General features: G+C 33.9%; 98 protein-coding genes (2 of these 98 cut by a window edge). 65 read left to right on the top strand and 33 right to left on the bottom strand.

Features of this window, described 5'->3' with window-relative positions; all coding sequences use genetic code 11:
* The 6 genes from KBJ98_RS03765 to KBJ98_RS03740 form a co-directional block, all read left to right on the top strand.
* Positions 1–288, top strand: partial view of an ABC transporter ATP-binding protein gene (locus tag KBJ98_RS03765; RefSeq protein WP_166138561.1) — the end only. It extends 636 nt beyond the left edge of the window; 288 of the gene's 924 nt are visible here — the last part of the coding sequence; its start codon lies beyond the left edge, outside the window; its stop codon occupies positions 286–288.
* A 51-nt stretch (positions 289–339) separates the two neighbouring features.
* A complete protein-coding gene (locus tag KBJ98_RS03760) occupies positions 340–1,656 on the top strand; it encodes an ABC transporter permease (RefSeq protein WP_210788343.1) in 1,317 nt (438 codons plus the stop codon).
* Positions 1,657–1,837: 181 nt separating this feature from the next.
* A complete protein-coding gene (locus KBJ98_RS03755) occupies positions 1,838–3,001 on the top strand; it encodes a sigma-54-dependent transcriptional regulator (protein ID WP_166138554.1) in 1,164 nt (387 codons plus the stop codon).
* Between the two features lie 86 nt (positions 3,002–3,087).
* Positions 3,088–3,783 carry a DEAD/DEAH box helicase gene (locus tag KBJ98_RS03750; RefSeq protein WP_210788342.1) on the top strand — a complete coding sequence of 232 codons (696 nt, stop codon included), beginning with the start codon at positions 3,088–3,090 and terminating at the stop codon, positions 3,781–3,783.
* Between the two features lie 11 nt (positions 3,784–3,794).
* The gene (locus tag KBJ98_RS03745) at positions 3,795–4,013 is read left to right on the top strand and encodes a DUF2007 domain-containing protein (protein ID WP_166138547.1); all 219 of its coding nucleotides are present in this window, start codon (positions 3,795–3,797) and stop codon (positions 4,011–4,013) included.
* 19 nt (positions 4,014–4,032) lie between these two features.
* Entirely contained in the window at positions 4,033–4,830 is a 798-nt protein-coding gene (locus KBJ98_RS03740) for a Cof-type HAD-IIB family hydrolase (protein WP_210788341.1), read from the top strand.
* 523 nt (positions 4,831–5,353) lie between these two features.
* On the opposite strand, the gene KBJ98_RS03735 is transcribed toward KBJ98_RS03740, so the two are convergent.
* From KBJ98_RS03735 to KBJ98_RS03715, 5 genes are all read right to left on the bottom strand, one after another.
* Positions 5,354–5,740, bottom strand: a complete 387-nt coding sequence (locus tag KBJ98_RS03735; RefSeq protein ID WP_210788340.1) for a hypothetical protein — start codon at positions 5,738–5,740, stop codon at positions 5,354–5,356.
* A gap of 44 nt (positions 5,741–5,784) precedes the next feature.
* Positions 5,785–6,282, bottom strand: a complete 498-nt coding sequence (locus KBJ98_RS03730) for a hypothetical protein (RefSeq protein ID WP_210788339.1) — start codon at positions 6,280–6,282, stop codon at positions 5,785–5,787.
* A gap of 108 nt (positions 6,283–6,390) precedes the next feature.
* Entirely contained in the window at positions 6,391–6,684 is a 294-nt protein-coding gene (locus KBJ98_RS03725) for a hypothetical protein (protein WP_210788338.1), read from the bottom strand.
* Between the two features lie 127 nt (positions 6,685–6,811).
* Positions 6,812–7,360, bottom strand: a complete 549-nt coding sequence (locus KBJ98_RS03720) for an REP-associated tyrosine transposase (RefSeq protein WP_210788337.1) — start codon at positions 7,358–7,360, stop codon at positions 6,812–6,814.
* 115 nt (positions 7,361–7,475) lie between these two features.
* Positions 7,476–7,871 (bottom strand): hypothetical protein, encoded by a 396-nt coding sequence (locus KBJ98_RS03715; protein ID WP_210788336.1) that lies wholly within the window; start codon positions 7,869–7,871, stop codon positions 7,476–7,478.
* Positions 7,872–8,869: 998 nt separating this feature from the next.
* On the opposite strand from KBJ98_RS03715, the gene mtaB reads away from it, so the two are divergent.
* Both mtaB and KBJ98_RS03705 read left to right on the top strand, forming a co-directional pair.
* Positions 8,870–10,198 carry a tRNA (N(6)-L-threonylcarbamoyladenosine(37)-C(2))-methylthiotransferase MtaB gene (mtaB, locus tag KBJ98_RS03710; RefSeq protein ID WP_210788335.1) on the top strand — a complete coding sequence of 443 codons (1,329 nt, stop codon included), beginning with the start codon at positions 8,870–8,872 and terminating at the stop codon, positions 10,196–10,198.
* A gap of 304 nt (positions 10,199–10,502) precedes the next feature.
* Positions 10,503–11,378: a L,D-transpeptidase gene (locus tag KBJ98_RS03705; RefSeq protein ID WP_210788334.1), complete on the top strand. Its 876-nt coding sequence runs from the start codon at positions 10,503–10,505 to the stop codon at positions 11,376–11,378.
* A gap of 93 nt (positions 11,379–11,471) precedes the next feature.
* Here KBJ98_RS03705 and KBJ98_RS03700 read toward each other — a convergent pair whose 3' ends face one another.
* Both KBJ98_RS03700 and KBJ98_RS03695 read right to left on the bottom strand, forming a co-directional pair.
* Positions 11,472–12,188 carry a 3-ketoacyl-ACP reductase gene (locus KBJ98_RS03700; RefSeq protein ID WP_210788333.1) on the bottom strand — a complete coding sequence of 239 codons (717 nt, stop codon included), beginning with the start codon at positions 12,186–12,188 and terminating at the stop codon, positions 11,472–11,474.
* A 135-nt stretch (positions 12,189–12,323) separates the two neighbouring features.
* Positions 12,324–13,163, bottom strand: coding sequence for a DUF6929 family protein (locus KBJ98_RS03695; protein WP_210788332.1), 840 nt, complete (start codon positions 13,161–13,163; stop codon positions 12,324–12,326).
* A gap of 168 nt (positions 13,164–13,331) precedes the next feature.
* Here KBJ98_RS03695 and KBJ98_RS03690 point away from each other — a divergent pair, with 168 nt between their 5' ends.
* Positions 13,332–14,210 carry a PPK2 family polyphosphate kinase gene (locus KBJ98_RS03690; protein WP_210788331.1) on the top strand — a complete coding sequence of 293 codons (879 nt, stop codon included), beginning with the start codon at positions 13,332–13,334 and terminating at the stop codon, positions 14,208–14,210.
* 64 nt (positions 14,211–14,274) lie between these two features.
* On the opposite strand, the gene KBJ98_RS03685 is transcribed toward KBJ98_RS03690, so the two are convergent.
* A complete protein-coding gene (locus KBJ98_RS03685; protein WP_210788330.1) occupies positions 14,275–14,859 on the bottom strand; it encodes a hypothetical protein in 585 nt (194 codons plus the stop codon).
* Positions 14,860–15,087: 228 nt separating this feature from the next.
* Here KBJ98_RS03685 and KBJ98_RS03680 point away from each other — a divergent pair, with 228 nt between their 5' ends.
* From KBJ98_RS03680 to KBJ98_RS03670, 3 genes are read left to right on the top strand one after another with little or no spacing between them, the layout of a single operon-like run.
* Positions 15,088–16,470 (top strand): MATE family efflux transporter, encoded by a 1,383-nt coding sequence (locus KBJ98_RS03680; protein WP_210788329.1) that lies wholly within the window; start codon positions 15,088–15,090, stop codon positions 16,468–16,470.
* A 28-nt stretch (positions 16,471–16,498) separates the two neighbouring features.
* Complete coding sequence (locus KBJ98_RS03675; protein WP_086453598.1) at positions 16,499–16,729, top strand: hypothetical protein; 231 nt, start codon at positions 16,499–16,501, stop codon at positions 16,727–16,729.
* Positions 16,730–16,773: 44 nt separating this feature from the next.
* Positions 16,774–17,001: a hypothetical protein gene (locus KBJ98_RS03670; protein WP_210788328.1), complete on the top strand. Its 228-nt coding sequence runs from the start codon at positions 16,774–16,776 to the stop codon at positions 16,999–17,001.
* Position 17,002: 1 nt separating this feature from the next.
* Here the strand turns inward: KBJ98_RS03670 and meaB are convergent, their stop codons facing one another.
* Complete coding sequence (gene meaB, locus KBJ98_RS03665) at positions 17,003–18,094, bottom strand: methylmalonyl Co-A mutase-associated GTPase MeaB (RefSeq protein ID WP_210788327.1); 1,092 nt, start codon at positions 18,092–18,094, stop codon at positions 17,003–17,005.
* A gap of 167 nt (positions 18,095–18,261) precedes the next feature.
* Between meaB and KBJ98_RS03660 the strand changes: the two genes are divergently transcribed.
* Complete coding sequence (locus tag KBJ98_RS03660; RefSeq protein WP_210788326.1) at positions 18,262–19,173, top strand: AEC family transporter; 912 nt, start codon at positions 18,262–18,264, stop codon at positions 19,171–19,173.
* A 39-nt stretch (positions 19,174–19,212) separates the two neighbouring features.
* Positions 19,213–20,433, top strand: coding sequence for an MFS transporter (locus KBJ98_RS03655; protein WP_210788325.1), 1,221 nt, complete (start codon positions 19,213–19,215; stop codon positions 20,431–20,433).
* Here the strand turns inward: KBJ98_RS03655 and KBJ98_RS03650 are convergent.
* The 8 genes from KBJ98_RS03650 to KBJ98_RS03615 all read right to left on the bottom strand — a co-directional run bounded on the left by KBJ98_RS03650 (position 20,430) and on the right by KBJ98_RS03615 (position 28,488).
* Positions 20,430–21,317 (bottom strand): DMT family transporter, encoded by an 888-nt coding sequence (locus KBJ98_RS03650; RefSeq protein WP_210788324.1) that lies wholly within the window; start codon positions 21,315–21,317, stop codon positions 20,430–20,432. The two genes, KBJ98_RS03655 and KBJ98_RS03650, sit on opposite strands and share 4 nt — an antisense overlap.
* Entirely contained in the window at positions 21,317–21,898 is a 582-nt protein-coding gene (gene nudK, locus KBJ98_RS03645; protein WP_210788323.1) for a GDP-mannose pyrophosphatase NudK, read from the bottom strand. The genes KBJ98_RS03650 and nudK overlap by 1 nt, the downstream gene beginning before the upstream one ends.
* Before the next feature lie 14 nt (positions 21,899–21,912).
* Entirely contained in the window at positions 21,913–22,944 is a 1,032-nt protein-coding gene (locus tag KBJ98_RS03640; RefSeq protein ID WP_210788322.1) for a cellulase family glycosylhydrolase, read from the bottom strand.
* 78 nt (positions 22,945–23,022) lie between these two features.
* A complete protein-coding gene (locus KBJ98_RS03635; RefSeq protein WP_166138465.1) occupies positions 23,023–24,294 on the bottom strand; it encodes an adenylosuccinate synthase in 1,272 nt (423 codons plus the stop codon).
* A gap of 27 nt (positions 24,295–24,321) precedes the next feature.
* The gene (locus tag KBJ98_RS03630; protein WP_166138460.1) at positions 24,322–24,810 is read right to left on the bottom strand and encodes a Fur family transcriptional regulator; all 489 of its coding nucleotides are present in this window, start codon (positions 24,808–24,810) and stop codon (positions 24,322–24,324) included.
* A 114-nt stretch (positions 24,811–24,924) separates the two neighbouring features.
* Complete coding sequence (locus KBJ98_RS03625; RefSeq protein WP_210788437.1) at positions 24,925–27,150, bottom strand: RelA/SpoT family protein; 2,226 nt, start codon at positions 27,148–27,150, stop codon at positions 24,925–24,927.
* An 82-nt stretch (positions 27,151–27,232) separates the two neighbouring features.
* Positions 27,233–27,634, bottom strand: a complete 402-nt coding sequence (locus KBJ98_RS03620; protein WP_210788321.1) for an acyl-CoA thioesterase — start codon at positions 27,632–27,634, stop codon at positions 27,233–27,235.
* Between the two features lie 68 nt (positions 27,635–27,702).
* Positions 27,703–28,488 carry a TrmH family RNA methyltransferase gene (locus KBJ98_RS03615; protein ID WP_210788320.1) on the bottom strand — a complete coding sequence of 262 codons (786 nt, stop codon included), beginning with the start codon at positions 28,486–28,488 and terminating at the stop codon, positions 27,703–27,705.
* A gap of 162 nt (positions 28,489–28,650) precedes the next feature.
* On the opposite strand from KBJ98_RS03615, the gene KBJ98_RS03610 reads away from it, so the two are divergent.
* From KBJ98_RS03610 to KBJ98_RS03580, 7 genes are all read left to right on the top strand, one after another.
* Positions 28,651–29,253 (top strand): trimeric intracellular cation channel family protein, encoded by a 603-nt coding sequence (locus KBJ98_RS03610; RefSeq protein ID WP_210788319.1) that lies wholly within the window; start codon positions 28,651–28,653, stop codon positions 29,251–29,253.
* Between the two features lie 35 nt (positions 29,254–29,288).
* Entirely contained in the window at positions 29,289–30,290 is a 1,002-nt protein-coding gene (locus tag KBJ98_RS03605; protein ID WP_210788318.1) for a GNAT family N-acetyltransferase, read from the top strand.
* Positions 30,283–31,395 (top strand): DegT/DnrJ/EryC1/StrS family aminotransferase, encoded by a 1,113-nt coding sequence (locus KBJ98_RS03600; protein ID WP_210788317.1) that lies wholly within the window; start codon positions 30,283–30,285, stop codon positions 31,393–31,395. Before KBJ98_RS03605 ends, KBJ98_RS03600 begins: the two co-directional genes overlap by 8 nt.
* Before the next feature lie 46 nt (positions 31,396–31,441).
* Positions 31,442–32,677, top strand: coding sequence for an O-antigen translocase (locus tag KBJ98_RS03595; protein WP_225899052.1), 1,236 nt, complete (start codon positions 31,442–31,444; stop codon positions 32,675–32,677).
* A gap of 251 nt (positions 32,678–32,928) precedes the next feature.
* A complete protein-coding gene (locus KBJ98_RS03590; protein ID WP_210788315.1) occupies positions 32,929–34,650 on the top strand; it encodes a tetratricopeptide repeat-containing sensor histidine kinase in 1,722 nt (573 codons plus the stop codon).
* A 7-nt stretch (positions 34,651–34,657) separates the two neighbouring features.
* Positions 34,658–35,326, top strand: coding sequence for a response regulator transcription factor (locus KBJ98_RS03585; RefSeq protein ID WP_210788314.1), 669 nt, complete (start codon positions 34,658–34,660; stop codon positions 35,324–35,326).
* A gap of 154 nt (positions 35,327–35,480) precedes the next feature.
* Entirely contained in the window at positions 35,481–35,750 is a 270-nt protein-coding gene (locus KBJ98_RS03580; RefSeq protein ID WP_210788313.1) for a hypothetical protein, read from the top strand.
* 557 nt (positions 35,751–36,307) lie between these two features.
* On the opposite strand, the gene KBJ98_RS03575 is transcribed toward KBJ98_RS03580, so the two are convergent.
* The 10 genes from KBJ98_RS03575 to KBJ98_RS03530 all read right to left on the bottom strand — a co-directional run bounded on the left by KBJ98_RS03575 (position 36,308) and on the right by KBJ98_RS03530 (position 47,291).
* Positions 36,308–38,827: a multicopper oxidase domain-containing protein gene (locus KBJ98_RS03575; protein ID WP_225899051.1), complete on the bottom strand. Its 2,520-nt coding sequence runs from the start codon at positions 38,825–38,827 to the stop codon at positions 36,308–36,310.
* A 4-nt stretch (positions 38,828–38,831) separates the two neighbouring features.
* Entirely contained in the window at positions 38,832–39,704 is an 873-nt protein-coding gene (locus KBJ98_RS03570) for a DUF2911 domain-containing protein (RefSeq protein WP_210788312.1), read from the bottom strand.
* Between the two features lie 17 nt (positions 39,705–39,721).
* Positions 39,722–42,259 carry a heavy metal translocating P-type ATPase gene (locus KBJ98_RS03565; protein ID WP_210788311.1) on the bottom strand — a complete coding sequence of 846 codons (2,538 nt, stop codon included), beginning with the start codon at positions 42,257–42,259 and terminating at the stop codon, positions 39,722–39,724.
* Positions 42,260–42,336: 77 nt separating this feature from the next.
* The gene (locus KBJ98_RS03560) at positions 42,337–42,897 is read right to left on the bottom strand and encodes a helix-turn-helix domain-containing protein (RefSeq protein ID WP_210788310.1); all 561 of its coding nucleotides are present in this window, start codon (positions 42,895–42,897) and stop codon (positions 42,337–42,339) included.
* Between the two features lie 88 nt (positions 42,898–42,985).
* Positions 42,986–43,288: a heavy metal-binding domain-containing protein gene (locus KBJ98_RS03555; RefSeq protein WP_210788309.1), complete on the bottom strand. Its 303-nt coding sequence runs from the start codon at positions 43,286–43,288 to the stop codon at positions 42,986–42,988.
* 109 nt (positions 43,289–43,397) lie between these two features.
* A complete protein-coding gene (locus KBJ98_RS03550; protein WP_210788308.1) occupies positions 43,398–44,207 on the bottom strand; it encodes a hypothetical protein in 810 nt (269 codons plus the stop codon).
* Positions 44,207–44,695 (bottom strand): heavy-metal-associated domain-containing protein, encoded by a 489-nt coding sequence (locus KBJ98_RS03545; protein ID WP_210788307.1) that lies wholly within the window; start codon positions 44,693–44,695, stop codon positions 44,207–44,209. The genes KBJ98_RS03550 and KBJ98_RS03545 overlap by 1 nt, the downstream gene beginning before the upstream one ends.
* 5 nt (positions 44,696–44,700) lie before the next feature.
* Positions 44,701–45,558, bottom strand: coding sequence for a DUF3347 domain-containing protein (locus KBJ98_RS03540; RefSeq protein WP_225899050.1), 858 nt, complete (start codon positions 45,556–45,558; stop codon positions 44,701–44,703).
* Positions 45,559–45,755: 197 nt separating this feature from the next.
* Positions 45,756–46,130 carry a hypothetical protein gene (locus KBJ98_RS03535; protein ID WP_210788305.1) on the bottom strand — a complete coding sequence of 125 codons (375 nt, stop codon included), beginning with the start codon at positions 46,128–46,130 and terminating at the stop codon, positions 45,756–45,758.
* A 474-nt stretch (positions 46,131–46,604) separates the two neighbouring features.
* A complete protein-coding gene (locus KBJ98_RS03530; RefSeq protein ID WP_210788304.1) occupies positions 46,605–47,291 on the bottom strand; it encodes a recombinase family protein in 687 nt (228 codons plus the stop codon).
* A 623-nt stretch (positions 47,292–47,914) separates the two neighbouring features.
* On the opposite strand from KBJ98_RS03530, the gene KBJ98_RS03525 reads away from it, so the two are divergent.
* The 6 genes from KBJ98_RS03525 (at position 47,915) to KBJ98_RS03500 (ending at position 59,099) form a co-directional block, all read left to right on the top strand.
* Positions 47,915–48,718 carry a DUF5131 family protein gene (locus tag KBJ98_RS03525; RefSeq protein ID WP_210788303.1) on the top strand — a complete coding sequence of 268 codons (804 nt, stop codon included), beginning with the start codon at positions 47,915–47,917 and terminating at the stop codon, positions 48,716–48,718.
* Positions 48,719–49,297: 579 nt separating this feature from the next.
* Positions 49,298–52,375 (top strand): type I restriction endonuclease subunit R, encoded by a 3,078-nt coding sequence (locus KBJ98_RS03520; RefSeq protein ID WP_210788302.1) that lies wholly within the window; start codon positions 49,298–49,300, stop codon positions 52,373–52,375.
* On the top strand, positions 52,347–53,219 hold the full coding sequence (locus tag KBJ98_RS03515) for a BRO-N domain-containing protein (protein ID WP_225899049.1): 873 nt from the start codon (positions 52,347–52,349) through the stop codon (positions 53,217–53,219). The genes KBJ98_RS03520 and KBJ98_RS03515 overlap by 29 nt, the downstream gene beginning before the upstream one ends.
* A 1-nt stretch (position 53,220) precedes the next feature.
* Complete coding sequence (locus KBJ98_RS03510; protein WP_210788301.1) at positions 53,221–54,846, top strand: HsdM family class I SAM-dependent methyltransferase; 1,626 nt, start codon at positions 53,221–53,223, stop codon at positions 54,844–54,846.
* Positions 54,839–56,758 carry a restriction endonuclease subunit S gene (locus KBJ98_RS03505; RefSeq protein ID WP_210788300.1) on the top strand — a complete coding sequence of 640 codons (1,920 nt, stop codon included), beginning with the start codon at positions 54,839–54,841 and terminating at the stop codon, positions 56,756–56,758. The genes KBJ98_RS03510 and KBJ98_RS03505 overlap by 8 nt, the downstream gene beginning before the upstream one ends.
* 820 nt (positions 56,759–57,578) lie before the next feature.
* Positions 57,579–59,099 (top strand): hypothetical protein, encoded by a 1,521-nt coding sequence (locus KBJ98_RS03500; RefSeq protein WP_210788299.1) that lies wholly within the window; start codon positions 57,579–57,581, stop codon positions 59,097–59,099.
* A 266-nt stretch (positions 59,100–59,365) separates the two neighbouring features.
* Here the strand turns inward: KBJ98_RS03500 and KBJ98_RS03495 are convergent, their stop codons facing one another.
* Positions 59,366–59,992 (bottom strand): hypothetical protein, encoded by a 627-nt coding sequence (locus tag KBJ98_RS03495; RefSeq protein ID WP_210788298.1) that lies wholly within the window; start codon positions 59,990–59,992, stop codon positions 59,366–59,368.
* A 199-nt stretch (positions 59,993–60,191) separates the two neighbouring features.
* On the opposite strand from KBJ98_RS03495, the gene KBJ98_RS03490 reads away from it, so the two are divergent.
* From KBJ98_RS03490 to KBJ98_RS03425, 14 genes are all read left to right on the top strand, one after another.
* Positions 60,192–60,578 carry a hypothetical protein gene (locus tag KBJ98_RS03490; protein WP_210788297.1) on the top strand — a complete coding sequence of 129 codons (387 nt, stop codon included), beginning with the start codon at positions 60,192–60,194 and terminating at the stop codon, positions 60,576–60,578.
* Positions 60,575–61,852, top strand: a complete 1,278-nt coding sequence (locus tag KBJ98_RS03485; RefSeq protein WP_210788296.1) for a tyrosine-type recombinase/integrase — start codon at positions 60,575–60,577, stop codon at positions 61,850–61,852. The genes KBJ98_RS03490 and KBJ98_RS03485 overlap by 4 nt, the downstream gene beginning before the upstream one ends.
* A 924-nt stretch (positions 61,853–62,776) precedes the next feature.
* Positions 62,777–65,560, top strand: coding sequence for a type I restriction endonuclease subunit R (locus tag KBJ98_RS03480; RefSeq protein WP_210788295.1), 2,784 nt, complete (start codon positions 62,777–62,779; stop codon positions 65,558–65,560).
* On the top strand, positions 65,560–66,672 hold the full coding sequence (locus KBJ98_RS03475) for a restriction endonuclease subunit S (RefSeq protein ID WP_210788294.1): 1,113 nt from the start codon (positions 65,560–65,562) through the stop codon (positions 66,670–66,672). The genes KBJ98_RS03480 and KBJ98_RS03475 overlap by 1 nt, the downstream gene beginning before the upstream one ends.
* Positions 66,673–66,695: 23 nt before the next feature.
* The gene (locus tag KBJ98_RS03470) at positions 66,696–67,658 is read left to right on the top strand and encodes a PD-(D/E)XK nuclease family protein (RefSeq protein WP_210788293.1); all 963 of its coding nucleotides are present in this window, start codon (positions 66,696–66,698) and stop codon (positions 67,656–67,658) included.
* Positions 67,648–68,184, top strand: coding sequence for a hypothetical protein (locus KBJ98_RS03465; RefSeq protein WP_210788292.1), 537 nt, complete (start codon positions 67,648–67,650; stop codon positions 68,182–68,184). Before KBJ98_RS03470 ends, KBJ98_RS03465 begins: the two co-directional genes overlap by 11 nt.
* Positions 68,171–69,301, top strand: a complete 1,131-nt coding sequence (locus tag KBJ98_RS03460) for a hypothetical protein (protein ID WP_210788291.1) — start codon at positions 68,171–68,173, stop codon at positions 69,299–69,301. The genes KBJ98_RS03465 and KBJ98_RS03460 overlap by 14 nt, the downstream gene beginning before the upstream one ends.
* Positions 69,298–71,277, top strand: coding sequence for a hypothetical protein (locus KBJ98_RS03455; protein ID WP_210788290.1), 1,980 nt, complete (start codon positions 69,298–69,300; stop codon positions 71,275–71,277). Before KBJ98_RS03460 ends, KBJ98_RS03455 begins: the two co-directional genes overlap by 4 nt.
* 3 nt (positions 71,278–71,280) lie before the next feature.
* Complete coding sequence (locus tag KBJ98_RS03450) at positions 71,281–72,774, top strand: class I SAM-dependent DNA methyltransferase (RefSeq protein ID WP_210788289.1); 1,494 nt, start codon at positions 71,281–71,283, stop codon at positions 72,772–72,774.
* Positions 72,775–72,776: 2 nt separating this feature from the next.
* Complete coding sequence (locus KBJ98_RS03445; RefSeq protein ID WP_210788288.1) at positions 72,777–73,307, top strand: hypothetical protein; 531 nt, start codon at positions 72,777–72,779, stop codon at positions 73,305–73,307.
* Between the two features lie 793 nt (positions 73,308–74,100).
* Positions 74,101–77,430 (top strand): AAA domain-containing protein, encoded by a 3,330-nt coding sequence (locus KBJ98_RS03440; RefSeq protein ID WP_210788287.1) that lies wholly within the window; start codon positions 74,101–74,103, stop codon positions 77,428–77,430.
* The gene (locus tag KBJ98_RS03435) at positions 77,430–78,773 is read left to right on the top strand and encodes a phospholipase D-like domain-containing protein (protein WP_210788286.1); all 1,344 of its coding nucleotides are present in this window, start codon (positions 77,430–77,432) and stop codon (positions 78,771–78,773) included. Before KBJ98_RS03440 ends, KBJ98_RS03435 begins: the two co-directional genes overlap by 1 nt.
* A 668-nt stretch (positions 78,774–79,441) precedes the next feature.
* A complete protein-coding gene (gene vgrG / locus KBJ98_RS03430) occupies positions 79,442–81,241 on the top strand; it encodes a type VI secretion system tip protein VgrG (protein WP_210788285.1) in 1,800 nt (599 codons plus the stop codon).
* A gap of 13 nt (positions 81,242–81,254) precedes the next feature.
* Positions 81,255–81,554, top strand: a complete 300-nt coding sequence (locus KBJ98_RS03425) for a PAAR domain-containing protein (protein WP_182651276.1) — start codon at positions 81,255–81,257, stop codon at positions 81,552–81,554.
* Positions 81,555–82,280: 726 nt separating this feature from the next.
* On the opposite strand, the gene KBJ98_RS03420 is transcribed toward KBJ98_RS03425, so the two are convergent.
* Complete coding sequence (locus KBJ98_RS03420; RefSeq protein ID WP_225899048.1) at positions 82,281–82,766, bottom strand: S24 family peptidase; 486 nt, start codon at positions 82,764–82,766, stop codon at positions 82,281–82,283.
* Positions 82,767–83,079: 313 nt separating this feature from the next.
* Between KBJ98_RS03420 and pnuC the strand changes: the two genes are divergently transcribed.
* Genes pnuC through KBJ98_RS03385 form a run of 7 tightly spaced genes read left to right on the top strand, consistent with a single transcriptional unit; the run spans position 83,080 to position 90,881 of the window.
* On the top strand, positions 83,080–83,652 hold the full coding sequence (gene pnuC, locus KBJ98_RS03415; protein ID WP_210788284.1) for a nicotinamide riboside transporter PnuC: 573 nt from the start codon (positions 83,080–83,082) through the stop codon (positions 83,650–83,652).
* On the top strand, positions 83,627–84,640 hold the full coding sequence (locus KBJ98_RS03410; protein WP_210788283.1) for an AAA family ATPase: 1,014 nt from the start codon (positions 83,627–83,629) through the stop codon (positions 84,638–84,640). Before pnuC ends, KBJ98_RS03410 begins: the two co-directional genes overlap by 26 nt.
* 23 nt (positions 84,641–84,663) lie before the next feature.
* A complete protein-coding gene (locus tag KBJ98_RS03405; protein ID WP_210788282.1) occupies positions 84,664–86,256 on the top strand; it encodes a MoxR family ATPase in 1,593 nt (530 codons plus the stop codon).
* Positions 86,244–87,215: a hypothetical protein gene (locus KBJ98_RS03400; RefSeq protein WP_210788281.1), complete on the top strand. Its 972-nt coding sequence runs from the start codon at positions 86,244–86,246 to the stop codon at positions 87,213–87,215. The genes KBJ98_RS03405 and KBJ98_RS03400 overlap by 13 nt, the downstream gene beginning before the upstream one ends.
* A complete protein-coding gene (locus tag KBJ98_RS03395; protein ID WP_210788280.1) occupies positions 87,208–88,965 on the top strand; it encodes a DUF58 domain-containing protein in 1,758 nt (585 codons plus the stop codon). The genes KBJ98_RS03400 and KBJ98_RS03395 overlap by 8 nt, the downstream gene beginning before the upstream one ends.
* Positions 88,958–89,539, top strand: coding sequence for a hypothetical protein (locus KBJ98_RS03390; RefSeq protein WP_210788279.1), 582 nt, complete (start codon positions 88,958–88,960; stop codon positions 89,537–89,539). The genes KBJ98_RS03395 and KBJ98_RS03390 overlap by 8 nt, the downstream gene beginning before the upstream one ends.
* On the top strand, positions 89,526–90,881 hold the full coding sequence (locus KBJ98_RS03385; protein ID WP_210788278.1) for an AMP-binding protein: 1,356 nt from the start codon (positions 89,526–89,528) through the stop codon (positions 90,879–90,881). The genes KBJ98_RS03390 and KBJ98_RS03385 overlap by 14 nt, the downstream gene beginning before the upstream one ends.
* A gap of 71 nt (positions 90,882–90,952) precedes the next feature.
* On the opposite strand, the gene KBJ98_RS03380 is transcribed toward KBJ98_RS03385, so the two are convergent.
* Positions 90,953–91,717, bottom strand: a complete 765-nt coding sequence (locus KBJ98_RS03380; RefSeq protein ID WP_210788434.1) for an XRE family transcriptional regulator — start codon at positions 91,715–91,717, stop codon at positions 90,953–90,955.
* Between the two features lie 89 nt (positions 91,718–91,806).
* On the opposite strand from KBJ98_RS03380, the gene dinB reads away from it, so the two are divergent.
* From dinB to KBJ98_RS03295, 17 genes are all read left to right on the top strand, one after another.
* On the top strand, positions 91,807–92,967 hold the full coding sequence (gene dinB / locus KBJ98_RS03375; RefSeq protein ID WP_182651288.1) for a DNA polymerase IV: 1,161 nt from the start codon (positions 91,807–91,809) through the stop codon (positions 92,965–92,967).
* 314 nt (positions 92,968–93,281) lie between these two features.
* A complete protein-coding gene (locus tag KBJ98_RS03370; RefSeq protein ID WP_210788277.1) occupies positions 93,282–96,341 on the top strand; it encodes a DNA polymerase III subunit alpha in 3,060 nt (1,019 codons plus the stop codon).
* A 145-nt stretch (positions 96,342–96,486) separates the two neighbouring features.
* Positions 96,487–97,866, top strand: coding sequence for an exonuclease domain-containing protein (locus KBJ98_RS03365; RefSeq protein WP_210788276.1), 1,380 nt, complete (start codon positions 96,487–96,489; stop codon positions 97,864–97,866).
* 465 nt (positions 97,867–98,331) lie between these two features.
* Positions 98,332–98,871, top strand: a complete 540-nt coding sequence (locus KBJ98_RS03360) for a hypothetical protein (RefSeq protein WP_182651195.1) — start codon at positions 98,332–98,334, stop codon at positions 98,869–98,871.
* A 163-nt stretch (positions 98,872–99,034) separates the two neighbouring features.
* The gene (locus tag KBJ98_RS03355) at positions 99,035–99,997 is read left to right on the top strand and encodes a WD40 repeat domain-containing protein (RefSeq protein ID WP_210788275.1); all 963 of its coding nucleotides are present in this window, start codon (positions 99,035–99,037) and stop codon (positions 99,995–99,997) included.
* A 194-nt stretch (positions 99,998–100,191) separates the two neighbouring features.
* Positions 100,192–100,686, top strand: coding sequence for a YdbT family protein (locus KBJ98_RS03350; RefSeq protein ID WP_210788274.1), 495 nt, complete (start codon positions 100,192–100,194; stop codon positions 100,684–100,686).
* Between the two features lie 172 nt (positions 100,687–100,858).
* A complete protein-coding gene (locus KBJ98_RS03345) occupies positions 100,859–101,776 on the top strand; it encodes a hypothetical protein (protein ID WP_210788273.1) in 918 nt (305 codons plus the stop codon).
* A 131-nt stretch (positions 101,777–101,907) separates the two neighbouring features.
* The gene (locus KBJ98_RS03340) at positions 101,908–102,507 is read left to right on the top strand and encodes a hypothetical protein (protein ID WP_210788272.1); all 600 of its coding nucleotides are present in this window, start codon (positions 101,908–101,910) and stop codon (positions 102,505–102,507) included.
* A 426-nt stretch (positions 102,508–102,933) separates the two neighbouring features.
* Positions 102,934–104,325 carry an exodeoxyribonuclease VII large subunit gene (xseA, locus tag KBJ98_RS03335; protein WP_210788271.1) on the top strand — a complete coding sequence of 464 codons (1,392 nt, stop codon included), beginning with the start codon at positions 102,934–102,936 and terminating at the stop codon, positions 104,323–104,325.
* A gap of 1 nt (position 104,326) precedes the next feature.
* On the top strand, positions 104,327–104,524 hold the full coding sequence (gene xseB / locus KBJ98_RS03330) for an exodeoxyribonuclease VII small subunit (protein ID WP_210788270.1): 198 nt from the start codon (positions 104,327–104,329) through the stop codon (positions 104,522–104,524).
* A gap of 18 nt (positions 104,525–104,542) precedes the next feature.
* Complete coding sequence (locus tag KBJ98_RS03325) at positions 104,543–105,178, top strand: SOS response-associated peptidase (RefSeq protein ID WP_210788269.1); 636 nt, start codon at positions 104,543–104,545, stop codon at positions 105,176–105,178.
* A 1,033-nt stretch (positions 105,179–106,211) separates the two neighbouring features.
* The gene (locus KBJ98_RS03320; protein ID WP_210788268.1) at positions 106,212–106,970 is read left to right on the top strand and encodes a hypothetical protein; all 759 of its coding nucleotides are present in this window, start codon (positions 106,212–106,214) and stop codon (positions 106,968–106,970) included.
* Complete coding sequence (locus KBJ98_RS03315) at positions 106,967–107,476, top strand: hypothetical protein (protein ID WP_210788267.1); 510 nt, start codon at positions 106,967–106,969, stop codon at positions 107,474–107,476. The genes KBJ98_RS03320 and KBJ98_RS03315 overlap by 4 nt, the downstream gene beginning before the upstream one ends.
* A 425-nt stretch (positions 107,477–107,901) precedes the next feature.
* Positions 107,902–108,240, top strand: coding sequence for a MobC family plasmid mobilization relaxosome protein (locus KBJ98_RS03310; protein WP_210788266.1), 339 nt, complete (start codon positions 107,902–107,904; stop codon positions 108,238–108,240).
* Position 108,241: 1 nt separating this feature from the next.
* Complete coding sequence (locus KBJ98_RS03305; RefSeq protein ID WP_210788265.1) at positions 108,242–109,192, top strand: relaxase/mobilization nuclease domain-containing protein; 951 nt, start codon at positions 108,242–108,244, stop codon at positions 109,190–109,192.
* 5 nt (positions 109,193–109,197) lie between these two features.
* Entirely contained in the window at positions 109,198–109,392 is a 195-nt protein-coding gene (locus tag KBJ98_RS03300; protein ID WP_210788264.1) for a hypothetical protein, read from the top strand.
* Between the two features lie 243 nt (positions 109,393–109,635).
* Positions 109,636–110,163: a hypothetical protein gene (locus KBJ98_RS03295; RefSeq protein WP_210788263.1), complete on the top strand. Its 528-nt coding sequence runs from the start codon at positions 109,636–109,638 to the stop codon at positions 110,161–110,163.
* Between the two features lie 668 nt (positions 110,164–110,831).
* On the opposite strand, the gene KBJ98_RS03290 is transcribed toward KBJ98_RS03295, so the two are convergent.
* The 3 genes from KBJ98_RS03290 to KBJ98_RS03280 all read right to left on the bottom strand — a co-directional run.
* Entirely contained in the window at positions 110,832–111,068 is a 237-nt protein-coding gene (locus KBJ98_RS03290) for a hypothetical protein (protein WP_210788262.1), read from the bottom strand.
* Between the two features lie 303 nt (positions 111,069–111,371).
* Positions 111,372–111,962, bottom strand: coding sequence for a hypothetical protein (locus tag KBJ98_RS03285; protein ID WP_210788261.1), 591 nt, complete (start codon positions 111,960–111,962; stop codon positions 111,372–111,374).
* A gap of 6 nt (positions 111,963–111,968) precedes the next feature.
* Positions 111,969–115,343, bottom strand: partial view of an RHS repeat-associated core domain-containing protein gene (locus tag KBJ98_RS03280; RefSeq protein ID WP_210788260.1) — the 3' portion only. Its footprint extends 3,135 nt past the window's final position; 3,375 of the gene's 6,510 nt are visible here — the last part of the coding sequence; its start codon lies off the right edge, out of view — the gene reads right to left on this strand; it ends in the stop codon at positions 111,969–111,971.

Here is a 115,343-nt window from a genome sequence, read left to right as displayed (position 1 = left end):
GAAGGAAAGTTAGATGATGTTAAACGTCAATTTAAAACCAATAGTTTTGAAGTAGGTATTTTAACAGACAATGTTGAAGGCCTGATGTATGATATTACAAAACAATTTACCGTAAGCCCCGCTCATTTTAAATCTTTAAATCAAGAACTAAAATTAGAGATTCAAATAGGGAAGTCGGCACCAAACGAGTTGTTGCACTTACTTACACAGCGTGGGCAGGTGACACATTTTGTTGAAAAAATCCCGTCTGTAAACGATATTTTTATTCAAACCGTGAGCCAAAAGTAAAGAACCATTCCAAACGGTTCTGGTTTTTAAATCCGAAATCAAAATTTTTAAATGAGCATTATATCATTAATCATCAAAAGAGAATTTATTGCTAAAGTCCGCAATAAATCCTTTATCGTAATGACTTTCTTAAGTCCGTTACTCTTTGTAGGAATTGCGGTTTTTGTAGGCTATTTGAGTACTATGAAACCCGATATCAAACGCGTTGCCATTCATGATGTGCAAGGCAATTTTGCAAAAGAGTTTGTAGCACGCAATGCCAAAAGCGAAACCTATAAATACCAAGATTTATCGGCTATCGATTTACAGTTTCTTAAAGACAGTCTTTCTAAGGAAAGTCTCGAAGGCATTTTGTACGTTCCTGCAACAAGCAATCCAAAAGATTTTGAAACCAAAATTCAATACATTTCTAATGAAAGTCCAAGTTTAACCTTTGTCAAAAATATACAAGATGTGATTGCTACAAGTCTTACCAAGAGCAATTTGGTAAGGGCAAACTTAGATACTTTGGCCATCAACAAAGCGCAAGCAAAGGTCAATGTCAATTTAACTAAAGTTTCTGGCGAAGAAAGTGTCAAGGGAATCAATGAAATCAAAATCGGAATTGGTGGCGCTTTCGGATACCTAATCATGATGTTTATTATCATTTACGGCAACATGGTTATGCGCAGCGTTATCGAAGAAAAAACCAGCCGCATTGTCGAAATCATTATTTCCTCCGTAAAGCCATTTCAGCTCATGATGGGCAAAATCATTGGTACAGCACTTGCCGGTTTACTACAATTTTGTATTTGGGCCGTACTTGGTTTGCTGCTATTTTTTGCAATTTCTACCTTTTTTGGTGTCAATGTAGGTCCAGCCGCCAGCGTTTCGCCAGAGATGATGCAGGCTGCGCAGCACGAAATGAGCAGTACAGCGCAATTATACATCAAAGAACTTTGGAACTTGCCTATAGCCAGTATTCTCATCGGGTTTATCATTTATTTCATAGGTGGTTACTTTTTGTACAGCTCTTTTTATGCGGCCATTGGCGCTGCGGTCGATAATCAAACCGATTCACAACAGTTTTTATTGCCTATCATCATGCCGCTCATGCTTAGTGTTTATGTAGGCTTTTTTACAGTAATTAATGATCCGCACGGCACCGTAGCAGTAGTATTTTCTATGATTCCGCTTACTTCGCCTATTGTAATGCTTATGCGCATCCCATTTGGCGTACCTTTGTGGCAAATTGCAATTTCGATAACGCTGCTTTTAGGCTCGTTTTTTGCAGTGGTTTGGTTTGCCGCCAAAATTTACCGAATCGGAATATTAATGTACGGCAAAAAACCAACGTGGAAAGAAATGTACCGTTGGCTAAAATATTAAGCCAAACTGTTTTTTTTAGGAGCTGTTTCCCGCTTTTCATTTCAATCTTTCCTGCTTTGCTAGCGCGCCGCAGTAAAGGATTTCCATTGCAATCGGGGCTAGGGAGTACGTTTTTAAAGAAAACTAGTGCACGCTAGCCATTTACAATACCAAGCCCATTGGGCTACAAAAAATTAGAATTATGTCAAAAATATTGATTATCGAAGACGAAGCAGCAATACGCAGAGTGCTGTCTAAAATTCTTTCAGAAGAAAACGATTCCTATCAAGTCGATGAGGCTGAAGATGGAATTGTAGGTTTCGAAAAAATAAAAAACAACGACTACGATCTGGTTTTGTGCGATATTAAAATGCCAAAAATGGATGGTGTTGAAGTATTAGAAGCCGTAAAAAAAATAAAACCCGAAATCCCGATGGTCATGATTTCTGGTCATGGCGATATGGAAACCGCCATCAATACCATGCGTTTGGGCGCTTTTGATTACATCTCAAAGCCACCTGATTTGAACAGATTACTTAATACTGTTCGCAATGCTTTAGACAAAAAACAACTCGTAGTTGAAAATAAAATTCTCAAAAAGAAGGTTAGTAAAAACTACGAAATGATTGGCGAAAGCGAAGCCATCAATCACATCAAATTGATGATTGATAAGGTAGCGCAAACCGAAGCTAGAGTTTTAATCACCGGGCCAAACGGTACCGGAAAAGAATTAGTTGCGCATCAGTTACACGAAAAAAGTGAACGTGCAAACTTTCCTTTAATCGAAGTAAATTGTGCTGCAATCCCATCTGAATTAATCGAAAGTGAATTGTTTGGTCATGTAAAAGGCGCATTTACTTCTGCCGTAAAAGACCGTGCCGGTAAATTTGAAGCAGCGGATAAAGGAACTATTTTCTTGGATGAAATTGGTGACATGAGTCTCTCTGCGCAAGCCAAAGTATTGCGTGCCTTACAAGAAAACATGATTACTCGTGTGGGTGCCGACAAGGATATCAAAGTAGATGTTCGTGTGGTTGCCGCTACCAACAAAGATCTAAAAACAGAAATCGCTGAAGGCCGATTCCGTGAGGATTTGTACCATCGTTTGGCGGTCATTTTGATCAAAGTGCCAGCTCTGAACGACCGTCGTGATGATATCCCGATGTTGATTGCTCATTTTGCAGAAAAAATAGCATCGGAACAAGGAAACGCGGTTAAGAAATTTTCGGCAGCCGCCATCACGCTTTTGCAAGAGTATGATTGGACTGGAAACATCAGAGAATTGCGCAATGTAGTGGAGCGATTGATTATCCTTGGCGGAAGCGAAATTTCTGAAAATGATGTCAAACTATTTGCATCAAAATAATTAAATAATTTAGAGGTTGAATCATTTAAAAATTAGTGAAGTAATCATTTAATTTTTAAATTTTTGAATCTTTCAATATAAAAAGAATGAAATTAAAAAAAATAAACGAGACGCTGCAGCAAAACTTAATTGACAACGGGTTTTTAGAGGCAAATGACATTCAGAAGGAAACCTTTGGAACTTTAAAAAGTGGCGCCGACGCTATTATTGTGGCACCTGCTGGCAGCGGAAAATCGACTACCATTGTCATCAATGTTATTCAGCGTTTGGTGGGTTCAGTTGAGGAGTCGCCACGCGCTTTAATTATCGTTTCTGATAAAGAAAAAGTGGTCGAAATGGTAGCACAATTTGAAAAATTGGCAAAATACACCGATCTCGAAATTTATGGAGTACACGACAAAGGCGACATGGATTACGACAAAAATTACATTTCGACTGGAATTGATGTATTGATTGGTACACCAAATAAATTGAGTGAAATGTTTTCATCCGCAGGTTACAACGTGAACCGCTTGAAAATGTTTATTCTTGACGATGCCGACCCGATTTTGAAATTGCGTCACGAAACTAAAATCATGCGTATTTCGAACAGTATCGATAAAACCCAACGTATTATTTTCACCGAGCAATTCACAGAAAGAATTGAAATCATGGCCGAAAGAATGTTGATTGAGCCTTTTGAATTTGATTTTTATGAAGATGAGGATGAGGATGAGGATGAAGAGGACGAAGATGTAGAATTTGAAGACAACGAGGAAGAAATTAATGACGATAATAAATAAATAGGAATAGGATGGGATTAATGAAAGTGTTTTCAGGAAGTGAAATTTTAGCATTGGCACTTAAAGAAAAAATTGAAGCAATTGGCGTAGAGACTTTGCTAAAAAATAATATTCAATCGGCACGTTTGGCGGGTTTTGGCACTACGGGACAAGCAGTCGAATTGTTTGTACAAGAAACAGAATTTGCAAAGGTAAATCCAGTTATCGAGGAATTCCGAATGAGTATTTAAATCATTGAAAAAAGGCAGAATGAAATATAAAATGCTGGTTTTAGACCTAGATGATACGTTGCTTACGGATGCGCATACGATTTCAAACGAAAATAAATTAATGCTTGAAAAAGCAAAAGCGTTAGGAGTTCACATTATTTTGGCTTCGGGCAGACCTACTCCAGCAATGGTGCAGTTTGCTGAAGAATTGCAATTGCAGGACTCTTACATGATTTCGTACAACGGCGCTGTCATTACCGATTTAAAAACGGATACCGTAATTTTTGAACAAACGCTAAGTCAAGAACAAATTCATGAGTTGTATGCCTACAGCCTAAAAAGCAAAACGCATATTATCACCTATTTGAATGGTGAAATTATCAGCGAAACCGACTCGGAATACATTGAAGTTGAAAAAAACATTACCGGTTTAGCTCATAATAAAGTGGCTCGTTTTACAGATGCAGTGCAATCATCGGCGGTGAAATGTATTTTGCTCGAGGAGCCTTCTTACTTGAAAGAAGTAGAGCAAGATTTAAAGGCTGCCATGCCACATTTAAGTGTGAGTATGTCTAAACCTTTTTTTCTGGAAGTAGCCCAAAACGGAATTGACAAAGCGGCAAGTATTAAAATCTTGGCTGAAAAATTAGGCATTCATCAAAGCGAAATTATCGCGGTTGGCAATGCTGGCAACGATTTAACTATGATTGAATATGCCGGCTTAGGCGTTTGGGTTGACAATGTTGATCCTGAATTACGTTCTAAAGGTGACGCTATTGTGGCTTCGAATAACAATCACGGTGTAGCCGAGGTGATTCAAAAATACATTTTGGTGTAAGCTATTGCACCATTTTTTTTAACCATTAAGAAATTAAGGTATTTAAGATTTGTTCTTAAACTTGATTTTTTAATGGTTTTTATTTTTAGAAAATTTTGCATGTTTTTTTGTCATTCCGACAAAGGAGGAATCTTCATAAGCGCCGGCAGTGCGATTCTTTGATTTTATTGTGAATATAAAAATTAATATTTGTAGCAAACTACCACACGAAAGGATTCGTGCGGTAGCTGGGATTCTTTGATTTTATTTTGAATATAAAAAATTAGTATTTGTAGCGAACTACCTCACGAAAGGATTCGCGCGGTAGCGAGGGATTTACCTTTTTAATTAAGTAGCTACTACTTGCAAACAAACGCAGCAGCAATACTTGAAGTTAAAGAAGTTATCGTCCCCGCGCTAAAAGCAGTTTGGGACTAAATTAAGCCCATTATTCGGATTTGCCAAATATTTCCAAATACAAAACCATATTTAAATTAAGCCTATTGCCCAAATTGCTTGTAGCGTGTGTTATGCCTTCGTTGCTTTAGTTACAAACTTCAGTTCCCCAATCTGTGTGACCTCTTCCACTGTAACATTTCCAATTCCGCCTTATTTTTTTCACGTGCCATTTGTTAACAAGCTTTTCAGCTATCATAATAATTTTTTCGGCTTTTTGGGAATCATCTTGTTGATTATCGTGAATCAAGGTTATTTCGAAAACATTTTTTTCAATTTCTTTCTTCTCAATTTTTAAATTCGGTTTGCTTTCTGAACTTGGATAATTATAATAAAAAGTAATTAATTCTTCTGGTGTTTTAATATTGGTATTTCCAGCAATATCTTTATTAATCATTTCCGTGTCCATATTATCAAACGATTCGCCACAAGAAACTAGCAGAAAAGTGAAAAATAATATAAACAAGTATTTCATATGATTTGGTTTTTATTAACGGTCAGTTTGGCAATGAGGCATAACTATTTTATATTATGAAACTCTACTTTTTTACCTCTATTTTTTTTCATCCTATTTTGAAAATAATTTACTATTTCGTTTTTTAAAGGTTGATTTTCATTTAAGCAATCTTTACCTTGATTGTCAAAAACTATTAAGCATGCAAAGTAGTTTTGAGTAGTTTCTGTTCCATCAGCAATAATGGTAAACCTATCATCACTGTCAAAAAGCTTGACATTTGTCCATTGCATCTTTCTTATATTATTCTGATGCATTCCGTTTGTTTGTTCATTCGATATTCCAAAATCAAGAAACATGGATTTCTTAGTGTCAAATGCGGAATCAATATTGTAAAATCGTAATTCGTTACATGTAATGGTTGTAGCATTTTTAACTAATGAAGAAGTGGCAATTTTTAAATCAGTAAAATTAGTTTTAATTAAATTTTCTTTATTACCTAAATTGCTTGAAGCACAAGAGATTAGACTTAAAAATGACAATGCTAATACTATTTTTTTCATAATTAATTATTTTGTGAAGTTACACGTAGGAAAGGTCTGTGTCTGCACCAGTTTGTGGGCACGAGCCCAAAGGTCGCGCTAGAGGGGTGCAAATCCGTTGTAGTCATTTTAGTGGTTGCTTTTATTCTTTTCGGTTTCTTTTCTAGTTAAATTTTCTAAGTCTGGTGTCGCGCTAATTTGAGAAACAAACCACATCGTTCCTTTAGTCTTCCATATTTTGTTTGCCCAAACTATTCCTATAAATAAACCTAATACTGCTACAAGAATTGCAAAAATCATTCTTGTTTCGGTTGGATTTGGAAAATATATAAATGCAGCGATTCCTAAACCAATTAAAAGCGGTGAAGCAACAATTTGAAGCCATCCAATAATTTCCATTATATATTCGAAAACTCTGTGCATGTAGTCTTTTTAAGTTATTTTGGTGAGATTGCCACTTACAGCCCGTGACTTCTTGTCAGTTGCTAACTTTGGAACTTTTTATTTCCTCAGGCTAGTGCGAGCTTCTAGCTCGTTCCCACAAACGTAATTAATTTAAATCTATCTCTAAAATGGTTTGATCGTTATTGCCATAATTCCTTGCGCTGCTGTATTTCCAGTCTATAGAGTCAGTTACAAACCCTGATTCAACTGGGTTGTTATGAATGTAGTTTAATTTCTGTTCAAATACTTTCAAACTCCAAATTTCTATTGGTTGGTTGTTTTGTTGCCAAAACTGTTTTTCCTTAACATTGCTGTTTTTCTTTCCCGCTCTTTCAAACATCCATAGCATCCATTCACGTCGGCTCTCTTGTGGATTATCTTGAATTGTTTTTATGATCTTTCTTGAAGTAAACCCTTTTAAATCCCTTATTAATCCTGACGGGTCGCCTAATGCAGACCTAAAAATCAAATGTACGTGACTTGGCATAATGCAATAACCATAAATTTCCATACTCTTGTTTTTTCTGCAATGGTCTAACGATTCTGTCATTATTGTAAAATAAAGATCTCTAGTAAATACATCTATCCAATTGACTGTTGCGAAACTTACAAAATAAGCTCCCTCTTTTTCATGAAATTTATATTTTCTGCTCATATATCAAAAACAATTTTGAATACATTTTGTTTGTGGGCATGAGCTAGAAGCTCGCGCTAGCCCAGTGCTACCTAATTCTCAGACTAGCTGGCTAAGTAAAACAATATCTTTAAGACTATTTTTTTTCAAATACTAACTGTTTATATCTTAGAAAACGTATTCCAAAAATAGAAAATACTGACTGCTGGATTATATTAAATTTTAAATGAGCAAAATTGTTCAAGTATTCAGAAATATCATTTTGCATTTCTTTAATTTTCGTTGCTGCATTTCCTTTATAATACTCAAAGCTTTCTCTGTAGATTTCAATCTTTTGATCATTTCTGATGCTATAATCCCAGTCAATATTTATATAGTCTGCTAAGTCTTGGTTAATAGTATCATTGGGAAAAGAGATTTCTATATAAAATGAATTATTACTTCTAAAAACTATTTTATAATATTCATCTTCTACAGGAATAGCTCTAAAACCGAGTTTAACGGCATATTCAAATAGATCTATAAATTTCATTTCACAGTAATTTTTTTTGGCTCTGGCACATGATGTCTATTTACTAGAGCGGGAGAGGATTCGTGCGGTACGATGGGGAAACTTACAAAATAACCTCCTCCTTTTTCTTCAAACTAATATTTTCGACTCATCTGTCATAAAACAATATTGACTACATTTTGTTTGTGGGCACGAGCTAGAAGCTCGCGCTAGCCTAGGAACTTACAAAATAATCTCCTCTTTTTTCTTCAAACTAAAAATTTCGACTCATCTGTCATCCAACAATATTGACTAAATTTTGTTTGTAGGCACGAGCTAGAAACTCTCGCTAGCCAAGTTTGACCTAATGCGTGGACTAGCTGAGGTTTTAATGAAAAATATTAATGAGTCTTTTAATCAATTCCCACGATATTATTGTAAATATTACACCGACAAATAAATACGCTCGCCAAGAGGTCATTCTTCTATACCCATAGCTATTATCTTCAGCACTATTATCATAATCTCGTTCTCTATCTTTCCAGTAACTCTTATAAAACCAATATATCAGCGCAATAAGAATTAATTCTACACCGATTAAAATAAATATATTTTCGTCTTGAATAAATTTCGCTTCCTCCAATTTTTTTTCAGCGGTTTGGGTTTAAAAATCTCTGCTAACTACTATATTGGAGGACAAACCCTCTCCAACTCAAACCAACTGAAAATGATTAGCATGTAGCATAATTAGTTTGTATTTACCAAATATAGAAATAATAAATTTATTACAAAAGCAATAAGATGTTTCTTGTTTCCATAGATTTGGTTTGCAGCGAGTTAGTTTGCGTGAGGGATAGCAGCGGCATCCTTTATTTTTTTTCTTTAAAAAAATAAAGATAGAGCGTAGAGCCCGACCCGCAGTTTACGGAGGGGCACGCCCTATTTAATAAAAATTCAATTCGGTGCAGTTTTCTCGTATTTGTTCGTAAATTTGCGCACGCTATTTTTTTGACAACGATTTCATTAGATAGCGCTTACTTATGGAAAAACGCAAAAAAGTAGCCTTTTATACTTTAGGCTGTAAACTCAATTTCTCAGAAACATCAACTATTGCGCGCAATCTTCAAGACGAGGGTTTTGATCGCGTTGATTTTGAAGAAGTGGCTGATATGTATGTGATTAATACGTGTTCAGTTACTGAAAATGCCGATAAACAATTCAAACAAGTGGTGCGTAAGGCTATGAAGCTCAACGATAAAGCTTTTGTGGCTGCGGTGGGTTGTTATGCGCAACTGAAACCAGAGGAATTGGCGGCGGTGGATGGCGTAGATTTGGTGCTTGGTGCTACCGAAAAATTCAAACTGGCCGATTACATCAACGATTTGTCTAAAAATGATATGGGCGAGGTGCATTCCTGCGAGATTGCCGAAGCTGATTTTTATGTAGGCAGTTATTCTATAGGCGATAGAACGCGTGCGTTCTTGAAAGTTCAGGATGGTTGCGATTATAAATGTACCTATTGCACGATTCCGCTAGCGAGAGGAATTTCTAGAAGTGACGAGTTAGGAAATGTATTGAAAAATGCAGCTGAAATTTCGAAACAAGGCATTAAAGAAATTGTGCTTACGGGCGTAAATATTGGCGATTACGGTAAAGGGGAATTTGGAAATAAAAAACACGAACATACTTTTTTGGAATTGGTTCAGGCTTTGGATGAAGTGGACGGTATTGAGCGTTTGCGAATTTCGTCTATTGAACCGAATTTATTGAAAAACGAAACGATTGAATTTGTGTCGAAAAGCAGGACTTTTGTACCACATTTTCACATTCCGTTGCAATCTGGGAGTAATGATATTTTAAAGTTGATGAAGCGTCGTTACTTGCGCGAGGTGTACACGGAGCGCGTGAGTAAAATTCGGGAAGTAATGCCACATGCGTGTATAGGAGTAGACGTGATTGTAGGTTTTCCGGGTGAAACCGATGAGCATTTTCTGGAAACCTATCATTTTTTGAATGATTTGGATATATCGTACTTGCACGTTTTTACGTATTCGGAGCGTGATAATACTGAGGCTGCTGCTATGAGCGGAGTTGTTCCGGCAAATGTGCGTGCAAAACGTAGTAAAATGTTACGTGGATTATCTGTGAAAAAACGTCGTGCTTTTTATGAAAGTCAGTTGGGAACGCAACGCAAAGTGTTGTTTGAAAGTGAAAATAAAGAAGGCTACATTCACGGATTTACTGAAAATTACGTAAAAGTAAAAACGCCTTGGAATCCTGAATTGGTGAATACGCTACACGATATCAACTTGACTCGAATTGATGAGGATGGCAGCGTGCGCATGGATTTTGTATCTGTGTTAGTGTAGGTTTTAAACATATAAGTCATTTAAGTAAAATATTTTAAACCATTAAGGGGTTGAGTTCATTAAGTTTTACGCTTAATTTTCTTCATTTTCTTAATGGTTTTTATGTTTTGGTTTTAACATATAAGTCATTTAAGTAAATCATTTTTAAACCATTTAGTAAGTTAAGGTCATTAAGTTTTAGGCTTAATTTCCTTCATTTTCTTAATGGTTTAAATGAAGTTTAATTCTATAATAACTAATACAAATTGTGTAAGAGACTTTGTAGTTGATTGAGGTAATTTTAAACTAATTAAAATTTAACCTTATGAAGCCAATTGTATGTATCCTTAGCGCCGTAGTTTGTTCTGTTTTGTTTTCTTGTAAAGAGAGCGCGGCAAGTTCTAAAAACAAAAATCAAACAGAAAAAATTCCAACTAAAATAGAACGAAAAAAACCAGGTACGGTCACTTATAATTTTGAAAACACGAAAGAATGGCTAAAGAAAGCTACAAACGATAGTACTCAATTGCAACTTGCGTATGCCATCAATAGGACAGACGCTGATAATTTCAAAAAATTAGATTCGGTTATTGTTCCAAATGATTTTACGGGAGATATTGCTTATTATTTGCCTTTTCCCTTGAAGGTTTCGGCTTTAAAGGAGGTTGAAAAGATTATCTATTTTTCGTACCCGACTCAAACTTTTGCTGCCTATGAAAATGGCGAACTAATTTATACCGGCCCTACCAATATGGGAAGGGAAAAAGATAAAACACCTACGGGCTTGTTTTTTACTAACTGGAAAGCGGAAAAAACAACCAGTACTTTTAACGACGAGTGGGATTTAAAATGGAATTTTAACATCGAAAATAAATTGGGTGTTGGTTTTCATCAATATGCTTTACCGGGTTATCCTGCTTCGCATTCTTGTTTGAGACTTCAAGAAGCGGATGCCAAAAAACTCTACAGTTGGGCAGACGAATGGATACTTCAAGATGATCAAAATGTGAAAGTAAAAGGAACTCCTGTCATTGTTTTTGGAGCCTATCCGTTTGGCAAAGTCAAACCTTGGTATGTTTTGGTTGATGATGCCAAAGGTTTACAACTCAGTGAAAGTGATATCGAAAGAGAAACACAACCACACTTGAATTCCATTTTAAAAGAACAAAAAAATAGAGCTACGCAACAAAATAAGGAATAGACACAGCTTGTAACAAAGAAAAAACCATTGAGAAAGCGATTTTAATTTGCTTCTCAATGGTTTTTTAGTTTTTATACTGTAAACTTTTAAACTTTACGGATTAGTAGACCAAAGGCTGCTGTTTTTTACAAACACGCGACGATTTAATTTGAGTTGAGCAATAACTAGCTCAGCCATATCTTCGGCTTGCATTACTTTATCCGGATTTCCGTCCGTAAGCTTCAGTTCTTTGGCCATATCAGTAGCTACGGTGCTTGGGGTAAGAGCAGTAACACGAATGTTGTGTTTGCGCATTTCTTGCATCAAAGAATCGGTTAGTCCTAACAACGCAAATTTAGAAGCGCTGTAGGCACTCGTCATGGCATTTCCTGCCAATCCAGCGGTTGATGAAATGTTGATAATATCACCAGTTTGTCTTTCAATCATGTTCGGAACAACGGCTCTCGTAACATAATACGGTCCCATTAAATTCACTTGAATAATGCGTTCCCAGTCTGTTGGTTCTAATTCTAAGAATTTTCCAAACGATGCAATACCAGCGTTATTGATTAAAATATCAATAGCGCCAAATTCATTTAGTGCTTTTTCCACCGCAGCGTTTACGGAGTTGATATCAGCAACATCTGCGGTAACAGCCAAAGCTTTTACACGTAGCGAACGTACTTTTGCAGCTACACTGTCAATTTCTTCTTGGGTGCGCGCTACTAAAATTACGTTTACGCCTTCTTTGGCTAAAGCCAATGCAATTGCTTTTCCTATTCCTTTTCCGGCGCCGGTGACCAGTGCCGTTTTATTTTTTAAATCAGTCATTTGGTGTTTTTTTTATGTCAGTTTTTCAAAACTTGTTGTACAAAATTACCACGTTTCCAGCGGCTAACTGCATTTACTTTTTTATTTTAATTAAATTTTAACGCGCGTGGAGCAAAAGTCGAATGAAGGAGCAGGCTATCTTTTTTTATTGACTCTCAATTTATAAATCGTGGTTTCTAAAACTTCGGTGTCATTGTCTTCGCAAAGTAAAAATTGTATTTTATCTGGAGTATCTGCAAATAGTGTTAATCCTTCAAATTTATGGGTGTCGCTAATTTTTTGTGTGAAATTGATTTTCATAGTTTTTAGGTCGATGCTCCCGATCAAGCTTCCTAAAACGGCACCATCATCATACGTTGATTGTGTATCTTCGGCAGAGGCCAAAAAATAAAGTTGATCACCAACCAAAACACCATCAGTAAAACTGGTTCGAACGCCTTTTATTTTAGGCAATTTGTAGTTGTTGGACAGGATTTGAAAATCGTTGCTGAGATTTTTGCCAGCTACGGTAAACAAAATGTTTTTGCCAGACTTACCATTGCCACGATTTAATAAATAATAATTTTCTCCATCGAAAATAGCGCCTTCAATATTGAAATCTTCGGGATTGATCCCGCCAAAGTTTTGCATGACTGCATACAAATCGGTCAAGTCATGTGTGGCAATTACTTGTTTGGTATTTCCGTTAAGGTGCACCATTTTATTCCGCTTTTGGGTAGAGCCGGAGCCAAAAATATAAAGGCTATCTTGGTAATGCGTTATCGCTTCAAAGTCGGCTTTGTCTTTTTTAGGAGTGTTTTCGGTTGGGTTTTCGACTAAAGGGTGGCGTTGTAATTCTTTGGATTGTAGATCGTATTGGTACAGGAAACCGCTGTTATCACCAATCACATAGAGTGAAGGGTCTTGATAAATAAGTCCTGATGCTGATCCGATTCCGATGATTTGGCAAAGAATTTCGAGTGTGAATTTTTCCATGTTTTGTGATGTTGCAGTAAGGCCCTAGCCCTGATGGCAGCGGTATCTCCCGATTTAGAAAAACAAGGCTTTTTTGCCGTAGTTTTTATTTATCGGGAATATAGCGTACAGCAGGAAAAAGCTCCTAATAATTTGTTATATTTGAGAAGTAAAGATAAAATAAATACGATGAAGTTCATAAAGCCAGATGATTTTAGAGCAGTTGGACCAATTGATTTGGCTGCTATCCCAACGGAATTGCAGTATAAGATAAGCGATGACGAGAAAGAGGAAAAACTGAATGCGGTGCAGGCCAAGTTGAGCGCTTTGCAGGATATGATGTATGCGCACAATCGTTATGGTGTATTGATTTGTTTGCAAGGAATGGATACATCGGGTAAGGATAGCTTGATTCGAGAGGTTTTTAAGGAGTTTAATCCGCGTGGAGTGGTGGTGCACAGTTTTAAAACACCCAATTCGACTGAATTAGAACATGATTATTTGTGGAGGCATTATTTGGCCTTACCCGAAAAAGGAAAGTTTGCCGTATTTAATCGTACGCATTACGAGAATGTTTTGGTGACGAGAGTGCATCCTGAATATATTTTGAACGAGAATTTACCCGGAATAAATGAGGTGGCGGATATTACGCCTGAATTTTGGGAAAACAGGATGGAGCAAATTAAAAATTTTGAAAATCACCTGACTCAAAACGGCACGATTGTGTTGAAGTTTTATTTCCACATGAGCAAGGAAGAGCAACGCAAGCGATTGCTGCGTAGGTTAGAGGAAGAGGAGCATCATTGGAAATTTTCGGCGGGAGACTTGAAAGAGCGCGAGCGTTGGGACGATTATATGCACTATTACGAGGAAGCGATTACCAAAACAGCTACTGAAAATGCGCCTTGGTTTATTGTTCCTGCTGATGACAAAGCCATGGCTCGTTACATCGTAGCCAAAATTATTTGGGAAGAAATGCAAAAATATACTGATATCAAGGAGCCGGAATTAGATGAAAAAATTAAAGCTAATTTTGAATCCTATAAACAAATGCTTCAAAAAGAGTAAACGCAAAAAAGGCACTGAGATCAAACAGTGCCTTTTTTTATAACTAATTCAATATGATTATGTCTTACAATTTGAAACCGTAAGCTACACGTACGCCAACTTGTCCAACGCCTCTACCTAGAGAACCATTGTTGTTGATGCGGTCAAAATGATTGTAGTGTGTGTAGTTTAACGATACGTCAATATATTTTGTTGCGTATCCGATACTTGGGGATAATAACAAAGAGGTTTTGTCTCTAGTATTGTCAACATTACTTACTGCAAAGGCAGCACCTGCTTCACCCATTACATAAAACTGATCGTCCCAAATAAAAGCTTTGAAACCTGCTTTTGCAGGAATTAAACCTAAATCTTTTCCTTCTGTTTGTCCAGGAAATCCATCTGCTTTACTTTGAAATAAGTTAGTGTACCCTGTAGTTAAAGTCAATGAGTATCTTTTTGATAAATCATATTGTCCTCTAACATCGGCACCAAGTGCTAATTTGTAAGGATCGTTAGTAGAGTAACCTGCATTTAGTCCTACTCCTAAACGGAAACCTTGATCGTAATTTGTGGCTGCATTTGTAGTTTCTTGAGCTTGGGTTGTTGCTGTAAATATAAATGCCGCAGCTGCTAAAATTCCTGTTGTTACTTTTCTTGAGATTGTCATAATGTAATTTTTTTTATTGATTTTTTAATGATGTAGATATGGTGATTGTTGCAACAAATCTACAGGACAAAGATAGACGGGCAGTGCGTTTAGCATGTTATAGAATTTAAAAGCATTGTTACAGAATTTGAGGGAGCCTTGTTTTTATGTATCAATAGCTACTTATAATGGTAGCTGTCACCTGAAAATTGAAAGCTTCTAATTATCTTTGCACTCAAAAAAACACAAGTGAATTTATCTCAGTACTTTAAGGAGTTTTCATATAACATTAAATTGGCTTACCCAGTAATTTTAGGAATGCTTGGGCACACCTTAATCGGAATTGTCGATAATTTTATGGTGGGTAAACTAGGCTCTACGGAGTTGGCCGCCGTATCCTTAGGAAATAGTTTTATTTTCATCGCTATGTCGTTAGGAATTGGTTTTTCTACAGCCATCACGCCGCTAATTGCTGAAGCCGATGCAGAGCAAAAAGAAGATAAAATTAGAGCTACTTTTCATCACGGTCTTCTGTTGTGTACCATTTTGGGCGTTTCCTTATTTATATTAACCGTTTTATCAAAAGAGTTGATGTATTTGATGCACCAACCGGCAGAAGTGGCCGCTTTGGCTGCTCCTTATATTGATTGGGTTGCTTTTTCGTTAATTCCAGTAATTATTTACCAAGGATACAAGCAGTTTGCCGATGGATTATCGCACACCAAATACTCGATGTATGCAATTTTCTTGGCCAATGTGGTGCACGTGTTCTTTAATTATGTGCTTATTTACGGCGTTTGGATTTTTCCTAAACTCGGTATTGTAGGCGCGGCTTTGGGAACGGTACTTTCTAGAATTATGATGGTCGTTTTCATGCATTATCTAATGAAAAACAATAAAGTACTGAAAAAATACTTTGCCAACTTTAGTTTTAAAGATATTCGAAAGTCGATTTTAAAGAAAATAATCGATCTGGGAATGCCATCCGCTATGCAAATGTTATTTGAAGTAACTTTGTTTACAGCCGCTATTTGGCTTTCGGGTTCGTTGGGTAAAAACAGTCAAGCTGCCAATCAAATCGCGCTAACGCTAGCTTCATCAACTTTTATGGTGGCGATGGGTTTGAGCGTTACAGCGATGATTCGAGTAGGGAATACCAAAGGCACGAACGATTATAAATACCTTGTAGTGGTGGCGCGTTCGATATTCTTATTGGCTATTATTTTAGAAATTATTTTCGGATTAGTGTTTGTCCTATTTCACAACTATTTGCCTCATTTATTCCTGAATATGTCTGATGTTTCTCAGTTAGTGGATAATGAGGAAATTATAAAAATTACAGCACAACTCCTTTTAATAGCGGCTATCTTTCAAATTTCTGATGGAATACAAGTCGTTGTACTAGGTGCTTTGCGAGGTTTGCAAGATGTGAAAATACCCATGTATATTACGTTTGTGGCCTATTGGGTTATCGGTTTTCCTATTTCCTATTATCTAGGAAAGTATACAGAGTTAAAAGCGGTTGGAATTTGGATCGGACTTTTAGCCGGGCTAACAGCTGCTTCATTATTTTTGTATATTCGCTTTGCTAGATTGACCAAAAAGCTGATTTTGCAGCAAGAGAAGAATTAAAAACAAAAATTATTAAATAAAAATATTCATGGAATTACCAAAATTTTTACTAGGCGACAATACTGATTTCCCCGAAGATATATTCATTATTCACCTTGATTATCCGAGATTTATCATCAATTTAAAAGATGATGAGGTCGAGTTCATGGAAGAAGCGGAGGATTTAGACGAAGCCGAATTGAATACAGAAATGGAAGGATTAATCGTTCTTGCCAATGAGTTTTACGACCGCGAAATGGAGCGCTACGAAAAAGAGTAAATTTATATTGCTATTTAACCCAATTAACCAATAACCCAATAACTATGAAAAATGTTTTTATGTATGCCATGTTTATCCTAGGTACTATGTTTATTATCGGCGGAGTGGTGAAGTTTTTTCCTTTTGAAATTAAAATTATTGAAACCTACGGCGAAAGCTACAAGTATGGTCACATGGCTGGATATGTGATAGGAAAGTTTTTTGCTTTAATATTAGGTGCAAAAATGATACAGTATGGGTATGAAACTTATCAAGAAATTAGAGTTAAATAAGCTATTCTTTCTTAAAATACGTTTCTAATAATTTTTGAGCGGCTGCAAAAGGTGAAATTTCATCATTTTGCACCGCTTTTTTAGTTACGGCCATTGATTGCTGAATGCCAGGATTGCTGAAAAAATTCGATTTTAATTGTTCATTAATCGTTTCTAACATCCAATATTGATTTTGCTCTTTACGTTTTTCAAAAAAATAATTGTTGCCTTTAGTTAGGGTCAAGAATTTTTCGATGGTAGTCCAAACTTCGCTGATTCCTTCTTGAGTTATTGCGCTACAAGCTGCAGTGGTTGGTGTCCATCCTGATTTTTTGGCAGGAAATAAATGTAAGGCTCTATTGAATTCTACTTTCGCAAGATGCGCTCTTTTTACGTTATCGCCATCGGCTTTGTTAATCACTATGGCATCAGCCATTTCCATAATTCCGCGCTTTATACCTTGTAATTCATCGCCAGCACCAGAAATTTTGAGCAATAAAAAGAAATCAACCATGCTATGAACGGCTGTTTCACTTTGGCCTACGCCAACGGTTTCAATAATAATCGTATCAAAACCAGCTGCTTCGCATAGCGTTATGGTTTCACGGGTTTTACGAGCCACACCTCCCAGCGTATCACCCGAGGCTGATGGACGAATGAAAGCATTCTCATCTTTCACCAATTCTTCCATGCGGGTTTTATCACCTAAAATACTTCCGTGTGAGATCGTACTACTAGGATCAACGGCAAGTACGGCTACTTTTTTCCCTAAACCAGTTAAGTATTTTCCAAAAGCTTCAATAAAAGTACTTTTTCCCACGCCAGGAACGCCTGTAATTCCAATTCGCACCGATTTATTGGCGTGTGGCAAGCAAGATGTAATTACTTCATTGGCTTTCGCCAAATGAGCACTACTAGTACTTTCTACAAGAGTAATGGCTCTACTCAAAGCAGTGATGTTACCATTCAAAATTCCAGCTACCAATTCATTAGCTGATGGTTGTAATTTTCTGAATTTTTGAATGTGTTGCACAGCATAGCCGCTGATGGTTTCAGGAGCGGGAATACCGGGTTTTTCGTGTAAGGCGCTAGGATGGAATTTTTTACTTGACAAAACTCTTTTTTATGAAAGTAAAAATACTAAAAATAGACAGTCTATGTGATTGCTTTAGCCTAAAATTAAGATGCTTTTTTTTACTGTGCTCAAGAGAATGTTTTTGTAACAAAATTTGTTTTAAAGCATTCCTTTTCTAGTGTTTTAGTCAATACCTTTGCAGCTTTATGATCAATTTAGTTTTAATTTTCGTTTATTTAGGTATAGGCTTGTTGTTTCAAAACATCAAAGGATTTCCCGTACGCATTTACCAAGTTTTAAACAAAATTGTAATTAATGTTTGTCTTCCTGCCTTGGCTTTATATTACATCCCTAAAATACATTGGAGTACTGAATTGCTTTTTCCCATTGGCGTTGCTTGGATTGCTTTTGGGTGTTCGTATTTGTTTTTTAGTTTTTTGGGTAAAAAATTGGGTTGGTCCAAAAAGTTAACAGGATGTTTGATTTTGACTACGGGTTTAGGAAACACTTCCTTTTTAGGTTTCCCGATTATTGAAGCATTGTACGGACAAGACGGATTAAAAACAGCTATCTTGGTAGACCAGCCCGGTACATTTGTGGTTTTGTCAACACTCGGGATTGTAGTAGCTACTTTATTTTCTGCCGGTAATCCGGAGCCGAAGCAAATAGCTAAAAAAATTCTGCTTTTTCCACCTTTTATCACTTTTTTATTAGCTTGTTTGATGAATGTGTTTCACATAGAATTTATTTCAACTCTTCAATTTTTGTTGCAAAAGGTAGGTAGCGGAGTGACGCCATTGGCATTAATTTCGGTAGGTTTACAATTAAAATTTGAGAAGAACAGTAAACATTGGCCTTTTCTTGCCATTGGTCTTTTGTACAAATTAATACTCACGCCAGCATTAATTTTTTTTATTTATGTGGTGATGCTACAACAACATTCTACCAGTATTCAAATTGCAGTTATGGAAGCAGCTATGGCTCCCATGATAACCGCCTGTATACTCTCGGCCACACACGGACTTAAGCCTAGGTTAAGCAGTATGATGATTGGTTTCGGAATTCTGATTTCATTTATCACTCTGACTTTTTGGTATTTTATGGTCCAATTTATTTAATCTTTTTACCATAATTATTTATTTACAAATTTCATACTAATGCAATCCACTGATTCTACAAGCCCAGAAAAAATCGCTAACAATACAGCACAAAAAACAGCCTATTCTATACTTTTTTCCATTGCTTTTGCTCACTTGTTAAACGATTTGTTGCAGGCGGTAATTCCGGCTGCTTATCCTATTTTGAAAGAAAATTATAAGTTAACTTTTACCCAAATCGGACTCATTACATTGGCGTACCAATTGGCAGCTTCTATTTTACAGCCACTTGTTGGTTTATATACGGATACTAGGCCAAAACCTTTCTCTCAAATTTTCGGGATGCTGTTCTCACTTTCTGGAATGATTGCTTTAGGTTACGCATCGAGTTTTCCAATGATTATTTTAGCAGTAGTTTTAGTGGGAATTGGTTCTTCTATTTTTCACCCTGAAGCTTCTCGAATTTCATTTTTGGCTTCGGGAGGCAAGCGCGGTTTGGCACAATCGATTTTTCAATTAGGAGGAAACGCGGGCACAGCAATTGGACCGTTTTTAGTAGCCTTAATCGTTGTTCCCAATACGCAAAGGCATATTGTTTGGTTTGTAGGAGTTGCACTAATTGCGTTGGTGGTGTTGAGTAGAATTGCCTTTTGGTATCAAAATCATTTGAGTTTACGAGCAACCAAAAAAGCAGTGATTGACTTGCCGCAGTTATCTCAAAAAACAATTGTGATTTCGGTTGTTATCTTATTGGTTTTGATTTTTTCAAAATTCTTTTACATGGCTAGTATGTCTAGTTATTTTACTTTTTACTTGATTGAAAAATTTGGGTTATCTGTACAAGAAGCACAATTTCAATTAGTATTGTTTTTAGCATCTTGTGCTTTCGGAACCTTAATTGGAGGTCCATTGGGAGATAAGTTTGGAAGAAAATATGTGATTTGGTTTTCCGTATTAGGAGCAGCTCCTTTTACCTTACTATTGCCATTTGTTGATTTGTTTTGGACCGGAATTTTATCAGTGGTGATTGGTATTATTATTTCTTCTGCTTTTCCAGCTATTTTGGTTTATGCTCAAGAGCTTTTGCCAAAAAAACTAGGCATGGTTTCAGGTCTTTTCTATGGTTTTGCATTTGGTATGGGTGGTTTAGGATCGGCACTATTGGGAAATCTTGCTGATCATAGCAGTATTACGTATGTGTACGAACTTTGTGCTTTTTTACCACTAATTGGAATAATTGCTTTGTTTTTACCTAATCTGAAGAAAAAAGAAACGGTTTAGTTGGAATTCTTATTCGTTAGTAACAAACCCGTTATAATAATTAACATGCTTATTAGTTGCGACTGTAAAATGGGTTGATCAGTAATAAGATAGGCGATGAGCCCGCTAAAAACAGGAATAAGATAATAAATCAGTGCTGTTTTGGCAGTGCCAATAAGTGCTATGGCTTCGTTCCATAAATAAAAGGAAACTAAGGAAGCAAAAATGCCAACGTACAATAATACCAATATTGTTTTAGTATCAAATTGTACGGTTGTGATGTACCAATGCTCGTAAAGGTAAAACGGAAATAAAGCTACTGTACCCATTACAAAAACCGAAAAAAGAAAAACTTTTGAATCTATTTCTGTCGGTTTTTTGCGTACTAAAAGTGTATATGAGGCAAAAAAGAAACACGCAATTAGCATCAGAATATCACCAAAACTAAAACTGATCGAGCGCAAGGCTTGCCAAGATCCTTTTGAAATTAATACTAAAACACCACAAATAATAGTGGCAATGCCAACCAATTTGAGAGTTGAAATGCGTTCTTTTAAAAATATTCGGGACAAAAAAATGATGAAGAGCGGGATTGAAATGGCAATTAAAGACAAATTAATGGCACTCGTTGTTTTTCCTGCAAAATAGATTAATGTATTAAAGATGGTTATGCCCAAAATGGCAGTGCAAAAAAGATACAACCAGTTTTTTTTGACGATTGAAAATTGAGCAACTGTACTTTTGAAGGCAAACGGTGCAAAGGCTAAACAAGCAACACACCACCGCCAAAAAGCCAGTCCAATTGGCGGAATGTGCCCTTTGATACTGCTTGCAATAACCATATTGACAGACCAAAGCAAAGTGGCTAAAAGTGCAAATACAACTCCTTTTGTTTTGTTATTCATTATACAAGCTGGTGAATTTTGGCGTATTGCAATAACATAATTGTTTTAGCATCTTTAATTTCGCCTGTTGCAATCATCGCATAAGCTTGGTCAAAAGGCATTTCTAAAACTTCGATATTTTCCTCTTCATGCGCTACACCGCCGCCTTCGCTAACTTTCATTGAGGCGTTGTAAGCACCGGTAAATAGGTATAAAATTTCAGTAACGGCACCAGGAGACATATACGATTCCATGATTTTTGTTACGTTTGATAATCGATAGCCGGTTTCTTCTTCCGTTTCTCGAATGATACATTGCTCCGGTTGGTCTTGGTCTAATAATCCGGCACAAACTTCAATGCTCATTCCTGATGCATTTCCGTTTAAATACGTGGGTAGTCTGAACTGACGCGTTAAAATGACTGTTTTCTGTTCCGCATTGTACAACAAAATCGCTGCACCGTTGCCTCTGTCATAGACTTCTCTTTTTTGTGTAATCCAAGAATTGTCTTTTTTTTGAAAGTCGAAAGTTACTTTATTTAAAACATACCAATTATCAGATAGTATTTCTGTTTTTTGGATTTTTATAGCAGGGTTTTTCATTTTTAGTTTAAGCTTTAGGGAGTGCGCGGTAGTGCGGCAAGGTTTTTAAAAGTAGTTCCCCAATTATTATTGTTTTTATCGTTAGGCAGGCCTTCGGCAGTTAGTAGGGCATCTTGATCTGAACTGTCATATTTCCAAACCCAAGCACAGACCGAAAATCCTCTTTGGTAAATGCTGTTTAGAAAATAAGTTGGATTCATTAAAATTCCAGCATTCATTGGGGCCGTTTCGCCAAAAATGATTGGTAATTTTTGTTTTTTTAGTTGATCTAATCTATTGCTGATGGAGGCGTCACTATCCAATAACCATTTTTCATAGGCATGAATATCGAAAATTATTTTGGGATTCTTTTCTAAAAATACGGCACCTTTTTGGAGTAATACACTTTCATCTTGTCCTTGCTCTGCACAAGGCACAATTACAATTGAATTGTTTCCCGTACTCCGAATAATGCGCACTAAAGTATTCATGTCATTTTTCCAAACGATATCGGTATAACCATCGGCTCTGTCAAATCTATAGGGTTCATTCCATACTTCTAACCATACATCTGGTTGATCTTTAAAGTGAAGCGCCCATTCCTTTAATTTTTCTTTGTAAGCTTCCCACCAAAAAGTTTGCGTCGGGCTTTTGCCTGTGAATTCCGTTTCCGTTTTTCCATTCCAACCAAAACCGCACAAAATGGTAATTCGGTTGTTCTTGCGGTTGCCGTCTACCACGCTTTGTAACGAGTGCAAGAACGAATTATTACTGTCTTTGATTGGTATGCCTGTAAGCGGTTGCTCTAAAACGTTCCCTATAAATTCTCTTGCAATATCCATGTTCCAACTTTTCATTGTTTGGTCATTTGCGCTAAAAACCTGAAACGAGTTGGTGCCAATAAGTTGTATGGCTTGCTTGTTTTTGAGAATGCGACTGCCTTGAGTTGAATATTCATCCGTATTGTTATTTGCTGTCTTTTCCTCCGCTTGATTGCAAGAGGAGAGTATTCCCAAAAAGAGAATAACCAAACATCTTGATTTTTGTAAAAAGGAAATAGCTCTCATAAATAGACTGTTGCAAAATACTGTAGTCGTGCTAAGGTAAAAAAAAACGCCCTGAATTTCAGAGCGCTTGTTGTATTTTTATTTTAAAATTGTCTGTTTTCTATCTGGTCCAACAGAAACAATTTTGATTGGCACTTCGATTTCTTTTTCAATAAAATCAATGTATTCTTTTAATTCAACTGGTAGTTCATCATAAGTAGTCATACCTGTTAAATCTTGTTTCCAACCTTTGAATTCTTGATACACAGGAGTTACATTTTCTGGCTCAATGTTGTATGGGAAATGCGCAATGTTTTCACCTTTATAATTGTAAGAAGTACACACTTTTAAAGTTTCGAAACCAGATAAAACATCACCTTTCATCATCATTAATTGCGTAACACCGTTTACTTGAACAGCATATTTAAGAGCTACTAAATCCAACCATCCACAACGTCTTTGACGCCCAGTAACTGATCCGAATTCGTTTCCTACTCTTGCCATTGTAGCTCCATCTTCATCAAAAAGTTCTGTAGGGAACGGTCCGCTACCCACACGAGTTACGTAAGCTTTGAAAATTCCGTAAACCTCTTTGATTTTGTTTGGTGCAATACCTAAACCTGTACAAGCTCCAGCAGCAGTGGTGTTTGATGATGTTACAAACGGATAAGTACCAAAATCAACATCAAGCAAGGAACCTTGAGCGCCTTCGCATAAAATTGATTTTCCTGCTTTTTGAGCTTGGTGCAAGTACTCTTCGCTATCAATAAAATCTAATTTTTTAAGTTCTTGGATAGCTTCAAAAAACTCAGCTTCCATTTCGGCTAAATTGTATTGAATAGCTACATCGTAAAACTGAATCATTTCTTCGTGCTTGTCAGCCAAAGCTCTGTAACGGTCAGCAAAGTCTTCCAATTCAATGTCACCTACACGCAAACCGTTTCTACCTGTTTTGTCCATGTAAGTTGGTCCAATACCCTTTAATGTAGAACCAATTTTTGCTTTTCCTTTTGATGCCTCAGAGGCAGCATCAAGCAAGCGGTGTGTTGGTAAAATTAAGTGTGCTTTACGCGAAATGATTAATTTCTTTTTGATGTCAATATTAAACTTTTCAAGACCTTCAATTTCTTTTTGAAAAACAACAGGATCAATTACCACTCCGTTTCCAATGATATTTACGGCAGTTTTATGAAAAATACCTGAGGGAATAGTTCTTAGGACGTGTTTGATGCCGTCAAATTCTAATGTGTGTCCTGCATTTGGACCACCTTGAAAACGTGCAATAATGTCATATTTTGAAGTTAAGACATCCACAATTTTTCCTTTTCCTTCATCTCCCCATTGTAATCCTAGTAATAAATCAACTGTCATTCTAAATGTTATTTGTAGTTAGTTTTTTTAAATTTCTGTACGATCTTCCTCGTTCAAAACTGGCGCTTGCCTTTTATTGCCGTATAAGTAAAGCGAGTGATTAGTTATTTCGATATCAAAAATATCTTCAATCGTTTTTTTGATGCTCTGAATTCTTGGATCACAAAACTCAATTACTTCGCCTGTATCAGTCATAATAATATGATCGTGCTGCTTATCAAAATATGATTTTTCGTAGTGTGCTTGATTTTGTCCAAATTGATGTTTGCGCACCAAAGCACAATCCAAAAGTAATTCTATGGTATTGTATAAGGTCGCTCTGCTGACACGATAGTTTTTGTTTTTCATCTTGATGTACAAATTTTCTACATCAAAATGTTCTTCGCTATCATAAATCTCTTGAAGGATCGCGTAGCGCTCGGGAGTCTTGCGGTGTCCTTTTTTTTCAAGGTACATTGTAAAAACATTTTTTACAATTTCTTGGTTTTTAGTATTGTCTGTGGAAATGAGTGTCATATGCGCGCAAAGATAATTTTTTTAGTTCAAAGTTTAAAACTTCCCGTTTGTTTAGTTTTTAATTTTCTGCTTTTCTAGATTTTTTTAATTGAATGTAGAAAGACTTTCTAGATGCTATGTTTTGTATTCTCGGGTTACTTTATCAACACCATCTATTTTTTTGATGTTGCTAATTAATTTTTTCAAAATGGTATTGTTTTGTACAATTACAGCCACTTGTCCTTCAAAAATTCCGGCATCGGTGCTAAGCGCAATACTTTGAATGTTCACGTGCATGTTATTGGAGATAACTTTAGTCAATTGATTGGTCAAGCCCAGAACATCCATTCCTGTTATGTTAATGATGGCTTTGAATTCTTCTTGAGACGAGTCAATCCATTTAGCCGACATGATGCGGTAAGCGTAGTTAGATTGCATCCCAATGGCGTTCGGGCAATCTTTTTTATGCACTTTGATACCTTCATTTATGGTAACAAAACCAAAAACATCATCACCCGGAATTGGGTTGCAACAAGGCGAAAGTTTATAGTCAAGTTTATCGTGTTCTTTTCCAAAAACCAACATATCATAATTACTGCTAATAACAGGTTTATGAATGTCTTCGTCTGATGTGGTACTGCTGCCAGATCGTTTGATTTTATTTTTGAAAAAGTTGATAATTGAATTGCTTTTTTGCGAAGCATAATCCTTAAGTTGTTGGTTTTCGATGGATCCAATACCTACGCGATAAAACAAGTCTAAACTAGTTTTTAGTTTGAAAAAATTAACCAACTCATTAACCACTTGTTCGCTCATCGTGATTTTTAAGTGCTTTAATTTTCTGGTAAGCAATTCTTTTCCTTCCTCGCCAATCTTTTTGGTATTCTCGTTGAGAACGTTTTTAATTTTTGTTTTGGCGCGCGATGTTGTTACATAATCTAACCAGTTGATAGTTGGTTTTTGATGTTGCGAAGTGATTACTTCTACCTGATCGCCGCTTTTTAACTCAAAGTTTAAAGGAACTAATTTGCCATTTACACGAGTTCCGCGGGTGCGAATACCAATTTCAGAGTGAATCCCAAATGCGAAATCCAATGATGTTGCTCCTTTTGGGAGTGATTTGATTTCACCTTTTGGGGTAAACACAAAGATTTCTTTTGAATACAAATTCATTTTAAAATCTTCTACAAAATCAACAGCGTTAGTTTCTGAATTTTCTAAGGCTTCGCGTAGAAGGTTTAACCAGACATCTAAACCACTTTCTTCAGTAGCACCATTTTTATATTTGTAATGAGCAGCATAACCTTTTTCAGCAATCTCATCCATACGTTCACTACGCACTTGTACTTCAACCCAACGTCCTTTTGGTCCCATGACAGTGATGTGCAAGGCTTCATAACCCGTAGTTTTTGGTGAAGAAATCCAATCGCGCAAACGACTAGGACTTGGTCGATAATGATCCGTAACGATAGAGTAAATTTTCCAAGCGACAAATTTCTCCTCGTTTGGATTGGCTTTGTACACAATTCGTAAAGCAAATTTATCGTAAACCTCGTCAAAGGTTACGTTTTGGGCCTTCATTTTTCTGCGGATAGAATAAATTGATTTTGGTCGGCCCTTGATCATATATTCAACTCCTTCTTTGTCTAAAGATCCTTTTAAAACTTCCGAGATATCAGCAATGTAGGCGTCTTGCTGCTCCTTAGTTTCTTTAATTTTACTCACTATTTCATTGTAAATAGCGGGTTCAGTGTATTTTAAACCTAAATCTTCTAGTTTGGTTTTAATATTGTATAACCCTAAACGATGCGCTAATGGGGCGTATATGTATAAGGTTTCAGATGCAATTTTAGTTTGTTTGTCCTCTTGCATGGAATCCATTGTTTGCATATTGTGCAAACGGTCTGCCAATTTGATCAAAATCACTCGAACATCATCATTGAGTGTCAAGATCATTTTTCTGAAATTTTCGGCTTGCATAGAGGCATTTAGGTCCTTTTGAACCAAGGATATTTTGGTCAATCCTTCAACCAATTGCGCTACTTTTGGATTGAACAAACGCTCAATATCTTGCACGGTAGTAGGTGTGTCCTCAACAACATCATGCAATAATGCAGCTGCAATTGAGGTGGCGCCTAGACCAATTTCAGAAGCAACAATTTTTGCTACGGCAATAGGGTGGAAGATGTAGGCTTCGCCAGATTTTCTACGTTGGTCTTTGTGTGCCTCTACAGATACATCAAAAGCTTTTCGAATGAGTTTTTTGTCATCATCGGTCAAAGTTTGATAACTAATGCGTAAAAGTTCTTTGTATTCTTGCGCAATCGCTTTATTTTCTCTCTCGATATCAATTTCTATCATAACGTCATGGTTCATTTTCTAAAAATAGCAATAACTAATCAAAAAAGCAAGAAGATTTTAGGTTTTAAAACTAGATAAATAGTTAAATAGTGTCATTATTGTCGAGAATACGAATCGGTTTTTTGTTTTCATCTAATGCAACAAAAGTAAAATTACCAGATATGGCTTTTTCTCTGTGGTTGCTATACATTTGCTCAATGTAAATATCCACTTTCACATCTAAACTAGTATTACCTATTTTAGATACTTTCCCAACAAGTTCCACAATCGTACCAGCAGGAATAGGTTTTTTAAAATCGATTCTGTCAGACGAAACTGTAACACATCTTTTTCTGGTAAATCGGGTAGCGGCTATAAATGCTACTTCATCCATCATCAACATGGCCGTCCCTCCAAATAAAGTATCGTAATGGTTTGTTGTGCTTGGGAAAACGGTTTTAAAAATTCTTGTTTCAGCTTGTGAAATTCTTTCTTCTAGATTCATTTTGTTGCTTGTGATTGGGTTATTTGCTGAGAGATTTCTTCTTTGATATTAGGTTTATGGCTAGCAATTTAAAATCCTCTTTGTCTTTTGGCTTCAAAAATTAAAATTGCCGCTGCAACTGATACGTTCATTGAATCGATTTCGCCTTGCATGGGTATAATAATATTTTGCGTTGCAGCTTCGCGCCATTCCTGGGTAAGTCCAGTTGCTTCTGTACCTACCACCAAAGCTGTTGCGGATGTGTAATCTTGGGTATGGTATGCGGTTGAATTTTGTAAAGTGGCACAATAAAAATTGATGTTATGCTCTTTTAAATATGCAATAATTTCTGTTGTAGTTCCTGTTGCAATTTGATTGGTGAATAAGCAGCCTACACTTGAACGAACGATATTTGGATTGTACAAATCGCTTTTTGGATTGGCAATCAAGACAGCATCTAAATTAGCGGCATCTGCGGTGCGTAGTAAAGCACCAATGTTTCCTGGCTTTTCAGGAGCTTCGGCTACCAGAATCAATGGGTTTTTAGATAATTTCAAATCCTTTAATTGCATGGACTTGGTTTTGGCTACAGCCAAAATACCTTCGGTAGTATCGCGGTAAGCTAATTTCTGATACACTTCTTTAGTAATCGAAATCAATTCGGCATCTCCATAGAAAGCAACGATTTCAGATTCGGCGCAAATTTCAGGGACAAATAATACCGTAATCAATTCGTAACCGCCTTTTACAGCAATGCTAATTTCGCGCTTTCCTTCCATTAAAAAAGTGCCAGTTTGTTTGCGCGTTTTTGCTTTTTCTTGCAATTGCACGAGCGTTTTAATGTACGGATTTTGAATAGAAGTAATGTGTTTCAAGGCTTTTTCACGATTAAATTTGCAAGTACAAAGATACAGAGAGAATTGGCAGTTTTTAGGAAAATATGGCATTTATTTGTTTCTTAATTACGGATTAATTGATGGTGTTAATAGGATCAATTAGCGGTGTTTTCTGTATTTTTGTCCAAATCCTTTACAACTATGTTTCATTTTCTAGACATTATTGGTACAATGGCCTTTGCCATGTCAGGCGCTTTAACGGCAATGAGTAAAAAGCTTGATCCGTTTGGAGTTTTTATCATTGCATTCGTTACGGCAGTTGGCGGCGGGACTTTACGCGATGTGTTAATTGGGAGAACTCCAGTAGGATGGATGCTCGATTTAAAATATGTTTACGTGATTTTCATCGGATTTGTTTTGGCTATCATTTTTCGAAAAAAACTAGATAAATTACGAAAATCTCTTTTTTTATTTGATACCATCGGGCTTGGTGTTTTTACTTTGATAGGTCTCGAAAAAGGTCTTGAAATAGGTTTGCATCCTGTAATTTGCGTCGCGTTAGGAACTATGACTGCCTGTTTTGGTGGCGTAATTCGAGATATTTTGTGCAATGAAATTCCAGTGATTTTTCGACGAGAAATTTATGCTACCCTTTGTATTGTGGGAGGTGTTCTTTTTTTCGTTTTGAGAACGATGAATTTAGAAAATGATGTGCTGTATCTATTGAGTTCGTCAATAATTATTTCTTTGCGATTGATGGCAGTAAAGTTCAAATGGTATTTACCTGCTTTCGAAAATCAGTAAAAATTAACTACTTTCACAGTCAAGAAAAATTTAGGGTGAAAAACTACACGGTAAAAGCATATCAACAAACTGATTTTGAGATCTGGAACGAATTTGTTTCGGGAGCAAAAAATGCTACCTTTTTATTTCACCGAAATTTTATGGAATACCATAAAGAGCGGTTTTCTGATTGTTCTCTTATGGTTTATCAATCAGATCTATTAGTAGCTCTTTTGCCGGCCAACCGAAATGAAACCACTGTTTTTTCGCATCAAGGTTTAACTTATGGAGGTTTGGTTTATAAAGATTCTTGTAAATTAACATCAGTAATCGCTGCATTTGCCGCTATTTTGAAACATCTGGAATCTGAAGGAGTTAGCACTTTACAGATAAAAACCCTGCCTTCAATCTATCATAAAAAACCAGCTGAGGAATTGCAATACGCACTGTTTTTGACCAAAGCTACGCTTATAAGGAGAGATGTTTTGGCTGTGATTGACTGTTCTGCTGGCTTTGCATTATCTAAAATACGTAAGAGAGGTTTGCTACGTGCCAAACAACATCAATTAGTGGTTAAAGAGGAGCAAGATTTTACTGCTTTTTGGAACGAAATACTAGTGCCAAACCTTGAACAAAGACACCAAGTTGAGCCAGTGCACACTCTAAACGAAATACACTATTTAAAAAGTTGTTTTCCTCAAGCTATTCGTCAGTTTAATGTTTATTACGAAGGAGTGATTGTGGCAGGAACAACAATTTTTGAAACAGAAACCGCTGCGCATTGCCAATATATTTCGAAATATGAAAAGGGAATGAATTTAGGCAGTTTAGATTTTTTGTACCATTATTTACTAACAGAAGTTTACGCAGAAAAACGTTTTTTTGACTTTGGTATTTCAACCGAGTCAAATGGTTTGCATTTAAATGAAGGTTTAAGTTACTGGAAGGAGAGTTTTGGAGCAAGCGCCATTGTGCATGATTTTTATGAATGCGAAACATTGTCGCATGAACTTTTGATGGATTATTTTACAGTCTCTAAAAATGCTGATCATGATTAAATTTTTAGACTTAAAAAAAATAAATGAGCCTTATCATTTGGCTTTTCAAGAAAATTTAGCGACTGTTTTAGATAGTGGTTGGTACGTTTTGGGAAATCAAGTTCAGGAATTTGAGACTAAATTTGCCGTCTATTGTAGTGTCCCTTTTTGCGTAGGCGTCGGAAATGGATTTGACGCATTAGTACTCATTTTTGAAGCTTACATTGCTTTGGGTAAATTGAAAAAAGGCGATTCCGTTTTGGTTCCTGCGCATACGTACATTGCGAGTGTATTGGCCATAAAGCAAGCTGGTTTAGTACCAATTTTAGTAGAGCCAAATATTCAAACTTTCACAATAGATCCTATCGATTTGCAAAATAAAATTTCGGCTTCCGCCAAAGCGATTTTGGTTGTTCATTTGTATGGTCGATTAGCTGATATGGATAAAATTCGTGCCATCGCAAAAGCTAATAATTTGTTAGTCATTGAAGATGCAGCTCAATCCCATGGCGTATTATCTGCCCCAGAGATGCAATTCAATAAAAATACTACTGTTGCTGCCTACAGCTTTTATCCCGGTAAAAATTTAGGCGCATTAGGCGATGGAGGAGCAGTTGTTACTACGGATGCTGAACTAGCAGATTGTATTAAAGCACTACGCAATTATGGCTCTCATACCAAATACATTCATGATTTAGCGGGTATAAATTCTCGATTAGATGAGGTACAAGCTGCCTTTTTAAATGTGAAATTGCCTTATTTGGATAAAAGCAATGCAAGTCGCCGTGCAATTGCCAAACGCTACTTAGCAGAAATTAAAAATCCTAAAATAATACTTCCCGAAGGAGTAGACGAAATGGGAAACTTACCGCCACATGTGTATCATTTGTTTGTCGTTCGCACAGCGGATAGGGCTGGTTTTCACAACTATTTGCAGCAGAATGGCATTGAAACAGTCATACATTATCCTGTTCCGGTACACCATCAAAAAGCCTTGTCAGAATTCCGTCATCTTTCACTTCCAATTACTGAAAAATTAGCTCATGAAGTACTCAGTTTGCCGATAAGTCCTGTGCTAACTTTTGAGGAAATAAGCGAAATTATTGCAGTTATAAACCGTTACTAAGATGTTGTTTTTGCATAAAATAGCTAAAAGTAAATTTATAAAACTATTGTCATTAAATAGTTTAAGTGTTTTTGTAAAGATAATTTCAGGCTTAATTACTTCAAAATTATTGGCTGTTTTTGTGGGGCCAAGCGGTATGGGTTTAGTAGGGAATTTTAGAGTATTTTTTAGTGCTTTAGAAGGAATTTCGACATTAGGTTTTCAAAACGGAGTAGTGAAATATACCGCCGAAAATGAAAATGACTCCTTCTACCTTAAAAAGATGGCGTTCACTGTCAGTTTTACTTTGATGCTTGTGTCAATAATTATCGGAATCGTGTTGTTTTGTTTCGCCTCCTATTGGAATACAGTCGTTTTTGGTTCTTCAGTTCGGTACGAATTTGTGTTTAAAGTTGTCGCACTTAGTTTGCCATGGTATGCTTTGTCTTTGATTTGGGTTGCAATAGCAAATGGATTGGGTTTTTACAAACGAGTTTTGGGCGTTGCTATTGCCGGTAATAGTGCTAGTGTTTTGCTTGCTGTATATTTGATTTACCATTATATAACTTCGGGAGCAGTATTGTTGGTTGCACTTGTGCCTGCAATTTGGTTTTTGGTTACTATGCTTTTGATGCCAAAAGTGGTTCAGATTGGAGCATTGTTTTCCATGCGATATTTTGATTTTACGATTCTGAAAAGCTTGTCAAGTTACTCAATTATGGCACTGTTTGCTGCTGTTGCAAGTCCGTTTGTGTATTTGATAATCCGTAAAGAAATTGTTCTTTCGCTGGGATTGGAGCAAGCGGGTTATTGGGAAACGATGGGGCGTATAGCCAGTTACTACATGTTATTTGTTACTTCAATTGTAAGTATTTATTATTTTCCAAAATTAGCTCAGGCAAAATCAAAAGCAGACTCTAAACTCATTTTTCGGAATTTTTACCAAACTATTCTGCCCGTATTCATAGTGATGGTTTTTGTGATTTTTTTATGTCGCGATTTTATCATTCAATTCTTATTTGCGCCAAGCTTTAAACCTGTTGCCGATTTGTTTTTTTTGCAATTGCTTGGTGATATTTTCAAAGTTGCAGCACTTATTTTGGGTTATCAATTTTTTGCAAAAAAACATACAGTTGCATTTTTGGTTTCAGAGTTCCTGTCACTGCTGTTTTTGTATTTGAGCAGTTATTTTTTAATGAATATTTATGGCTTAAAAGGTGTAGTGATGGCACAAGCTCTGGATAACTTCCTGTATTTTGTTGTGCTCTTAGTTTATTTCCGAAAGATTTTGTGGAGAAAATAGTGTTCGGTTTTAAATGTGATGAAGAACCATTTCCATAATACTTCGTGAAAGAACAATTGTTCGCCTTGCGTCGAACTGATGTTTTTTAATAATTGTATTTAATGTAAAATTCCCCAGTTGCTGCCACTCAAATTGTTGCCAGTGAAACGGGCGGGAGCGGAGGGGATTCCAGTGGACAATCTCCAACAACTCCTCCAAAAAAATAGAACTTGATTTTACATTTATTAAAATTAATTTGATATTTTCGGGAAATGATACTACAAAAAGTACGTTTCCCGTTTTTTATTTTTCTCTTATTCATAGGGGATTTTTTTTGTTCTTGTTCAAAAACAACGCCTAATCAAACAGCAGTTAAATCGGTTACCGTTTATGAAAAGTACATTACAACGGCAGAAGATTTTTATGCGGAGGGTGTTTACGACAGCGCCTACTACTATTACAATCAAATTCGAACCCAAAGTTCCGCTAAAGAAGATGCAGAAAAAATAGTATATGCACTCCTAAAAATGGCCGCGATACAGCAAACACAGGGAGATTATGTAGGAAGTGAAGTTACTGCTACAGAGGCGATTTCCTACTTTAAAAACAAAATTGAAACCCAGTATAAAGTGGCGATATACAATTCTTTAGGGATTAATTATAAGAACCTTTACGATTATCCCAACGCCATTACGTATTACAAAAAAGCAAGTGAATTGGCTGATACGCCTTTGCAAAAAGAAATCATGCAGAATAATATTGCGGTGGTGAACATGGAGCAACAAAACTACAAACAAGCCATACAGTCACTTGAGTCGCTCTCTAAATCACCAATTGCTCAGGCCAACTTAGAGCATCTTGCTAGAGTTTTAGGTAATCTAGGCTATTGCTATTATAAAATAGGAGATAACAGAAGCGGTATGGTCTTAAAAAGAGCTTTGAAGATTCGCCAACAATTACAATTTGACTATGGTTTGGTCACTAGTTTTAACAATCTTGCTCAGTATTATCAAAGGAGACAGCCCCAATTGGCAATCAAATATGCACAAGAATCGTATGCTAAAGCCACAGTGCTAAAAAGTATCGATGATCGCTTATCAGCTTTGGCATTGCTGATGGAAATAAGTACTCCATTACAAGTGCGAAACTACACAAAAAAATACCTTCAACTTAATGATAGTATTACAAAAGTTAGGCAGATTGCTAAAAATCAGTTTGCCAAAATCAAGTATGATGCTACACAAGCACAAAATGAGAATTTACAATTAAAAACAGATAATGCAGAAAAAGCTTTGGCATTAGAGCAAGAAAAACTTCAAAATTATATGTTGTTTTTTATCATGCTCTTGGGGGTAATTTTGGCACTCATTTTATATTTCTATCTTCAAGATAAGAACAAGAAAGAAAAACAAGCAGCAATATATGAAAGTGAAATTCGAATTTCTAAAAAATTGCATGATGAATTAGCCAATGACGTTTATCAAACAATTGCTTTTGCAGAAACGCAAGACTTGCAAAATGTAAGTCAAAAAGAAACCTTGTTAGATAATTTGGATAAAATTTACCGTCGAACACGCAACATATCGAGAGAAAACAGCCCTATTCCCACGGGTGAAACCTATGAAAGCGAATTAAAGGAAATGCTATCTAGTTTTAATGCAGCTCAAGTACAGGTTATTTTAAAGGATAGTAATAGCATTCCATGGAATAAGATTACAGAAGAAAAGAAAATTGCTTTGTATCGTGTGTTGCAAGAATTAATGATCAACATGAAAAAACACAGTCAAGGGACTTTTGTAGTACTTCGCTTTGAGACAGACAATAAACAATGTTATGTTCATTATTCAGATAACGGAATTGGTATAAAAAATCCCCTACAAAGTAAAAATGGACTGCTCAATGTGGAAAACCGTATTGATGCCATTGGAGGAAGTATTATTTTTGACTCGAAAAGCTCAAAAGGGCTAAAAATCAGATTAACATTTCCTAAATAAGTGACTTATGTTTCGAAAAGTTTTAATAGTTGACGATATTGATTTCAATGATGTAGCAGCGGTCAGTGTTTTAAAGGAAATGGGAATCCCACAAATTGACTTTACAAAATACTGTGACGATGCGTTGCTGAAAATAAAAAAAGCGGCTTTAGATGAGGTTCCCTATGATTTGTTAATAACCGATTTGTCATTCAAGGCTGATCATCGTACCACTTTATTATCATCTGGCGAAGCTTTGATTGATGCAGTAAAGGGAATTTTCCCGGATTTAAAAATCATTGCTTTTTCTATTGAAGACAAATCCTATCGTATTAAAGCCCTATTTGAACAATCAGGTGTCCATGGTTTTGTGATGAAAGGGCGCAATACAATGGTCGAGTTGCGCAAAGCTGTCGAGGCAATTGCAACTCAGGATATACCGTATCTGCCCACAGATTTACAGTTTATTTTTCAAGAAAAATTAGTCAACGAAATTGATGACTACGACATTCAGTTATTAGAGTACCTCTCAAAAGGCGTCTCTCAAGAAGCAATGGAGTCTGTTTTTAAAGAAGCAGGAATTACCCCAAACAGCAAAAGCACCATCGAAAAGCGAATTGGTAAATTGAAAATATACTTTAGAGCGCTCAATACTACCCATTTGGTATCAATCGCAAAAGACCTGGGTCTTATATAAAAACACTTCTAATTTTTATTCCTTTACTGCATATCCATATAAAATTTGATTCTTATCAAGAAAAAAATCCTGCTTTACGGTTTCCCGCAAAGAAATGATTTTGTAGCTCGTTACTTTTGGATTTGTTCAAAATTAATGAATTGCTATTTTAAAAATGATAACAATTACAGTTCCCAAGAAGTTAGTGATACTTGCGTTTTTTTTATGCTCGTTTTTTTGTGTCAAAGGAAAAACAGTCTGGCAAAATCAAACGCATGCAAAAAAGGGTAATATAAGTAATTCAATTCCGCAATTGCAGAATGGTTTTTGTTGTTTTGGACAATCACAAGTGCTAAAAGAATTTAAAAAAAATATTTCTTCCTACCATCAAAGCTTTGGCTCTCAAAGAAAACGAAAAGGAAAAGTAGCGTATGAGGTTAAATAGTTATTTTTTTTAAAGGCTATTTCCTAGAAATACACTTCCATCAAAAAACCCTAACAAATTGATGTTAGGGTTTTTGTTTTGGTAGCGAGACCGAGATTTGAACTCGGGACCTCAGGGTTATGAAAATTGAAATTTCACTCTTTTTATTTTTTAAATAATTGAATTGCAATGTTTTAGTTTTTTGTAAAAATCTGTTTTTATCGTTTTTTACCGTTTTCTTCATGCTTTTTCCTCACTCCTTGTAAAGGATTTTTTTATTAGTAACTTATCTATTTACTTAATTCTAACAATAAGTTTTTTAGTCTACAATTAAAAAAAAGCAAAGGAACAAAATCGAAAAAATACTATCCATAAATATAAGATTGCTTAATAAACTATCTTTTTGAACAATAAATATTTTAGTCAATAACAAGTTTGTTGCACTTATGATTTGAACACATAATTGATAAAATGATAGTTAATTGAAATAATAAAAATCGCCAATAGGAATACTTGTCCTAAAGGCGATTTTTGTTTAAGTGAATGATCTAATGATAGTGAAATTATATGTGTTATAATTAATAATTTAAATTTACACCCAAACCTAATCCCATATCACTGTCGAAATGCGTTTTAATACTAAAATTTCTTTTGATGATGTAGCGCAATCCTGCCATGTATTCTTTATCGGTATTCCACATTAAATCCATGCGAACTCTTTTAGAAACAGGAATATCCATTCGTTCTAATTGAAATCTAAAATTTCCATCTGTAAAAACCTCGGCTTGTGCTTTTATAAGCATTGGTAGCGTATATTCTATACCTGCACTAAAAACAGAACGGTTGTCTTTTGTATTGGATTGGTTGAATATGTTTTTTTCCATTTTACCTTCTTCCATTTTGCGGTAACGCCAATCAAAGCCTATGAACGGCATTAGCCATTGCATTTTGCCAATATATCTACCAATATGAGTTTCTGTTTCATAACCATGATGATCTTTGTAGCCCAATCGCCATTCTGTACCAATACTCCAACGTGTGTTGCTTAACATTGCCATACCATCATTACCGTTAGTAGCAAAATCATTTTCTGCCATAAGGTGAAATTTACGGTCTTCGCCAAACAATTTGCGTTGTGCTAATTTTGGATTTGGAATTAATGGGTTTGGTGCTTGATTTTCATAGGTAAAAACGCGTCCCATTCCTGCCATCATGTGGTACAAAATATGGCAATGAAAAAACCAATCGCCTTCAGTATTGGCATTGAATTCAATCACATCCGTTTCCATTGGCATGATGTCTATGACGTTCTTCAATGGTGCATAATCTCCTTGACCGTTCAACACTCTAAAATCGTGACCGTGCAAGTGCATTGGATGTCGCATCATAGAACCGTTGTATAACGTAATTCTAACATTTTCACCTTTCTTGATTAAAATTTTATCAGTTTCAGAAACCACTTTATTGTCTAAACTCCAAACATAACGGTTCATGTTTCCCGATAATTCAAATCGTAATTCTTTTACTGGTGCATCTTGAGGCAGTGTGGTTTTAGTTGGTGATTTTAACATTGCATAATTTAAAGTCGTAATGTCTGAAAGTTGGTTACTGTTATAATCGTTTTCAGTCATTTTAATAGAATGCATAGAATGATCTATTTTCTTTTCTCTATGTTCTTTTTTTGCAACTTCTCCAGTGATTTCAGGATACATGACTACATTCATGTCCATTTGATTGTAAGACATTTGCATTCCCATATCATCTAAATCTCCGTTCATTTTCATCATTCCGTTCATCATTTTCATTCCATCAAAATATTTTAATTTTGGTAATGGTGAAATTAATTGTTTGATACCATCACCAATATATAGTGATGCCGATTTAGTCCTGTCTTCTGGAGTTGCTAGAAATTCGAACGCTGTATTATCAGCAGGAATGGTCACTACGACATCATAGGTTTCTGAAACGGCAATTAATAATCGATCTACTTCAACAGGCTCAACGTCATTACCATCATTGGCAACAACCGTAATTTTACCCCCTGCATACGTTAGCCAAAAATAAGTTGATGCACCACCATTTGAAATGCGTAATCGTACTTTGTCGCCTCCTTTGAATTGGGATAATTGACTATTACTTTTACCATTAATTAAAAAGGCATCATAGTAAACATCACTCACATCCATTGCATTCATGCGTTTCCATTCGTTTGCTACTTTAGTTTTGAAATGACCTTGCTTGATTGCCTCTGCATAACTTTGAGTAGTTCCTTTTTGAATAGCAAACCAATCGGTAGCATTGTGTAGCATTCGATGCACATTATTTGGATTTACATCGGTCCATTCACTTAAAATTAAAGGAACTGTTGGCAAATCGTCAATACCTTTTCTGAAGGTTTCGTCCTCAACTCTTTTGTTTAAAATCATTGAACCGTACATCCCGATTTGCTCCTGTAAACCCGAATGACTGTGGTACCAATGTGTTCCGTGTTGTATGATTGGAAAACTATATTTATGCGTTGTACCTGGTTCAATTGGCATTTGTGTTAGGTAAGGTACACCATCTTCTTTATTGGGTAAAAATAGGCCATGCCAATGCAGTGAGGTACTTTCTTTTAATTCGTTATGAACGTATATTTCGGCAGTATCTCCTTCCGTAAAGGTTAGCGTGGGCATTGGAATTTGACCGTTTACAGCAATTGCTCTAGTAGGTTTATTACCAATAGTTACCAGAGTATCCCGAACGTATAGATCGTATCTCACTGTTTTAGCTATTGTCTTAACTATAGATTTGCTTTCAGAAATAGGAATATTTTTTGGAACTTCAACGATTTTTGGAGTTTCTTTTATGGGTTCTGAAACTTCCTTCACTTCTTTTTTTGTTTCAGAAATCACCTTTTTTGTAGCGACTGCTTTTTTTATCGGTTTAACTTTTGCTTTAACTAACGCCATCCCACATTTAGGACATTCACCAGGTTTTGGTGATTGGATTTCAGGATGCATGACGCAGGTGTAAGACGTTTTTTGTGAATTAACCTGAGCGACAGCTACGTGATTAATCAAAAAAAGAAAAACTATGATTGCTAATTTGAATTTCATTACTTTAATTTTTTATTAATTTTTCCCAATCTGCGATTCTTTTATTTAAGATGTCGATTGTACCTTTCATTTTTTCTTTATCGAGTAATGTAATTGCTCTCTTTGCTGCAGCAATTGCATTGTTGTAATCTTGTAATTCCGAAGCCATTTTTTGTCTCAAATTGGGGTAATAGAAATTTTGAGGGTCTACTTTTTCAGCTTCTAAAAGCCACATTATTGCTTGTTTGAAATCTCTATTGGTGCTGTAATAATAATTTGCTGCCTGAAACAATAAAGTAGCATCTTGGGTTTTTCCTTTAGTGATGTGTTGGTCTATTAATGCAAGTATATTGTCGTCCTCTTTACTCTTTAGGGGTATTTTTACCATTGTGTTTTCCCAAATAATTTTTAGAAATGCTTCCCCTTTACTGTTAATGTCATTTAATTCAATTGTAAAGGTTTCATAGAAATTAGGACTTTTTTCAATGGGAACTTTGATTCGCATCACGTCTTTCTTTTCATCGTAGCCCGTTTCACCATGTAAAGCAGTATCAGTATTAACAATTATAGTCCACTCATTATTGGAAGGAATTGAAAATATGGAGTAACTACCGGCTTTTAAAAGATTGTTGCCAAAATAAATATCTTCGGAAGTATTTATCACTGTGCAATCACTTGCACCTGTTCGCCAAAGTTTATCAAAAGGCACTAACTCACCAAATACTTTTCGGCCTCTTACTAATGGTCTGCTGTAGGCTACTTTTATTTTTGCGCTACCTACTTCTTGCTCAAACGATGCTGCTGGGCTTGATGTGGTAACTCTAATTTGAACTTTTTCTTGTGCTGATACTATTAAAGATTGCAAAAGGATTATGCTTAATAAGATTATTTTTTTCATTTTTTTAATTTTTTCATTTAAAGTTTTAAATTTTTTAACCGTAATGCATTCACAATTACTGATACCGAACTAAATGACATGGCTAAAGCCGCAATCATTGGGGATAATAAAATTCCGAAAAACGGATACAAAACTCCTGCTGCGATTGGAACTCCCAAAACATTATAGAAAAAGGCAAAGAATAGATTTTGCTTTATATTTTTCATAACAGCATGGCTCAAATTTTTGGCTTTCACGATACCTAATAAATCCCCTTTTACTAAAGTGATTTTGGCACTTTCTATGGCAACATCGGTTCCAGTTCCCATTGCAATTCCAATGTCTGCTTGTGCCAATGCCGGAGCATCGTTTATTCCATCGCCAGCCATTGCCACAATTTTGCCTTCGGCTTGTAATTTTTTTATTTCTTTCAGTTTGTCTTCGGGTAAGCATCCAGCTTTGTATGATGCTAACCCCAATTCATCAGCAACTGCTTTGGCAGTATTTTCGTTATCTCCGGTGAGCATAATTACTTCGACACCTTGACGCATTAATTCTTTAATGGCTGCAGCACTTGATTCTTTAATGGCATCCAAGATGGACACAAAACCAACTGCAATTCCATCAACTGCAATATAAGAAACGGTTTTGCCTAGTTTTTGTTCGGCTATAATTTTGTTTTCTAAATCTTCAGAAACCGTTGCTTTAACTTGCTCCATTAGCTTTTTATTACCTAATGCTACTTTTTTATTCGATACTGTTCCTGTAACCCCTTTTCCGGCAACTGCTTCAAAATCTTTCACCTCAATTAATGAGATTGATTTTGATTTGGCAAAATTGACTACTGCTTGTGCCAATGGATGCTCACTGTATTGGTTTAATGAAGCAATGCTTTGTAATAAATCAGTATCACTGTTATTGGTCGAATAAATTTTTTCCACGGATGGTTTTCCCTCAGTGATGGTTCCTGTTTTATCTGTAATCAGAACATTAACCTTATTCATATTCTCCAGAGCTTCAGCATTTTTAATCAAAACGCCTGATTGTGCTCCTTTACCAACACCCACCATTACTGACATTGGAGTTGCCAAACCTAAAGCACATGGACAAGCAATAATTAAAACCGCAATTGCATTTATAAATCCATACACTAATGCAGGTTCAGGACCAAAATTTGCCCAAATCAAAAATGTAATTAAGGAAATTATCACCACAGTGGGTACAAAATATTTGGCAATACTATCTGCTAATTTTTGAATAGGTGCTCTTGAACGTGAGGCATCGTTGACCATTTGCACGATTTGAGAAAGTAAAGTTTCGGAACCTACTTTTTCAGCGATCATTACAAATGATTTATTCCCATTTATAGTCCCAGCAATGATAATATCATCTTTCTTCTTGTCAACAGGTATTGGTTCACCAGTAATCATAGCTTCATCGATACTGCTTTCACCATCAGTTATTTTTCCATCTACAGGAATTTTATCTCCAGGTTTTACGCGTAATAAATCGCCTTTCTTGATATCGTGGATTGAAATTACTTTGTCACTTCCTTCACTAACCAAAGTAGCTTCGGTAGGTGCCAGTTTTAATAATTCTTTTATTGCTCCGCTTGTTTGACTGTGCGCTCGGGCTTCGAGTAATTGTCCTAATAATACAAGAGTTAAAATAACGGTTGTCGCTTCGAAGTATAACAATACCGTTCCATGTTCTGTTTTGAATTCGCTGGGAAAAATATCCGGAAAAAACATTCCAACTAAACTGAAAAGGAAAGAGACTCCCGTACCAATTCCGATAAGAGTAAACATGTTCAAATTCCATGTGATTATTGATTTCCAAGCACGGACAAAAAATATCCAACAGGCATAAAACACTACAGGAAGTGAAAAAATTAATTGTACCCAATTCCATTTTGCGGAATCCATTAATTGTAGTAAGGGATTGTTATGGGCCATATCAATCATGGCAATGATGAAAATCGGAACAGTAAACACCACCGCAATTTTCATTTTTTTGACCAGATCGGTATACGTCTTTTGGTCTTCGCTTTCGCTTGGTTCCATTGCCACTAGATCCATTCCACATATCGGGCATGAACCCGGATCTTCTTGAATTACTTCGGGATGCATTGGACATGTATACTGCGTTTTGCTAACGGTTAACTCTGATGCTTTTACCAAATCCATTCCACACACAGGACAATCTCCTGCTTTGTCGTATACTTTTTCGCCTTCGCAATGCATAGGGCAATAATATTTTGCTTGTGCATTGCTCGGTAAAGTACTTTCTTTTTTATGATGATGAGATGGGGTAGAGCAACATGATTTTTCAGTTGCTTTATTTGTTTCTGAATACTCGATCACCTCCACTTTGCTCATTTCAATAGTGTATTTTCCCGCGGCTGATAAAGCCTCTTGCAACTTTTCTATTGAAATGTGCTTTTCCATAGTTATTGTTGCTGTAGGCGGATTTAGGGAAACTTTTGCTTTAATACCCTCAATAGTATGCAACGATTTTTCGACTTTAGCGCGACAACCATCGCAAGTCATTCCGGTAATGTTGTATGTATGTATCATTTTTTTGTTATTTAAATACAAATTTCCAGTTTAATACTTTTTTGGAGTTGCAGAATTTTGGGTTTGATATGCAAAATTTATAAATCTTCTATCTGTTTTCTTTTTATGGTTTTTATATTCCTGAAGAAGGTTGGAGAGAAGCCAGTTACTTTTTTAAATTGATTGCTCAAATGTGAAACAGTACTGTAATTTAAAGAATAAGCAATTTCACTTAATGAGAGTTCATCATACATAATCAACTCTTTTACTTTCTCAATTTTCTGATTAATGAAATACTTTTCGATAGTGGTATTTTCGACTTCGGAGAAAAGATTACTCAATGTATTATAATCTTGACGCAGTTCTTGTGAAAGGTAATTGGATAAATTAATTTTCAAATCGTTGTTTTTATTTTGAACCAAATCAATAATCAGTGTTTTAATTTTATCGATAGTTTTACTTTTCTTGTCGCTAATTAAATCAAAGCCTATACTTCGAAGACTTTTTACTAATTCCTGTTTTTGGTTTTCGGGAATGTCATGTTTCAATTCAACTTCTCCCAATTCAACTGAAATAGGATTAATATCCATATTTTCAAAAACGGACTTCACAACCATTATGCAGCGAGCACAAACCATATTTTTGATGTAAAGCTTCATTGTACAATGTTTTTTGCTAAAACGATATAAACTAACCTTGCTAAAATATTAACAAAGTTAGTTTAAGCTAATGACTAAAAATTAACTGTTATTTGCTTCCTTCACCATTTTCTGGAACAGGTTCAGTCAATTTCATACCGCATTTAGAACATTTGTCATTCATTTTTCCTTGAACTTCAGGATGCATTGAACAAGCATATATGTTAGAATGATCCATCTTCGAATGATCAGTCATTGTAGAATCGTGTTCCATCATTGTTCCATCATTTTTCATTGTTGTAGAATCATTTTCCATCATTTCGTAATCGGTTGTTGATGCTTCTTTAGTTTTTTGGTTACATGAAACCAAAACGAAAGCCATTATTATGGCTGAAAAGATTATTTTTTTCATTTTTTTAATTGATTTAAATTGCAGAATAATTTCTGTCTTGTAATGGTACAAAATATTGTTATTAAGTATGTTACACGTTTGACTAATTAAGTTGTATAATTCATACTACTTACTTGGATGCATTAAAAAAGATGTACTCCAGATTAAAATAAAAGCCATTTGGCGCAGTTCTTAACATGGAACTTACCAACTCTTGTCGGTAAGCCAAATCTATCCGCGCTTGACTATTGATAATAAACTGAATTGCAGGAACAACATCCAGATAGGACTTACCGCTTTTGTTTATGCTTTGGCCTACAAATTCAACCATCAAATTGATGTTAGTCTGCTTGTAGTTGGTATACTTTTTAGGGTACATTAATTTACCAAATGATAAGGTGTAATTTGTTGCATTATCACCAAAGTCATCTGGAAAAGGATAATTAGGTTTATTGTCAAAGGCTTTTTCAAAGCTTACGGATGAACTTATGGCTACTTTTTTTATCAATTTAGTTGCCACAAATCCGGTTTCAAAACCAGTATTATGGCCCATAATTTCGATTTGTTCTTGATGAATATCGGCATTATTGAAACTGTATCTTCCGAATGCTGCCAAACGAAAATGACTGTTTAAATCATCGGTTGAATAAAAGCGATACTTGGTATACAAACTTCCGCCTTCAGTTACCAATTGGTTACTTCGATTGCTTACAAAAGCAGAGCCCCTAAACATTAGATTTTTATTCAACCCATAAGTAACCTCTGGCATCAAATGATAATTATAGCCCGGTACAAATTCTTCCTTAAACAAAGATTGTGAAAGTCGAACACTTATTGTATTTGCAGGCACATTACTCGCAGGATCGGTAACTACAAATAACTCTTGACTGTAATTTTTTTGAAGTGTAAACACCATTAATAAAATGAAAATCTTTCTCATTAGTTTATATATTTAGCATGAAAATCGTCTTCGTTGTTTAAAGCATAAGTTGCTACATTCTTGAGCGATTTAGATAGTTTTTTAAATTCTTTCTCTGTAACATAGCCTTTGTCTAAAATTTGAATTTGGACTTCGGCATTATTAGTTGGAGCTTTATTAACTTCAATATAACCTACTTGCCTAATTGTTTCAGCTTTTGCTGTTAACACCAATGAACCAATAAAAAAACCTGCTTTTTCTACTTTTTCTTTAAATACTTTCGGCGTTAAACTGTTACCCTCTTTTAATGTTACTGTAAATGTATTGGTATTCAAATCGGTTGCTACATAAGCCACTTCTGACATGCTTTTTAGCTGCTTGTTAATAGCGTTGGAACACATGGAACACGTTAAACCTGTTGCTCTAATTTCGGCTTTTACAATTTGCGCATTACTTTGCATTGAGAACATCAAAACCATTGATGTTATGATTATATGTACTTTTTTCATTTGATTTATTTTATAGTTTCAACCGTTTTTCCACAACTTAGCATCATGGAGCCATAATAGGGATTTTTTACTGCATTCTCTTTGCTTAACCAATTAGCACCTGCACCTTCGTTGTACATTGGACAAAATTGATAGTATACAGGAGTTTCATATTTAAAGACTTTGATTAATGAATACATGTCTTTGGATAATGTAGTGAAGTTGTCACGTTGAATTTTAACATCTTTTGTATTAGCAATATTTTCTGCATTCTTTTTTATCGTATTTACAACTTCCATCCACGCCATGTGAACGTCCATTTCAAGCTTTTCCATTTTAACAGTATTGATACTCAATACCAATTCTTTTGCAGCAGCGGTAGTATTATTTCCATTTGAAGCAATTAACGCATCTTTGACCAAAAAGTAATTATCAAAAACCGATTTAAGTTGATTGTCATTTTGAACTATTTTAGTAGTTGCTTCAGCTTGATTACCATGAGTCGAATGGTCTTCGTTACTTGTCATCGCTGTTGTTGTTTCTTTAGCAGGAATTTTTGCTACTCTTTCATATTGACAACATCCGTGAAGATTACTATAAACATCATCTGGAGCAAGGAATTTATCACTATCGTAACCAACTAATGCAATTCTTTTAAGTACTTCGTCTTGATTTGTTTTGGTGGCATCAAAGGTTATAGTAGCCATTTGAGTATCTTGGTTCCAATCGACATTGGCAATTTTTTTTATGTTTCCAGCTTTTTCGATTTTGGTTTCGCACATGCCACAATTTCCATGAATTTTTACATTTTCAGTTTTAGCATTTTTTATTTGTGCATTACTTGTAGTTGATAACAATACAGTAATTGCTATCATTATTTTCATAAATGAATTTTTCATTTTAAATAAAGTTGTAATCAAAGTAAACTACCTTGATTGGTTGATAAAATAAATTTGGATAAATAACAGTAAAGAGGGAAATTAATTTCGATACCCATTTAGGTATAAAAAAAAGAAAAAACTGTTAGATTGAGTAGCAAAATGCTACGAATTTGACATAAATATGGCTGTCAAAAAACGATTTAGCCTATTTTAGGAATGAGCCAAATAGAATAAAAACCATCTGAGATTGATGGTATTGTGTTTGAAAATTTCACTTTCTCAATTGAAGAATAGCTAAACATGTTATTTTTAAAAATGATCTCGGATAACAAGCTTACTGAAGAAGTTGGACAGGTTGAAGAGCATCCGCACTTAGAATGACCGCAATTACCTTTGCAAGATTTGTGGTCTTTCTGTTTTGAATTGTCGTTAGTACAGCAACTCTTTTTTTCTTTTCTAGTTGATGAAACCTCTTTTTTGCAAGAACTCTTGCCTGAAGCTTTACCACAAGCCATAACATTACTGGGCATAAGAAACATGCCTAATAATAATAGTATAAAGTGGTATTTTTTCATATTTTAAAAAGAGCATTACAAAATTAATTAAAAATTATTACTAGATGTTAAAAATGCTGTTAAAAATAGATACGTGTATTATTCAATCAGTTGTTTCGTAAAATATAGATTAGCTATATCAAAATGATTTCATTTTAGATAATACTGCACGTCATGCATACATCACAATTTAAAAATTAAACAAGTTGAATAGAACTAATATGCGGTAACGAATTGTGGTTTCCAAAAACATTTGAACTAATTTTTAGCAAACTAAGCCCCAGTATCATTAGTGGATCGTCCGGCAGGGTTTTCATTTCGTTTTAGATGCGCTTTATCAATACCTTAAATTTTTTTCGATTTAGATAGAAAACATAATTGAGAAACAGTCTGTAAATCGTATTTGTTGTTAATTGTAGTAATCATAATTTGTAGCATGTCCAGTTTGTTATACTAAGGAGCTCTGTTTATTAGTCTTTACAATAAAATATACATCTACAGGTCAAATAATCTTCGGGTGGTCATTAAATGAAACCTTTTACCTTGTGAAGTTTTGAATCCATTGTTATTTAATTGCAGGGTAATTTCAGTTAAAGTACTTCCTGCTTTTTTTAATACATTAGCAAATGCCTTAGCTTTGATTAGATTATGGTTACTTAGCTTTTTTGCTTTTATGGCTTGTTGTCCAAGTAATCTGTTTTCTTCACTAATACAGGATCCGTTACCTAGCTTAGTAATTTGATTGCCCGCCTTTGAAATATGAAAACCATTACGGTGAATATTGTTTTTTATAACATTCAAAGCGTCAGTTGTTCTTTTATGAATAGAATCTAGTTCTTGTTGGGCAACGCTAGCTAGGATATGTAAAGTAAATTTATTTGCGTTAGGCATATCAGCAACTACTATTTCGATATCGCTATCAAGTAATGTCGATATAAATGATACACTTCGTGATAGTCTATCAAGTTTAGCAATCAATAATACCGCCTTATTATCTTTACAAGCTTGTATTGCTTTGTTTAGTTCAATCCTATTTTTTTTACTTCCAGATTCTTGCTCTGAAAATGAATATAACACGACATCTTCACTACTTAGAAAATTCTTAATAATATTTTGTTGCGCTTCAAGTCCTAGATCTTGTCTTTTCGTTGAAGTCCGAATATAAGTAATGTAGTATTTCATTTGTCTTGTCCTAGAGAATTTTTACTGTAAAGAGTAAAGATAAAAAAAAATAACATATTAACAACACCCAATGTTAATATGTTATTTTTAAAAATAGACAGCTATATACTATAATTTTCTTTAGTACTTTTGAGTATTAATAAATCACATTCATATAAATACCTACTTTTGAGATTTTGACATACTTTATCGATGTTGATAATTGTGAATTTTTTTTCATAATAGTAGTAGTTAATTGGATTATGCGCGAAGTTTAATTGTATCAAATTAATACGATCAGTTGTATTATGAGTAATACGGTATATTTAATATTTGATTGACATTATTTTAAATATTCTGTACATTGATTAGCGCTTTTATAATTATGCAACTGTTGCTATATCTATATTCAATGACTTCTAAATGAGTAATTCATTTATGGCTATCGAATATCTATAATACAAAATCACCTATTTTAATGACGGTAAAGTACTTCCCTTATTATATTTGTAAGTTAAAACATAATTTTTTAATACCAACAGAATATTTTAAATAAAATCACACCAAATATTCAACTTTTCTTTTTCCTAAGAGTATATGTAGTAATCAAATCGATTAATAACATAAATTTTAAAAAAAAGAAGATGAAAAAATCCAAAAAAGTAGAATTATCAAAAATTCAGTGGACGGGTGCGACTTGGAACCCTTGGCATGGATGCCGAAAAGTTAGTGCTGGATGCAAATTTTGTTACATGTTTAGAGATAAAGAGCGATATGGACAAAAGCCAACAGACGTTTTGAAATCAAAAACAAAGTTTGACGAACCTACCAAATGGTCGGAGCCGCAATTAATATTTGCCTGTAGTTGGTCAGACTGGTTTATTGAGGAAGCAGACCAGTGGAGACCTGAAGCGTGGCAAATAATTAAAGACACTCCTCACCATATTTACCAAATTCTGACCAAAAGACCTGAGAGAATCTTAGATAACCTTCCTAGTGATTGGGGAGACGGATACCCAAACGTTTGGCTAGGTGTCAGTGTGGAAAGCAATGATGAAAAAGATCGCATCGAAACTCTTTCAAAAGTTCCAGCTAAAATAAGATTTATTTCAGCGGAACCACTCATCGGAGAATTAACATTGGATGAATTTTCATCAAATTTGAAAGAAAATTTTCATTGGATGATAATCGGAGGCGAAAGTGGAAATAAAACAGGAAAATATCTTTACCGGGAGGCTAAGATAGAATGGTTTAAAAGTTTGATTAAAATTTCAAAAAAAACTAATATAAAAGTTTTTGTCAAGCAGTTAGGTACTTTTTTAGCTGAAGAATTGAAATTGAAAGATAGACACGGCGGTGATGCAAACGAGTTTGAAAAAGCCCTTCAAATACGAGAATTCCCAATTAATATGGATGGTTTCAAAATAACTGACGAAAAGGCATTTTAAAAATTTTCTGTCAAATACATTAAAATGGAATCAATTAATTAGATATTAATATAAATCATAATAAAGTGGGTACATTAAAAAATAAAGGGTTCGACTTTTTAATTAAAGTTGAATCCTTTTTTTTATTTTTAGTTGCTATTTTTTCACGTATCACTCCATACTGTTTTTATGTTAATAGCATTAAATGTTTTATAAATAAGTACTTGAAAGGGATCTATATTATGATCTAATTTGTATATCAGAGTATAAAAGGTTACAATACGTTGAAGTAATTTAATTAACAAATATATTTTGGAATTTTACCTTCCACAACTTTAGTCATATTGTATGTGAGAGAGTATATCGCATTATCATGTCGATCATTTGTTGTTTTTTGAACTATTTTAATATCACTAAAAGTGGGTATAGTTTAATTCTATAAGATTTCGTCTATTTACACCAATAAATTTCAAATCTGTCAAACGGCATGTGATTTCTCGGTATAATTTTTCAGTTTACTTTTTTCCTCATTCATCGTAATTAAATATTCGATACTTTAGCAATCGAATTATCAGATTTTAAATTAAAATCAATCCCATAATGACATTCAACGAAGATTCCAGAGTAAAAATTCCAACCTTACTCCATTTAACCCGTTTGGGATACAATTACCTTTCGCTCAAAAACGCTGTTTGGGACGAAAGTACAAATATTTTTACTACAGGTTTTACAGACAGTATTTCCAAAATTAATAGTGGTATTGAGCCCTCTGATGCAAAACGATTATTGGATGAAGTTTCGTTACTATTAGATAATGAAGATTTAGGTAAAGCGTTTTACGAAAGAATCACAGAACGATCCGGAATTCGATTAATTGATTTTGAGAATTTCGAAAACAATACGTTTAACGTTGTCACGGAACTGACTTGTAAAAAAGATGATGAAGAGTTTCGTCCTGATATTACGTTATTAATCAACGGGATGCCATTGGTTTTTATTGAAGTAAAAAAACCTAATAATCAAAATGGAATATTAGAAGAGCACAAACGTATCGAAAGACGTTTTCAAAATAAAAAGTTCAGAAAGTTTGTCAATACTACCCAATTGATGGTTTTTTCCAATAATATGGAGTATGACGATAATTCACAAATGCCAATTGAAGGTGCTTTTTACGCTACGGCATCCTACCAAAAACCGTCATTCAACTATTTTAGAGAGGAAGATACTTTTAACCTGAATGCACTAGTTTCAGATTTTGATGATGAAATTGAAACTTTAGTTTTAAAGGATAACAATCTCGTTGGGATTAAAAATTCACCTGAATTTATAACCAATAAGAATCCAGATTCACCCACAAATAGGATTTGTACTTCTTTGTTCCAAAAGGAACGTCTGAAATTTATGTTGCAATATTCCATAGCTTACGTGAAAGGAAGTAAAGGTTTGCAAAAACACATCATGCGGTATCCGCAGCTTTTTGCAACCAAAGCCATTGAAGCCAAGCTGGAAGAAGGCGTTAAAAAAGGGATTATTTGGCATACACAAGGAAGCGGGAAAACAGCCTTGACGTTTTACAACGTGAAATACCTAACCGATTATTTTCAAAAGAAGAATATCATACCTAAGTTTTATTTTATTGTAGACCGTTTAGATCTATTGACTCAGGCTTCTAAAGAATTCAATAGCCGTGGACTGGTCGTGCATAAAATCAATTCCAGAGAAGAGTTTGCTAAGGATATAAAATCAACTAGTGTGATTCATAATAATTCCGGTAAAGCAGAAATTACCGTAGTCAATATTCAGAAATTTCAGGATGATGCTGATGTGGTTCGTAATACCGATTACCAACTCAACATTCAACGGGTGTATTTCTTAGACGAAGTACACCGCAGTTACAATCCAAAAGGAAGTTTCTTGGCCAACTTAAACGAGTCCGATCCCAATGCGATTAAGATTGGTTTGACAGGAACACCGCTGCTAGGAACCGATTATAATTCAAAAGCCTTGTTTGGCGGCTACATTCACAAATACTATTACAATTCCTCGATTGCGGATGGTTATACCTTGCGTTTGATTCGGGAAGAGATTGAAACTAATTACAAGCTGACATTAAAACAAGCTCTGGAAGAAATTGACGTGCTAAAAGGCAATGCTGATAAGAAAATTGTCTACGCACACCCTAAGTTTGTAGAACCAATGCTAGATTATATTGTTCAGGATTTTGAAAAAGCACGCATCTCAATGAATGATAATACGATTGGTGGCTTGGTGGTTTGTGATTCTTCGGAACAAGCTAAAATGCTGTTTGAAATATTCGAATCGAAATATGCTACAAATACAACCGTTGATAATAGTTTGTTACAAGCTGCGGAACCTTTGGAAAATTATGGATCTAAAAAGAAATCCGAAAGCAAAGTAACCACTGCTGCGGTAATCCTTCACGACATTGGCACCAAAGAAGAACGCAAAAATAAAGTAGAAGAATTCAAAGACGGTAAAATTGATTTTCTATTTGTGTATAACATGCTATTGACTGGTTTTGATGCGCCAAGACTGAAGAAATTATACATTGGTCGTGTGATTAAAGCCCATAATTTATTGCAAACTTTAACCCGTGTCAATAGAACTTATAAAGATTTCAGATACGGTTATGTGGTTGATTTTGCAGATATTCAAAAAGAATTTGATAAAACCAATCAGGATTATTTCAACGAATTGCAATCGGAATTAGGGGATGAAATGGAACATTATTCCAACATCTTCAAGTCGCAAGAGGAAATCAATGCAGAAATCAAGGAAATAAAAGACGTTTTGTTTCATTTTGATACCATGAACGCTGAGATTTTCTCGCAACAAATTACCCAAATCAATGACCGAAGCGAAATCCTGAGAATCACGCGGGTGTTGAATAATGCCAAGAGTTTATACAACTTGATTCGGCTGTCCGGGAATTACGAACTGTTGGAACAACTCGATTTTCATAAGCTGACGGTTTTATCCCGTGATGCTAATAATCGTTTGGCATTGATTAATGCAAAAGAAGCTCTGGAAAGCAATATTGATACCTCAAATCTATTGAACATTGCTTTAGAAGATGTTATTTTTGCATTTGTAAAAGTGAAGGAAGAAGAAATGGTTTTGGCAGATCAACTCAAGAACATTCTTCAAAAAACCAGAGAAATGCTGGGCGGTAATTTCGATCAAAAAGCACCCGAATTTATTTCGTTGAAAGAGGAACTGGAACGCTTATTCAAAAAGAAAAATTTGAATGAAGTGACCAAAGAGGAAATGGAACGCAACATCAAGGAACTTGAAAAGATATACACGCAAGCCAAAGAATTAGAACGCAAAAACCAATTGCTGAGAGCCAAATATGATAACGACGAAAAATACGCCCGCTTGCACAAACGATTAATGGAAAAAGATCCCTTGACGGATAGCGAATCCAAACTTTTTGAAGCCTTAAACGGATTGAAAATAGCCGTTGATGCACAAATTATTCAAAATTCTAAAATGCTAGAGAACGAAAGTTTTGTGGAACGTATGGTAATGCGATTGGTGATTGACCAGTTCAAAAATAAACAGCATATGGAATTGGATGCAACCACAACCAAGCGCATCAACGGAATGATTGTCAAAGAATACATGAATGAGTTTTATGGACGAACAGCCTACTAATATGAAACAGCAAGAAGCCATTCAATTATTTGAAGAAAAAAAAGTAAGAACCCTTTGGAATCAAGACGAGGAAAAATGGTATTTTTCTATTGTTGATACCGTGAGTGTACTAACTGATAGTCCTAATCCACGAAAGTATTGGAGTGTACTAAAAACAAGATTAAAAAAAGAAGGAAGTCAGTTGACTACAAATTGTAGTCAACTGAAAATGCAGTCAGCTGATGGAAAATATTATAAAACCGATGTTGCTGACACCGAACAACTTTTTAGGTTAATTCAGTCGATACCTTCGCCTAAAGCGGAACCTTTTAAAGTTTGGTTGGCGCAAATAGCTGCAGAACGCTTGGACGAAATGCAAGATCCTGAATTGACTATTGACAGAGCATTGGAACAATATATGAGTTTGGGTTATTCGGAAAATTGGATTAACCAACGCTTAAAAAGTATTGAAATCCGAAAAGAATTAACGGATGAATGGAAAAGTAGAGGATTGAAAGAAGGGCTACAGTTTGCAACACTTACTGATATTATTTCTAAAGCCTGGTCGGGGAAAACAACCAAAGAATATAAAATGCTCAAAGGCTTGAAAAAGGAAAACCTGAGAGATAATATGACCAACACCGAATTGATCTTAAATATGTTGGCAGAAGCTTCGACCAAAGACATTTCGAAAGCGACCAATCCTGAAACCTTTGAAGATAATAAGGAAGTAGCCCAACAAGGCGGTAATGTTGCCAAAGTAGCCATGAAAGAATTAGAATCCAAAACAGGCAAAAAAGTAGTGACTGCATTGAATGCAAAAGACAGTTTAAAACAAATAGAAGACAAAAAGAAGAAAAAATAAAATGACTACCACAATACAGTTTGAAAAGCAAACCAAAAACCTCATAGACGATTTAAAAAGCGTTTGTGCCAATTACGGTTTGGGAAATGACGGAAACGAATTCAAGATTATCACCCAAGTCTTTTTATATAAATTCCTAAACGATAAATTTGTTCACGAAGTAAAACAACTCGATGATAAAATAGCAAAAGCCGACAATTGGGAAGAAGCTTTAAGAGCATACAATGACAATGATTATGAAATGCTGATGATGTCAATGAGCGAAAGTACTGCCCGTTTACAACCCAAACATTTTATTTCAAGCTTACATGTAAGACAAAACGAAGCTAATTTTTCGGATTTATTTGACAATACCTTATTGGATATTGCAAAAGAGAATAGTGCTCTGTTTTCAGTAATTACCGAGGGTGGCGAGAAAATTGTCTTGTTCGAAAACATCAGTAAATATGTAACGGATAAGCGTGATGATTTTTGCAAAGCCATCATCAATAAACTAACTAACTTTAGTTTTGAAAATATCTTTCACGAAAAGTTTGATTTTTATGCAACCATTTTTGAGTATTTAATCAGCGATTACAACACCAACAGTGGCGGAAAATATGCAGAATATTTCACACCGCATGCCGTAGCCAAAATCATGGCGCGTTGTTTAGTAAGTGAAAACGTGAGCAATGTGACGTGTTATGATCCAAGTGCGGGATCCGGAACGCTTTTGATGAATTTAGCACACCAGATTGGTGAAGATAAATGTACCGTGTATTCTCAGGATATTTCTCAAAAATCCTCAAACTTGTTACGACTAAATTTAATCCTGAACGATCTCGTACACTCGATACCGAATATTGTGAAAGGAAACACCATCCTCGAACCGTACCACAAAGACAAAAACGGACGCTTGCAACAGTTTGATTACATCGTGAGTAATCCTCCGTTTAAATTGGATTTTTCGGATTATGTTGCGGATTTGGACAGCAAGGAAAACCACGAACGTTTTTTTGCAGGAATGCCTAATATTCCTAAAGCCAAGAAGGACAGCATGGCTATTTATCCTTTGTTTGTGCAACACATTATGTATTCGCTTACCGCCAAAGGGAAAGCGGCTATTGTAGTACCCACAGGATTTATCACTGCACAAAGTGGTATAGAACGAAAAATACGCGAACAAATGGTAGAGCGCAAAATGTTGCGTGGCGTAGTAAGTATGCCGAGTAATATTTTTGCCACGACAGGAACCAACGTTTCTATTTTGTTCCTTGACAAAACAAACAGCAAAGGCGATATTGTATTGATGGATGCTTCTAAACTGGGCACTACCGTAAAAGAAGGCAAGAACCAAAAAACATTATTATCCCCACAAGAAGAAGATTATATCATTGATACGTTTAACCAGCACGAAGCCAAGGAAGATTTTTCGGTGGTGGTTTCTTACGACGATATCAAAGCCAAAAACTATTCGTTGAGTGCCGGACAGTATTTTGAAGTAAAAATTGAATATACTGATATTTCACCAGCGGAATTTGAAGACAAAATTAAGACTTTCGAAAGTAATTTAAGTTCGCTTTTCAACGAAAGTAAAACTTTGGAAATGGAAATTCAGAATAATTTGAAAGGGTTGAGATATGAGTAAGGTGATGACTTTAATGAATGACTTAATAGAATTAATTTCTATGGGGCCTTTTGGTTCCGATATTAAAGTTGATAATTTTATCAGTGATGGAGTACCTGTTTTAAATGGATCAAATGTTTCAAGCATAAAATTAACTGAAACATCATTCAAATATGTATCTCCAGAAAAAGCTAAAGCACTTAAAAAAGCAAATGCTAAACGAGGTGATATTATTATTACACATCGAGGAACAGTTGGTCAAATTAGTTATATTCCTGATAATTCTAAGTATGATAATTATGTAATTTCACAAAGTCAATTCAGAGTTTCATTGAAAAGAGATTTAGTTGATCCAATATATTTCACATATTACTTTCATACTGATGAAGGGCAAAAAAGGTTATTATCTTTCAAAAGTCATGTTGGTGTTCCAGCTTTGGCACAAGCAACAACAAATTTCCGTTTATTAGAATTTCCATTAATTCCATTAAATGAACAACAAAAAATTGCCAAAGTCCTTTCTGATTTAGATGCCAAAATAGAACTCAACAACCGCATCAATGCCGAGCTCGAAGCGATGGCAAAAACGCTGTATGACTATTGGTTTGTGCAGTTTGATTTTCCTGATTCCAACGGAAAATCTTATAAAACTTCTGGTGGTAAAATGGTTTGGAATGAGGAATTGAAAAGAGAAATTCCTGAGAGGTGGGAAGCTGGCGAATTGAAAGATATTGCAAATATTACAATGGGACAATCTCCACCAGGCGAAAGTTATAATGATGAAGGAAATGGAATGATATTTTATCAAGGGTGTACTGATTTTGGAAATAGGTATCCAACCATTAGAAAATTTACTACTTCGCCTACTAGATTTGCAAAACAAGGGGATATTCTATTGAGCGTTAGAGCACCAGTAGGAACTTTAAATATTTCAAAAGAAGATTGTTGCATTGGTCGTGGATTAGCGTGTCTGAATAGTAAAAACGATGCTATTACTTATTTGTTTGGTGTAATGGTCAATCTTAAGCAAACTTTTGATAGAAGAAATGCTAGTGGAACAACTTTCGGTTCTATTACTAAAGATGATTTATTTTCACTACCAGTTATAATTCCAAATGAAAAAACTGTCAGAGCATTCCAAAATCTAGTATTTCCTGCTTTTGAAAAACAAAACAAAATTGAATTAGAAAATATAGAACTCGCTTCACTTCGGGATTGGTTGTTACCTATGTTGATGAATGGTCAGGTAAGTGTGGGTGATGTTGCGGAAGAGTTGAGGATGGTTGCGGAACCAATTGAAATTTATCAAAAAACAGAAAAAAAGATTGTTGAAAAAGTAAAAAAAGTAAAAATTATTCCAATAAAATTAAATCCTGTAGATGTTTATAAAAGAACATTGTTAGCCGCTGAGATTGTTTTTCAGTTAAAAGACACATATACTTTAGGTCATTTAAAGCTGCAAAAAATGTTATATCTCTGTCAGGAAATAGAGAATATGGCTTTACCGATGAAGTTCTTAAAACAAGCCATGGGTCCATATGACAACCAACTTGCGCGTTCATTAGATAAACAGTTTATTGAGAAAAAATGGTTTATGTATCAAAAAAATGAGTCGTTAAAATACAAGCCACTTGAAAATTGTGGAAAACACAGAAATGATTTCAATAAATATTTTGAAGAACAAGTTGAAGGTATCAACTACTTGATCAAAAAGTTTTCAAAATTCACTTCTAATCAAATTGAAGCTGTTGCTACTTTATACGCTTGTTGGAAAGAAGCTATTGATAATAATGAGCTAATTAACGATAAATTGATAATTAGTAGTTTTTATAAATGGTCTAAGGAAAAAGAAAAATTTAAAGAAGAGAATTTAGTGAAGGCTTTAGATTGGATGAGAAAGAATGGGGTTGAGCCTAAAAATCAAATTGACTAATCGATTGCTAACACCATCTCGGTTAATCACAGATTTTTCTCTATGGTTCCATTCGGCGACTTCAATCTATTGTTTCGTATTTCATTGTACAAATATTTTGTCGTTGTTTTATCTTCTTTTTCTTTGTGGCTTCTACAGAAGGATCCAGTTCGTGTATGAAGGCCACGGCTTCCAAAGTTCATTTAAATGTCACGTAAATGATGATCGAGTGCTGCTGGATACAATATCATTTAATAATTAATTTTCGCTCTGCGCTTACTTAAGGTAGGAATTTAAGAGATTGTTTCCAACTTCATTTTCGCGTTAAATAAAGGATGATGGGGGCCAACTGACATAATCTTTATTTGATAATTAATCTTCGCCCTGTGCTTTCGCACGGCATTCATTTCATAAATTATTTCCGGCCTCATTTCCGCTTTAAATAAAGGATGATCGCAAGTCATCGGGCACAATCTTCATTCATTATTTAATCTTCGCCCTATGCTTACGCTGGGCAGTAAATTGATTGCCTACTACGGATTTTTCCGGCCTAACATATACCGATCTTATATACAGGTCCAAATTATTTATCCATAAATCTTCGCCTCGTTCCGACGCGGGGCATCATCGATAATTGCATATTACATCAAAATTTCTATAAATGCGCCTTTGCTCATGAAGAGCAAGGCTACTAAAATTATTTATGCTAAACTTTTGATATTTAAACTTGTTAAGTTTAATTCTGTTATAAAATTCTAAACTTTAACTAAGATATATACTATAAGTAATGTCAAGACATTTTAACACAAGGTTTTGACTTTAAAATAAAAGTATATTACCTATGAAAAGATTACCTTTTGCAGTTAAAAGTAAAGCAGTAAAAAGAAATAAATCTGTACTTAATAAAAGAGTCCCAAAAACCACTGAAACATCACTAATTGATATTAATTTACCTATATCTATCATTAATGATGTAACAGATAATGATGATTTAGATAACATTGATTTAGCTAAAGTGCCAGTTAATTCGGGGGTTAAGCTCTTAAGAGATCATAATGAAACGGATGATATTTATGCCAAGTTTGCGATATTATTTAAAAATCCGGATACTATAATGATACCTAGCAAGGCGAAGAGATTAATTGAGAAGTATTTACCAAAACCTATTTTGGATGAAGTACACGGCGGGGAAAAGACAACAGAGAATAGAAAAGTAGCTATTGAATTGTGTCTTTTGTTTTTGAGTCAATTAAGTTCTACACATAGAAACATTTTAAATGGAAAAAATCCTGGTGGATGGAAAAACTTGCGTGCCCAATATTTAAGGCAATTATTAAGGATTGATAGTCAGACTTATCAAAGGGTAAAAACAGCACTAAAGTTTGAATATGAAAAAGGACCTATTTTGGAAGATCGATTTTATCGAGTAGGATCGCACAGCTACCAGTATCGCTTAGGATCAGCATATAGAAGTAAAGGATTTGTGCCTTATGAATTGCAAACCGAAATAGTCCGAAAATTATTTAAAAATTCATGTGCGCGCAAACTAAAGAAAGCGCAAGACAACGTTATATGCGTAAATTTAATGGAATTTTACAAAACCATTGTATTGCCAACCGAAAAGGAAATTGAGGACGAAGCCGACAGATTAATAAAAGAAGGATATCAAAAAAAAGGAAAGAAACTAGTCCGCAGAAATAAAAGAAGTAATGCATATTTTTCTAATGTTGCTAACCTTTCATTCGTAGAAGATGCTTTGAAAGTCTATCACTATTTAACTAAAAATGGTTTGATGATTCCTCGACCTGGAAATGAAAGAAGTGGTGGTAGGATTGTAGATTCATTTGTGCTGATGCCTTCATGGATAAGAAGATTAATAAAAATAGATGGTAAGCCGATAGCAGAAGCCGATTATTCTTGTTTGCATCCAAACCTCGCTATCTCACTTTATGACGGTAGTGGCCAGTTTATTAAACATAAAGACCTTTGTAGCGTTCTTGGTATTGATGAATTGATTGTAAAAAAGGAGCATTTGTCTTTCTTTAATAAAAAAGTTGGCCAAATGAAGAATTCGCCACTATTTGATTATTACAGGAAATTTGAATCATCAATGATAGATGCTATTATGTTAGAAAAAACAAATAGTGAATATGAACATAAAATCACGTCTCGTCATTTGTTTGCGAAAGAAGTTGAAATGATGACTGAGGCTATTTCACGTCTTAATGAGGAGGGAATTTTTGTAGGTTATATTTATGATGCGCTTTTTTTTGATCCAATGAACTCAAACCAAGTTGTGTGTGTTATGGATGAGGTAGCTGCTGATCTGGGCATATTTACAACTGCTAAATTGGAAAAATAGAACTCATTATCTGCGAAGTACTGTTGCATTTATAATTATTGATATGAAATTACAAATTCATAATAGCGGCTATTTGTGGAATGAGTTGGGAATTTGGAATTTAATGCAAAAATCCACACTTATATGATGCGAGAACTCAACTAAGTTTACTTTCTTCGTTGCATTTGTTCAATAATTGTTGACAACGCGTAAAGGATAGCTCAGCAAGGATAAAATCTAATTATGTAATAGTTTATGATGGTATTGTAAAATCTATTTCTGTTATTTTACAGCAATCCATCTTCAATCTCAAAAATTAACTCATTGAAATTTTCGACATTAAACGTTAAATCATCATTCCAAACACTGAAGTATCTTTGGTATTTCAATATTAAATCGATGTGCCTCAGATTCATAACAATTTCTGGTCGCAAACAACATTGATTATATCTGTGAGTAATCGTCATGGAATATGTGTTGTTGTATTGTGAAAATCGCACCACCCCACCAACTTCCAAATCTTCATTTGCGGAATATGTTGAGCACAACGAATCGTCAAATATTAAATCCCTGCCGATAATGGGTGCGATATATTCGAGATTTTTTAAAATGGTCCCGCGAATGTTATAATCACCCTTGACTACCTGTGGGCCACGATATAAAGATGTCAACTCATTATCATAGCAATTGAAATCCCCGTCAATGATACATGGTGCACCATCTAATGTTGTAAGGCGTGTTTCCCATATGTTGAAGTTGCCCCTAACCCAGTTAAATTTTAATGGTAATTGCCGGCCCTGAAATGTTTGTAAATTGACATCGCCATAAACATCAATTGAGCCATCCCAATCGTTAAAGAACCAATTTTTGACACTATATTTATAGCACAATTGCTTCGCTTCGTTGTAATCCATCTTTGGTTTTATTTTTTAGGTAATAACGAATCAAATGAATTTTATTGTAAATAAAATGATTTAAATAATTGATAGTCATGATGAAGGATATTAATTTGTAGATTATATTAGCTTGAGATTACACAGGGTATGATTTTTTTATTCTTTAGCTTAAAACTTTTTGGATCTAACGGGATATAAGTCATATACAATTATAATTATGACGGATGAAAATTTAAAAGAAGGAATGAATTGTCCAGCAGCGATTCTAACATTAAAGCAGGTTGGTGACCTAATTCACCGAAAAGATATTGAATGCATAAAGAAATGGTTAAATGGAAATAGTATCACAATTCACCGATTGGGCAAATTGACCTGTGTTTATAAAGTGGATTTCGATTGTGCAATGATGTTACCACATGTTAGGGATTTTAAACGAAAGTATCCTAAGCAATGGGAAGCTTACTATAAAAAGACAATTAAGGATGAGGCACTGTTTAATTTGATAATGTTAAGGATGGAAGTTGATATAAATCACAATCCGACAACTAAAGTAATAATAAGAAGCAAAAGTGATCAAAAATTATATCAAAAATTGTTTACATGAGCAAACTACGTCTTCCAAAAAAATCTTACAAAGGAATAAAGATTTTTTGCAAAATATGCAATACCGATAATACAAATTGCAAGCATTACGATAAACAGGTGTATAGAGTTAGGGTTCATGTACCTGGCACACAAAAATCAGTTAAAACTAAAAAGCTGGATGCTGTAAATTATGATGATGCTGTTATTGAGGCTATCGCATTTGAAAAAGAATTAAATGCTACGGATTTTATAACTATCGGAAGTAGAAAAAGCGAAAACATAACAGAAGATGATCAGGGAAATGATTATTCGATTGCCGATGCCATAATTCGATTTAATCAATATCTTAATGGTCAGACTAACTATGCTCATCTGAAGAAGAATATTAGTCTAGGTTATAAAGATGAATTAATTCGTTATTGTCGTTTTTTTTGTAAAAACATTAATCTGACTGAAGATATTTCAAAGTTTAGAGTTAAAGATGTGAGCAAGAAGCATGTTTCAAATTTTTACTCTTGGGCTGAAGCACGTTATGCGGAGAAAACATTCAATAAGTGCATGGCAGCTCTGAAATGTTTTTTTGAATTTTTGATTGATATAGAGGATATTGAGATTAAAAATCCTTTTCGAAAATATGTAATAAAAGAAGTTGTGAAATCAAGTGTCGAGACAGTCAGCAGAGATGAGTTTTTGCAGATTCTTGCTGCAATTGACACAATTGATCCCTTAGTTAAATTAGGTGGTAAAGGACAACGAAAAAGCATGTATAGACATTATTTAAAGGACGGATTCCGACTCTTTTTATTAACTGGTAGTAGGAGAGAGGAAGTGGTGAATTTGCGTTGGAGTGATATTTATATTTCGCCAAGCGGAGTAAAATTTTTTCGGATCAAAAACATAAAAGTGGAACGAATCAAAAACAAAGAAGGTATTTACAAGTATATACCAATCAATGACGATTTATTCAACTTGTTGGCCGAAATGGGATTTGAAAAAAATAAGAATTCAAATAATTACATATTATTTCCTGAAAGAGATGTTTCTGCACTTACAATAATGAATATTTTGTCTAAAGCATTTACTTATTATCGTATAGGTGCAGGGATTAAAAAAGATATTGGTCTAAAAAATTTGCGAAAGACTTATATAACCTGGGTAAATCAAGTTATGAACAAGGACACAAAGATCTTGTCATCTCATTCAACGGATGGTGTCCTACAAGAATATTATATTGATCCGACGGTTTTAACTGCGATAGAAAAAGGGGCTTTAGAAATCAAAATTTTCGGCTAAAACAGAAAAGGTATAAATGAAAACGACAATTCATTTATACCTTTTTTGTTTTGTATTGGCTGATATTTGAATACCAATTCGTAAAATTCCTTACTCCCTTTCCTCACTCCCTTTCCTCACTTGAGCGTTTTAAAGTCAGTATTTCCGAAATATAACATCAATAAAAAACCCCTAAACAATTCATGTTTAAGGGTTTACTTTGGTAGCGAGACCGAGATTTGAACTCGGGACCTCAGGGTTATGAATTGCGCAGACGGTCAAATTTCAACGTATTTACTGGACTTGCGAGCCATAAAACCATATGTTTTTTATAAAATCGTGTTCAATTTCGTGTTCAGTATCAAAACAAAAATTAGTAATAATTTCAACTTGTTTTCTTACGTACAAAGATAATCAGATTTGATGATTGACCACATTATTTTATAATAATAGTACCCCAAATTATTTTGAGGGTTCCATAATTAGAGACTATTTGGCTTGTAGTTTTCCATAGAGCAGTTAGAGATTTTAGCAATTAAAAACTTTTTTATTCTAAATTGAGAATTCATAATTTTAAAAATAAAAGAAAAAAAATTATCTGTTTTAGGGTTAATTCTCATTTTGATTAGTCAAATAACTAATATTCATCTTGTTACGATTTAGTTTCAGTTTTTTTGAGACGAAAAGCTGTGAATTAATATCACTAAAAGTGGGTATAGTAAAAATGTACAAAAAATCGTTTATTTGCTTAAAACACTTCTAAATAAATTAAATTTTGCACAATGTAATTACGATAATTTATCAGTTTACGGTTTCACATGAAGGGTATTTAACAATGTACAGTATTATTGCTTTAATGAATATTCGTACTTTTAAAGACAGTTTATAATTCATAAACCAACATTTTTTTTATCTTTAAACCAGATTAATATTCTAACCAATTTAATGATCAACCAAAACCCCGAACAAATCGCCAGAGATAATATCGACAAACAGTTGATCGCTTGCGGGTGGATTATTCAGGATAAGAAAAGAATCAACTTAGCCGCTGGTTTGGGAATTGCCATCAGGGAATATCAAACGGATATTGGCCCAGCTGATTACGTTTTATTTGTTGATAAAAATGCAGTTGGAATTATTGAAGCCAAACGAGAAGAAGAAGGCATTCATTTGACTTCTGTTGAAGAGCAATCTTCTCAGTATGCCAATGCTAAACTCCGTTTATTAAACAACGATCCTTTACCGTTTGTGTATGAAAGCACGGGTGAAGTGACCCGTTTTACTGATTATAGAGATCCAAAACCACGTTCTCGAAACGTATTTACCTTTCACCGTCCAGAAACATTTTTGCAATGGTCGAAAGAAACCAAAACACTTAGAGCGCGTTTACATGATATTCCTGTTCTGCCTATTGATGGTTTGCGAGATTGTCAAATTACCGCTATTACCAATCTTGAAAAATCATTCAAGGAGCAAAAACCAAAAGCCTTGATTCAAATGGCAACGGGTTCCGGTAAAACCTTTACCGCAATATCATTTGTGTATCGCTTACTCAAATATGCCAAAGCCAAACGCATTCTCTTTTTGGTGGATACCAAAAATTTAGGCGAACAAGCCGAAGGTGAATTCCGCTCCTATACTGCCATTGAAGACAACCGTTTGTTTACAGAATTGTATGGTGTAACCCGTTTGAGTAGTTCGTTTATTCCTAACGACAGTCAGGTTTATATCAGTACCATTCAAAGGATGTATTCTATTTTGAAAGAAACTGACTTAGACGAAAGTGCCGAGGAAGAGAATCCTAACGAAAGAACTTTTGAAGTCAAAACTGCTGTTCCTGTAGGCTACAACGAAAAAGTGCCTATTGAGTTCTTTGACTTTGTAGTGATTGACGAATGCCACCGTAGTATTTACAATTTGTGGAAACAAGTTTTGGATTATTTTGATGTCTTTCAAATTGGGTTGACGGCAACGCCAGACAACAGAACCTTTGGTTATTTCAACCAAAACTTGGTTTGTGATTATGGGTATGAAAAAGCCGTGATTGATGGTGTTTTAGTGCCCTACAATGTATTTACGGTTGAAACCCAAATCACCAAAGAAGGAAGTGTTATCAAACTGGGCGAAAAAGTAGACAAACGAAAACGACTCACCCGCAAGAAATTCTGGGAATCTTTGGATGATGACGAAGTCTATAGCGGCAAACAATTAGACAATGACATTGTAAATCCAAGTACCATTCGTATCATAATCAGAGCAGTCAAAGACAATTTGCCTGCCATGTTCCCTGATCGTATGGATGAAAAGGGAATTTTCGAAGTGCCTAAATTATTGGTATTTGCTAAAACCGATTCCCATGCAGAAGACATTATCGAAATGGTTCGTGAGGAATTTGGAGAAGAAAATAAATTCTGCAAAAAGATAACCTATAAAAGTGACGAAGACCCAAAATCGGTCTTGCAGCAATTTCGCAACGATTATTACCCGCGAATTGCTGTTACTGTCGATATGATTGCCACAGGAACCGATATACGTCCGCTCGAAGTCTTGTTGTTTATGCGCGATGTAAAAAGCCGTTCGTATTACGAACAAATGAAAGGCCGTGGAACCAGAACCTGTTCCGTCGAAGAATTGAAAGCCAAAGGAACCCCTTCGGCAAAATTTAGCAAAGATCATTTTGTCATTATTGATGCCATTGGTGTTGAGAATTCACAAAAAACCGATAGCCGACCGCTCGAAAAAGCGCCCGGTGTTTCGTTGAAGGATGTTTTGGCCAATGTGGCAATGGGAAACACCTCCGAAGATATGTTGACTACGCTTGCCAATAGACTGATTCGTTTGGAACGCCAACTTTCCGAAAAAGACAAACTCAAGTTTGCCGAGCAAGCCAATGGTTTTACGATCAATCATATTGTTAAACAATTGCTGCACGCCTATGATCCAGATGCAATTGAAAAAGTAGAACAAACAACCAAAGGCGCTATGCGAGGATTTCCTCCTATAGAAATTGATGTGGCTATAGCCAAAGGCAAACAGCAGTTGATAGAAGATGCCGTTGCCGTTTTTCATAATCCTGATTTACGCAATTTTATTGTGGATATCCGCAAACAATACGACCAGATTATTGATGTGGTCAATATGGATACGATTACCAATATAGGTTGGGTTAAAGACCAGGACGAAGCGGCAACTACCACCATAATTGATTTTAAAAACTGGATAGAAAGCAATAAAGACGAAATTACGGCTTTACAAATTTTCTATGCCCAGGACTACCGCCACCGTACTTTTACCTATAAAATGATAAAAGACCTGAGCGAAAAACTAAAAACAGAAAAACCATTATTGGCACCATTAGCCGTTTGGCGTGCTTATGAACAACTGGAAAAAACCAATGGCTCGACCAAAAGCGAATTGATTGCTTTGGTTTCTTTGATACGCCGTGTGGTGGGTATAGACAGTATGGTAACTAGCTATGACAAAACAGTAGACAAGAATTTTCAAGATTGGGTATTCAAGAAACAAGCGGGAACCTTAAAATTTACCGAAGCCCAAATGCAATGGTTGCGCATGATGAAAGACTATGTAGCCAATAGTTTCAGTATTGACCGAGACGATTTTGATTTAAGTCCTTTTAATGCCGAAGGCGGATTGAGTAAAATGTGGCAGTTGTTTGGGGAAGAAACAGACGCAATTATTAATGAATTAAATGAAGTGTTAGCAGCGTAATGAATAAAAATAAATTACCAAAAGGTTGGAAAATAAAAACTCTTGGAGACATACTAAAAATTAGTAGCGGAAATGGATTAGCAAAGTCAAAAAGAAATGATGAAGGTGAATTTCTGGTATATGGTGGAAATGGAATAACAGGAAGGCATTCTGAATACTTATTTGAAGAAGAAAAATTAATTATAGGAAGGGTTGGTGTACATTGTGGTAATGCGTACATCACAAAACCTAAAAGTTGGGTAACAGATAATGCTTTTGTTGTTTCATTCAATAAAGATGAATTAAATAAAAAGTTTCTTTTGAATTTGATTGGAGTATTAAATTTAAATAAATATTCTGTTTCAACAGCGCAACCCGTTATTTCACAGGGAACAATTTACCCAATTGAAATTGTATTACCACCCCTCGAAACCCAACAAGCCATCGTCTCCAAAATTGAAGAACTTTTCAGCGAGTTAGACAAAGGCATCGAGGATTTAAAAACCGCTCAACAGCAACTCAAAACCTACAGGCAAAGTGTATTAAAATGGGCTTTTGAAGGAAAGTTAACGAATGAGAATGTAAAAGATGGTGAGTTGCCTAAAGGTTGGGATTTAAAAGATTTAGGTGAAGTCTTTAAAGTTTCAAGTGGTAAAGGAATAAAAATAAATCAATTAAAAGGTGGTGATTATTCTGTTTATGGTGGCAATGGATTAAATGGTTATCATTCAGAATACTTTATTGAAGAACCTGTATTAATTATTGGCAGAGTTGGTGTAAAATGTGGTGTAACTCATATCACTAAACCAAAAAGTTGGGTTTCAGATAATGCTTTAATTGTTAAGCCAATTATAGAAGATTTTGACATTAAGTTTTTTAAATTGAGATTAGAATTTGAAAACTTAAATAAACTCTCTGTCTCTACTGCTCAACCAGTTATTTCGGGAAATTCCATTTATTCTGTACCAATTTTTCTTCCTAAGCTTGAAGAGCAACACCGAATTGTTCAAGAATTAGAAAGCCGTTTGAGTGTTGCAGATAAAATGGAGGAAAGTATTGCGCAAAGCCTACAACAAGCCGAGGCATTGAGACAAAGTATTTTGAAAAAGGCGTTTAGTGGGGAGTTGGTTTAAAAACAATAATTAAAAAATAAGAAATGAAACCAAATATTTTTAGATGGGCATCGTCAGAGTTAAGTCAGGACGCGTTTATTTGTTGGCTCTTAAGTTGGGCTAATCATAAAGAATCAAAAGAGTTATATGAAACATCAAAGCTTTTTATTCAAAAACTAAGTAATGGAAAAGTCAATGATTTTGATAAAATCGAAGTGCGAAAACAAATTGACAATATAGATATACTTTGCATAGTTGATGATTGCAAAGTTATTTTAATAGAAGATAAAGTACATACAAAAAACCACGGCGACCAATTAGAAAGATATTTAAATAATCAATTAAAGAACTATTCAAAAGAAAATATCTTCCCTATTTATTTCAAAACGGGTGACCAAAGTAATTACAAAGCAATTGAGAAAATAGGATATAAACTATTTCTTAGAAAGGAATTTATTGAAGTTCTGAAGTTTGGGATTGATAGTGGTATACAGAATGAAATTTTTGTTGACTTTTATCATCACCTTAACGGTATTGAAAACTCTGTCCAAAGCTATTTAAATTTACCCGTAGAACAGTGGCATTGGGATAGCTGGAAAGGGTTTTATTCCAAATTGCAAAAAGAACTTGGCGATGGTGATTGGGACTATGTTCCACAAATGAATGGTGGTTTTTTAGGCTTTTGGTGGCATTGGAAATGGAATAAAGTAACTGATGATATAGGATATGATTATTATTTACAGTTAGAACATAAAAAGTTCTGTTTTAAATTAACTCCTAAAAAAAGAGAAGATGCAGAAAAAACAAGAGAACACTTCAGAAGTTTATTATACCCAAAAGCAAAAGAACACCAAATCAATATTTATCAAAATGGTAGAATTGGTAATTGGATGACTGCAGCTGCATTATCAGAACCTTATTTGAAAACAGATGAGAATGGGTTTCTTGATTTGAATGTAACAGTGGAAAATATTAAAAAAATTCAGAAAATGTTTGATGAGGTATAATGAATTAATATTTGAAACTTATCAATTAAAGATTACCGACAATGATAACTTGTCTTGCTCAATTAAGCTTGAACCTAATGCGGGGTTTGCATTACTAAAAGCAAAACGTAAATTGTATATAGTTTATCATGGCAAAAAAATTTTGTATGTTGGTGAAGCTCATACTTCCATTAAAACTCGATTTCAAAGAGGCTGTACAGCCTTTAACCATTATACAATAAATGGCCAAGCACGAGGTGGTTATAAAGGTTACAAATGGTTAAATAAAATTGATAATCCTCAAAGAAACTTAACAGTAAGTGTAATAACATTTTCTCAAGAGTATGATGATAAAGAAAAGAGAACATTTATTGAAGCCATAGAAGGAGAATTAGTTTATTTAATTCGCCAAAAGTCAGGATCTTGGCCAAAGTTTCAGAATGAGATTCATTTTAGTAATTGTGATGGGGCTAAAGAGATTGCTGAGGAGATATTAGAAAAGGTTTTAAGTTCTGACCTAATTAAAATAGAAAATGAAAATATTTAGAAATAACAACTTTTGGTTAAGACATAGAGTTACTAAACACATTGAGACAAATCATAAAGATCTTTTTGATCCTTTTTTTAAAAAAATTAAAATTAGGGTTGCTGAGTATTTCTCTGATCAAAAAAACTGGTTTTCTGTTTTTTTAATAGTTGTAACTTTCTTTTCAATATCTAGCTTTATTAATCTTGATTTTTTAAATTTTTTAGATTTTGATGCTGATGTAGCAAAAGCAATTATAGATCAAAGAACCACCAATCTAGCTGCTATTATTAGTATTAGTCTTGTGGTAGTTGGTTTTTTAATTACTAATTTGGCATTAAAATCACAAATTACTATTCAACTTCTTTTTAAACATTCTTTTCTTTATTCAATTTTATATCTAACTTTTTCAACTATAAGCTGTTTTATTATATTGTCTAATTTAAGAAATACCTTAGATGATTTTGTGTTTGCAAGAGCAGTGTTAGCAGGAACATACTTATGCATTCTAATCTTATTTTTAATAGGTAAATTATTTAGAAATATAATCCATTTTACAGATGAGAAAAAAATTTCAAGTATGCTACAGAAGGAATTATTGATTGAAGCTAGAGAAAAAATTAAGATAGGCTTAATGAATAAATATAGCTTTGCACTTTATCAAAAAATTGCTTCAAAAAATTGTAATGAGTATAAGCTTGATTTTTCAATAAATGATTTCTTAAAAAACGACTATTCTTTAAGTAAATCTACTCGTGATAATGAAGAAAAAAGTTATCGAAAACTAAAAGACGTGAATTTATTCTTTCTTGAAGTTTTTATATTTTTTAAAAAAATAAACAAAAAGAACATAATTACTTTTAAGAATTTAACATTAAATGAAAATGTTAATTATGCGGAAGATTTCTTATGGTCAGGTTCTGCGGAAAATAGCAAATTTGAAAAATGGCTTTTAAGAAGATGTTTAGTAGTTGGTAAAGAACTTGACCCGAAAAAAAATAAAGATGAAAATTTATTTAGGAATGAATTTGACCAAAAAATTCTCCAGTTAGCAGAAGAAAATAAGTATAGAAATTTGGAAGATCCATTAGCTGCATATTTAGAATTATACAAACTACAAATGATAAATCAAAGATGAGTTTATTTGATATTAATAATGATAATAATTTTGACATCACCTATGGTATTGATTCAACCATAAGGAAATCAATTGAAAAATCAATTGAAAATGATAGCATTGAAACTTTTAATGTTTTAAATGGATTTGTTGTAAATGTCTTAATACTAAGCATACAAAATAGATCAATTAATCATTTTAAAAAATACATAACTTTTCCAGCATCATATTATCATATAACTTTTTTAAAAGCAAAAGAGAACATAAAATTTCAAAAGCTACATAAGTATTGCACTCAGAGAGCATCAATGCAACTTAAAGAGATAATAAGTTATTACTTAAGATATAATGAAAAAGATGTTGAAGATAGAAATTTTGAGGAATTAAAGGTTAATAATATCTTTTATTACAATGCTTTTAATGGTTTTAATCGATTAATATATTCAATGATTAGAAATGGGGATATTTCAGAATTTGACTATACTATTAATGAATATTATTTAATTGATCAATTCATATATAATAGTTATTATGATTTAAAAAATGAAATCAGATTTAATTTCAGAAATGAACCACAAGACGAATTAGAACTAAAAAAAGAATTATATGAGTATGTAAAATATTTTGATGAATATAAACGCCATGTAATTATTGGCTTGCGATATTGGTCTATTTTTTTATATTCAACAGAGAACAATAATTTAGAAATAACTAATAAGTATTTAGAAAGATTAAAGATGTTTTCTAATTATCAAGAAATGTTAAAAGATATTATCTACCTGCGTAGTTACCCTAAATTTGAATATTTCGAATGGAATTCATGGGATTACAAAGAAAGACCTAACGGAGTAGCATATAGCCCGCCAAACCCCAGAAACTGGCTTACTTTTGGTTTTTTAATTGACTTAATTAGATCCGAAAACGCTTATTTAAGTAGCGAGTTTCTAAATTCAAAAGAATTAAGTCAAATTAATTATTTATCCGATACGATTGAAGAGGACTCTAAAATATTATTGAATAAATTTGAATTCTGGGAGCCTTTATTAAATGTTAAAACAAAAGAAGAATTAGAAAGCAGAATATTAATTATTATAAGCTCATTAAAAAGTCTCAAACGTGAAAGTATTAATATAACAGATAGAGAAATTGCTGAGAAAGAATTAAATATTGAAAGAATTACTGATTTTAAAAATTTAATTGGCAAATCATGGGATGATAATTCTAATATCGGAAAGCTGTTTTTTGACAAAAAAAACATTGAATTAGTACATTCTGATATTAAATTTATAGGGCAAAAAACCTTCTTTGAAAAAGCTAAAAAAATGTTTATTGATGGAGACAATTACCAACAAATTTATAATATTGGAGAAATTGGCGGACGAACTTCACGGTGGATCGATGACGAGTTTTTTGACACAATTTTTTCAGGAAACGAAAATTTTATAAAAGGGAATAATATTCTTGATTCAATAAATAAATGTTTAAATAATTTAGAAAGTAAAGAAACTATTCCGACGACAATAATAATTCCATCTGAATTTAGCTATAAAGACAAAATTTTCTTAAATGATCCAGATTTTATAAGAAAAATCAATATTGACGGACTAGATGAAGGAAATGAATTAAATAACTATTTTCTTGGAACTTATAAAGGGATAAATATATACTTATCACATTCCGATTTTATAAACAATAAAGTAATTGTTTCAGATTTTAGAAGTGCATTTAAAATGAAATACAAAACTAATCCAGATTGGTATCATAATGTTTTGAAGATTGAAGTCGATTTAATTGATGATGATGATGCAGAAAAAATATACAACTTAAATCCTCGAAAATGGGTGATTAGAGATAATGGAATTGATTTGACGAAAGAAGAAGCATTAATATTAATGAAAAATGCTGTCAACCTTGAAATTGGTTCATATAATGAATTTGAAATTACAAATAAGGATTCATTTGTTGTTGGTTTAATACAAAATAAAACAGAAGAATAAATAATGAGCAAAGATAATTCAGCAAACACCTCGAGTATAGTAAGTAAAGTATGGGCATTTTGTCAAACCCTTAGAGACGATGGTGTAGGCTATGGTGACTACTTAGAGCAATTAACATATTTGCTGTTCCTAAAAATGGCAGACGAATACAGTAAGCCACCACACAATAGAGAAATGCCTATTCCTGCGGTATTTGCTTGGGAAACCTTAACAAACAAAAGCGGTACAGACTTAGAGTACCATTACAATAGTATGTTGCGGGAATTGGCTAAAGAAAAAGGAATCTTGGGGCAAATTTTTGTAAAAAGCCAAAACAAAATACAAGACCCAGCCAAGTTGTATAAACTGATTGCACTTATCAATGCCGAGAACTGGATTTTGATGGGTGTGAAAGACAAAGGTGATATCTACGAAGGCTTACTAGAGAAAAATGCCGAGGATACCAAGAGTGGTGCAGGACAATACTTTACACCACGTCCCTTAATCAAAGTGATGGTAGAGTGTTTGCGTCCGGAACCCTTAAAAACTATTGCGGATCCAGCTTGTGGTACGGGAGGTTTTTTTCTTGCCGCTTATGACTGGATTGTCGAGCATAGAAGTTTAGATAAAGAGGCTAATAAATTTTTGAAATACGAAACCTTTTTCGGGAATGAAATTGTCGCCAGTACCAGACGTTTGGCATTAATGAATTTGTTTTTGCATAATATTGGCGATATTGATTCGGATAATTTTATTTCACCAAATGATTCCTTGATTACCGATTCGGGCACGCGCTATGATTACATCTTGGCCAATCCGCCTTTTGGTAAAAAGAGCAGCATGACATTTACCAATCAAGATGGAGAACAAGAGAAAGAAGATTTGACGTATAATCGTCAGGATTTTTGGGTCACTACGAGCAACAAACAGCTGAACTTTGTGCAACATATTCGTACCATGCTTAAAACAACAGGAATAGCAGCCGTAGTATTGCCGGATAATGTTTTGTTTGAAGGTGGTGTGGGCGAAACCGTGCGTAAAAAGTTGTTAGAAACTACAGACTTGCACACCATATTGCGATTGCCAACAGGTATTTTCTATGCCAATGGTGTAAAAGCCAACGTTTTGTTTTTTGATGGAAAACCATCTAGCAAAGATGTTTGGACAAAAGAGACTTGGGTGTATGATTACAGAACAAACGTGCATCATACCCTGAAAAAGAATCCTTTAAAACTAAGTGATTTGAAGGATTTTATAAACCTTTACAAGCCCGAAAATCGACACAAACGTACTGAAACATACGATGCAACAACCAACCCAGAAGGACGTTGGAGAAAGTTCTCTTATGAGGAAATAATTGCGAGAGATAAAACCAGTTTAGACATCACGTGGCTAAAAGATAAATCATTAGCAGATTTAGATAACCTTCCAGATCCTGATGTTTTAGCATTGGATATTGTAGAGAATATAGAAGCAAGTTTAGATAGTTTTAGGGCGATTATAGCCAGTTTAAAGTAAATATGGATACTAATATATTTTTTAATATTATTTCTTCGGTGTGTTTAGTACTTGCAACTGTTCTTACCTATAGAAACTTTATCGTATTTAAAACGATGGAAAATGAAAATCACTTTTATAAGCATAAAATGGACAATGCTCAATCATTGTTGTTGGGTATTACGAAGTTAATAGATGATTATCAAGAAATTTTAATAGATGTTGTTGAAAGTAAAGAATCTAATAAATTTGACATCCAAAAAGAAAACGAAACTGAAATTCAAATTGATAGAGTAACTGAGGTCTTTAGAAAAACTATTATTCAACATTCTTTATTTTTACCTCAAAACATTCTTGATTTGATTGAAAAATTTTATGATGGATTATTTGATGAAGAAAATACGTTCCAAGAAAATTTTGACATCGAAAAGTTTATTGGTTATAAATTAGAAGAATTTGAAAACTTGACTTATAAAATCAGAGAAGATTTAGGTGTTGAAAAACTAAATATTAGACTAAAAAAAAGAATCAAGGCTACTGTAAAAAAGAGTTGAGAAAAATAATAACTTCATTTTTAATTTCAAATCCTAAGACATTAATAATAATCACAATCTGATTTATGATTACATTTTATGACTTAAACCATTTTAGATAAAACTTGTAGTAAAATAAAAATCCAATATGGCTCAGATCTAAGTCTTGAATTACCAAATAAAAAAAACATATCCTTCAAAACAAAATAAAACCAACCTCTCCGAAGTCAGAGACTTCGGTTTTCCTTTATAACAATGGCATTCACTAACAACTACCGCTTTGTTATTAAATCTTGAATATTTCCAAGATGTTTTTAATGACATTGGATGTGCTAAAAAGGCCAAATGGAAATTATATCAAAATAGACAAATGATTAAACTTAGGAATCAAAAAAAATATTTTTCGATTATGAAATCGTTGTTGAAGAAGGAGAAGGCAAAATCTTTTCTCATATAAATGAAAGTCCTATAGAATTAGAAATGATAAAGAATTAGAAAATGGTAAAATTAAAAGCGGCCTAACTATAAGTTTCTGAAAATTATCCTATGTCTAATAATATACTTCTCATTTCAATATGTAATAATAGAAAAGTTAATTTAATACTTGCCACTCCTTCCCTAATTTCTAAAAAAATTATCGGACAGTTTTATAAAAATTTCAGATGCTTCCTCATGTAATCTAATTTACCAAAAATAATTGTAAATACTTTCTTTGAAATAAAAACAACTTTACTTACAAATAATTTTAATATTTTGGACTTTTTTAAAAGCTGAAACACTTTCGATAGAAAAATCTAAAAATACAAACCAGCATATGATTCTAGGAAAATACCAAATAAGCCGTAAAAAAGAAGAGAGAGGGTATTCTATAACAGCAGTTGTTCAAGACGAATTTGAAAACAATTATTTTGCAAAATGGATCAAAGGTATTGAGCAATACTCTCAAGCAAGCAAAATTTTGTTTGATAAATTACGAAACTTAAAAAAAGCTACCCACAAAAACTTAGCAAAAATCATTGAATACGATTGGGATGAAAACGAACAGGCCTATTGTATAATTTTTCAATTCATTCAAGCAAGAACGTTAGAGAATGAATTGGATTCGCTTAAACCAACGGTTTTTTTAAAGGGAATTGAAAATAGTGTAGCATGCTTAAAAGAACTTAATCAAACCAATAGAATAACTCATGGTGATATTAATCCTGCCAATATTTTAATTGATGAAAATGAAGATTTCTTTTTAATTGATTTTGGTATTGCAGATATTGCTACTACTTTAAGTCAAGAAAAAGAATTAGAAATTTTTGCAAGAGATTTTGCCGCACCTGAAAAATGGGATAGAAAAATTACTAAAGGTTTTCCACACCAATCAGATATTTATTCTATTGGTAAAATAATGGAATGGTATTTTGAAAAAAGAGAACTGACAGAGTTTTCATCTATCAAAGAACTTATTGATAAATGCTGTGAAATTGCACCAGACCAACGAATAAACTATTCTAACTTAAAAGAAGATATTAGTGCAATATTGTTTAGTAGTCCATTTGAAAAAACCAATATTATTGATGTTACAGGCGAATTTACTAATGAAATAATAAAAGAGCTGAATGGTGTAGGTGATGGAAAAGAGTTGCCGAAAATAAACGTTTTGCCAAAAGCTCAAAACAGTACTAAAGAAAATTATTTACTTGATATTTATACCAAAAACTATTACTTGCATTGTCTTTGGTTAGTATCTGAAAAACAGTTGGTTATTAGAAATAGTTCCAAAAAGGAAAACATAGACGATAGAAAAAAAACCGATGAGAAGTATGCACAAAAAATCGGAGTACCAGTTAAGTTTGATAGCCGTAGTTCTACAACCTTCAATTTAACATCAACAATAAAAAAAATACTTAAAGAAAAAGATAAAGAACGTAGCTATAGCAAAGGAAAACATGAAACTAACAAAGAATTAAAGTTTTATAAAGATTTAATTTCAAAAGAACTCGAAGTAATCGAAAAGAACTCACTTCGTTTGGTGTACAATAATTTTGAGAAGAAAAGTGAAGATGAAGTTTGGTTTAAAGTAGAAGATAATGAAAAATACAGTAATCAAGGTTTAATTTATAATCATATTGATCAATCGTTACCGCCACATCCAGAGGAATTTGAATACATTTTAAGCGAAACTGCCGATAAAAAAAAAATAAAAAAGCTCCTAAAATTTTCAGGTATAGCTTATAATTTTGATACTAAACTAAGAATCATAAAATTTAAAGATTGTGAAAATTTATCTTTTGAAACACTTCCTTCAAAAGGTTATTTATTTCAAAATATTAGCAAACAAGAAGAAGAAAAAAAGCGCCAACTTGAAGCTATCAAAAAAGTGGAATTCAATGATGTTCAAAATAGAGATTTAATTCACTATTTATTTAATCCGAGAGATTTACAAAGTAAGTTTTTAGATATTCATACTCTTGAAGATATTTATCAAACAGATGATAAAGGCAATCCATTTGTATATAGCGATAACCAACAAAAAGCGGTTATTAATGCTTTAAATAGAGAACCGTTAACCATCATTCAAGGGCCACCAGGAACAGGAAAAACGACTGTAATTACAGAAATAGTATTTCAAATTTTAAACAAACAACCTAATGCAAAGATTTTAATTACGTCTCAAACTAATGATGCGGTAGATAATGTATTGGATAATCTTTTAGAAAAAGACATACCACTTGTTAGATTAAGTGGCGTAAGACAACCTAAACCAAGTTTAGCAAAACATACATTAGAGAGAAAAATTGAAGGTTGGAAAGAAAAAATCAGAAAAACTGCCAAAGAAAATTGGAGACCAGTTAGAGAAAGTTTTTTGACTGAGGTTAGAAAATCCAATGCAAATCTAGATTTGATAATTGAAATTATATCAAACAATAAAAGTTGGGAATATAAAGTAAATGAATTAAAAAAAGCGATAACAAACAAGAATGAAATCAGCTATCTAAAAAAATATTTAAATTCAGAATGTGAACTAATTAAGGAGTTATCAAATAAAACGAATATTAATTTTGAAGAATATTTCATTAAGCAAAATCTATACAAAGATTGGCTAGCTACAATAAGCTCTTTAGATGAAAAGAGTCATCTAAATCAAAAGTTAATAGACAGCATTCGAGTAATTGGAGCAACTACTAATCATATTGCTTCAAAAAAATATGCAAAATTTAATTTCGAATTTGACTATGTAATTATGGATGAAAGCGGTAAAGCAACCACAGCCGAATCATTAATTCCATTAGTTTTAGCAAACAAAGCTATTTTAGTTGGTGATCACAGACAATTAAGACCAATGCTAACAGGCACAAGAGAAGTAGAAAAATGGCTAAGGGAAACATTTAAAAAAGATGATGAGTTTGATAGCTTTGATGACTATTTCAACAGACCAAGTTTGTTTGAACAAATTATTACAAACATAGATGACGATTTTAAAAGCCAATTAGAAGTATGTCGAAGAAGCTCACACGATCAAGTTATATTAACTTCTAAATGTTTTTATGAACCATATGGTGACGAGCCAATTTTACCAGCCAAAAGACCAATTGAAAAAGAGCATAATTTTGACTTAAAAGTAAACAGTTCCATCATTTTTATCGATACAGGTAATGATTACAAAAGCGAAACTAATGGTACTGGTTCATCTAAAAATAAAGAAAGCGCAAAATTAATTCCAGAAATTTTAAAACGCTTAGACCATCATCCACTGGTAAAAAAATACTCAGTCGGAATTATTACAGGATATTCAGCTCAAGTAAATGAAATAAAAAGTATGCTTTCTAAAAATTTTGATTACAGAAAATGTAAAAATCTTAAATCAGAAAATGTAACACTATCAGTAGTCGATAAATTTCAAGGTTTAGAAAAAGATATTATAATTTTTGATTTAGTGAGAAGTCGCCAAAACACATTAGGTTTTCTGGCAAATGCTAATCGTATTAATGTGGCACTTTCTCGTCAAAAAAAACTATTAATTATTATTGGAAATTACAATTGGTTATTGTCTGCGGATGCCCCACATCTCAATGGAGAAATACCTGCATTAAGAAGGTATTTAAAAGAAATTAAAAAAGAATGGATAGTTACTAATATTGAACAAATTTTCTAATGGATATAAAAGAAATATATAAAAAACTTGAAGACCAATGTCCAAGTAATTATCGTATTAATGAAATCATTCCGATTGCTTATCCTTATAGAAAAGTAGTGATTAATGCAATGGTCAATAAATCTCCTGAAGAATCAATTCGACAGGTGTATGCAATTTTTATTAGAGCAATAAAATCCGGAATAAATACCGAGAGTGAACTAACACATTTTTTAGGATTAGACAAAGATGATTTTATTTTAAGAGAACTTTATTTTCTTCGAGAGAGAGGGTACTTAGATTTTATATCGAATAAATGGATGATTACTAAATCAGGTGAAGAATTTAGTAAAGACAATAGTATTCTTAAAATTTTATCAGAAGAGGAGTTTGAATTTTACATAGATGCTTATTCAGATGAAGTTTTACAAAATGATTTTTCTTTTTTCAATGATTTTAATGTTCAAAATAAAATACAACCCAAAATTAAATTTAAAAATAAAAGCCCAGAATTATTAAAAGGGAAGAGTGAACAATTAGGTGATATCTATAAAAAGGATAAAGCAGGAAAAGCATTTTTGGTAGATTACGATGAAAATGAAATCAAATTTGATAAAGAAGTTTTTAACGATTATTTTTTAATTGAATACATTCCAACAAGAGAAAAAGAAAATGAATTAGAACCAAGAATCGAAATTAGAAATAGAAACAAGGAATATTCATTGAATAAACGATTGACTAAAATTCTCTCACAAGAATACCCAAATATCATTTATGATTTTACCGATTCAGAGAGAGCTATTGTTGCAAATATTGAGTTAGAAATAAAAAATAATGATATTGTATTTGAGAAAATCCCAACACTAGAAAACAAATCTCAAATAGAAACCTTGTCCATTTGGGAGACCAAAGCAAAATTCATTGAAGCTATTCAGAATTCAAAAGAAAAACTCTTAATAGAAAGTCCATGGATTAAAAGAGCAGCTTTAAATTATATCCCAGAACTAGAAGCAGCATTAAAAAGAAAAGTGAATATTATGGTGCTTTATGGTATTGAAGGAAATGATGAACATGATTTAAAAGCAATAAGAGAAATGGAGCGTTTGGTTCAAAACTATAGGAACTTTAAATTGATTCATTTACCAACACATTTTGAAAGTACAGGAAATAAAAATATGGTTGGATCACATAAAAAATTAGTGATAAAAGATAATGAATATTATATTCATGGGAGTTTCAATTTTTTATCATTCAATAAAAATGAAGGTCAAAAAGTAGCCAATGAAGAAACCTTATTAATTAGCTTAGAAGTTCCAAAAAGATGGAAACAAGTTTTCAATCAATACAAGATTGATAAAATTTAATTTAATCCTGATTAAATTGAATTTTAATGTTCACAGAGGCACTCGTTAAAAACGAGTGCCTTTTTAATTTAAAAATAAGTCCAGGTATTTCAAACATGTCTTCCCCTAAGTTCCCATAGAAAATGTAATGCAAGACAAAAAATGATCCTCAAGTAAAAAATAGCACTCAAGCTAACAAAAATATATTCAAAAATTAATATAGACAAAACAAGAAAAATGCTAACCATTGTTAGGCATAAAAATAAAGGAAATTATTTCCGTATAATTATAATACTGTATTAAAAATTCTATTTTTTTTATTTACCTAATTTTGGGTTTCAAACAGAGAGTGAGCAATGGTTTGATTGTTGTAGAAAGCATTGGGGAATAAAAATCAACTTAACAACAAAAAAATATTTGAATTTATTATTAACGGAAATGTATAAAAAACTTAACTTTCAATGAACTCTGCACCGTAATTGCTTTTTTAGTATAACCCTATCTTTAACATTTATTTTCATTTAGCTTAAAACAGTATTCTTAATACGTTTAAAAAGTCAGAGCCAAAGGGATGTTACATCGAAGGATAATAAAATAAATAAAAGACTTTGACTGGCTATTAAAATAATATTTTTTTGAAACCTTGATCTAAAAACCTTTACCTTTAAAATAATAAATAAAGTTAGATAATGAGTACATCAGATACAAATAGCACTAGCGGTGTTGCTACATTTACAATAAAGGTCAATGGTACTGTAATACCCAATGAACTGAATGTATTGTCAGTACATATCGATAAAAGCGTAAACCGAATTCCAATTGCCAGAATCTTGATTTTGGATGGAGAGCCTAATACTGGGAGTTTTGAAGTAAGTTCGTCTTCTACTTTTGTTCCAGGTGACTTTGTCAGTATAGATGCAGGTTATGATACCAAAAACGAAGTTATTTTTGAAGGCATTATTACAAGTCAGTCTCTAAGGATTGACGGTGCGATAGGATCAGTTTTAGAAATTGAATGTCGTGACCGCTCAATAAGTATGATTGTAGGACGAAAAAGTCGAACGTACTCCAATAAAAAAGACAGTGAAATCATTACATCGATAATAGAAAGTTATCTAGGATTAACTTCGGATATTGAGGTCACAACTACAGTGTGGCCTGAACAAGTACAATATTATGTAACTGATTGGGATTTTATTATGACACTTGCCGAAACTAATGGACTTATTGTAACGGCGATTAATGGGAAAATTTCAATAAGTGCTCCAGACATAAACACTACATCGGTACTTACTGTAACTTACGGAGATAATCTAATGGAATTTAATGCCAAATTAAATTCTATTGCACAATTAGGCAGTGTTACTTCAAACAGCTGGGATTATAAAAATCAAGCTGTCATAAACAGTGAAGCAGTTCCTAATATTTTGGGAGCCGGAAATTTATCTACACAAAAATTATCGGAAGTTATTGGACTCTCATCCTCTCAGCAGCAGACCACTGCACCCTTGGAAAGAGCCGATTTAAACAATTGGTCAAAAGCCCAAATCATTAAAAGTGAATATTCAAAAATAATAGGTGCTGCAAAAATTCAGGGTACACATGTAATTGATCCCGGAAAATACGTCACATTTGCAGGTCTTGGAGATCGATTCAATGGTGATTATCTTATTGGTGGTGTAGTTCATGATTTGTCAGAAGGAAATTGGGTTACAGAAGTCAGTTTGGGGCTTTCGCCTAATTGGTTTGCCGAAGAAACTGATGTTATAGCACCACCAGCATCTGGCCTTATTCCTGCGGCAAGAGGACTTTTCAATGGAACCGTGAAAAAATGTTTTGAAGATCCTGATTCTCAATATCGAATTTTAGTAGATATACCATTATTTGATAAAAATGGAAATGGTATATGGGCGAGACTTTCTAATTTTTATTCCACTAGGGGAGCTGGAGTTTTTTTTCTGCCCGAGGTGGGAGACGAAGTTATTCTGGGGTTTTTGAATGAAGATCCTCGCTATCCCATAATTTTGGGAAGTTTATATAGCGGAAAGAAGATAGAACCTTATTCCGGTTTGGTTCCTAGTGAAAATAATTCGATAAAAGCTATTGTTTCCAGGTCTGGAATTTCCGTAGCATTTGATGATGAAAATAAAGTCTGGACCGTTAGTACACCTATGAAAAACACCATTATTATCAGCGACCAAAACAAGCAAATCACTATTAGGGACGAAAATCAAAATAGTATTATAATGTCTAGTAATGGTATAGATATATCAAGCCAAAAAAACATTACTATTTCGGCTCAGGAAGGAGTTACTATTAAAGGAAAAACAGGAATCAACATTGAGTCAAGAGATGGCGATGTCGAGATAGACGGATTGAACATCAAAGAATCAGCAACTATACAATATAAAGTACAAGGCGCAGTTAGTGCTGAGGTATCTAGCCCAGGACAATTAACGCTGAAAGGCGCAATGGTAATAATAAACTAAATAATCTGAAAGTATGCCAGCAGCAGCACGACTTACTGACTTCCATGAATGTCCTATGGTTACCCCAGCAGTACAACCGATTCCTCACGTAGGAGGACCAATTGTTGGTCCTGGAGAACCTACCGTTATAATTGAAGGATTACCAGCCGCAAGAGTTGGGGATATGCTAGTATGTGTAGGACCTCCAGATACTATTACAACTGGATCTAAAACAGTTATGATAGGCGGTTTAGCTGCAGCAAGGATGGGAGACAAAACCGCTCATGGTGGATCAATTCTAGTTGGAGCATTTAATGTTATAATTGGAGGATAAGTTAAACGTTATGGCACAGAAAATTAAGATCAGCTTTTAATCTTAAAACTATTTGCTAAAAATCTTGTGACAATTAGCTAACAACAAACTACTTTTAGGGTTAGTAAAGAACAAGTTACTATGAAGAAAAAAAACTATATTTAAAAATTTGAAATAAATTAAGCCTTTGAATGTACATTTAAACTTAGTCATATTTTCAAACATTGTTGAGGGTGGTTCATTTGTTATTGTTGAGCTACCTAAAATTAACGAAAACCCAACTTTTGGGAGTTTCTAAAGCTGAAAAAACTCGAATATAATAAGTGAATATGTAATTAAAATATTTTAAAACCTAAATGAAATTATTTAATAGACACAAAATTTCTACTTTCTTTCTCATTCTTTACATATTTTGGATAATCTTTGCTATCAATTGGTTTAAATCTGGCTCTTCTAATTATCCTAATTCATGCGGAGCTGCGAATGGCGGTTTAATTATGATAACATTTTTTATTATCGCTATTTATTCCTTAATTCTTATTTTCAAAATAATAATTGCAAAAGAACAGAAACGGTCAGACTTTTTAAAAATATTTGGCTTAATATATGTCTTGCCAATTTTACTAATATTTGTTTCTTTTTTATTTTAAACGAATACAAATGAGCAAGAAATATAAATAAAATTAACCATCTGCAACAATGGATTCTCTTTCATGAAAGATTGATTTCATTTAATTCTCAACGCTCCTAAATATTCCTACGCCGATATTCCTTTCTTAAAAAAAGCCAATGTCTACAGCTTATTTTCAAATCATGAATATCTCTTTTCAACTCTAAAAACAGGTCCTTTATACTGGCAGATTCCGTTAATTCTTGTTTTTCATCTGTGAGTCCAATATTGCAAACGTATTCCCATATCTCCAGGATAGAAGAAACCTTGACTTCATAAGGAGGATAAAAGCTGTTGTCTGATGAAACAACGAGTGCATTCTTTTTGTTTTTATTCAATCGCTTGTAAACCATGCCTTCATTTTTGGTGATTAGTATATAGGTTTTACCATCATTAACATCTCCTAACTTTTCTACATAACGCCCAACGATGATTGAACCATCTGCATGGGGTGGCATCGAATCGCCTTCGACAGGAAAACCCCTGTGCTTCCCAGTTCCCAAAAATGGCAAGGATATTTGCTGCAGACTTTCAATATATTCTGGATCAGCATATCCATTCAAATATCCTGCTTTTACTTTTTGAGTGACAACTTCGATAAAGTTTTCTCCCTAGTTATTGACCGTAATGGGTAACACCAATGGGTTATTTTCTAAATTGCAACAAATCGTCTATTGGAATTTTACGCACATCTAGCAGAAAAAAAGTCAAAGAGTTATTAAACACGATCGAATTTTTTACATCACTTTTTTTAGAAAATTTATTCGAGCTACTAATTGTAAATGAGTTCATAAATGAGTTGGGACAAATTTTTCAAATGTTATACGTCATCTTGTAATAGTTTCCCACATTATTATATCTTTAGCATTATATATTATGGATACAACTTTAGAAATTTTTGGTGCCGTTTTCGGTTTTTTGGCAGTTTATTTTACGATCAAGCAAAATATCATCTGCTGGTATTTTGGTTTAATTCAGGTGATTCTGTATTGCTTTGTCTTTTACGCAGCAAAATTATATTCAGATATGATATTGCATGTTATTTATATATTTCTGCAAGGATTTGGTTGGTACAATTGGAAATATGGAGGTTCCAACAAGAGTGAATTACGCGTAACATTGCTGACAAACGCAATTTTTTGGATTGGCTTAACAATTCTAGCTTCCGTGCTTTTAGGCTACACTATGCAAACAAAAACCGACGCATCCTATCCTTATGAGGATGCTTTTATAATGGTTGCAAGCTTGGTTGCTCAATATTTGATGATAAAAAAAGTAGTAGCGTCTTGGATCTTTTGGATAGTAGTCGATGTGGTTGGCATCACCATATATAGTTATAAAGGTTTGTACTTTACAGCAGTGCTGTATGTACTTTTTTTGATTATGGCCATCATGGGTTACTGGGAATGGAAAAAAGCTTATAATGAAGAATTTGCACATGAGAAATGAATATAAAATTGGACTGACATTGGGTAAGTATGCTCCTTTTCATAAAGGGCATCAATTTGTAATTGAAACCGCGATAAAAGAGGTGGATGAATTGATCGTGCTTATTTATGATGATCCCATATTAAATATCCCTTTAACAACTAGAGCTTCTTGGATCCGTAAAATATATCCAAATATAACGGTTATTGAAGGTGTAAATTCGCCTAATGATAGTGGGTACACGCCTGAAATCATGAAAATTCAAGAAGACTATGTTTCATCTATTCTAGGCAATCGCAACATCTCTCATTTTTACTCCAGTGAGCCTTATGGGGAGCACATAAGTAAATCCTTAAAGGCTATTAATAGACAGGTGGATGTAAGTCGAATTAGTGTTCCCATATCCGCAACGGAAATCAGAAAAGATCCATTTAAAAACAAAGAATTTTTGGATCCCATTGTCTATAAAGATTTGATTACAAAAGTGGTACTACTTGGTGCTCCGTCAACAGGAAAAACAACTTTGGCTGAAAAATTAGCATCCCATTTTAATACTCAGTGGATGCCAGAATACGGAAGAGAATACTGGGAGAATCATCAAGTAAATAAAAGACTAACCTTAGAAGATCTGTTGAAAATTGCAGAAATTCATTTGGAAAGAGAAGATGCTTTGGTGTTACAATCAGATCGCTTTTTGTTTTCGGATACCAATGCTATTACTACCTACTTATTTTCGTTAGATTACCATGGGAGTGCCCTTGAAGAATTAGAAAATTTAGCAAAACTAGCCGAAAGCAGACACGATATTATATTTGTGTGTGATACTGATATTCCTTATGATGATACTTGGGATAGATCTGGTGATGTAAAAAGAAAAACATTTCAACAAAAAATCATCGAAGATTTGAACACGAGAAATCTTCATTATTACATGCTCAAAGGCAGTGTTGAGGAAAGAATAGAACAAGTTTCAAATGTATTGTCTGCTAGAGAATATAGTAAATTTTAAGTAACTTAGAACAAAAAAGAGCTATGTCTGATTTATTAAATAGAACGATGGGATTTTTTAAAAAAGTTCCAGAATCACCAACTAATCCACAAGAGGACAAGGATATCCATAAATTTCAAGTTGAAGATTTGTATTCAAGTGATACTCCGCAAAATGAGTCTGATAATTCAATAGCACTAGATGAAAAATTACGTCAAGCGTATTTTTGGATTACGAACACTGCCATCATCAGTCCGTATTATGATATCGAATTCAATGAGGGTGATCCTAAAAAGTTTTTATTTGGAGACAGTAAAGTTCCAGTTTATTTACCGACTGACCAAAGCTACTCTAGTTTTGTATTAATGCCTTTACTGAACTTAGCAGCAAGAGGAAAATGTCTCATAGTGGGCGGACCTGGTCGTGGAAAAACAGCTACTTCGGTTTTGATGGGATTGTTAGCCGGTTACGATAATAAAGACGTATTGCGTGCCATACAACACGGGCAACCTCAAATGACAATTTCAGATCTATTAGGACATCCATTACCTTCAGATATGGTGAAGGCAGAAAAAACGTCGGACATTAGAATTGCTTGGCGAAAATGGTTGGGCATGAGGGTAAAAATTATTGATGAATATAATCGAATTCCAACTAGAACGCAATCGGCCTTATTAACCGTGTTGGCAGATAATTATGCTGAGATCTTCGATCAGATTTATGAATGTCCAGATGGGGCTTGGTATCTCACCGCCAATGATGACGCAGGTGGTGGAACGTACCAAGTTATTGAAGCCTTAAAAGACAGGATTGATATCGTGATTAGAGCAATGCATTTCAATACGCGGTTCATTGACGATTTATTACAGCGAATTGAACTCAATTTCAAACCAGAAGCGATAATTCCGGAAGAAATTATTTTTACCGAAGAGGAGCTGAACACCATTAACAAACAGATTAGAGGTGTAAAAATAGAGCCTCAATTACGCAAACGAATCGAGTTTTTTTGTCGCCAGTTTGAATTTTTTGAACCTGCTTCCAATCGATTGGAATACATGACCAAAGACACTGCTAAATTATCCGGCATGGATATGCGTTCTCTTTTTAGAAAAGAGACAGGAAAAGATCCAATTAAAGATTTAGGCTCTCAGGCGAAAAACGGTTTGTCGGTTAGGAAAATCATGACTTTATTAATGTTTTCTAAAGCATTGGCGTATTTCAGAGGGAATAAAAAAGTAGAATTAGAAGACATCAGGCAGGTGCTGCCCTTTGTTTTACACGATACTTTAACGCCACATCTAGAATCACCATTTTTTGACCAAGTTGGGAATGAAGTATATAGAGTGGATCGAATTGTATGGTTGAGAAACTTATTTGATTTATCGTGCGATGAGTATGTGAGTCAAGATTTAGATCGTAATGATCCTGTGGATACTTTTGAAGCGGAATTTAAAAAAGGACTCGAAAACATATCATCAAAAGAAATTGATAACCGACTATTAAATATTGAGAAGCAATTACAGAAATGGTCTGAGGAGAAAAAGTTGTACGGCTACAGAGCAGATGATATTTTAAAATTAAAGTACCTACACCAACGGTATACCAATTACAAAAGATGGCTGCAATGGAAAAAATAAGTCTTCCTCAACTTATTGCAGAATTAAGTGATCATAGTGCGTTATACAATCAATGGTACAAGGAGAGCGAAATGAAATACGGGACTATCCCTTCTCAAACGTTAGCCAATTGGATCGTTGAAGTTGTAGAACCTATTGTAGAAGCAACTATTGCTCTAAATTCGGCCTCAGAAAAAGTACATGAAATAGTAAAAGCGCTGTATCTTGAAACATTGAAATTAATTGGAAGTGGTTTGGCAATCCGTTATGAAGATGAATATAAAGTGGCTTGGTTACTAATGGCAAAAATGCCAAACTTAGTAGTTAAATTTCCAATAAAAACCATTTTATTGCTGAATGATGTACTTTTAAATTTGCATAGGTATGCTCCAGAAAAAACAAGCTATTGGTGCAAACTTATTGAATCCAATACTGTAGAAATTAAAACCATAGAAGATTTTAAAATTGTAGGACGTATATATGCGTGGAAATGTGGTTTGGCTCATATAAGAACTCGTTTAAAAGCAGATTATGCGGCCCTTTCTGAAAACCTTCAACATACCATTTTACAAAACTTAGGTTCAGATAAAACCGCCTATGATTTATTTGAAAATCCATGGTCGAATAGCAATACCAAGTTTGAAGGAGTACAGGGTGGTTTTGTGGGTAACACGGGTTATTTTGAACATCCACCAAGGTTGGCACAAATAGGAGAACATGTATTTGTTTCCGATTCAAAAAGTAGTTATGCCCTTTTTGCAGATCAATTTGGCAAGGTCTTACTTCCTGCTAATGCTGTTGATGCAGCCTATATTGTTTCAAAGGCCAAGCAATTGGATACCTCTGAAAAATGGATTGAAAAAGTAAATGCAGAAATGGATACAAGTACTATTTCATCTGTCGTAGCAACAAAAGACACTCTGTTTTTTACGTTGCAAAACTCCTATTTTTTATACGTATACAGTCTTGGAAATGCTTAATCAAACCGAAATAGAACGAACAGTAGCCTTGTGGAAATCACAGTGGAATCAAGCAAAGTTGGAGTGGAATCCTTTGTTGCGTTTGCAAGAACCGATTTGGTGTTTATCTCATCAAGAGGCCAAAAAAGAAGGACTTACAGGCAGTTTTGCAATGATTCGATTAACAGATCATCGCATTGTGATTAATATAGAAGAAGTTGTAGAACGCGGTATTACAGATTATGCTATTGAAGTATTGGCACACGAAATAGGGCATCATATTTTTACTCCTGCAAATTTATACGATAATGCTATTTTATTGAATAGGATTCGTTTTGCATTGCCAGGTATTGAGGATAGAGCCCCTATGGTATCTAATTTATATTCAGATTTTTTAATTAATGATAAATTACAACGCATCAATAAATTAAGAATGTCAAAAGTGTATCAAGCGATTAATACAGAGGATAATTTTTCTGAGTTTTGGACACTGATGATGCGAACTTATGAATATTTATGGCGTTTAAATCGGGGCGAATTAGCAACTAATTTATCATTTCATAGTAAAAAAATAGATGCGGACGCTTCATTATTAGCCTCTCTGATTAGAAGTTACGCAAAGAATTGGATTCACGGTGGTGGTCGCTTTGCCGTGATGGTATACCCTTATTTGATGGATGACAAAACCTTTCAAGAGGCTCGAAAAAAGATTTTAATACTGTTGGATGCTGAAGATGCAGGTGCCGGTGCTATGGATGTTTCTGGTATGACCGAACTGGATCTAGAAGGCTACGATGAGGTAATCGATATGCGAAAAGAAGCCTTGGGACTTCAAGAAGGCGAAGGTATTAAAAGTGACAGTTTAGGTTCAGAAAAAAATGAATTGGGTGGTCAAGGACCAAGGAACGGATATATGGGTCCGGGGAATTATATTGATCTGATGAAACAGGTCAACCCAAAAGCGGATGAACAGCGTTTAATCAACGCCTATTATAAAGAAATTGCTTTGCCTCATTTAATAGATTTTCCTGTGGAAATTTCTGAAAATGTGTCCCTAGATTTACCCGAGGGATTGGAAACTTGGGACATTGGCGACGCCATTGAAGAAGTAGATTGGTTGCAATCTGCCATTTTATCGCCCGCACTTATTCCAGGATTAACTACTCAAAAGAGAACCTACGGCTCAGATGCTGACAACGCCATTGCAGAAAGTCCTTTAAACGTTTACATTGGAATAGATTGTTCGGGGTCGATGATGAATCCAAAGCAAAATTTTTCATGGCCTGTCTTGGCAGCCACCATCATTGGATTATCTGCTTTGCGTGCTGGAGCATCCGTTATGGGATGTCTTTCTGGTGAGCCCGGCGACTATTTGGAAACAGATGGTTTTATTACAGACGAAACAGATCTACTAACAACCTTAACCTCTTATTTAGGTACGGGCTATGCCTACGGAATTGAACGATTGCGCAAACCATTTGAACAAGAAGCCACTAAAAAATCGCATATTGTAATCGTTACGGACAACGATATATTTAGTATGTTGGATTCTGATACGCAAACCAAACAAACACATTGGGAATTGGCTGAATTGGTATTAAAAAATGCAGGTGGCCATGGCACTATGGTCTTACATTCTTATCCAGATTACAACAAAGATTTTGTAATTCGATTAGAAAAAATGGGCTGGAAAGTATACTACGTTACAAATGAAACGGAACTTTTAAAGTTTGCATTTGAATTTTCACAACAAAATTATGCCTATGTCTAAATACGATGTTTTTGAGTTGGTAACTCATTTAAGGAAATGTCCAGATATCTTTTTAAAACCTTCTTCAAGTCTTGAAAATGAGGGTCTAAATTCGGTAGCTTTAATTAGTGATACGTATAGATTGGTTTGTAACGATTTTTTAAAAAAAGAATTTAAAATACCGAGTAATTTTGATTTAGCGTACATAGAGGATAACCATTGGCGCGCAATTCATATTTCGATTTGGTTACTGAGTCATCCTAGTTTTATAAATAGTGCTTTAATAGAAGATAAATTATATGATTTTTGGTTTGAAGAATTAAGTGAAGCGTCGTTATATGTGAAATTTAAGGAATGGATTAGTGATGAGGAACGTGCAGAGGAAATGGTTCGCTTATTATTACATTGTTGTGAAATTACTCCAGAAGGCGAAAATCAGGATGAAGCCGCAGATAAATTATCCTCTTTGAGCAGTGCAGATCGGCAGAAAGTTTTAAAACAATCCTACGAGGCACATGAAAGAATTATGAAAATCAAAAAAGAGATGGCTGAGAAAAAAGCTAGAGAAGCAGCAAATACCTATGGACGAGAGTAGTGATCCGCAAATAGCATTAACAGACGCGGAACGTTTTCCGCTGCTTGAGGATTTAAGTTTTTTAAATACACTTAAGCAAGATGCGCTTGCGCCAAAATTTAATTTTAAAAGTGGTGATCGTTTAGATGCAGTGCAACTTTCAAAAGTGAAGTCTTACAAAAAGAAATACTGTGATGAAAAGATATTTTGGAACGAAGGGCAAACTCCAGTTTGGCTAAATGACTATTTAAAATGGTGCCATACAACAGTACCGTTTTACCAAAATAGAGATGAGGAATTAAATGCTTCCCCAACCATTTCTAGAGAAGATATCAGAAAATATCCTCATTTATTTGTATCGAATGAGGCTAATTTAGAGGAATTATTAGTGTACTATACTTCAGGTTCTACGGGCCCGATGTTAGATGTTCTCTTTGACGCCGTTACTCAAGCTAGTTGGTTGCCCCAAATAGAATCCGTGCTAAAAGATTTTAATGTTTCTATAAGCGAGAGCAAAAATACAACAGCCATCGCCTTGATCTGTGCCCAAGAAAAAACATTGACGTATGCCTCTTTATCAACGTATTTAGAGGGTGCTGGAATTTTAAAAATAAACCTCAATCCATCAGAGTGGAACCATCCTGATGATGCTAAAAAATATCTGGAAAAATACAATCCACAAATTCTTACTGGGGATCCAATAGCATTTATGGCATTGTTGGATTTAAAGCCGCAATTGAGTCCAAAGGCGCTAGTATCTTCCGCAATGAAGTTGACAAAAGGCACAAAAAATAAATTAGAAAATTATTTTAAATGCCCCGTGATTGATCTGTATTCGATGACCGAATGCAGAAATATAGCATACGCTACAGATACGGGGCATAAAGCAATCCGACCCGATTTATATTTAGAAATTTTTGAGGAACATGAAGATGTTAAACTTTCTAATGGTGAAAGAGGTGAATTAGTGATTACAGGGGGAAACAATCCTTTTTTACCACTAATACGCTATAGAACTGGCGATTTTTGCCGATTAAAAATAGAAAATGGGGTCCCGTATCTAATTGACTTAGAAGCCAGAAATCCAGTAGTTTTTTATACAAAATCAAACGTGAAAATAAACAATATCGATATTTCTAATGGTTTGTCTCGGTTATCTTTGGCTGGTTTCAAAATGCATCAAACAAAAGATAAGCTAATTCAGTTTAAAGGATATTCTAACGATTGTACTATGGAAGAAGTTCTTGAATTATTGAAAGTGATTTTTAAAAATGACATTGACATTCAAATAGACATCCAAAAAATATCCCAAAATAATATGGTAGAAAAATCACTATACTCGTCAGAATTAATAACTGATTAAAAAATATATCCGCTACCTACATAGGTATGAACTCCTTTATTTCCTTTAATTAGAATAGCTTTCAGTCACAACTACTGCTTATTTTTCAAATCACTAATATCTCTTTTCAACTCTAAAAACAGGTCCTTTATACTGGCAGATTCCGTTAATTCTTGTTTTTCATCTGTGAGTCCAATGTTACACACGTATTCCCATATCTCAAGGATAGAAGAAACCTTGACTTCATAAGGAGGATAAAAGCTGTTGTCTGATGAAACAACAAGTGCATTCTTTTTGTTTTTATTCAATCGCTTGTAAACCATGCCCTCATTTTTGGTGATCAGTATATAGGTTTTACCATCATTAACATCTCCTAAATTTTCTACATAACGACCAACGATGATAGACCCATCTGCATGAGGTGGCATAGAATCGCCTTCTACCGGAAATCCCCTGTGCTTTCCTGTTCCTAAAAAAGGTAAGGTTATTTGTTGCAGACTTTCAATATATTCTGGATCAGCATATCCATTCAAATACCCTGCTTTTACTTTTTGAGTCACAACTTCTATAAAGTTTTCTCCCTTGTTATCTACCGTAATGGGCAACACCAATCGGTTATTTTCCAATTGTAACAAATCGTTTACTGGAATTTTACGCACATCTACAGAGAGCAACAGGTCAATACTGATGTGATAATAATACGCTATTTTCTTCAATATTTCATACGGAGCTTCAGAGGTTCCATCTTCATACTTCACGTATCGGCCCCTGGTGATCCCTAGCGATTGCGACAGCTTTTCTTGCGAAATTTTATGTTGTACCCTAAGGTTCCTAATATTATCAGAAAATAAAGACATAGCCATTTTGTTATAATTTGTAACAACAAATATACTAAAATTTGTTAGTATCTATACTAATTTTGTAATGTATAAAAATAGAAATGATGATGAATAGAGCAATCGTACATATGGACTTAGATACCTTCTTTGTTTCCTGCGAAAGATTAGTAAATCCACAATTAATAGGATTGCCACTAATTGTTGGTGGTAGTTCTGATCGTGGTGTTGTGGCTTCGTGCTCCTACGAGGCTAGAAAATTTGGAGTCCGTTCTGCAATGCCAATAAAATATGCCTTACGCCTTTGTCCACAAGCTTCGGTTATCAAAGGAGATATGGAGTACTATTCTAATAAATCACATGAAGTAACCTCTATTTTAAAAGAAGTAGCACCAATTGTTGAAAAAGCAAGCATCGATGAGTTTTATTTAGACCTAACCGGAATGGATAAGTTTTTTGGTTGCTACAAATGGACAACAGAACTATCTAGTAAAATTCTAAAAGAAAGTGGTTTACCAATAAGTTTTGCCCTTTCAGTAAACAAAACAGTTTCTAAGATTGGCACTGGCGAAGCGAAACCTTTAGGCAAAATAGAAATTATTGGTGCTAATGTAAAACCTTTTTTAAATCCATTGCCTATTCAAAAAATTCCAATGTTGGGCGACGTTACTTTTCAATTACTATCCAGAATTGGCATCAGAAACATTCAAACACTATCCGAAATGCCTGTCGAAGTTTTACAACAAATGATTGGTAAAAATGGAGTGGAAATCTGGAAAAAAGCAAACGGAATAGACAACAATCCTGTAGAACCGTACACCGAAAGAAAATCCATTTCAACCGAACATACTTTTGAAACTGATACCATTGACGTTTACAACATTAAATCTCTAATCACAGGAATGGTCGAAAAACTATCCTATCAATTGCGTTCAGAAGGATTTTTAGCATCAACTGTAGTACTTAAAATACGGTACAATAATTTTGATACAGAGACCAAACAAATTAAAATCCCGTACACTTCTTTCGATCATATTTTAACTAAAACAGCAATAGACCTTTTTGAGAAAGTGTACACCAGAAGAATGCGCTTGCGGTTGGTGGGAATACGGTTCACAGGATTAGTTCGTGGGACCTATCAAATCAATATGTTTGAAGACACAACAGAATTGTTATCGCTCTACCAAGCCATTGACAAAATTAAAAATAGGTTTGGTTTTGATGCGGTTTCACGTTGTTCAGGCACCATTATAAAACAAAAAACAAAGTAAAAATAATTTACTTCGTCAGTTCGCACGTTCAGGCTCGGGTGGGCGTTTCCCGCCGAAAAAGGCGGGTCGGGCTGTACGCTATATCTTTTGCTCCGCTAGCGCTGCACAAAAGGATGCCGCTTCCATCCCTAACGCACAATGTTATTAAGTCAAGGAATTACTCTTTTAGTTTTCACGTAGATTTCGCAGATTTATGCAGAAAAATCAGTTAAAATCTGTTGAAACTGCGTGCTATTTTTTTTTCCCTCTTAACCTAATGACATTTCCCTAACGCAAAAAACTATAAAATCAAAAATCGTTAATTTTCAATCACAATGTATCTCAATTGCCATTCTTATCATAGCTTACGTTACGGAACAATTCCGTTGAACGAACTTGTTCAACAAGCTAAAATTTCGGGCCTTACCTCAGTTGGATTGACCGATATTAATACGGTAACTGGTATCTACGATTTTACAAAACAATGCAAGGAAGTTGGCATAAAACCTATCGTGGGTGTTGAGTTCAGACAAAGCAACAGACTGCTTTTTATTGGCTTAGCCAAAAACCAAAAAGGCATTGGCGAAATGTGTCGTTTGCTAACCCATCATAATTTATCCAAAACTCATTTGCCAAAGGTCGCGCCAGCATTTGAAAATGTATTTGTGATCTATCCAACAGCTAATATGCCTAACGAGTTGCGAAATTTTGAATACATTGGCATTCGTCCAGAAGAAGTGATAAAATTATTCAAAACCGAATGGAAGCCGATCATTCAAAAGGCGGTAATCCTGCAACCTGTTACTTTTAGATCCAAAAAGGAATTTAACTTACATAGAATTCTGCGTGCCATAGACAACAACACCTTATTGTCAAAATTAACAGAGGAGGACATTTGCAAAACTTCTGAAATACTGACAAGCCCCGAGGAGTTGCTTAAAAAGTACAGTGAGTATCCAGAAATTATAAAAAATACCGAATTCCTTATTGAAGAATGCAATTTTGAATTTGAATTTAAAACGCCTCGAAACAAAAAATTCTATACCAAAAGCAAAGAAGGCGACCGCTTATTATTAGAAAACTTAGCCAAAAGTGGTTTACTAAAACGCTATGGAAACACAAACAAAGAAGCGCAAGCCCGCGTAATAAAAGAACTAAAAGTAATCAACGACTTAAACTTTAGTGGCTATTTTCTAATCACTTGGGACATCATTCAATATAGCAAAAGTCAAGGTTTTATGCATGTAGGGCGTGGTAGTGGTGCCAACAGTATCGTGAGTTATTGTCTTGGTATTACAGACATCTGTCCTATCGAACTCGATTTATATTTTGAACGATTCCTAAACGAAAACCGAAAATCGCCACCAGATTTTGATATCGATTGGTCTTGGCGTGAACGTGATTTTATTTTAGAATATATTTTTAAGCGTTTTGATCCAAATCACGTTGCCTTTTGTGGTACAAATGTAGAATTCAAATACAGATCTATTTTTAGGGAAGTGGGTAAAGTTTTTGGATTGTCTAAAGACGAATTGGATGGATTATCTAAAGCCAAAGGACGACAAAGAGAAAGTAATTCGGTGGTAAAATATGTCGAAGAATACGGAATGATGTTAGAGAAATATCCAAATCAAAGAAGCATGCACTCCTGCGGCATCATCATTTCTGAAGAACCAATTACCAATTTCACTGCACTAGAAATGCCTCCAAAAGGCTTTCCAATTGTGCAATTTGATATGCATGTAGCTGAAGATATAGGTTTTGAAAAATTCGACATTCTAAGTCAGCGTGGTTTGGGCACCATTGATGAAGCCGTTAAAATTATTGAAAAAAACAGAGGAATTAAAGTGGATATCACGGATACTTCATTGTCTAAAAACGAAGCCAAATGCAATGAGTTGCTCAGTATTGGTAAAACTTTAGGGTGCTTTTATATAGAAAGTCCTGCTATGCGAGGTTTGTTACGACGTTTAAAATGCGATAATTACAAAACACTAGTGGCTGCGTCAAGTATCATTCGTCCTGGAGTGGCTCAAAGTGGAATGATGCGAGAATATATATTCCGGCACAATAATCCAGATAAATTTGAATATTTTCATGATGTTTTCAAAGAGCAGTTGGGCGAAACCTATGGTGTTATGGTCTATCAAGAAGATGTAATTAAAATTGCGTTGCATTATGGCGGGTTGACTGCTGCCTATGGCGATATTCTTAGAAGAGCCATCAGTGGAAAAGGACGTTCCTTAGCAGAATTACAATCTGTAAAAAACCAATTTTTTGTTTCTTGTAAAGCAAAAGGGCACCCAGAAAAACTGAGTGAAGAAGTCTACAGGCAAATAGAAAGCTTTGCAGGATATTCTTTTTGTAAAGCGCATTCGGCAAGTTATGCCGTAGAAAGTTACCAAAGCTTATATTTAAAAACCTACTACGGTATTGAGTTTATGGTAGCAGCTATCAATAATGGTGGTGGTTTCTACAGACCCGAAATTTACATTCACGAAGCCAAAATGAGTGGCGCAACGATACACAATCCGTGTATCAACAAAAGCGTTTATCAAACAACCGTTGAAGGAACGGATGTGTATTTGGGTTTTATGCTTTTAAAGAATCTAAACAGCGAGTATATTTTCAGTATTGTTGCTGAACGAGAAAAAAATGGTGCATTCAAATCGATTGAAAATTTCATCACCAGAGTTCCATCAGGATTAGAAAGTATCCAAACATTAATATTTATTGGAGCCTTCAGGTGTATTGGCAAAACAAAAAGTCAATTAATTATCGAGGCACGAATGCTTTTGATACATCATAAACTGGAGGTAAATACTCCTTTACTAATTGAAGAACCCACTAAGGAATACAAGTTTCCAATTATAGAACGTTCCATTTTAGAAGATGCTTTTGATGAAATTGAATTATTGAGTTTTCCTGTTTCGTGTTCACCATTTGATTTATTAGAAACAAAATTCAAGAGTGGTGTTTTGGCCAATAACCTCATTCACTATCTAAAGAAAGAAGTAAAACTGATTGCTTACTTGGTATCAATTAAACAAGTCCCTACAAAAATGGGAATGATGTTTTTTGGCACTTGGATCGATGCAAATGGTGATTATTTTGATACTGCACATTTTCCTAAAAGCCTTATCAACTATTCGTTCAAAGGAGGCGGATGCTACTTGCTTTTGGGTACAGTTGAAGTAGATTATCATTTTCCAACCATTACTGTTTCAAAAATGGCAAAAATGCCTTTTAAGCCTGATCCACGATATGCCAATTCAAAAACACTTCAATTTAAGGCAACAGAACAGTTGAGAGGTGATATTAGTACCACCGAACGAGCTCCATATCCGCAAGAACACGAAATCAATTTACCAAGAATAAAGATGGTCAAGGAGTAATAAACAATATTAAAAAACTTTCAGGCTTTTGATTTGCCAGCCATAAAGTCGAAGATTCACGAATACCCAAAAAAGACACTAAAAACTCGGGAATACTTTTTGCTTCTTTTGTAGTAACACAAAGAAGAGTAATTATAAAAAGCATATGAAAAATCAGGAATACGCAATAGTAGACATAGAAACCACAGGCGGGAATGCCAGTGGCAGCCGCATTACAGAAATTGCCATTATCATCCATAACGGTACTAGTATCATCGACCGTTGGGAAACGCTTGTCAATCCAGAAAAAGAAATTCCACTAGCCATTTTTTCACTAACCGGCATTAACAATGAAATGGTACGAGACGCACCTATTTTTGATGACATTTCTGAAAAGGTTTTAGAAATGCTTTCCGGACGCGTTTTTGTGGCCCATAATGTAAACTTTGATTACTCTTTTGTCCGCCACCAACTCGAAGCCAGTGGTTTCAAATGGACTGCGCCAAAATTATGCACCGTTCGAGCAGCCAGAAAGATTAAGTCTGGACTGGCCTCGTACAGTTTGGGCAGACTTTGCAATTCGTTAGACATACCTTTGACCAACCAGCACCGTGCTGGTGGTGATGCAGATGCTACTGCAATTTTATTTTCTCATTTACTGGAATGGGATGTGGAAGGGGTAATCGAAAAAATGATAAAAAAGACTTCTCAAGACCAGCGTTTACCTCCTAACTTACCACCTGCTGACTTTGAGCAGTTACCGGATAAAGCAGGAGTCTATTATTTTTACGATCAGACAAGAAAAGTGATTTACGTAGGTAAGGCTATCAACTTAAAAAAACGCGTGGCTTCCCATTTCAGTGGTCATAATATCACGACACAAAGACAAAATTTCTTGCGGGACATACATTCTATTTCCTTTGAAGTTTGTGCCACAGAATTGATGGCACTACTGCTCGAATGTAATGAAATCAAGAAGTTGTGGCCCGCCTACAATAGAGCGCTCAAACGTTTTGACTCTAAATATGGATTGTATGAGTATGAAGCCCGCAGCGGCTATCGGTATTTAGCCATTGGCAAATTAGGCAAATTTCAGGCGTGCATAGAATCTTTTAATAGTTTGTACAAAGGCATCAATGTATTGCAAGGACTAGCCAAACAATTTAGCATTGATAACCGATTTTGCAATTACGGCATGGACGACCACGGAGAATTTACTCCAAAATCAGACCGAACCGATTTACCCGCAGTGGAACAACATAACGAACAAGTCCAAAACGCTATTGATTTTTTAGTAAAAAACAGACCCAGCTTTGCCATTAAAGATAAAGGAAGATCTACGGAAGAACGCAGTTGCATTTGGGTTGAAAAAGGGCACTTCTATGGGATGGGATATATCGCTTCGGATATAGGATTTACGGATCTCTCTGAGATAAAAAATCATGTCACTCCTTACAAAAGCAATCAATACAGTGTCGATTTAATTCTTGCGTATGCAGAGAAATATCCCAGTAAAGTGCTGTTTAAACAGAACGAAAATGAATAAGAATTCATCGCAATTACTACTAAGCATTTTCATTAAGCAATGGTTAAAGAAAATGTTTGACTTCCCGCTACGAAAATCATTCCATGAATATTTTTTTCTAACTATCACTAAACTATAATACTCAATACTAAGAAAAAAAAGGAATGACAAGCTAGATTAAAATAGTTGTTTATTAAGCTAATATGTATGAAGAACAATATTTTACAACAAATAACAAAACAGATAAATAAAAACTAAAATCACTCAACCGCTAATGGAAAATGAATCAAGAAAACTTTCCCATTTGTAGCTTAAAAATTAAGGAAATCATCTCCATTAAATTACAATAATGTAATAAAAGTTATATATTTGAAAAGCGATAAAGCTAAATAAACCTTTGTTAATTCATCTTAATTTGGGTGTATACACGAAGTTTATTGCGCATATATACAAGTTGTGCGTCATTATAACGAAAATGAGAGAAAAATGGAATTTTCTGAAATAAATATGATTGTTGAAATGAACTCTTTTGTCGAATTCTATAGTGAAGATGATGAAAGAATTTTCGAGAATAATGACTTTGAAAAATTACGAAAAGAACTAAATATCAAAATTGATATTTGTGAAATACATAAATCGTATTATTCAGACGGAAAAATTGGTTTTAATGAAAATACAAAAGTTTATTTTTCTGATTTACGCCTTGACACTTTTATTTTGTTAGACATAGGAGATGAAGATCTTGTGAATTTGGTAATTAGATATCCTAAAGTGCAAAAAGACCGAGTAAAATCATTCTGTAGAAATTTTTTTGATAGAACAAAAATTGAAGTATTTTATCTAGAAGGTACAACGAAAGAGAAAAATTCCGAAATATTGACGGATTTAAATTCTTATCCAAAAAAAATTGAATTTTTATATGGCAATTATTATAAAGATATAGAGTTTTATCAGATGAATAAAAAACTAGAAAAAAAAATTGACTTAAAAGAAATTTATATTTGGCCTTTTACTAAAGAAAAATAACGAACGCACAACACACGCTACAACGGATTTGGGCAATTGGCTTAATGGAAAGTTGGTTTTGTATTTGGTATGATTTGGCAAATCCGAAAAACAAATCTTACTTTAGTCCCAAACCCGCTGTAGTACCGGAACGTTGGTGGCAACCATAAAAAAAAACTACAAAATGAAAATCCGAATTAAAATAGTAACTCTTCTAAATTTTTTGATTATTATTTTCTGCAATCAGACATTTGCTCAAAATGCTGTAACAAAGGAAATACTTTGGACAACAGATTGGAGTCCCAATGGAAAATACATTGCAATTGGAGGAAATGTGGACACTTTGAAAATTTATAATTCAAGTAATCTAAAACTATACAAATCTCTTCTTATTAAAAATACAATTACACGCATAAAATGGCATCCTACAAAAAATATAATTGCTGTAGCTACACAAATGTCAGGTGACAGATCAAGTATTATTAATATAGAAACTAATGAAAAAATTGAGCTAAATGCTGTATCACTAGATGGTGCAAGAGGAATTGATTGGAATTATACAGGTGAATATTTAGCAGTTACAGACAATGACGGGGAAATACTTATTTTTAATATTAAAGGTGATTTAATTAGAAAATTCAATAATGAAAATACAAAGACCATAACTGCCATTGATTGGCATCCAAAAAAAGACATTCTCATAACCGTTTCAGATAAAATACGTTTATTTGACATTAATGGAAACCTGTTAAATTCAATAAAACATAGAAAAGAAGAAATTATGATATTGAGTGTCGCATGGCACAATTCGGGTTCTTTTTTTGTAACAGGAGATTATGGGGACGAGAAAGATAAATCTTTACTTCAATATTGGGATGAAAATGGCAAACTGTTAAAGTGTATAGATATAAGTAAAGGTGAATATAGGAATTTGGTTTGGAATCCAAAAGGAAACAGCTTAGCAACAGCAAGTGACGCACTGAGGATTTGGGACATCAAAGGAAACCTTATTTCAGAAGGTTACTCTAAAGACTATTTATGGGGTATTTCTTGGAATAAACAAGGAGATAGAATTATTACTTCAAGTATGGAGGAAAATATAATACTATGGAATAATAAAGCAGAAAGAATATTAGCTATAGAATAAGGGCTGCCACTAACAGCTGTTTTGATATAGCTGGAATTAAGTGGAATTAACGTCTTGCATCAAGTTTTTGTTAAGCCGCAAATTAAGCGGTTATCTATTTCCAGCCATCTCAAAGCATCAAAACATTGGTGGCAATACTTCCGAACTTGCAATGAACAATAACTTTAAATTCAAAATATAATTTTCAAACAAGAATGAACAAAAATATTGTAATTAGAAATTTGACAATTAAAAATATTCTTAATTTAGGAAAACCTTTAATTTTTATATTTTTCATATTCTACTGCGTCTTTAAAATTGGATTGGGGGACAGTGGAGTATTGAGAAATTTGTTAATTTTTTTATATGCATCAGGAGCCATTTTGACGATATCTTTAATAAATTATTTTTCTGAAGTAGTAATAATTGATGAAAACGGAATAAAGAAGAGTAGTTTATTCTTCTCTCATTTTATAGAATGGTCAAATATTAGATCTGTGGATGTTCAGTTAACTACAGCAAACAGGCTTACTAAGACATTGGATAAAACAGAATATTTTGATAATTTTTATGTTGGAAGAAAAGAAATTTTAATTAGTAATATGGAAAACCAACTATATCAATCTAAATTAACAAAGTGGAAAAAAATAATACGATTACCTTTTACCGAAAATATAATTGAATTATTAAAAAATCATAATCAACTATAATAAAGTACTGCCACCAACACACGCAATAATGGATTTAGGCATTGGGCTTAATGGAAAGATGGTTTTGTATTTGAGATGATTTGGCAAATTCGTAAATAGGGCTTAATCTAGGCCCAAACTGCCTGTAGAGCGGGAAAATTATGAGGCACTTTAAAAAAATATCACATCGAAAATGCTAAATTGGTTCAAAGGAAATAAACATTCAAAATACAGAGAAATTCTTCTTAATGCTTTTCCACGGACATTGAAAAAAGACGTAGAAAGTGTATTGGACATTTTGCCCTTTGCATTGAATGATATAAAACTATTTGACGGACGAATTCATAAAGTAGAAAACTTAATTCATCCAGACTATCAAACTGTCCTACTTGAAGGGGAAAATTTATTAATACCTAACAGACTTTATTTTAATGAACCTGAATTAGAAAAAGAACAGAAACTTACAAACAATCAAAAAGCTATTCTCAACTGCATTTATCTTCGACACCATAATGGATATGTAAGACAAAGTCGCTTGGAAAAAGTTAACAGTAACGAATATTGGATTACGCCTTTTACTTTTAAACTTTTAGGAGAATATATTTTTGAAATATTAGAAGTTTTGGACGAACAACTTGATAATAGTAAATTGGAAAACTACAAACGGTTTGCAATAGAAAATCCAAAATATTACCATCAGACCGAAAGTAGAATGATTAGTTATTGGAACGAATATTACAGAAAGGCAAATCCAAAATTAAATCGTTATGTTGGTAGAATAATTTTTGACCAAATAAAATTTAAGACAAAAGGTTTGTGTTTAGACGAGATTACAGAAATTGAAATTGACGAAAATGAAAGATTATTAATAAAACCGAAACGCTCAAAATTTACTTTAATTTATAGAACTGCGACAAAAGTCCATTGGGACGAGAAATTTTCAGCACTTTGCTCTCCAAAACTAAGGGAATGGAATTACCTAAATTGGTATCAACATATTGTCAATGGTGCAGAAGTTGAATGTAATACAAAACTAATAATAACAGCCAGAACAGTTTGGACAAACATTAAAGACGATTTAAAAAAGAAAATAATTGAAAACCAAAAATAAAAGCGAACGCACAACAGCTAGGGTGTCGTTGCGTGCGCAGTACGAACAATGAAACCCGTGTTGACCTAATAGCGGAACGTTGGCAGAAACCTTAGAACTGGATATACAATTATAATTTTAAAAAGATAAAGATGGGAATAGTAGACAAACTTTTTGGGAATAAACAAGACTCAACAAAAAAAGAAGTAGTGGACGAAACTTCTCAAATCGTAAACAATGCAAGAAATGAAATGAAAAATAAAGTAGTTGAAAAACTAAACATCAACACCAGTCAAACACAGGAAAAATTTTTACAATTAACTGACGAAATTCTTGAGTTTTTAATTAATAAATTACAAGAAATCAACTCGCTGGAGCATGAAATATTTGTACGAAGTAAGAGTTTGAAAAACCCTAAGGAACCCAACCAAGTTCAACTTGGAGAAAAAGAACTTTGGGCTGAATATAAAAAGCGTAGAAGCGAAATCACAAATCCAATAAGTTTGAACCAATCAGACGAAGGTAGTCGATCATTTGGAAAGCCAACAAAGTATGAATATTTAAGTTATCCTGACACGCAAGTTTTTTTTATTATGAAATCTGCAAACCGCGCTATTGTTGAAATTATTTATGAGTACGGAATAAAAAAGAAAGACCAGTTTGTATTGAAAAAGGAAGGAGAAAATTGGAAAGTTGACACTAAAAAATATGGATTTCCAGACGAAACTACTTGGTATAAAGATGTATTATAAAAGTAAAAAAAAAGGCAGCCACTAACAGCTAGGGTTTCGTTGCGGCTGCAGCCGAACAATGAAACCCGTGTTGAACGGAACCGATTACATGCCGTCAACACTTATTAAGTTATCGTAAAATTTTGACAGAGAGTATCAAGAGGCAAGTGAGCCTCTTTTTTTTGAGAAATAATTTTTGGTTTATGATCGTATTTTTGATCACTATTGCCCATAAGTATCATTAACCCGTTCGCTAGGGATTACTTTCTTTCTGACCAGACTTACAGAAATAGTAACATACTGGACAAACAAGAAAATCGTTTCTAGTTCTTCACCACAAAAATTTATTAAATCATTTTGAGCCATTTATAACAATCTGAAAAAACTACTTTATCTTTGATAAAACATAAAAGGAGCCATCCTTTGATGCATAAATCCAAAGTCAGAATGCCTGAGAAAACCAATGACAAAACTATTTTTTCGCTGCTGGAAGTAACCAAAAGCATAAAAAAAACGCTGGAACAACGGTATTCAAGTTCTTTTTGGATTAAAGCGGAAATGAACAAACTGAATCATTACAGTCATTCGGGGCATTGTTTTCCTGAAATAATAGAAAAAGTAGACGGTAAAATTGTAGCCCAATGCAAAGCAACCATGTGGCGTGAAGATTACCAAAATATAAACCGCAACTTTCTAAGAATTTTACAGGAACCGCTTAAAGACGGAATTAAAATATTGTTTCTGGCTAAAATTTCCTTTGACCCCGCTTTTGGACTGTCACTCCAAATTATAGATATTGATCCACAATTTACCTTAGGAGATTTAGAGAATGAAAAGCGACAAACCATCAAAAAATTAAAAGAAGAAGGAATTTATGATGCAAACAAAAAGCTAGATCTTCCTTTATTACCACAAAGACTAGCAATTATTTCGGTAGAAACCAGCAAAGGCTACGGTGATTTTTTAAATGTAATTGACAACAACAATTGGAATTATAAGTTCTTTTACCTCTTGTTTCCATCCATATTACAAGGTGATAAAGCTGTAACGGGTATTATTGCTCAGTTAGAGCGAATAAAGAAAGTGATCCATCATTTTGATGCAGTAGCCATCATAAGAGGCGGTGGTGGCGATGTCGGCCTATCCTGTTACAATAAGTATGAACTAGCCAAAGCTATAGCATTATTCCCCATTCCTGTCATTACGGGTATTGGTCATGTCACCAATGAAACCGTATGTGAAATGATCGCGCATACCAATGCCATAACACCAACAAAACTCGCTGAATACCTGCTTCAAAAATTCCACAATATTTCGGTTCCCATTCAGAAGGCAAAAGAAAAAATAATAGACAAAGCCAGACGATTGATCAGCGAAGAGAATGCCACACTGGACTCAGAACTTAAATTGTTTCGTTCATTGACAAATACTATACTAAACAACAATGAAAACAAAATCAAAAATGCAAGCTACGCCATAAAGCAGCAATCCCAATTCATTATAAAAAACAGTAGTAACGTATTAGAATCTTTGTATCATAAAACTCAGATGGCAGCAACCAATAGGATCAAGCAATCACAAGCAACAGTATTTCTAGTGCAAGAAACTATAAAAACGGCATCCATCAAAAACATTAAAAATGCCGAACTTATATTGGGAAACATTGAAAAAAACATCCAAATCATGGATCCTGTCAATGTGTTAAAAAGAGGTTTTAGTATCACCTATCATAATGGTAAAGCAGTCAAAGATACAACCCACCTTCAAGAGGGAACTACAATAGAAACAGTGCTTTTTAACGGAACGATAGAAAGCACCATCACAAAAATCAAAGAATAAAATGGAAGAAGAACTAAATTATACAAACGCTTTTGAAGAATTGCAAAGTATCGTATCCGAAATAGAACTAGGCGAAATATCAGTTGATGAACTTTCTGAGAAAGTAAAAAGAGCCACAACACTAATTAAATTTTGCAAGTTAAAACTAACCACAACAGCAGAAGATGTGAATGCAATTTTAAAAGAACTCGAAAATTAAAAAGTTAAAGGGAAGAGTATGTGTTATCATTCCAAACAAACTAAAATAGCTGTAGAAGTACAAACTAGGTTCAAGGCTACAATTGACAATCCACTAGAATTCAAACCGGCAACTCATGCCAATGGTTTTGAATATCCCAAAACCCCAGTAATCATTGATGAAAAACCAAACATCATTACGCATTACAATTGGGGTTTGATACCAGCGTGGGCTCAAGATGAAGACATTAAAAAATTCACCTTAAATGCCAAAATAGAGACAATAAGCGAAAAACCTTCCTTCAAAAACTCCGTAAACAAGCGATGTCTTGTGATTACCAATGGCTTCTATGAATGGCAATGGCTTGACAGCAAAGGAAAAAATAAAAACAAATTTGAAATCGGAATTGGGAATGATGATCTCTTTGCTTTCGCTGGAATTTATACGCAATGGACCAATACAATCACAGGTGAGATCAAAAATACCTATGCTATTGTTACCACCCAAGCCAACACAGTCATGTCAGAAATACACAATATCAAAAAACGCATACCGGTAATACTAAAACCAGAAGACGAAGCAAAATGGTTGCAACATCATCCTATAGAAGCATTCGCCTTTCCATATGAAGTCAATTTGGTGGCTAAAAACCTGAATCAAAATTCTCTTTTCTAATAAACAATAAAGCATTATGCTTTCCCAAAAGGGAACGATTACTCTACCTCATACAAAAAAGCGCATTAGATAAACTAGAGTAGACATTCCTAATGTGGCAAATAATAGGAAATCAAGAAAAATTGACTTTACAGATAAAATAGAAACGTATCACTGTTGACGGACAATTTCAATAATCAATAGCTATTACTTCAATTTTGAAGAGGTCATAAAATGTAACTATACTTCCAATTTCATTTTACGTAATTGTTTTATTTTGGGTTCAATAAAAGAATTAAATGCTCTGGAATGGATGCCTTTACGATAGTCAAGTTTTTAATAAAGTAAAAAGAAGGATACTGTAATCAGGTTTCAGAATGGCTTTCAAATAATCTAAGAATAAATATTTTGTTAGAACTCTTGTCTATATAGAAAAAGTATTCAATCCTTGATCTTAAACCCCATATTTTGCATCCTATAATGAAAGATAAATATTACTTTATTTTATCTTTCTTTATAATCAAAAAAAAATTAAAAACATAAATCCACTCTTGTATTAATTAGAAAACAAGATGCAAACTAGTTTATTAATTAATTAAAAACTAATTAATTAATAAACTAATTAATTAATAAACTAATTAATTAATAAACTAATTAATTAATAAACTAATTAATTAATAAACTAATTAATTAATAAACTAATTAATTAATAAACTAATTAATTAAAAACTAATTAATAAACTAACTAACTAATTAATGTTAGAACTACTAAATGTTAGAACTACTAAATGTTAGAACTATTAAATGTTAAAACTACTAAATGTTAGAACTACTAAATGTTAGAACTATTAAATGTTAGAACTATTAAATGTTAGAACTAATTAATGTGAAAACTAATCAATGAATACACTACCAAATATTCTAATTCGGAATATTATTGTCTTGAATATTACATATGGGATATTTCTTAAAATACATCAATATTTTTAAAAATTATATTTTTTATTTAAATAATTTCAGCTTTTTTTTGTTTTAAACTTAAATAATTAACAGTATGATATTAAATGAATTTGAGGTTCTTTCACCACTAAAATCAGAATATATAATATATAATGATCTAAAGGAAAAGCTTGTAAATACCGAGTTTGTGTACTTTTCGGAGCAAGATTTTAAGTCTCTGCTTGCACTTTCATTTGCGATTGAATTACATGGTAACTACTTGGAACAACTGCCAGGAACAGATCTAAAAAACTTCAATTTAGATTCAAATCGTTATTTTAAAATCACCATTAACTTCGGATTAATACTCTTAGATAATTTATCAGACTTTAAAAAAGAATGGTTCAATACTGTACTTTCTAAACCCTATAGATTAGGAGATTTTTTTAAATATCCAGAGATTAAAGAGTTTACTCAAGAGGTATTAATTGATCAATTAAATGTACGACAATGGGAATATGGTAGGTATTTTTTAGAATTATTTTCTACAATTATGGGTAGCTCTATTGTTAAACAACCTATTAAACCAACACAAAGTAGAGGTGAATTTTGGGATTTAATGTATAAAAAAATGGACGCTATTAAGGAGCCAATAGAAAATTACGAAGCGGTTTTACTTGCGTTTTTTATTAAAAAACATATTGAAAAACAGGATTTAAACATGCGGGATTATTTTTTATTAGGAAGTATCGCTTGTCAAAAAATGCATTTAATTTTTAAACGGGAGCTAAATTTAAAACAAGCTATCAAAGAGATTGTTTCGTTAGATCAAAATTTAAACAAAGGTAAAAGAAGAGGAGGGCCTAAAAGATGATAAAAGCTAATTTAAGAGAAGTATTCGATTACTTGAATAGTGATCAAATTTTGGTTATTTCAATTAAAATTGAAGGAGTAGTTTTTACGTCTGAACAATTAAAACTATTACACGACCATATAGTTAACGATAAATCTATTTTTAATTGCATTGAGTTAGATTTAAAATATTATCTATCAAGAAGAAAAGCTTTAATTGTGGTTTTAGAAGAAGATTTTTATGATAGACTTTCATATGATTTTACTGATTTAAAGAAATATGAAAATAAAGCAGCTTCACGGTTTGAAATAAGAAACAAAGAAAAAAACGTTCTAGATACTCCTCAAAAAGTACATCCAAAAAATCCTTGTAAATATTTTAATGGCAAAGATATGGCGTATAAAAAACGACATTATAAAGATGCTATTTCTGAAATTTTGAAAACACCTTTTCATTTTTTTGAAGTAAAAGAAGCTGAGGAAACTTTAAAGGAAACCTATACCAAAATGATTAGTGATGATTGCTAATCTAAAAAGTAAATATGTCTAACCTTCATCAAAAGTGAAGGTTTTTTTTATGCTTATTTTTTTCCCCTTAAGGCCAAACTAAAATTATAGGTTGTCACGAAGCAAGCCATGTTTTTGATAGCAAAAACCTCCCTTTGGTCGAATGGCTTGGCAGGGTTGCACCCCACACCCCGTTTAATTTGTAATCTGGCAGAGCCCTATTTTTAAATGATGCTTTTTCTCTAAAATTTAATCGTTTTTTTAATTTCTGAAAAGTTTAAATCTCAGTTTATTAATCTTCAAATTATCTTCAAATTAATTGGAATCAGGTTTACCGTATCGTTTTTTTGATTACGGTAAATCTTTTTTGCTAGCAATTACCCTTTTAGATTTGTCATCAGATAAACCAATAAATGAGTTTTCATTTATCCTAAAATTGAATGGCTATGACAAGACCAAAGAAACATATTCAAGATTTAAAAATGTTCCAAATCAATATCAGATTTACTCTTGATGAGCAACTTCAAATTGAAGAATTTTCTAGATCTTATGGTCTTTCAGTTACTCAATTTATACGAATTAGGTCTTTGAAAAAACAGTTACCTAAATTTTCTATGCCTGGTTTAAACAGAGATTACCTAATTGAACTTTCTCGGATAGGTAATAATATTAACCAAATGGCCAAACTAGCGAATCAAGGTAATCCAAATCTGAAAGGCTTAGAAGAGGATTTATTGAATTTAAAAGAAAAGTTAAATACCATTAAAAATCAATTGTTGGATTAATATGATAGCCAAGCAAATCATTGGAAAAGATTTTTATGGTGTTTTACAGTATAATCAAAAAAAGGTAGATAAAGGAGAGGCTATTGTTTTAGATTCTAATTTATCGGCACATTCAGTGGTAAAACAAACCAAAGAGTTTAATGTTATTAGGCAGTTGAAGCCTAACCTTTCTAGAGCTGTATATCATGTAAGTTTGAATTTGCCTTATTCTGACTCAGAAAAACTTACTAATGAAGATTTTGCAAGCTTAAACCGTGATTTTTTAGAGGGTATGGGTTTTGACGATAATCAATATGTAATTTTCTTACATCGGGATACGGATTTATTGCACACGCATGTTGTAGCAAATAGGGTTAAATATGATGGAAATGTGGTTAGCGATTCTCAAAATTACAAACGGAGTGAGGCACTGGTTCGCAAATTAGAACTAAAATATAATTTAACTAAACTTATACTTAATGAAGAAAGCAATGTTCTCAGTAAAGGTGAAATAGAAAAATGCTTGAGAATTGGAGACGTTCCTGCAAGATTAGAGTTGCAAAATATCATTTTTGAAACTCTGAATGCGAATATCAATCTTGAACTATTTATCAAGAAATTAAAAGAAAGAGGAGTAGATACCAAATTAAATCAAAGTACTACGGGATACATTTCAGGTATATCTTTTCTGTATAAAGAGATACCTTATAAAGGAAGTGATGTACACAAAAAAATATCTTGGCAAAATATAAAATCTAAACTTAATAATTATGAACAAATCAGAGACCATTCTACTGTTCCAAAAATTGATGCTGGAATTAGAGCAAGTAAAGAAAATGCAATTGGAGTTGAAAACACAGATACAAAATGCGACGAGAATAAGCATCGACAATCAAGTAATCATCGACAAGAAGTTGGACCAACTATTGGGAAAAAGATAGAAAGCAAACTCAAGAAAGGTCTTAAACCATAAACTTCATGTTAGCAGAAACCGCATATCAAGTTATAGAAGCATTAAACGAGAAAGAGAAATCTCGCTTATACGCTATGCTTGGTGTGCAATCTGAATTGGTGAATAAGACCAAAACAGCAACTAAAAAGAAAAAAATACTGTCAGATGCGGAAGCTGTCGAGTATTTACTAAGAAAATTTAAAAAGTGCTCCTATAAGTAGCATATAATTTTAATAATACAATAAAAATGTTTTGAAATAAAAATCTAATTTTACACTTAGAAAAATATTATTAATCGCGTAAGCTATTGATTTGGTCAAAGAAAACTCGGAATCTTCTTTAACAACCAAAATTGATAGACTTACGCCTGTGCAAAATACTTGCGTGGGCGTAGTCTTCTGGTTGTTGGGTTTCCGAGTACCTCTTTGACAGTTGACTATTGCTTCACGCATTTTTTATGCACTATGAAAAAGAAAAAAAACACCGCTCACCAAGATGAAAAATTAAATGTTTTCGTCCCTTTCGTAAATTTATTGTTATTTGAAAAATTTGAGTCTCCGGATTTTGATTCAAAAAATGCGAAATTATCTGAAAATTTTATTGAAGCTGTTAATAAAATTAATGAGACTTCTATAGATAGTAGTGACTACTTTAAAATGAAAGTTCAATACTTTATTACAGAATCGTCTGAAGTTAAAAGGCGACTCATTTTTGATTCTATCATTAAAAATGAATTGTTTATGAGCACTATGTCATTCACCTATACTATTGAAAACAATTTATCGATGAACAATGAGAGCTCATTAATTAGTCACACCGAAATCTTAAAAAACTTACTTGATTTTACTATTAAAGGGGAAATGAGTAAGGTATTATTTTACTTTTTTGGTTTATATTTCGAACACATATTTTACGTAGAATCTTCAGATGAAAATTATATCTCGCAAACAGCATATGACAATTTATTTGAGAATCTATTGAAAAACCCGTAACGAAAAAATGAGTACAAGAGAAATTTTAGTTAGGTGTTAACGCTTCATTTGTAGTTTGTATCAATTTATTTTAAAATATTTTAGGTATGCTGATGTAATAAATCTGGTCATTAAAAGGGAGTTTTGTTATCATGAAAAAAATGTGGTTGAAAAAACTTTGACGTTTTTTGATCAGTGATAATATTGAGTTGATTTATGTAATCTAATCATATAAAATATATTATGAATTTTAAGTAAAGCTATATTTTGGTATTTGATGTGATTTTTTGACATCTCGAATAATGTCACATAGTGTAACTCTCGTCGCTAGAGCTTTTATTTTTTCTACATAAATTGGAGTGACGAATGCATCTCCTCCTATGCGCGCAGGTATAATAATGGTCGTAGGTGTTTCTGTTATCTCCAATGTACCATTACTATTATTATCTAGTTTTTAGTACTCACTCGAGTAGGAGTTGGGTCAGAATTAAAGGGAAAAAATTAAAAGTTAAAATTCCAAGTCCGATTAATTAGGATTTCATGTCGGGTAACTTTTAAGAGATTAGAGATTATCAAGAAATTAAAAAAATTGCACAAAGTCAAAGACGTTTGCGCAATTTTTCATGAGAATAGGTCAAGGAGCGGGGTTTTGTGAATCATGTGATTTAATCCACTAACCACAAGTCCTGTTACTTTTCTTTGCCAGAAGTATTGAATTTAAGTATTATAAAAGTAATGCAACCAAAAAAGCAACCAAAAATGAAGCTACCGTTTATATCTGATTTATTAATTTTTACATAATCTAAATTCACTTCAATAAAATAGTTTTCTATTATGTATGGGATTAGTCGAATTGAAAAACCTCCTAAAACAAATAATAATAGTTTAATTAAATTATTTGCTAAATAACCCAGCTGTTTTGTCATGTTGTAAATTTAAAATATATTGGTTGTATATTTCATCAAAAAAAAATATATACCTATTGCGAAAGTTGACCAAAACTTCCCGCCACTTATCGCTGTCATTGCACCTTGAAACGTACCATTGGCAACAGCTTGAAAATCAGAGTTTGCATTCTACCTAAAACAAAAAAACTACACCTTATTTAAGGATGTAGTTAAATTTTGTTTTGTCTGATACCGCTTCTAGGCACGAGCTAGAGGCATCGCGCTTGCCTTTCTGGTAATTTCTGCTTGGTCGAGCAGGGGATTGGATAACTAATTATTAAATTAGAAGTTTTTGTTATTCTTTGTTTCTAATAAAACATTATCGGAATACAACTTTTTTACTTTTTTTTGAATTATCCAAACAGCAAATATGGGCATTAAAAAAAACATAAAATTAATTGTTAAATCTTTTGTTTTGGCCTCTCGCTTTAAATCGATAGACACAATTAGTTTACAAATAAAGTGACTGCTGTATATTAATGATATCACGCCTACAAACTGAATTGTCATTAATGTGAGAATTATATTCACATCAGGTTTTCCACCGTTAAAAACAAAACTAAACATGTATCCAACAAAAAAAATAAAGTTTAAAACAACCATTATATTTATAAGAATACTTATCCTGAATCTACTTAAACTGAGATTAAGTTTCAATCCTGAATTTAAATATAAATAGCTTATAGATAAGTTTAACCAATAAAAATAGGGTAAACATAAAGACCAAAAAACTAAAAAAATCAAATAATAAATGGTTTCATCTTGTACAAATTTAATTAGATTTATCAATATCATTTGTAAAAATACTGGTAAAGCGAAAGTCAATAAAATAATTTTATTAACACTTTTATTTAATAAATAGTTCTTTTTCATGTTTATTTAAAAATTAAATTTCCATCCAGCTTTAATATTCGCAAATCCACCTATACTTAGTCCTAATCCAACTCCGGTATCTATTCCAAAATAAAAAGATGATTCAAATTGAGATTGAACAGAATATTCTGCTGATACACCAAAAAAACTGAGAGAGGCTGACTCAAATCTATTTTGTCCTAGATTGTATTTATATGATGCACCAACATAATAAGCAGCTGCGACTTCAAAAAAATGATTTGAAGTTTGAGTAACGTTGCCTTTATTATTAAAATACTCTGCTTTGTAGCTAGTTTCTCTATATTCTCCCAATTTAAAACCAAATACTTTTTTTATCAATGTAAAATCAAAATAGTTTCCTGCTCTTAATCCTGATTCTGCAGCAAAATATTGATTTTCAATAAATTGAGATTTGTAAAATTTTTGCATCCATGGATGATTTTTTTTACCGCTTGGAGGATCTATCTCATGCGCCGCGTGATTAAGTCCACTAACTACCAATCCCGTAACAGCTCCTTGCCAAAAATTACCTCCCGTTAATGCTGCACCTGCACCGCCAGCAACTGTACCAAATGCAATCATTCCTGCGGTTCCTGTTCCTGCACCGAGACCTGCATGATGAATTGTTTTTGCACCGTAAGCCCAATTGTTTTCTGCGGAGAAACCTTCTGTTTTCGTTGTGCCACCACCCCAAGCGCTACTTGCAATACTACTCAGAGCACCAGCTGCAAAGCCAGACCAAAACTTTCCGCCACTTATAGCTGTCATAGTTCCTTGAAAAGTCCCATGTGCAACGGCTTGAAAAGCAGCCTGCGAATAAAAATTCGTAAACATCGAAGTTGAAGCACTACCAATCCCAAACGTAACTGCAGCACTCGCGGCGCCGATAAACGTTGCTTTCAATAATCCGCCCACACTAAAAGGCACATCTGCTAACAAAGCTGTCATGGTATATGTCGCTGCAGAAACTAAAGCACCTATTAGAACAACCGCTAAAAAACCAAGTTCCCCACTAGGATCCGTGTACATTAATGGGTTATTCAAGACATACGCATAACGGTTGTAATTTTGGGTATTATCTGGTTGCTGGATAAAATTATCAGGCATTAAAAAAGAACGTAAAACAGGATCGTACAAGCGACCGTTCATGTGAATCAAGCCTACTTCAGAGAGGTGTTCATGACTTGTATAACCACGATCTAATAAAAGTAGTTTTGTAGCGGTACCATCTGTAGGTAAAGCTATTGCCACACCATTTTGTTGCAATTTAGCTAAATTTCCCCAAGCATCAAAATGACGGCGTTCAATTGCCGCTCCATTTTCGTCAGAAATGGCAATAATACTACCTAAATAATCTCGGTGCAGGTAGTATTTTTTGTCTACAACAACTCCCGTGGCAAGCGTTTTTATTTTTTCTACATACAGTGGGGCACCATAGGCATCTCCTCCTATGTATGTGCGGATTGTTATTGTAGTAGGGGTTTTTATAATTTCTACCGTACCATCATCGGTGTAATCCTTGGTTTTAGTATACACTCCTGTTGTTGAGGGTGGGGTAATGGTAAATCCATAATTCATAGTTTGACGGGACAAATGAGAATTATAGGTAAAAGTAGTACTGCCTTTGTCGCTCTCATTTATACTTATAGGGCTCTTGAACATGGTGTAACTCACTACTTGTTTAGGTAATGTATTATAATAATTCTTGCCTTCGGGAGTTAGTACAATAGCACTCTTTCTATAAATTCCAGTTGCTACATCTGTGTTGTAATTTACTGAACCTAATTTATTGTTGCTCGTAATTCGCCCTTTATTATCGTAGTTATTTGAATCGATCGTTCCATTTAATGGGTTTGTCCAATGTGTCAAACGATCTAAGTTATCATATGAAAAACTTTCACTAGTGCCCAATGCAATATTTTGGCGACTGTTTAGTGTTCCTTTAATACCATTAAAATCATAAGTATTATGCAATATAGCGGTATTGGCTAAAAGATGTTTTTGTGAGCTAAAATAGCCATCAACTGAATACGCATTTGTAATGGCAATCCCGTTTCCTAAAGTCTCCGTCAAAGATTGCATTTTTTCATTAGCTGTATTAAGTTGCCATAGTAAGGCATCATTACCATCGGTAATTTTATCCATGATACCATTGTAAGCATTGTAATTATTTTTGGTTAGCACAGTTGCTACCATACCCGTAATCAATTCTTGAGTGGTAGTAGTTCCTGTAATAGGTCTGCTAAATGTATCATAGGTGATGGACTTAGTTTGGGCAAATCTACTGTTAGATTCGGTGGTTGTAGATGGGCGATTTAGACTATCATATCCATATGTAAAAACATCTATACTAGCACCAGTGGATTTTTTACTAGTCTCATTAGTAAGTTGCGCCAATGAATTGTAAGAATAAATCGTTTCAATATCTGTACCATCACCTACTAATTTTTTCTTGATTAATTTACCATAAGTATCATAGGTGTTGGTTGTGCTTCCTTTCGGGGTAGTTTCTGTTAAGGATTGTCCAAAAGCGTCATAGGTATACGTATAGTTACCCGCGTTAGGATCATTCATGGAAATTTTATTACCCCATCCGTCAATATTGATCGTTACTTTATGTCCTTCATAATTAGACTGTTTTAATTGACCGTTTGCGTAGTATGTGAATGCAATTACACCACCTGGATCAGTAGTCTCTATTTTATTCCCTAAAGCATCAAGCGTTGCAGTGGTGGTTTTTCCGTCATCAATACTTGTAGTCGTTAATCCTGAATAGGATATAGTTTGTATACGACCAGTAGGTGCTGTTACTTTTACGGGACGTTGTAAATAATCATATTCATAATTAGTAAATCTATTTGGGAATGAAAAATACGGTTCACTTACCCATGATTTCCTGCCTAATGCGTCATAAGATATCATTGTTGAGATCATTGATCCAGCTGCCAATCCTTTTGTTGAGTTGCGTACTTCACGACCGAGTACATCATATTCTACAACAGATAATCCACTTACATTGTTTGTAGTTGTTGTAGTATATCCGCCAGAGCTTAATTTGTTGTAGACAGTTGTAGTTGTAAGAGGTGTTGGCGATGCATTGAATACTGTGGAATTAGTCAGTTTGCCCCAATTATCATACCCATTAGTACTAACTACACCCATATAATTTGTTGATGATAATACTTGGCCCAGAGTATTATAGGTAAACTGAGTAATAAATCCTTGATGATCTGTTTTCTTGAGAACAAATCGCTTAGTGCTATCATATTCATCGGTTATAGTTCTTGAGGCAACAGGACTTGAAGCACCTGGAGCACTAATGGTTTTTGTTAGTAAATTCCCTACCGCATCGTAAGTCATATCTTCAACAAGTGCATAACC

The sequence above is a fragment of the Flavobacterium erciyesense genome (assembly GCF_018069925.1).
Lineage (GTDB): Bacteria > Bacteroidota > Bacteroidia > Flavobacteriales > Flavobacteriaceae > Flavobacterium > Flavobacterium erciyesense.
This window is presented reverse-complemented; position numbering and strand designations above follow the sequence as displayed.

Bases quoted from the DNA above. Each gene is read 5' to 3' on its own strand.
- KBJ98_RS03685 (WP_210788330.1), bottom strand. From the start codon at position 14,859: ATGACAATCTCAAGAAAAGTAACAACAGGAATTTTAGCAGCTGCGGCA.
- KBJ98_RS03355 (WP_210788275.1), top strand. From the start codon at position 99,035: ATGAAAATCCGAATTAAAATAGTAACTCTTCTAAATTTTTTGATTATT.
- KBJ98_RS03740 (WP_210788341.1), top strand. From the start codon at position 4,033: ATGAAATATAAAATGCTGGTTTTAGACCTAGATGATACGTTGCTTACG.
- KBJ98_RS03570 (WP_210788312.1), bottom strand. From the start codon at position 39,704: ATGAAAAAAATAATCTTATTAAGCATAATCCTTTTGCAATCTTTAATA.
- KBJ98_RS03365 (WP_210788276.1), top strand. From the start codon at position 96,487: ATGAAAAATCAGGAATACGCAATAGTAGACATAGAAACCACAGGCGGG.
- KBJ98_RS03325 (WP_210788269.1), top strand. From the start codon at position 104,543: ATGTGTTATCATTCCAAACAAACTAAAATAGCTGTAGAAGTACAAACT.
- KBJ98_RS03585 (WP_210788314.1), top strand. From the start codon at position 34,658: ATGTTTCGAAAAGTTTTAATAGTTGACGATATTGATTTCAATGATGTA.
- dinB (WP_182651288.1), top strand. From the start codon at position 91,807: ATGAATAGAGCAATCGTACATATGGACTTAGATACCTTCTTTGTTTCC.
- KBJ98_RS03600 (WP_210788317.1), top strand. From the start codon at position 30,283: ATGATTAAATTTTTAGACTTAAAAAAAATAAATGAGCCTTATCATTTG.
- KBJ98_RS03690 (WP_210788331.1), top strand. From the start codon at position 13,332: ATGAAGTTCATAAAGCCAGATGATTTTAGAGCAGTTGGACCAATTGAT.
- KBJ98_RS03425 (WP_182651276.1), top strand. From the start codon at position 81,255: ATGCCAGCAGCAGCACGACTTACTGACTTCCATGAATGTCCTATGGTT.
- KBJ98_RS03380 (WP_210788434.1), bottom strand. From the start codon at position 91,717: ATGTCTTTATTTTCTGATAATATTAGGAACCTTAGGGTACAACATAAA.
- KBJ98_RS03715 (WP_210788336.1), bottom strand. From the start codon at position 7,871: ATGAAATTTATAGATCTATTTGAATATGCCGTTAAACTCGGTTTTAGA.
- KBJ98_RS03510 (WP_210788301.1), top strand. From the start codon at position 53,221: ATGACTACCACAATACAGTTTGAAAAGCAAACCAAAAACCTCATAGAC.
- KBJ98_RS03290 (WP_210788262.1), bottom strand. From the start codon at position 111,068: ATGACAAAACAGCTGGGTTATTTAGCAAATAATTTAATTAAACTATTA.
- KBJ98_RS03470 (WP_210788293.1), top strand. From the start codon at position 66,696: ATGAAACCAAATATTTTTAGATGGGCATCGTCAGAGTTAAGTCAGGAC.
- KBJ98_RS03305 (WP_210788265.1), top strand. From the start codon at position 108,242: ATGATAGCCAAGCAAATCATTGGAAAAGATTTTTATGGTGTTTTACAG.
- KBJ98_RS03555 (WP_210788309.1), bottom strand. From the start codon at position 43,288: ATGAAAAAAATAATCTTTTCAGCCATAATAATGGCTTTCGTTTTGGTT.
- KBJ98_RS03535 (WP_210788305.1), bottom strand. From the start codon at position 46,130: ATGAAAAAATACCACTTTATACTATTATTATTAGGCATGTTTCTTATG.
- KBJ98_RS03660 (WP_210788326.1), top strand. From the start codon at position 18,262: ATGATCAATTTAGTTTTAATTTTCGTTTATTTAGGTATAGGCTTGTTG.
- KBJ98_RS03695 (WP_210788332.1), bottom strand. From the start codon at position 13,163: ATGGAAAAATTCACACTCGAAATTCTTTGCCAAATCATCGGAATCGGA.
- KBJ98_RS03640 (WP_210788322.1), bottom strand. From the start codon at position 22,944: ATGAGAGCTATTTCCTTTTTACAAAAATCAAGATGTTTGGTTATTCTC.
- KBJ98_RS03505 (WP_210788300.1), top strand. From the start codon at position 54,839: ATGAGTAAGGTGATGACTTTAATGAATGACTTAATAGAATTAATTTCT.
- KBJ98_RS03565 (WP_210788311.1), bottom strand. From the start codon at position 42,259: ATGATACATACATACAACATTACCGGAATGACTTGCGATGGTTGTCGC.
- KBJ98_RS03515 (WP_225899049.1), top strand. From the start codon at position 52,347: ATGAGTTTTATGGACGAACAGCCTACTAATATGAAACAGCAAGAAGCC.
- KBJ98_RS03495 (WP_210788298.1), bottom strand. From the start codon at position 59,992: ATGGATTACAACGAAGCGAAGCAATTGTGCTATAAATATAGTGTCAAA.
- KBJ98_RS03445 (WP_210788288.1), top strand. From the start codon at position 72,777: ATGGATACTAATATATTTTTTAATATTATTTCTTCGGTGTGTTTAGTA.
- KBJ98_RS03350 (WP_210788274.1), top strand. From the start codon at position 100,192: ATGAACAAAAATATTGTAATTAGAAATTTGACAATTAAAAATATTCTT.
- KBJ98_RS03480 (WP_210788295.1), top strand. From the start codon at position 62,777: ATGATCAACCAAAACCCCGAACAAATCGCCAGAGATAATATCGACAAA.
- KBJ98_RS03360 (WP_182651195.1), top strand. From the start codon at position 98,332: ATGGAATTTTCTGAAATAAATATGATTGTTGAAATGAACTCTTTTGTC.
- pnuC (WP_210788284.1), top strand. From the start codon at position 83,080: ATGGATACAACTTTAGAAATTTTTGGTGCCGTTTTCGGTTTTTTGGCA.
- KBJ98_RS03340 (WP_210788272.1), top strand. From the start codon at position 101,908: ATGGGAATAGTAGACAAACTTTTTGGGAATAAACAAGACTCAACAAAA.
- KBJ98_RS03485 (WP_210788296.1), top strand. From the start codon at position 60,575: ATGAGCAAACTACGTCTTCCAAAAAAATCTTACAAAGGAATAAAGATT.
- mtaB (WP_210788335.1), top strand. From the start codon at position 8,870: ATGGAAAAACGCAAAAAAGTAGCCTTTTATACTTTAGGCTGTAAACTC.
- KBJ98_RS03745 (WP_166138547.1), top strand. From the start codon at position 3,795: ATGGGATTAATGAAAGTGTTTTCAGGAAGTGAAATTTTAGCATTGGCA.
- KBJ98_RS03400 (WP_210788281.1), top strand. From the start codon at position 86,244: ATGGAAAAAATAAGTCTTCCTCAACTTATTGCAGAATTAAGTGATCAT.
- vgrG (WP_210788285.1), top strand. From the start codon at position 79,442: ATGAGTACATCAGATACAAATAGCACTAGCGGTGTTGCTACATTTACA.
- KBJ98_RS03520 (WP_210788302.1), top strand. From the start codon at position 49,298: ATGACATTCAACGAAGATTCCAGAGTAAAAATTCCAACCTTACTCCAT.
- xseA (WP_210788271.1), top strand. From the start codon at position 102,934: ATGCCTGAGAAAACCAATGACAAAACTATTTTTTCGCTGCTGGAAGTA.
- KBJ98_RS03460 (WP_210788291.1), top strand. From the start codon at position 68,171: ATGAAAATATTTAGAAATAACAACTTTTGGTTAAGACATAGAGTTACT.
- KBJ98_RS03650 (WP_210788324.1), bottom strand. From the start codon at position 21,317: ATGAATAACAAAACAAAAGGAGTTGTATTTGCACTTTTAGCCACTTTG.
- KBJ98_RS03465 (WP_210788292.1), top strand. From the start codon at position 67,648: ATGAGGTATAATGAATTAATATTTGAAACTTATCAATTAAAGATTACC.
- KBJ98_RS03755 (WP_166138554.1), top strand. From the start codon at position 1,838: ATGTCAAAAATATTGATTATCGAAGACGAAGCAGCAATACGCAGAGTG.
- KBJ98_RS03315 (WP_210788267.1), top strand. From the start codon at position 106,967: ATGATAAAAGCTAATTTAAGAGAAGTATTCGATTACTTGAATAGTGAT.
- KBJ98_RS03620 (WP_210788321.1), bottom strand. From the start codon at position 27,634: ATGAATCTAGAAGAAAGAATTTCACAAGCTGAAACAAGAATTTTTAAA.
- KBJ98_RS03345 (WP_210788273.1), top strand. From the start codon at position 100,859: ATGCTAAATTGGTTCAAAGGAAATAAACATTCAAAATACAGAGAAATT.
- KBJ98_RS03295 (WP_210788263.1), top strand. From the start codon at position 109,636: ATGAAAAAGAAAAAAAACACCGCTCACCAAGATGAAAAATTAAATGTT.
- KBJ98_RS03300 (WP_210788264.1), top strand. From the start codon at position 109,198: ATGTTAGCAGAAACCGCATATCAAGTTATAGAAGCATTAAACGAGAAA.
- KBJ98_RS03475 (WP_210788294.1), top strand. From the start codon at position 65,560: ATGAATAAAAATAAATTACCAAAAGGTTGGAAAATAAAAACTCTTGGA.
- KBJ98_RS03720 (WP_210788337.1), bottom strand. From the start codon at position 7,360: ATGAGCAGAAAATATAAATTTCATGAAAAAGAGGGAGCTTATTTTGTA.
- KBJ98_RS03575 (WP_225899051.1), bottom strand. From the start codon at position 38,827: ATGAAATTCAAATTAGCAATCATAGTTTTTCTTTTTTTGATTAATCAC.
- KBJ98_RS03750 (WP_210788342.1), top strand. From the start codon at position 3,088: ATGAAATTAAAAAAAATAAACGAGACGCTGCAGCAAAACTTAATTGAC.
- KBJ98_RS03490 (WP_210788297.1), top strand. From the start codon at position 60,192: ATGACGGATGAAAATTTAAAAGAAGGAATGAATTGTCCAGCAGCGATT.
- KBJ98_RS03560 (WP_210788310.1), bottom strand. From the start codon at position 42,897: ATGAAGCTTTACATCAAAAATATGGTTTGTGCTCGCTGCATAATGGTT.
- KBJ98_RS03500 (WP_210788299.1), top strand. From the start codon at position 57,579: ATGAAAAGATTACCTTTTGCAGTTAAAAGTAAAGCAGTAAAAAGAAAT.
- KBJ98_RS03655 (WP_210788325.1), top strand. From the start codon at position 19,213: ATGCAATCCACTGATTCTACAAGCCCAGAAAAAATCGCTAACAATACA.
- KBJ98_RS03450 (WP_210788289.1), top strand. From the start codon at position 71,281: ATGAGCAAAGATAATTCAGCAAACACCTCGAGTATAGTAAGTAAAGTA.
- xseB (WP_210788270.1), top strand. From the start codon at position 104,327: ATGGAAGAAGAACTAAATTATACAAACGCTTTTGAAGAATTGCAAAGT.
- KBJ98_RS03370 (WP_210788277.1), top strand. From the start codon at position 93,282: ATGTATCTCAATTGCCATTCTTATCATAGCTTACGTTACGGAACAATT.
- KBJ98_RS03635 (WP_166138465.1), bottom strand. From the start codon at position 24,294: ATGACAGTTGATTTATTACTAGGATTACAATGGGGAGATGAAGGAAAA.
- KBJ98_RS03390 (WP_210788279.1), top strand. From the start codon at position 88,958: ATGTCTAAATACGATGTTTTTGAGTTGGTAACTCATTTAAGGAAATGT.
- KBJ98_RS03705 (WP_210788334.1), top strand. From the start codon at position 10,503: ATGAAGCCAATTGTATGTATCCTTAGCGCCGTAGTTTGTTCTGTTTTG.
- KBJ98_RS03590 (WP_210788315.1), top strand. From the start codon at position 32,929: ATGATACTACAAAAAGTACGTTTCCCGTTTTTTATTTTTCTCTTATTC.
- KBJ98_RS03730 (WP_210788339.1), bottom strand. From the start codon at position 6,282: ATGAAAAAAATAGTATTAGCATTGTCATTTTTAAGTCTAATCTCTTGT.
- KBJ98_RS03395 (WP_210788280.1), top strand. From the start codon at position 87,208: ATGCTTAATCAAACCGAAATAGAACGAACAGTAGCCTTGTGGAAATCA.
- KBJ98_RS03435 (WP_210788286.1), top strand. From the start codon at position 77,430: ATGGATATAAAAGAAATATATAAAAAACTTGAAGACCAATGTCCAAGT.
- KBJ98_RS03455 (WP_210788290.1), top strand. From the start codon at position 69,298: ATGAGTTTATTTGATATTAATAATGATAATAATTTTGACATCACCTAT.
- KBJ98_RS03735 (WP_210788340.1), bottom strand. From the start codon at position 5,740: ATGAAATACTTGTTTATATTATTTTTCACTTTTCTGCTAGTTTCTTGT.
- KBJ98_RS03700 (WP_210788333.1), bottom strand. From the start codon at position 12,188: ATGACTGATTTAAAAAATAAAACGGCACTGGTCACCGGCGCCGGAAAA.
- KBJ98_RS03530 (WP_210788304.1), bottom strand. From the start codon at position 47,291: ATGAAATACTACATTACTTATATTCGGACTTCAACGAAAAGACAAGAT.
- KBJ98_RS03625 (WP_210788437.1), bottom strand. From the start codon at position 27,150: ATGATAGAAATTGATATCGAGAGAGAAAATAAAGCGATTGCGCAAGAA.
- KBJ98_RS03410 (WP_210788283.1), top strand. From the start codon at position 83,627: ATGAAGAATTTGCACATGAGAAATGAATATAAAATTGGACTGACATTG.
- KBJ98_RS03525 (WP_210788303.1), top strand. From the start codon at position 47,915: ATGAAAAAATCCAAAAAAGTAGAATTATCAAAAATTCAGTGGACGGGT.
- KBJ98_RS03310 (WP_210788266.1), top strand. From the start codon at position 107,902: ATGACAAGACCAAAGAAACATATTCAAGATTTAAAAATGTTCCAAATC.
- KBJ98_RS03760 (WP_210788343.1), top strand. From the start codon at position 340: ATGAGCATTATATCATTAATCATCAAAAGAGAATTTATTGCTAAAGTC.
- KBJ98_RS03545 (WP_210788307.1), bottom strand. From the start codon at position 44,695: ATGAAAAAAGTACATATAATCATAACATCAATGGTTTTGATGTTCTCA.
- KBJ98_RS03675 (WP_086453598.1), top strand. From the start codon at position 16,499: ATGGAATTACCAAAATTTTTACTAGGCGACAATACTGATTTCCCCGAA.
- KBJ98_RS03320 (WP_210788268.1), top strand. From the start codon at position 106,212: ATGATATTAAATGAATTTGAGGTTCTTTCACCACTAAAATCAGAATAT.
- KBJ98_RS03540 (WP_225899050.1), bottom strand. From the start codon at position 45,558: ATGAAAATAATGATAGCAATTACTGTATTGTTATCAACTACAAGTAAT.
- KBJ98_RS03670 (WP_210788328.1), top strand. From the start codon at position 16,774: ATGAAAAATGTTTTTATGTATGCCATGTTTATCCTAGGTACTATGTTT.
- KBJ98_RS03580 (WP_210788313.1), top strand. From the start codon at position 35,481: ATGATAACAATTACAGTTCCCAAGAAGTTAGTGATACTTGCGTTTTTT.
- KBJ98_RS03550 (WP_210788308.1), bottom strand. From the start codon at position 44,207: ATGAGAAAGATTTTCATTTTATTAATGGTGTTTACACTTCAAAAAAAT.
- KBJ98_RS03385 (WP_210788278.1), top strand. From the start codon at position 89,526: ATGGACGAGAGTAGTGATCCGCAAATAGCATTAACAGACGCGGAACGT.
- KBJ98_RS03610 (WP_210788319.1), top strand. From the start codon at position 28,651: ATGTTTCATTTTCTAGACATTATTGGTACAATGGCCTTTGCCATGTCA.
- KBJ98_RS03630 (WP_166138460.1), bottom strand. From the start codon at position 24,810: ATGACACTCATTTCCACAGACAATACTAAAAACCAAGAAATTGTAAAA.
- KBJ98_RS03725 (WP_210788338.1), bottom strand. From the start codon at position 6,684: ATGCACAGAGTTTTCGAATATATAATGGAAATTATTGGATGGCTTCAA.
- KBJ98_RS03285 (WP_210788261.1), bottom strand. From the start codon at position 111,962: ATGAAAAAGAACTATTTATTAAATAAAAGTGTTAATAAAATTATTTTA.
- KBJ98_RS03440 (WP_210788287.1), top strand. From the start codon at position 74,101: ATGATTCTAGGAAAATACCAAATAAGCCGTAAAAAAGAAGAGAGAGGG.
- nudK (WP_210788323.1), bottom strand. From the start codon at position 21,898: ATGAAAAACCCTGCTATAAAAATCCAAAAAACAGAAATACTATCTGAT.
- KBJ98_RS03405 (WP_210788282.1), top strand. From the start codon at position 84,664: ATGTCTGATTTATTAAATAGAACGATGGGATTTTTTAAAAAAGTTCCA.